Genomic DNA, 115,343 nt, shown 5'->3' on the forward strand with positions numbered 1-115,343 from the left:
CTTTTAATACAGGTGGATAGGAAAATTTAATGTTTTACCTGTTTTAGACGCTGAATTGTAAGTTTTGTTGTTGTTTTTGTTGTAAATTGACGAATCTACAGTTTTAAAGTTAATGCTTCAGGCTATGTTAAAAAATGATTATCAATAACTATAGGGTTTAAGACCAAGCCGTTTACCTGCAACAAATAACCAACAAACTTTGTTATTACAATCGAATTAAAGTAAGTTCGATTGTAATAATGTTGTATTATCAATAATACATTAGGACTTGTATGCAAAGGCAAGTAAGCATGGGTAAGTAAGCATATTTTTCCTGAGATGAAATCATATAGTTATGCATAATTACGAAGTTAATTATTTTGTGAAGTTGTTTAAAGGTAAGTAACGTTTTGAAGTTTTATCATTTGTTTTATTTGGCTTTAATCGGCTTATTCTCAGTAGTAAATGTACAAGCTTTTGAGATCGAACAGCACAGTTTTCAAAAGGCTAACGCTATATCAAATCAGCAGTGCATTTCATGCCATGAGCAATCACAACATGATTGGCAACAATCTGATCACAGTAAAGCCATGGCGCTTGCCGATGAAACGACAGTATTAGCTGATTTTGATAATAAACAGGTTGAGCATTACGGTCAAAAAGCGTTATTTTTCGTTGAAGATAATAGTTACCAAGTCACTATTTCCTATGATGATAAAACAGATACTTATCTAATAAAATATACCTTTGGTCATTTTCCGCTTCAGCAATATTTAGTTGAAACTGAGCCAGGAAAATTACAGGTGTTACCCTTTGCTTGGGATGCAAGAGAAAAATCTGACGGCGGGCAGCGGTGGTATCACAACTATAGTCATGAAGAAATACGACCTGAAGATAGGTTACATTGGCGTCAACCATTACAAAACTGGAATGGCATGTGTGCCGATTGTCATTCTGACGGCTTAGTCAGAAACTATCAGGCAAAAGACAATAGTTTTGACACACAGTTCGATAATATCAACGTTGGTTGCTTATCCTGTCATGATGATATGTCTGCTCATGTAAAAAAAGCGACAAAACCAAAAAAGGATAATAATTTTACAGCGTCTAACCACCGCACTGGGCTATGGCTAAGAAGCATTGGCGACAAAACTGCACATTGGCAAGGTGAAAAACGTGATAATGAGTTTATGGATGGTTGTTTTGCTTGTCATTCATTACGTGCACCATTAAACGATGGTATTAACCCTAACACGCCGTTTTTAGATCAATTTACCCCACAACTATTAGCAGCACCCAATTACTATGCCGATGGCCAGATCAAAGAAGAAGTGTATGTTTATGGCTCATTTTTACAGAGTAAAATGTTTGCCGTAGGGGTTAATTGCCTCGATTGTCATGACAAACACACCATGAAATTAAAGGTAGAAGGTAACGGGTTATGCCTGCAGTGTCATGGTAGCGAGGTTTATAATGTAAAAGAACATCATCAACATGACGATAATACGAGTGGCGCACAATGTGTTAATTGCCATATGCCTGAAAATACCTATATGGGCGTTGATAATAGGCGTGATCATAGTTTTAAAATTCCTCGCCCTGATATCTCTCAAGCGTATAACACACCTAATGCCTGTACAAAGTGTCATGATAACAAATCGAATCAATGGGCAAGTGAGAGTTTAGTAAAATGGCATGGTCAACCTAAACCATTACCGACGAGCAAAGAATATTTACTGGCATTAAATTCAGGACAAGCCATCGATATTGAACAACATTTAGCGATAATTGCTGATGTTCAACTTGATATCATCAGTAGAGCCACCGCTCTACAATTACTGAGTTACACTACGCAAACAATAACTGCCGAAATTTTAGCGCCTTATCTTCGTCATTCTGAAGGGTTGATCAGGTTAAGTGCTGCGAATATCGCTACATTATTACCTCCTAACGATAAGGTAAAATACCTTTCACCATTGCTACAAGATCAATACAAATCAGTAAGAATTGCTGCGGCACGCGGTTTAATTACCAGTAAAATATCCGCTGTAGATCAGCCGCTATTCGATAAAGCGTTCAAAGCATTAACTCATTCAAACACAATTAGCAGTTGGCGCGGTGAAGGCCTGGCTAACCAAGGTGTTATTGCGATTGAATTGAATAAGTTAAGTGATGCAGAGAAATCATTTATAAAGGCAATTAAAGTAGATCCTTACTTTTTAACAGGCTACATTAATTTGGCCGATATTTACCGTGCTCAACAAAAGCCATTTCAAGTAGCTTCAGTGCTGTCAAAGGGGCTCAAAAACAATCCTAAATCAGCCGATTTACATTACTCTTACGGATTGCACTTTGTACGTCAGAAACAATTAGCTAAAGGGATCGAACATTTTGACAAAGCCATGGCCTTAATGCCTGATAATGCGCAATATGCTTATACTTATATATTAGCGTTAGATGGTGTCGGGCAGAGTGAAGCAGCCTTAACTAAATTAAAAACGTTAATCGTAAGTTATCAAAACAAGGCACAATTGAAAGAGCTAGGTTTGTATTTGTCTCAAAAATTAGCGAATAAAGCTGACTTTGATTGGTTTATGGCTATTTAAAAAATTTCAGCACTCGAATTACGAACAGTTCCATAAATAAAGCCAGTTAATCATAAAATTAACTGGCTTTATTTTAAATGGACCAAATTAAACATACACACGATTTTATTGCACGGGTGATATCTTCAATAATTCGCCTTCTATGCTATCCGTTAACACATAAATATAACCGTCTGGGCCGGTTCGAATGTCTCTTAATCGTTGGTTACGATCGCCAAGCATAGTTTCTTGTTCGACTACGTTATTGTTTTCTAGGCTTAAACGTCTAACACTTTTACCGGCAAGCGCTGCCACGAATAAGTTACCTTGCCACTGCGGAAACATAGTTCCTTGGTATTCTGTCATCCCTGCAGGAGCGATTGAAGGCACCCAATAGGTTACGGGTTGTTCCATACCTTGTGCTTCTTTAAATGGTGAAATAATAGCGCCTGAATAATCTTCGCCATAGGTAATGGCAGGCCAGCCATAATTAAGCCCAGGTTTAATTAAATTTAATTCATCGCCACCTTTTGGACCATGCTCATGTAGCCAAACCTGTTTAGCTTTACTGACTAAAATTGCTTGTGGGTTACGGTGTCCATAAGTGTATATTTCTGCTCTAGCGTTAGCTTGACCAATAAATGGGTTATCTTTTGGAATACTGCCATCAGTGTTAATGCGCAGAACTTTCCCTAATAAACTCTCAAGCGATTGTGCTTGGTCGCGAAAATTAAAACCATCGCCAGCTGTTATTAACAGGGTGTTATCGGGCAGAAATGTCATTCTTGCGCCATGATGATGCGGCGTATTTCTGCTTGAGCCTTGAAATATAACTTGCGTTTGCTGCAGCGACATACCTTGTAGGGTAGCGCTGATCACTTCAACATAATTGTTACTCGGCGTGCCAGCACTATAAGATATATACAATTTTTTATTTTTAACGAAGTTTGGGTCTAGCACCACATCAAATAAGCCCGCTGGGCCCGATACATAAATATCTGGCAGTCCGGTAACTTTTTCTTCAAGTAACTTACCATCGCTAACTAACCTTAAATTACCGCTACGTTCGGTTATCAACATATCATTGTTAGGTAAAAAGGCGATTGACCAAGGAAAATTTAAGTTTTTAACAACAGTTGATACTTTATAATCTTGTGCGTTTGCGTTGATAAGTATCAAGCTGTTAGTCATTATTAAAAACAAACTGAATCGAACTTTTCTAAAAAACGGGTAACTACTTTTCATTTTGAATACCTGATTTATTGTTTGTTAGCGTCTTCGTGGTTAGCAAAGCAAAAAGCCACGCTGAAAATATACAACAGAGTGTTGCGAGTAAAAGGCCTATTGGCGTTCGCACTGAAGCTATTATGGTTAAGCCCATACTATATTGAATGATATACGTTGTTATTGGGAAGGTCGTGCAACCTGAGGCAACATACCAAAGCGTTCTATTACCACCGATATATTTATGTGCGTATTTAGCAACAATAAAACCGATTAAAAAACCTACCGAAATCAATATATATAGTACAGGCCCTAAACCAATTAAATCATCTAGCGTTGCATTTAAACGTACATCATTCGTAACGTTAAGGCCAAATGACTGCACGTCTGCTAATACAATTTGAGTAGACACAATACACACAAGTAGTGTGGCAATAAGTGTGGTGAAAATAAACACTACAATGGTTTTGAGCATATAGAACCTTATTTAAGTCGAGACAATCTAGCTAGTCTATAGAAACAAGTTATTACTTTACACTGCTTTATAATAAACCGTACGACGCTAGTAAACTGCTGATGATAATTATCATGGTCAAAATCATCTGTAATAAAGCTTCGATTATAATCGCGTTATAATAGCCAAAAGCAGCAACTTTACTTAATGTCGACTTGAAGGGGTAAAATCAAAGATGCTATTTATTCTGCGATATTGTTATGAGTTTAATAACTAACAACATTAAAACAGCGGTTAAAAATGGTAACGAGCAGCGTAAGTGTTTACCATATAGTTATAGCGACAAATTAATATTGATTTAACCGGAATTTACATGAATTTAGAACAAGCTTTGCTGGCAATAGGTAATGCACATGGTAACGATTTACCTGTTGCAGCGCTCGAAACAGTTAAAAAACACTGGACAGAATTTTACCCACAGTTAGAAAAATTAATTGATCAATTTATTACTGACGAGACATCATTAACTGATGAGCAAAATGCGTTGCTATTTTTTGGCACCTTATTTATTGCCGAATTTAAATATTCGCAAGCTTTAACAAAGTGTTTAACGTTATTTTCACGTAGCGATTCGTTTTTAACGCCTCTTGAAAAAGTATTCGGTGATGCGCTTACTGAGTTAACGCCAACAATCTTTTATAATGTTGCTAACGGGAAAACTCAGGCCTTATCTGATTATATTGTTGCTGGCCATCAAGCTATGTATTGCAAAGCATCAGCAATGGAAGCGGTGTTTGCGCAATATGAAGTAGGTACAATAGATTTAAACGAACTAACCGCACATGTAACACATTGGCTAACAACATTTTTAGCTATGCCAAGTACTATCAATAGTTTTTTGCTTAGTGCTTTAGCAAATTACTGTATTGATTATCAACTTGATAACTTTAAAGACAAATTTGTTGGCTTAGCTGACAAGAATCTATTTGACGACGACAGATTTAGTCAAGAAGAAGTCGTTGAATGGAATAACCGTTTTGCACGTAAACTGATCGCGTCTGACATTATTCAACCTAACTTTGATGCTATTGAAACATTAAGTGAGTGGGCTGAAGATGAAATTTCGAGCCTTGAAGATAACTCATTAGAAGGTTTACTACCTGACGACACTGGCGCTTTTGATGCTCTAATGGGAGACGGTGGTTTATTGTCTGATATTTTATACGACGAACAAACGATTCTCGACAATAGTGTACCGGTTAGCTCATTGCCTACCGTTGGTCGCAATGAACCTTGCCCGTGTGGCAGTGGTAAAAAATATAAAAAGTGTTGTTTACAGTAAACATAGTAGCTGCATTACCAATACTATATATATCTTTTTACTATTAAGTCTTTAGTGACAAAGCCTAAGGGTATGTCACTTAAGGTACTCAACTTGGTTAACTCGATTAACACTACCAACCATAACTAACATAACTAAATTAAAAGTAATAAATAATGTCAAACCCTGCATGCCCAAATTGCCAGTCTAAATACGTATACCAAGATCAACAGTTATTCATATGTCCAGAATGCGACTTCGAGTGGAACCCCCAAGAAGTTGAGCAAGATGCTGTAATTAAAGTGAAAGATGCTAATGGTGCATTACTTGCTGATGGTGACAAGGTAACAGTGGTTAAAGACTTAAAAATTAAAGGTAGCTCTCAAGTTATTAAAATTGGCACTAAGGCTCAAATTAGGCGAGTGCTTAATAAAAAAGATCATGAGCTTGACTGTAAGGTTGCTGGTGTTGGCGAGATGATGGTAACAGCTAAGTTTGTAAAAAAAGCCTAACTGAAAATATCTATCATCATGTATTTACTTTATAACATTTGTGAAGCTAAAACTGATATTGAGACTGCATCTTCCTGTTCGTAATTTAGTTTATGTAAGAACTGCAGCAAATTAACAAAATTACCAAGACTCTCGTTCCAAATTGAAATTAATGAACCCTACGCAAACTTTAGATGAGTATCATAAAATAATTTTTTGTTACGTCACAAATGGTACTGTTTTTTTTGTACAGTTCTGTGCGATTTCCTGCTTTCATCCAATAAAAAGGAAATATTCTCGTTTATGTCTTTAACATAACGAAATGTTTTATTAGTAACTTATTGTAGATATTGAATAAATCAGGTATGTTTTAATTATTGTAAAATATGAAAGAAGGATTTTTTCCTTGTTTAAACAAGGAATTTTTCCTCATAATAAGCTGTTATGTGTACCTGTAATTAGCACCACTGGAAGGTTATGGAAACTAATCAAAAGTTAAGCGAAGAAGAGTTCTCACAAATGTTAACTCTCATTAAGCGTCACGCAGTTACAGATATGGATCAATTTTCTACTTGGAAACTTGATTCTGAACGTGGAGATATTTACGTTTGCTTATCAAACATACCTTTGGCGGCTGATGACAATGTTCATAAAGACTTAAGCCACTTGCTAAAAGCTTAATATGCAAATAACGAAAGCTTGGTGACCGTACACATAACAAGGCACTCAAAAGGACAAATAACAGTTGGTTTTTGCTCCTTCGTCGCTTATTTTAACCAACTATTATTTGCCTCTTAGTGGGGCGTTAGCATGCACAAGGAGGCTTCATGAAAATTTGCGAAGATTGCAGTAATAAAATTACTTATGCTAAGTTGTTTTTTGCTGTTAGGTCTGTGAAATGTTCAGGATGTGGTGCTAAGTACAAAGTTAATATTGGCAGTTATATCGCCTTTATTGTAATAGTTGGCCTCGCCTTATTAGCAATAGATTATTCTATAGTTGTTTTATCAGGCGTATCACAGGTGCTGTCAATTATTGCTATTTTCGTGTGTATATTTATTGTGGCTCCATTTAATCAGAAGCTGGTAAAGTGCAGCTAACAAGTAGCTTAAGCGGGACAAAATAAAGTTGGCTTTTTGTTCACTACGTTCACTTATTTTAGCCAACATTATTGTTGCCCCTTAGCTGGGGCGTTATGTTTACTCAAGGAGTCGAGTTTTGCCTAAATATCAAATACCAAAATCTCCAGGTGAATTCCAAATAATCGAATCCTATGCAGGCACGCCTTTAATCTGGAATCACAAAAAGGGTAAAGGTAAAGTATCAATCCCTTGTCGAGATTGGGATCACGCAGAAGAAATATTAGAGAAACTTAAAGAGTTTAAAAAAGGTGGGGAGCTTTGGGTATAGTTTTCTTATAATTTACAGTAGTCTATGTAAACATAACAAGGCAATTCAACGGGACTAAAAACAGCGGGCTGTTCGCTACGCTCCATTTTAGCCCACTATTTTTAGCCCGTTAATATGGGCGTTATGTGCCTAGGATGGTGTCATGAAATATCTAATATATTCGTTTCTTATAATATGTTCTTTAAATGCTTTCGCTCAAGATCATAATTGGATTCTGAGAGCTAAAATTGAAACTATGAGAAGTAATGATCAAATTTGGATTAATGATAAAGGTGACTTTTATTGGGCTACGTCAATGTTTCATGATTCAATGCCTTGCAGCACTACTCTTAATGAAAGTGAATTAATTGAAGTATCAGCATTAATTCAAAGTTTACCTTCGGTGCCATACGAAAGAGATTTCAATAATCAGTGTAAAGATGGCCTTCGCTTCTTTATATTATCTTCATCAAAGCAAGGTGATGGTACTACTTTAGAAGTTGGTAAAAAATTTCCAGCATCAAAGGACTGTCGGATTAATGCCATAGATAAAGCTTGGGATGATTTAAGTGAAAAGCTATATGTATTAACTCAAGAAAAATTCAAATCTTGTAGAGGTGGTTCGTGGTAACAGGCACATAACAAGCCACTCAAGCAGGACTTTTAACAGTTGGTTAGGTTCCGCTTCGCTTCACATTTTAACCAACAATTAAAAGCCTCTTAGTGGGGCGTTGAAGCTGTAGAATTTCTCCAAACTGAAAAATGGCGTATGATTTTTCTGTTAGTACAGCCTTTAAAGTTCACTTTTTAGTGGAGTATTGCCTCAGAATGCACATAGCAACGCAATTTGAGGCTTAATTTTTAATAAATTTTGAGGCTGTTTTTTCTAAAATAGAAATTCTACAGCCTCGTTATATAGCACAAGGATGGTATGCGCGTAATTCTAATCTTGGTAATATTCCTCTTATCTAGTTGTTCTAGAGTTCACCACGATCCGATTGGAAAGTTTTACTTTTCAGTTGAAAAAATTAGTAAAGAAGAGTTAATTACTGAATTAGATGCGTTTTCGTTAGTACACAATCTAATTAAGCAATCAGAAGGTGGAGAGCATCACCTACCAGAAAAATCTGATGTCATTGTTTCTGCCTATTATAAGAATGAAAGTGACATAGCTATTTTGATCAATAATTATTTAAATAAAAATTGTTATTTTGCGGCGGCTTATGATTATTCAAAAAATAATTTGGAGGTTGCACGTCAAATTGCAACTCAATTAAATAGTGAATTAACTCGGAGGTTTAGTGAACGTATTAGTTTCCACTCAGAACCTCATTGTAAAAGTGCTATATAACAAGAAGAATTAAAAGGACACCCATCCTAAATTGAAATTACTGAACTCTGGACTAAACTAAGAAAATCCCATATCGCTGTTATGTGATTAGATTTTATTTTTAGAGTGAGTGTCATTATTAATTTTCCGATTTTAAACACCATAAAGTCAACAAGTCCTTACTTGAGGCTTAAACTTGCCAGAAAATTGATGTATTAGTATAGCTTGGGCCTAAAATGTTAATTTCGTTTCTATTCTTTGTCAAAACTGTCATTTGGTCATGACAAAGAGCAAGATATTATAATATCGATGTTATGTGATTAGATTTTATTTTTAGATTGAGTGTCATTATTAATTTAGCTAAGTTTGTAAAAAAAGCCTAACTGAAAATATCTATCATCATGTATTTACTTTATAACATTTGTGAAGCTAAAACTGATATTGAGACTGCATCTTCCTGTTCGTAATTTAGTTTATGTAAGAACTGCAGCAAATTAATAATTAACAAAGACACCCACCGTTATTTTTTGAAACTAAAGCCACGCAGGGGCTTTATTTTTGGTTGTTTTTGAAGCCAAAGAGGTGATGTAATACCTCGGTTTCTGAAGTATTTAGAATGAGTGTCTCTTTAATTCTTTCTATTTAAATGACTGCCGGTTTTGCCCACTGCAAAAGCAATGTATGCGAAAGCCGCCCAAATCAACCGGTCGACAAGTCCAGTTCTTAAAGAACCTGGTACAAAATGTCAGTTACAGTGACCGAATGAAGGTAAAAATAGACAGCCCCATTGGACGACGGCAGTACAGTAAAAGATTAGGCGCAATCGAACCGGTATTTGGCAATATCACGGTCAATAAAGGCATGAATAAATTCACTTTGCGTGGACAAGATAAAGTGAATACCCAATGGAAAATGTATTGTCTTGTTCATAATATTGAAAAGTTAAGAAACAATCTGCATTAGAGCCTAAAAGCCCAACATCACACGAAAAACCAGCCTCAAAACGACATAAACCTCTTAATCAACACCCTTAATAAACCTTTAACGATGCAAAAATAAAAATCGTCCAAAAACGTAAACGTTTTTGATTGTTAAAAGAAAATAATCCAGTTAGAGTATTTTGATTAAAAATTATATAAAAAACGAGTAATTCTACAGGCTCGTTGAGGGTGTAGAATTACTCCAAAGTAGAAAATGGAGGGCGATTTTTGTGTTCATACAGCCGTTAAAAGTCATTTTCTAGTTGGATATTGCCTCAGATTTCACGTAGCAACGTAATTTGAGGCTTAATTTTTAATAAATTTTGAGGCTGTTTTCTCAAAAAGAGAAATTCTACAGGCTCGTTAGGTTAATAAGGAAATTTATGAGTATCGTTGGACGAATTGCTCAACTAATTATTGGTATTGTAATAGGTTGGTATGGATTTACACTGGTGTCAGAGGATGGTTCAGATATATTCACTTGGATAGCAGTGCTTATAGGTGCAGGTTCGGTTTTGTCCGCCTTGTTTCCTGATATTTTCGACATATCGACTGACCAAGGAGATAGCGGCTCTACTAGTGACTCTGGCGGTGACGGAGATTAATTAACCTAACAAGCTAATTAATAAGGACAAAAAACAGTTGGCTGTTTTCGTTCCTCAACATTTTAGCCAACAATTTTTTGCCCATTATTAGGTCGTTGAAGCTGTAGAATTTCTCCAAACTGAAAAATGGCGTATGATTTTTCTGTTAGTACAGCCTTTAAAGTTCACTTTTTAGTGGAGTATTGCCTCAGAATGCACATAGCAACGCAATTTGAGGCTTAATTTTTAATAAATTTTGAGGCTGCTTTTTCTAAAATAGAAATTCTACAGCCCCGTTATAAGGTAAAAATGACTACTCAGAATATCACTGCTATTGCTATACGATTTTTAGCTATCTGGTTATTAGTTCAGCTCATAAACAACCTTCCGAGTTTAAGTTTATTGTTTGCAAGCATTGAAAGCTATACGCAAAAAGATGTGCCTCTTGGTGTATATATTTCGATGGTTATTGCTGTTTTTGTTGTTGGTTTAATTGCATCATATTTAATGTATAAATCTTCAGAAACTATTTTATCTAAAACCACAAATGAAAATGAAACAAGCAATCAACTTAGTACTACTGATCATAAATTTTTAATTCAATTATTAGGTTTATATTTTATTGTTGCATCAATTACTTGTTTGCCTTCTTCATTAAGCTTTATCCAATACTCAGAAGAGGTTAAATTTTATAACTTACTCGGTACGTTAGGCTGGATATTTCAATTAATGGTAGGGTTATTTTTAATTGGTTCTCCTAAATATTGGACTCAATTATTAAATAAACTGAGAGGTAGGGTGTAATTTCCTTAAAAATTAACAGGACACCCACCCTAAATTGAAATTACAGAACACTAAACTAAGAAAACCCCACAACATTATCTCAGGTGAGTTATGGCTACGCCAAGGAAGCAGAACAAATTAACAGGACACCCATCCTAAATTGAAATTACAGAACTCTGGACTAAACTAAGAAAACACCACGACAAATAATCCGATTAAAGTATCGATATTTCAATGCGCATTGCCGCTTTATGGATAAATCTTTTCATATCAGAGCGATTTAAGCCTGACAATCAGCATGGTTGAAGAATTAATGATAGTTAACCTGAACTCTGGATAAGCAGCACTTGCTCAATACTCCCTTTTAAGCCATTTTCTGCGTTAAAACGTCGATAAATAGCGCGCTATTCATAAACGTTTTGCCTTGGAAATGGTATAAAATGAAGCATTGATGATATCTATTCGTGATGTTCACCTGGCTATAGCATTTACTTTATTACCTAAGCTTTTGTTTCACTTGAGTTTCAAGCACTCATTATCCAGAGTTCAGGTTAGCTAACCTAAACTCTGGATAAGCAGCGCTTGCTCAATACTCCCTTTTAATCCATTATCTGCGTTAAAACGGGGATAAATTGCGTGCTATTCATAAAGGTTTTGCCATTGTAAATGGTATAAAATGAAGCATTGATGGTGTTTATTCGTGATGTTCACCTTATTAACCTAAGTTTTTGATTCACTTGAGTATCAAGCACTCATTACTCAGAGTTCAGGTTAGTTATGTGCAATATAGATTCAAGCGTACTGAACTCAAAATATTTAAAGCAGAACAATGAAAATTATTTTACTAACACATGAACGTGAATTGCATAGAGCAACCAACACTGGCAACCTTGCGATAGAGAATACGAATAATATCGTTGAGCGTATAGTATGGGAGAGAGTAAATCCGAGTAAAGTTATCACTCAGCTAATAGAAAATAATGAGGCAGCGCTGTTATATTCCAAAGCTACTCCTGTAACAGATGTAACATTGACTATCTCATCAGAAGTAAAGTTTGAAAAACCTGTGTTACCACCACTTAATATTGAAGCGTATGAGAATATCATTATCATTGATGGAACATGGCAAGAAGCAAAGAAAATATTTAATCAAAGTCCTTATTTAAAAGCTGCGCCGCATTTTACTTTGAAAACAGCAACAAACTCTTTATACAAACTTAGAGCCAATCAACTAGAAGGGGGGTTATGCACTGTAGAATGTATAATCGAAGTTTTAAAACTTAAAGGGGAAAATAAAAAAGCAGCCGAGTTAATAGAAAAGTTTGCCCAATTTAATGGCTAAACTTTAATGTATTACATTCATACCTTCGAACGAGTTTAATTGTTCTAATTAACGGTATTGCTATTAAGGGCGGTTTGTCATGCTAAATATGATGTTAAGATCACTAAATCATCATTTTCAATGCAAAATAAGGCGTAAGGTTAAATATTAAAATACCTAACTTATAGTTACCCAAATAGTTAAAATACAACGAAGGTAACGCTTTGGCATCGATTCCCATAATATTGCTGTGCAAGTTAGCGGTAAAACGTTTAAACACGATAATTGCTAGTGCTGAAAACAGGTATACAGCCAAATTAATGACCGAACACCAACCTAAAAAAGTTGTAAGCTCATTGATACTCATTATTGCTAAAATCTCCGTAAACATTGTGGAATGTGCCACATAATAAGGCTTTCTTAGGCTGAGCCAATAAAAGCCATTTGATAGTACGTTAAGTTAACTCAACTAAATATATCATATAGTTTGAAATGGTAAATAATCTGGGGTACTGGGTACAAAAGTTCATCAGCTTGCTCGTAAAATTGAAGATTGGCTGATACCTAAGGTTAATGCGGTATTGCTAATGTGTTTTTCGGCTAATAGCTGCTTTAAAATTATCAGTAGATTGAGATCAAGTTGATTTAAATTCATTATTATCTTTTTATGTTTGTTTTAATAATTATTACTAGTAACGATGATCATTGGGCTTTATGTCGTTGCTAGTTTTTACTTCATAGTCATAAACCTTGCCATTTTTATCGAGTTTAAAATGGCAACAGCCGTCAAATATTTCTCTTAATAATAATCTACTTTTTTGCACACGTGACTTTAATGTTGAGTAACTAATACCTAATTGCTCTGCATATTGTTTTTGTGATTGATTATTAATGTCAATCGCTGTTAACAAGCGTGCATTTTCACTGGGTAGAGCATTGATAAAAGGTATAATACAGTGAGTTAAATCTCTATTACTTGATTCACTATCATCATGAGAGTTTAGTTTAACCTCTTGATATTCCGTGCTTCTATCTTGCTTGCGGTAATAATCAATAATGCTACGGTTTGCGATTTGAAATAGCCAAGCTTTCACACTTTTTTGCTCTTTTAACGTATGAATATTGTTGTGAGTTTTTATCAATATTTCTTGTAGTAAGTCGTCTACATCAGCTTCATTCGAAACCTTAGCATGTATAAAACGTTTTAGTGCTGCTCGATAAGCTAGCCAAATCTCTTCTATTTTCATTAAGCAGATATTCTCCAGCTTTTTATTTATTATCAGACTCACAAGCTTTATTTACTCTGATATTGTCTACATGCTAGCTAAAAGTTTAAAACCGAATTGAAGTATCTCGTTAGTAGTATTTTAGGGCTAGTTTTTTATTTTTCTATTTAATTATATTCTTTATTTATCGTCTTTTTAAATGTTTGTACGTCTTATGGGTAAATTAATCCTTTGGAAACCATAATGAACTATTTAGACAACCAAGTATTTAACCTAACCCCGACTTTTAACAAAAACAGTACCCATAAACCCCGAGTACTGATCTTATACGGATCATTACGCGAAACATCGTTTAGCCGTTTAAGTGCCGAAGAAGCGGGACGAATACTGACAACAATGGGGGCAGAAGTTAAGTTTTTTAATCCTAAAGGTTTACCCTTATTTGATAACAACGACTCTGTTAATCACCCAAAAGTTGAAGAGCTTAGAACGCTTGTAACTTGGTCTGAAGCACAAGTATGGTCTTCACCCGAAATTCACGGCAACCTTTCGGGTGTAATGAAAACTCAAATCGACTGGATCCCATTAACACTTGGTGCGGTTAGACCAACCCAAGGTAAAACATTAGCGGTTATGCAAGTTTCAGGTGGCTCGCAAAGCTTTAATGCTGTTAACAACATGAGAATTTTAGGCCGATGGATGCGTATGCTAACAATTCCTAACCAGTCATCTGTAGCCAAAGCTTATAATGAATTTACTGAAGATGGCCAAATGAAAGACTCATCCTACAGAGAGCGCATTGTAGATGTAATGGAAGAATTGATGCGCTTTACTTTTTTAACACGTGATAATAGTGGCTTTTTAACCGATAGATATAGCGAACGCCTTGCTGGTGAAGCTAAAAAAATTGCCATGTAAGAACGTAAAATAGCTTAAAGGGTATTCATCAGTTTTCAACAAACAATTCAAATTAACTAAATTTAAATACGTAATACAAAAACGATTGTAGCTTACTTGTTAGATGACAAAATACCCTTTAAAAACTGATATAGCGTTGAGTTAATAAGACCGAGCAAGATACCTAAGCCAATATAATTGATGTTTTACCATAACAATTAAGTACACTGTAAAAGATCTATACTATAATATTTAATAATTATCGACGTGTTAGAGTTTTTAATAAAACAGTTATTTTTTATTAACATAAGTTTAATTTTAAAGGGATAAAAAATTATCAAAAGAAAAGTATCTTATTATATTGGACTTACTTCATTACTGCTTGTGCCTAATATTGCTTTTGCTAGTCAAAATAACGTGAATTTACTGGGAGAGAATAGCCGTTGGTCATTCGATATAGCAACTCGCGGCACCCGTAATATTGATCAAAAAAACAATGCTTTTATGCACGTAATTGGTTTAGATTTACATAAAGTATTTAGTGCTAAAACTAACGATATAGGCACATTAACTTTTCAGCCCTATGTCGTTAAATTAAATAATGTTAAAAATCCTCCATTTATATTCGATGATGGTAATGACACTCAACTAACCTGGCGAATAGCAAACTTTAATTACACTGCTTTAGCACAGGGAAAATTTAATATCAGAGCAGGGCATTTTGAGATTCCTTTTGGACTTGAGTATCAAATAGATACTAATGGTACTTTACGCCAATTAACAACAAGTGACAGAGGAATAAAAGCCGATTGGGGTGTTTCAATCAACGGGATATTACCAAATGTTGAATACGAAATTGCTATAACACGTGGTTCTGGTAATGAAATAGAAAGTGCCGGAAATCCTTATGTATTTTCTGGCCGGGTTGGCTCTGATACTACGAAAAATTTCACTAGTGGGTTTTCATGGTTTACGGGTGATGTACTCGTAAAAAATGGTATTGTAAAACATAAAAAAATAGCCTTTGATGCCAGTTATTATTACTTCCAATGGCAATTTATGGTTGAAGCATCAGCCGGTAAACAAGCTAATAATAGTACACAAAATACCTTTGCTGAGGTAATGTGGAAGAGTCCACAAGAAACATTTTTATCTTATTGGCAATTGGGTTATAAAAATACATCAATCAGTGAAAATAACTTAGAAAGAAACGTTTCAAACAGTTATTGGGTCACGGGGATTAAATGGCAAAGCATTAATGGTTTTAATGTCAGTGCACAATACAAAGATAAATTATCAAATTCATCATCACAAGACTCAATACTGAGCATTCAACTTCGCTACAGAATATAAAACTGAATTGAGAACATTATGATTAAAAACATCAGCATAGTTACGATATTTATTTTTCTTGAATTAGTATCTACAAGTACATACGCCGCATTTTGTTCATTGAGAGATCCTGTTTCAGCAATTCAAATGTTATATACCGATGGCTATGAATTTCGCTCGTTAGTTACAACAGTAACAGAAGAAGATAGAGCGAGAGTTAAAATGCAATTGCCTTTTACTATTCATCAAAGTGAAGTCGGAAAACATACCTTATATGTTGTATATGAAAACGATACTCGCATTGGTTTTTTACAAGCAAGATCTGAGTGGGCAAAGTGGGGTTTAGTTGAAATAGCCTGGGCAATAAATAACGACCGCAGTATAAAAGGATTTTATTTTCAACGATGCCGAAGCCCTCAATGTAATGATACTGTTAGCGAACAAATAAATACTGTGTTGAAAAATAAAAATTTTACACAATTAAAAACATTACTGAACGACAATGGAGAGACCCTTTCAAGCTACGGAAAAACACAATTTAACCATGCGCCAGACTTAGCTTTACTAGCAATACGTTCTGCACTAAAAACCTTAGCCATTACTGACTTAAGTTGGGAAAACGACATAAATAAATTAGCGTTAATTAACCAGAGCAATTAAATGAGAATTAGAAGTTACCTTGCATTACTTGTTTGTGCTTGTTTACTTGGCGCCTATGCTCTTGAACAAGTGTTAACACAATATTTTGTTCATGTGCAGACAATGGCTGATAAATATAATAAAAACCTGCTGTGGGCAAAAGATTTAGAAAGAATAGAAATTAGCACTTCACAATTTTTAGTATCGTCTGATCTTGTTGTAGGGTCTGGTAATACTTACCTTATTTTCGGCGCAAAAAATATTGGCGATTACCTAACTTCTGAACTGTCAACGCTGCATGCACAACATCACTTTCCAAGTCTTAATGACAAAATTAGTCATACAATTACGCAAACTACCACAATAAATTCGATACTTGATGCCGTGGGTCAAATACCGCCTAGTGCATTAAAAACAGATTTGAGAAATTTATTAGATGAATATGATCCGGTCAGTTTAAGGTTATCTAATAACATAATGTTTTTAACTAAAGAAGTTAAAAACATTATTTCACAACAAGGCTTAGCACTTGAGCAAGAAAAACAGTTCCAGGCTCAAGTCGTTTGGTTATCCAGAACGGTGTTTTTTCTATTTATTATTGTTTTATGGTGGTGGGCTAATAGAAGGATATGTCGTCCTTTAGATCAACTTATTAACTCATCGCATAAAGCGTTGGCCGGAGAAGGTTTTAATCCAACTATTAATGCACCAACTGAAATTATTAAGCTAAGTAATGACTTTAAAGACCTTACTGAAAGCCTGTTTTATCAAGCCTCACACGACCCTTTAACTGAGTTACAAAACCGAAGAGCGTTCGAACGCTGTTTAACTGAAGCCTTGCCAGACAATAAAGCCAATTACTTTTTATGCTTTATTGATTTAGATTACTTTAAAACGATTAATGACAGCTGCGGGCATGCTGCTGGAGATGATATTTTAATCAAAGTAGCCAACATTTTAAAAAATAATATTCGCTACATAGATACGGTTGCACGTTTAGGCGGAGATGAGTTTGCAATTTTACTTAAAGATTTAAATGTAGAAAAAGCCATGAGTATTGCAAATAAGGTAAAATCGCAAATTCACCGCTTAAGTTATACCTTAGAAAATGAAGTATTCTATTTAAGTGCAAGTATAGGTATTGCACAGAAAACAACACAAACAACAATATCAGAGCTACTGCATTGTGCCGATGTTGCTTGTGCTACAGCTAAAAATGCAGGTCGTAACATTGTAAAAACTTATGACATAAATTTTGAATTAGAACAAACCGATACTCCAGATACTATATCGGTTCATCAGATAAATCAGGCACTTGAAAACGATCTTTTTCTTTTATTTAAGCAAGAGATTATGCCTTTAAAATCGATGAATTCAGGTAAGTATTTTGAAGTACTTTTGATGATGAAAAATGCTGCAGGAAAAATTGTTCAGCATACTCATTTCACAGCCATTGCTGATCGTTATCAGCTTAGTATTGATATTGACCGTTGGCTTATCAATAAAACCTATCAATATTTTACAAGTAATTACGCTGAACTTACTACCGTTAAAACCATTGCAATCAAGCTTTCTAGTCAAGCTTTATTAAATGAAGATTTTGAAGGGTTTATTGTACAGTTGCTTAAAAATGGTGCTATACCTGCTGATAAGTTCTGCTTTGAAGTTCAAGAGTCAGATGCTATCGCTCACTTAAAACGAGCCCGAATATTTATGACTAACCTTAGGGCATTAGGTTGTTAGTTTGCTTTAAATGAAGTTGGAAAAGGCCACTACTCTTGTGTTTATATGAATGAGTTTCCTGTAAATATAATAAAAATATCTAGCGCTTTAATTAAAAAATTGCCCAACAATAATAAAGCTTATAATACGGTCACGTCCATCTGTGCTAATGCAACGTTAGCTAATCAACGGGTCATTGCAAAGTCTGTTGATGATGAAAATATGGTTAATTTATTAAATGAATTAGGTGTCGATTTTGTTCAGGGAAACTACTCAGCTTACCCTGAGGAACTGTATTTTTAATTCAATCTTTGTTCACGCCTCAGCCTCATTATTACCAACACTGATAATACAAAAAGTTATCGAAATTATGTTCTAGATCAAAGATGCTAATTTGTTCATATGATAAATATAGTGACAGAGTTTAATCATTAAACTCTGTCACTATATTTACGGAGAATATTATGATCTCAATTTTTTATATGCCTGCATTAAATGTTATAGGTGAGGGCGGCTTAGCAAATGCCGTTACTTACATTACTGAGCAAAAATTTAAAAAAGCATTAATTGTTACCGATAAAGTATTGAATAAGCAGGGTGTTGTTGATCTTTTTACTCATTTACTTACAGAGCAAGGTATTGAAAGCATTATATTTGATCGTGTAAAAGCAAATCCAACGATAACGAACGTAAATGAAGGCCTTAATACACTAAAACAGTGCCATTGTGATTTTGTTGTATCTTTAGGTGGAGGTTCACCTCATGACTGTGCAAAAGGTATTGCCTTAGTCGCCAGTAATGGTGGTGAAATTGCCGATTATGAAGGAGTAGATCAATCTAAACTTCCCCAATTACCGTTAATTGCTATTAATACTACTGCCGGTACTGCAAGCGAAATGACACGTTTTGCCATTATTACCGACGAAAAACGTCATGTAAAAATGGCTATTGTTGATAAGCATACAACGCCGGTGTTATCAATTAACGATCCTAGCTTAATGTTAAGTATGCCTGCATCGTTAACTGCTGCAACGGGTATGGACGCACTTACCCATGCCATTGAAGCTTATGTTTCAACAGCAGCAACGCCAATTACCGATGCTGTTGCATTAAAAGCTATTGAACTTATTAATGAAAATTTACCTACCGCGGTAACAGAGCCAGAAAATATGTTTGCTAGAGAGCAAATGGCTTATGCCCAGTTTATGGCTGGAATGGCATTTAACAATGCATCTTTAGGTTATGTACATGCGATGGCACATCAACTTGGAGGGTTTTACGATTTGCCTCATGGTGTTTGTAATGCGGTGCTTTTACCTCACGTTCAGCGTTATAACGCACAAGTTAGCGCTAAGCGCTTAAAAGATGTGGCTACTAGTATGGGAGTAGATACTTCTGAAATGTCAGATCAGCAGGGCGCCGAAGCTGCTATTCAAGCAATAGAAACACTTGCAAGAAAAGTGGGTATTCCTGAAGGACTTGAAATACTAGACGTTAAAGTAAGTGATATTCCATTACTCGCAGAAAACGCGCTAAAAGACGTATGTGGTTTAACAAACCCTAAACAAGCTAGCCATGCGGAAATATGCGCAATTTTTAAAGCTGCACTTTAGTTATTTTCTTAAATTGCCGCAGTAGCAAAGTTCATGCTAATTGAAAAACATACTAAGTAACTAAGTAAGGTACTAGGTAATACAATTGTATTACCTAGTACCAGCAAAATAGGTAAGATCGAAAGCATGCCAGTGCCTTAATTACAGAGATTAAGGTAAACAATTAACAGGTTAAAAAATAAGGTTGCTGTATTAGTTTTGTAATCACCGTATAATTGCCAACATATTATCAATGGCATTTAAGACCCACACATGGCAGCGCAAAAGCATCACTCTGAATTACCCATAAAACACATTTCACTGACTGACGATAATATTCACAATACTGTTCATGAAATAGATAAATCTGCTCCTAAAATTATTCTTGCCACCCTTAATGCCCGTTATTTTCACACCAGTTTTGGATTACGGTATTTGTACGCTAACATGCAAGAGCTACAACCGTTTTGTGAAATAAAAGAGTTCATAATTCAAACGCGAGCTATTGATATTGTTGAACAAATACTTGCGACTAAGCCTGATATTGTTGGTTTTGGTGTTTATATTTGGAATATTGTAGAAACTACCGATGTGGTTAGCTTACTCAAAGTTATTGCACCCGAAGTTAAAATTGTTTTGGGTGGTCCTGAAGTCAGTTATGAGACAGAACAACAAACTATTGTTGCTAGTGCCGATTATGTTTTAACTGGGCCAGCAGATTTAAGTTTCTATCAATTATGTAACGACATTATCAATAATGCGCCATTGGATAGAAAAATTCTTAACTCGAATCCTGTTGAATTAAAAGAATTAGCATCGCCTTATCAATATTATACCGATGAAGACTTAACGCATCGCTTACTTTATGTGGAAGCATCTCGAGGTTGTCCGTTCAAATGTGAATTTTGTTTGTCATCTTTAGATAAGAATTCCGTACCTTTTGAGATTGTACTATTTCTTGAGCAAATGGAGATTCTATATAACCGTGGTGCGCGTAACTTCAAGTTTATCGATAGAACCTTTAACTTAAACATTAACACCACCATGCAAATTATGCAGTTTTTCTTAGACCGAATGACTGACGATTTATACCTGCATTTTGAAGTGGTGCCCGATCATCTCCCTAGAAAATTAAAAGAATTGTTAGCGCAGTTTCCACCAGGCAGTTTACAGTTTGAAATTGGTATACAAACGTTTAATACCGACGTGCAAAAAAATATTAGCCGTAAGCAAAATAATGCCAAATCTAAAGAAAACTTAATTTGGTTAAAAGACAATACCCACGCCCATATTCATGCTGATCTTATTTTTGGTTTACCTGGAGAAACCTTCGACAGCTTTAAAGATAGTTTTAATCAGTTATATCATTGTCGACCTCATGAAATTCAAATGGGTATTTTAAAACGTTTAAAAGGTAGCCCGATTATTAGGCATACCGAAGCATTTGATTTACGTTTTAACCCCTTACCACCATTTAATATATTAAGTACCGATAGGGTAAGCTTTGCTACCATGCAACGCATTAATCGCTTTGCTCGTTATTGGGACATGATAGGTAATTCAGGGCGATTTAAGTACGCATTACCTCACATATTATCCGATGAACCATTTGATAATTTTATGGCGATAACCGAGTGGATTTTTAACAAAACCGGCCAAATACATAAAATTAACTTGAAAAAACTCTTTGAGTTAATTTCGCAAGCCGTTGAAGCTTTATATCCAGAAAAACATGCGTTGGTAATCGAAAAAATTGAAGAAGATTACGAAGCCGCGAAATTGAAGAGTTTATTTAGTAGTTTAAATCTCTATGAGAATAAAAAATTAGTAACGCCAAGTAAAAATAAAGCATTAAAGCGCCAGCAACAACATATGAGCTAATAGCGCTGTGGTAGTATTTTTCTATGTTCTTAAAAATGATTAAAAAGTTAAGTTGTTTTTAGAGCGGTTAATTTTCTAATATGTTCAGCAGATACGCCACAGCAACCGCCAACAATAGAGGCTCCCGCATTTATCCATTTAGTTACAAATTTTTGGTATTTTGTTGGTGATACATCATCTCTAATAATCGATAAGCCTTCATCATTATTTGCTTCGCGTAGTTCACCTATAGGTGGGAAATTATTGGCATAAACACCTAATAGCACCTTATTTTCTAATCCGTTAGCAACTAATGCCATTCTAGCGTTAATTAAAGCCGACTCCATAACTTCAACAGCGCTACAATTAAATAATATGGCTGAAATATTTTGCCCCGCTATTTTACTTACCGCTTGATAAACAGACTCACCAGAACGAAGTGTTGAGTCTGAATTTATTTCATCTTTTATAGTAAAAGCAATCCAGCAGGGCTTGTTTGTCTTAGACGTATGCTCTTTTATCATTTGAGCTTCGGCAATTGAAGATATAGTTTCTGCTAACCAAAAATCTATTAAAGCATCCTGATGTGCTATTAAAGGCTTAATCAACGGCGTTGCATGTTCAACTGAAAATAGATCTGGGCGATAAGATCCTAAAACGGGAGGAATACAGCCGGCCACTAAAACATCAAAGTTACCGTCAACTTTACTCTTATCAGCACAATCCCTTGCCAATGATGCGGCCAAGGTAATTAACTCAGCACCTTGCTCACTAAAATGCTTCTCACCAATATGAAACGGTACTAGAGCATAGGTGTTAGTGGTAATAATTTCAGCCCCTGCATTAATGAAATTATCATGTACTTGTGAGACATAATGAGGTGATTCAATTAACGCGTGAGCTGACCATTCGGGCTGCTGAAAGGGAGCACCTATGCGCTCAAGCTCTCGACCCATGCCACCATCAAGGATTATGGGCAATGTAGCGGGTAATTTCATACTAATACGTAACTTCTGAACCTAAAAAAATTCAGAATAACCATGTGCTTTATATATAGCAAGTACAGACAGGGCGGTTATTAGCGTTTAACGAAATGATTTATTGAAATTAGCTAAGATATGCGATGTTTTAGCAGCTTTTAATAACGATGACCAGCACACATTGCTTTAACTCACAGCCATATTTTTGCTTTAAAAGGCATTAAAAAGCAGTTTACAGTTGAATTAAATATTGCAGAAACCTATATAATTACTCTAGCTTGTATTTTATAAACCAATTCCCAACAATTTTACATTGAGATTTACTATGTCTGATTCATCTATTTTAATCGTTTGCGCTAACTGCTGTACTAAAAATCGATTAGCTCGCGGAAAACTTAACGATAAACCCGTATGTGGCAAGTGTGGTAAAGCTGTGCTTTCTTCAAAACCTATTGTGGGAAGTGATAACAACTTTAGCCGTTTTGTCACCGGTAATGGTTTACCCGTTGTGGTCGACTTTTGGGCCCAATGGTGTGGGCCATGCAAACAATTTGCACCTACCTATGAACAGGTCGCAGGTGAAATGTTTACTCAGGCTTGCTTTGTTAAGTTAGATACTGAGAAAAACCAACAAACTTCAGGTGAGTATAACATTCGCTCAATTCCAACCTTAATGATCTTTCATCACGGTAAAGAGGTTGCTCGCATGTCAGGCGCTTTACCTAAAGCTCAATTTAAACAATGGTTAGCTGAAAATTTACCTGTGGTTTGAAAGATCGATAATTAATGGTATCAGGTGAATGCTAAAATTCTTGAATTAAGAGGTTACACAAACGCTTTAGTAAATGACTAACGAATATATTGTTATCGATATGATTTTTTATTGATTGATATAAAAGGTTTGCTGAATGTAATTCTTGTGAGTCTTTATTAAAGGGCGTTGTTAATCTCAAGATATATAAACAAGATCTGAGAAGAACAACGTCCGAATTTACCTGCTTACTTTACATCAGCACTAAACCAGCATTAAACCAGCACTAAATCAGCGCTATATAGTTTGTTTGGAAGCAGATTCAGGTAGCAAAGAGATAAAAAAGCTCATTTCCAAGGCTTTTTCTCTTAAGCTTTTAAAGCGCCCTGATGCACCGCCATGACCTGCATCCATATCAGTTTTAAATACTAACAGGTTATTGTCTGTTTTAAATTCACGTAATTTCGCTACCCATTTCATGGGTTCAAAGTACTGTACTTGAGAGTCGTGTAATCCGGTGGTTACCAATATATGTGGGTAAGCTTGAGCACTGATATTATCAAGAGGAGAATAGGCTAATATATCTTGATACGCTTGATATTCGTTAGGGTTACCCCATTCATCATATTCATTGGTGGTTAACGGAATGCTTTCATCTAACATGGTGGTTAACACATCTAAAAATGGTACATGAGCACCTATGCCTAAATACAACTCTGGTGCTTGATTTACTATCGCGCCCATTAATAAGCCGCCGGCACTACCACCTGATGCAAATATTTTGTCTTTTGCGCCATAGCCTTGTGAAACTAATGCTTTAGTTACATCAATAAAATCGTTAAAAGTATTTTGTTTATACGACATTTTACCTGAGTCGTACCAATGCCGACCTAACATTTCTGAGCCACGAACATGGGCAATAACGTAAACAAAGCCTCGATCAAGTAAACTTAAGGTTTGGCTAGAGAAGTTAGGATCTATCGTTATGCCATAAGCACCATAACCGTATTGAAGCAAAGGGTTGGTGCCGTCTTTTTTAAATTTATCACTACGATATACAAGTGATGCTGGTACTTCAACGCCATCACGTGCAGTAATAAAAATTCGCTCTGATTTGTATAATTCTTTGTTAAAGTCGCCTAATACTTTTTGCTGCTTTAATAAGGTTCTCTTACCTGTTGCTAAATCAAATTCAAATAAAGAACCTGGTGTAGTTAAGCTTGAATAATATATTCGTGCGACTGTGCTTTCTGGCTCAGGGTTATCCCCCAAACAGGCAAAGTAACAAGGGTCGTCAAACAATAAAGGGGTTTCATCACCGATATTTTCGCCTTCAGTGGTGCGTACAATAAAGCGTATTTGGCCATTTTCACGTTCGGTTACTACGAGGAAGCTTTGAAATATTTCGATACCTTCAAGGAGTACATGATTTCTATGCGGAATTACCTCCTGCCAATTATCCATATTATTGACTAAATCAACGGCTACTTTCATTAATTTAAAGTTTTTAGCTTTGTGGTTACTTACAATATAAAAGTAATCACCCATTTTATCTGCATGATATTCATGTCTTTCTTGGTAAGGTAATAAGTCGATAAACTCGCCACTAGGATCGTCAGCACTTAACATTAAACAATGTGTAGACTCAGTAGCATGTAAACAAATATATATTTGAGAATCGTCACGGCTTTTATCTAAACTCATGTAAAAGCTATGATCATGTTCTTCATATACCAGCACATCATCAGCTTGTTTTGTGCCTAATGTATGTCGGTAAACTTTTGTGCCTAATAAAGTATCGAGATCTTTTTTAACGTAAAACACCGTTTTATTATCATTTGCCCATACAATTTGGCCTTCGGTTTCCACCAAAGTATCCGCTAAATAAGTATTGGCGGGCTTGGCCGTTTGGCTTAAGTCTTTAAAATAAATTGTATAAATACGACGACTGTCAGTATCTTCTGCAATAGACATGAGTTGGTCGTTAGGGCTTATCGACACATCACCTAAGTCATAAAATTCATAATTTTTTGCGCGCTCATTTACATCTAATAACAGCGTTTTGTTTTCACCTGTAAAACTCGTTGCACGATAGAAATTAGAGAATTCTTGCTCGCCTTGTATTTCACTGTGATACCAATAGTTACCGTCTTTTGCCGGAACCGTATTATCGTCTTTGACTATGCGTGCTTTAAGCTCTTCAAAAAGTGTGTCTTGCAATGGTTTTTGTTCGCTCAATATAGCGTCAGCATAATCATTCTCAGCTTTTAGGTGTGCAAGGATATTTTTGTCATTGCGTTGGTCATCACGCATCCAATAATAGTTATCAACACGTTGATGATTATGCATGGTCATTTTGTGGGGAATTTTTTTAGCTACGGGGGCGATGATGTTTTTTACGGGTGATTTTGACAGCGCTGAAATAATAGAAGATGGCACTAAGTGCTCCTAATAACTAAAGTAATTTAAACAAGAAAATACAGATAGGTAAGTTTATCGACCTTTTATATATTTAGTTAGTTATTAATCAAATATATCGATAAATATTAGTGGAGAAATCTTGCCATAAATAAGCTTTGTTAATATTAAACGGTAGTTAATATTTTGATACTTTCAGATATATTGAGAATAAAAGTGTTAGTATTTAAAGCATTATTAAACGAGTAACGTTAATTTTAAAGCAATTTTAAAATCTAAAGCGGGTAGGTTATATAGCAGTTTTACACGCTGAAGCAATAAACATATAACCACAAGTTATCTAGTTACAAGGATTCTTAAATGATAAAAACAAAAATTCATCAGAGTAGAAATATTAGCAAGTATGTCCCGGGGCTATTAATAATATTAATGGTGTTTACTACAGGATGCACCGCCTCCAATACCAGTCAAAATGTAAGAAAAACAGACAATGTACCAGCAGTTAAAGGGCCTTACGAGCTTGCTGCCGAGCAAAACATTCCAAGTGTTGTTAGTTATCAGCCTCCAGAAGACACATTACGCTTTATTAACGAGCCAATATTTAAGTTCAACGATATAGCTTATCGTTATGTGTTAAGTCCACTTGCTAGTGGTTACGAAAATATTGTGCCAGAACCAGTTGATAAGAGCATTAGTAACTTTTTTTATAACTTACGCGAGCCACTTTACGCTATAAACCATTTACTTCAAGGCGATATAAGATCATCAGGAAAAAGTATTGCAAGAGTATTAATTAATAGCACGGTTGGTGTTCTTGGCTTGTTTGATGCCGCTGATAATTTAGTCGATGTAGAAAGAAACAAAACGACCTTTGGCGATACCTTAGCTAGTTATGGTGTTGGTTATGGTACTTATGTTGTTCTGCCTTTACTTGGCCCATCTGACTTACGCGATACGGCTTCTTTAACCTTTAACTACTTTGCTCATCCACTTAATTATATAAATGACGATGAAGTAGCTACTCAGCTTCTTTTAGCCGATGGTGTACAAGCACAAATCCCTATTTTAGCTCAATACCCTAATGTATTGGCCGATGTTGAAAATCCTTACGAGTTTGTTAGAAACTTATACATGCAAAACTTACTACGCGATGGCCAAACTCGCAGGAATGAGGTGTTTAAAACTGAAGAACAAAAAAAGACATCATTAAACCCTGTCTTAAAGCCTGATACAACAGTGGAGTAATAATGTTTAATAAAAATTCAACGATATATGCCTATATTACCTGTGTTTTATTTATTTTACTCACGGCTATATTTGCATGGCAAGCACAGAAATTTGAGATAGATGCATCAGCCGATACCTTATTAGTTGATAACAACAAACACTACATACTAACGCAACTGGCTGATCAACGTTATGGCTCAGAAGAGTTTATTTTGATTGCGTTTAAGCCTAATAATAGTGAGCTATTTGCAACCAAAAACTTAAGTGCTGTTTCTAAAATAGGCCACGAAATTGAAACCATAACCCGTGTTAAAGCCGTAAAAAGCATTGTAAACATGCCGATTTTTACCGCAGCAAAGTCAGTTTCTGCTGATGTTGAAAATTTAACCTGGGAAAATAATAAGTTCAGTAAAGAGACCTTATCACTTAGTTTAAAAAAACATCCCTTATATGAAGATTTATTGATTAATGAAGATCAAACGGCCATGTCATTGCAGGTTGTCTTTGAAACTGATCCTAAAATAGCACAAATCAGTAATGATATTACCAATATTAAACAGCACCTATTAACGCGAGAACTTACAGAAGAGGAAGTTAAGTTACTAACAGAGCTTAAATCTCAACAACAAAAACTCACTAAAAACTTAGAGCAAGTAAGAATAGATGAAATTGAAAGTATTCGAGATATTTTAAAACCGTATAAACAAGAAGGTGACTTCTTCCTTGGCGGTAATAATTTATTGTCTTACGAATTAATTCAAATTATTGAAAATGACTTAGTCCTTTTTGGTGCATTAATTATTATCGTTGTTATCGCTTTACTTTGGTTTTTGTTTAGGCAATTAAGTTGGGTAATATTACCTATTGTATGTTGTGCCACCAGTGTTGTGATCACCATAGGTTTATTAGCAGCGCTAGCGTTTAAAGTTACAGTAATATCGGCCAACGTTTTTGCACTGCAAATTATATTATCTTTAGCCATGATAATTCACCTTATTGTGCATTATCAGGAATTGGTAGTTAAACATAGCAACTGGCCGCATACAAAGTTAGTTATAACCACTATTAAGCAGAAGTTTAAACCTTGTTTTTATGCTGGATTAACCACCACTATAGGCTTTGGTTCATTAATATTTAGTGGTGTACAACCTGTGATCAGTTTTGGCTGGATGATGGTTGTTGCTATGCTGGTTAGTTTTGCTGTTAGCTTATTATTTTTCCCGGCATTGCTTTTAGGTCTGTTTAAGAAACAAGACTATGTCAAACAGCATAAAACCATTGAAAATAAAATGACCTCAACGGCCAAGTTCGTAAAGCAACAACCCAAAGTAATAATCTTATTTTCTACGATAATTACCGTTATTGGTGTGCTGGGCTGCTTACAACTAACCGCTGAAAACAGTTTTTTAAATTATTTTGATGAATCGACAGATGTTAGACAAGAATTAACCTATATTGATCAAGAGTTTGGTGGCTCTACGCCTTTTGATTTATTGTTTAATATTCCCGATGAGCAAGTTAAAGCAGGCTTAGTTATTTCCGCAGACACTGTTCAAACTGTAACAGCTATTCAGAATATGTTGGCAAATCAACAAGCAATTGGCGCTATCACGTCAATTGCAGACTTTACTAAAATAGCCCAAGTTGTTAACGTAAAACCACTGACTGAATATGAATTAACAGCACTTTACAAAAGTTTAGATCCAAACTTACAACAAGCAGTATTTGGTGCTTATTTTTCAGAAATTGATAACCAAATACGCATATCTATGCGGGTTCAAGACAGCACCGCTAATTTAAACAGAGCTGATTTATTAGCTGAAATACATTTACAGTTGTCAGAGTTAGGGATTGAAAAACAGCAATACACTTTAACTGGCTTATTTATACTATACCAAGATGTTTTGTCGCGATTGGTTGATTCACAAATATTAACTATCTTGATTGTTTACTCTGCGATGGCAATTACACTGATGATTATATTTTCGTCGCTTAAAATCGCGTTAATATCGTTAATACCCAATTTAATTACTACCTCAGTTATCATGGGGATATTAGGTATTTTTGCCATACCGTTAGACTTAATGACTATCACGATTGCTGCGGTAGCTATGGGGATTTCAATGGATGACACCATTCACTATGTTCATCGGTATTTAGAAGAAACTAAACTCAATAAAACAGATAGTAATGAATGGGTTAAACGAACTAATTTATCAGTGGGTTATGCATTAATCTATACCACAACAGTTATTGTTGTTGGTTTTGGATCTTTAATATTTTCTAACTTTGTACCGAGTATGCTTTTCGGTTTGCTCACCAGTATTGCTATGATTGTGGCTTTGCTGACTGATATAACCACTTTACCGGTATTATTGAGAAAGTTTGTCGACGAAAAAACAGTAAGTAAGTAAGTAAGTTGTATAAAATTCACACGCTAATTTAATATTCCCTTTTCTTACACATAACGAAATTAACCAATATAAATCGTTATGTGTAAGGAGATAGAAGAGGACTAGAATTAATTCGCTAATTTACTCATTTATTTCCAGATCAAAATTACAAACAGATTCAAACTGATATAATCCCATTAATAAAGCCTAGTACCTGAAATAATTCAGTTCAAATATTAAATCACCTGGAAATATACTTATTATGCGAGTAGCTGTAGCGCAATTTGCCACGTCTTCAAATACCCAAGAAAACTTAGCGACTTGTATTAGAATGATAAAAGAGGCTGCTAAATGTAAGCCAGCAATAATTGTCCTTCCTGAATATTGTAATACCCAAGCTGATCAGCAAAATCATCAGCAAGCATGGGATGAAGCGCTTAACCTTAATGGTGAATTTTTACAGCAAATTGCTGCTTTAGCAAAATTGCATCACTGTAATATCGTACTTAATGTGACGTTAAGAAGAGACTTAGTAAGAAATGAAGTTAATCCGCTTATTAAATCTAATATTAGTATTACAACTTGTACCTTTGCTGAAACCGGTGAGCTTATTCATCAAGCAGATAAACAAACTTTACAAGCACACGAAAGTGAATTTTTTATCAATACAAAAACAGTAGACAGTTTATTTACTTCTTCTTTAGGTAAATTAAGTGTTTTAACCGGCACTGAAATTACAAGTTATAAAGCCAGAGAGCAATCACGCCAAGGTGCAAAATTATTGTGTAATCTACAAAGCACAAAAAGCCAAATACAAAATTCTATATATTCTGCAGCTTGGGCACATGACAATAACGTGTTTATTGCCAAAGCTAGCAAGATTAGTGATTGCGGATCTGTTAAATCAAAAGCCATAAACAACGAGGACAGCAGCCAAATAGTTTCATTAAATGGTAAGATTTTAGCAACATTAGCCAATGATAAAGAAGGGGTTATTTTTGCAGATATTGATCTGGATAAAGCAGGATTAGAAAAACATCAACGTCCAGATGGCACAAACTTTACAAGCCAGCACCGACCTGAGCTATATCAGCAACTTGTTCTAACATCAAAAACACCCGCGTTAGAAACGTTAAAGAGCCAAATTCCTGAAACCGTTAATGTGGCTTTATTTGCAACATATAAATCCAATGAGCAAGCTATTGAAGATGTTTGTTATTACATTGAAAATAATTTATCAGATATAATTCAATTACCTGAACTATTTTTTCTATCTGATAAAACTATTGCAAACAATGCAATACAACGTGTTGAACTAGAAGCTCTTTGCCAAATAATGATTACAAAAGTAAGCGCTGTACTACGTCCTTTTCAATATGTGTGTACAAGTTTAGTGATTAACGGATCGCATCAAGCGGTACTCATAAATGAAAATGGAATATTCGCAATACAGCAACAATTACATTTTTGTAATAGATACCAATGGACAAGCTTAGGCAATAGTCTAAACATAATCGCATTACCTTTAGAGCAGGGGTTTATTAATATTGCAATGCTTACTGCAGACGATGCAAACATACCAGAATTAAGCAATATTGCCGCGCTTAACAAAGTTAATGCGCTACTTATACCTTTTGATATTCAAACATCAAGTGAAGTAAACTTTGGTCTATTGACTCGGGCGGCAGAAAATCAAATTTGTATTGTTGCTTCTAGCCGAGAGAAAAGTTTTAGCGAGGAACAAGCTAATAATGACATTGAAAAAATTAATCCTGGAAACATAAAAAAAATAAAGCCACAAAAATCAACAGGCTTAGTTGTTGATATTGTAAACGGCAATACAAATAACCTTGATGGTAAATTGAAGATCAAACAACAACATGGAAAAATTACTAAAGCGCTTATACATCCGCGCGAAACTATTCAAGGTATTTATACCTAAAGGCATGATTAATTAGTTTTTTTATAAAGTTCTTTAATAAGCTACATTCTATGTTAAGTACCTCTACAGTTACTTAACATATTCATCAAATAAGTTAAATCGAGATAGGAATTCCTTTACAAAATAGCTTATAGTAGAACAGAGTTGTTGGACGTAGTGCTTAAATTTTATCGCGCTGAAAACGGGTGCAATGACAAATTTTATCGATACTTTTACTGCATTTTATCATTTATATCAGCGCAAATATGGCCATTGACGATATGTATATCAACATCAGTCATAAAATTAACTAGTCATTGTTTGATAACTTTCTCAGACTTAAACGAAAAAGAATACAGAGCTAGCATACCTTAGTTTCATTGTATTCTTACTATACGAGCCACTCAATTTATTGGAGTAAATAATGTTAGAACATGGATCGTTTAACTTGAGTCTCATTGACCAAACTATCATTAGCGAAGCATTTGGTTCTTGGAATATCGAAACAGCAATACGTTGGGCTGATGAGTTTAAATTACTTGTTGGTCAAATTAGTAACGCACCTTGGGCTTGTATCGTTGATCTATCAAATTTTGAATTGGCTCCTCTAGATGTGTGGGCTTATATAGATGAAATTAACCTTTGGTGTAATGTAAATAATCAAAAATACGAAGTCCTTATTTGTAGTTCATCACTTCAAAAAGCTATATTAGAAAAATCAAAAGGGAACCTAACCAATGTACAAACACATTTTTGCCTAAATTTAACAGAAGGAAAAAAATTACTCAGTAAGTATGGCGTTATAAATATCCTGAACTCAGGATAAGCAGCACTTGCTCAATGCTCCCTTTCAAGCCATTTTCTGCGTTAAAACGTTGATAAATAGCGCGCTATTCATAAAGGTTTTGCCTTGAAAATGGCATAAAATGAAGCATTGATAATATCTATTCGTGATGTTCACCTGGCTATAGCATTTACTTTATTACTTAAGCTTTTGGTTCACTTGAGTTTCAAGCACTCATTATCCAGAGTTCAGGTTAAATATATAGATCTTTGAGAAAGTACTGCTAATCGAGAGTTCAGGTAAGTTACGTTAACTTTTTTATAACCACACTTTTAATCATGTGTAGCCACTTAATCAATTAATTTACTTTATTTTGACTAAAATAATACCTGCCTAATATCACCAATAAAATACCACCTAAGACGAGTATTGATGACTCAATTAAACGCAGCGTTATCGATTCGCTAGTAAAAATCACTCCGCCTAATGCTGCAATTATGGGAACAAACAATTGCAAAACAGCAGCTTGAGTAACTGACAATCCTGAAAGTGCTATGTACCATACAAAGTAGCCAATACCAGATGCTATAGCACCAGATAACACTGCTAGCAAAAAGCCGTTTGAGCTAATATGTAAGTTATTAAAACTTAGCAGCACTAAAATTAGTATAAAAGGTGAAGTACGTAGAAAGTTAAAAGCCGTATCACTCAGGGCATGTTTAGATTTCCTGCCAAGTAGTGTGTAAAAAGCCCAGGCCATTCCTGAAACACTCATTAATATAAAACCGGTAAGTGAAGGAGTCGTAATACTCGGTAATATTAAATAAACAAAGCCGATAAAAGCACAAGTTAAGCCCAACCATTCTGAATAATGTAGTCGACTGCCAGAAATAACATTGAATAAAATCATAGTTATTTGCACAGCACCAAATAAAATTAAAGCCCCCGTTCCGGTGTCTAAAGATATGTAGCCAAACGAAAAAGTTACTGCGTAGGTAAATAACATTATTGCTGCTAACCAACTTCCTTTAGCGTTAGCTTTTAAACTGCTTTGAGGTTTTGATACATGGGATGTGAACTGCATCAGAATAAATAAAACAATAATGCCTGAAAATAATCTCACACTCGTAAAACTAGTTGCATCTATCGCTTCATCGCCAAGTGCTAATCTACAAAACACTGAATTAGCAGCGAAAGCAAAAAGTGCAAAAACTGTGCTTGCTATGATTTTGATATAAGTACTTTGCAAGACCTAAAACCTTTTAAAAAAAAATTGCTAGTTAAGCATGCACTATAAATTATTTTAGCTTGTAGTGTTTACAATATTTTTAATCTTAATAGTTCTATTTAATCATAGTTATACTGGATAAATTATTATTTGATTTTACTGACATCATTTTGAACAAAAGTGTTAACAAATTAAATTTGATAAAAGGGCACTTACTGGTCAACACTTGGCTTAATCCAATTTTTTTTAAGATTTGTTACCGATTTAAATAGCGTTTACACAAAACCTACACAAACGATAAGGTATAATTATTTATCAGTTATTTTTAGAGTTAAGATTATCAGCCAGAAAATTAATAAAGAGTGTGTCGAGTCTACCTCTGTAGATAACATTACAGTTGAGAATATGCAGTTAAAAGTGGCTACTTTTAATTTATTTAATTATCTAGAGCCGCCTGATGCTTTTTACGAATTTGAACGTATTTACAGTGCAGAGCAATGGAAAAAAAAGCAAAGATGGATCACTGCTTACCTAGATGAGCACCAGCCCGATATTATAGGTTTCCAAGAGGTTTTTAGTATTGAATCTTTAAAAAATCTCTTGTTAGCAGAAGGTTATAATTATTTTGCAGTGGTTGATCAACCTCAAGTAATTGATGATTTTATTTATAAAAGCCCAGTTGTTGCCATTGCTTCTCGATTTCCAATTGTGGCGTCAGATGCTGTATTACCAGATAAAGATTTAGCTCAAGCTTTAGGTTTAACGGATAATTTTAGTTTTAGTAGAAAGGTGATCAGAGCAACAATCGATGCACCGCATATAGGTCATTGTGATTGCTATGTTGTGCACTTTAAATCAAAACGTTCTATGTTTGATATGGAAGAAAGCGAATTAAAACGTACACCAGAAAAAACAATTGTTGATACTTTAAAAGCACAAGTTTCTGGCAGTTGGGCCTCAACCATTCAACGTGGTAGTGAGGCTACGTTGCTAATGATAAACATGATAGGGCGGCGAGAAGTTACCAACAATCCAATGATATTAATGGGTGATTTTAACAATACTCTTAATGACGGTATTTTAAGTCATTTGCTAACAAATTCGTTAAGATTCGTTTCTGTTATTGACCAAAATGCCTATCTTGCCAAATACTGTTTATATGACGCTTGGGATTTATACAAAACAGCTTTATATAATGAAAATCCATATAGTACTGATAATAAAGAGCTTTGTTATAATTCCATGGTTACGCGTAACCCAACACATTACTTTGGAGCCAGTGGATCTGTACTTGACTACATTTTATTATCGTGTGAATTTGATGCTAGCTACCATGACAGTTTATACCAAGTAAGTGATTATAATACTTATGACCGACACTTAATAAACCCAAGTTTTGAACGTGATGATCAGAGTACCGACCATGGTATTGTCTTAGTTACGTTAACCTTAAGATCATAATAGCTAAACTTTTAAAGCTTGAAAAATGAAGGCAGCAGTTATAAATACTTTCGATAAATAATTCGGTGAATAACGCTGCTTCCATCTACTTTTTAAATAGGTTAATCAAAGAATTTACTAGGTTTACCGATAAGTAACTCAGGTTTACTGGTTAAGCGCGGCATCCAAGTTAGCGAGTTTTACAACATCACCAGCCTTTAAACTCTCTAAATGGATGTCGCCAATGCGAACTCTTACCAATCTTAATGTCGCAAATCCAACAGCAGCGGTCATTTTTCTTATCTGACGGTTTTTCCCTTCACAAAGCGTAATAGAAACCCAACTTGTAGGGCCATGTTTTGCATCACGTATTTTCTGCCCACGAGCTGGAAGTTCAGGCTCCAAATCTAGCTTAAAAGCTTGGCAAGGCAGGGTGGTATATTGAGTACCTTTAATAGTGATCTCAACGCCATTTTTCAGTTTTAGTATTGCTTGTTCAGTTATATCGCCATCAACTTGCGCGTAGTATTCTTTTTATATGCCTTTGTCTCTGACTTTGTAGCTCATCATGCCGTTTGTTGTTAATAGCAATAAGCCTTCAGAGTCGTGATCTAATCGGCCAATCGCCATGGTTTTATCTGGGAAATTAGATAGCTCTCCGAGTAAATGTTTCTTCTTTCGTGACTCAGGTAAAAACTGGCTTAGAAAACCATAGGGCTTAAATATTTTAAAGTGCTGGTGGTGTTGATTTGACTCAATACGCTCTGTTGAACCGGTCTGATTCGAGGCGTTGTTAGCTGTTTTGTTAGGGTTTGGCATTAAAGCTTGAACGTAAAGTTTTTGAATGGGATGACATTATATCGTTACTCTAAATCAGATGCACGGCTCCTGTAGAGTGGCTTGTTTGAGCAAGTAAATAGGTTGATAATTAAGAAATTAGGCAATTAAAAGATGAAACTTTCACGAACGTGTATTTACTAAGTAACTGTTATTATGAGATATTAGACGAGTAAATTACTATTACAATGGAACAATGATGCACAAAGGACAATTAAAAAGCTGGGAGGATGATAAAGGCTTTGGTTTCATTCAATGTAATGATCTTAAACAAGACACCTTTATACATATATCTACCTTAAAAGCCATGAGTAGAAAACCGAAGGTTGGTGATTTCATCTATTTTGAGGTAGAAACACAAGTCAATGGTAAGTCTAGAGCAGTTAATTGTCGCATTGAAGGCGTTGCAGCTAAAGCAAACTCAGCACATAAGCCAAGATATCAGCAAAGACACAAGCCTCGTATTCATAGAAATAGCACTGCACCTAAGAGTAAACTTGTTTTAATACTTATTGTAATCGCTATTTTCGTTTTTGTATTTCAACGCTTGGGCTTAGTAACTCAGTCTTCGCCAGTACAGCATCCGGTCGACACTCCAGCACCTAAGGGTTCATTATTAAATCGTGCTTTCACGGAGACAAATTCACAATTCTCTTGTGACGGCCGACAGCATTGCAGCCAAATGACATCACGCGCAGAAGCTGTGTATTTTATTAATCATTGTCCGAACACAAAAATGGATGGTGATAGGGATGGAATTCCTTGTGAAAGAGATACGAGATTTTAAAGTGATTGCATTAGAAGTGCTGCCACAGATAAACTGATTTAGTTTCCCTGGTAAATGATTAAAGTAACATCTTACAAAACTTCATATAAATTGATGATCGGTTATCTGATAGAATTGTTTAACCCTAAAGGTCATGAAGTAATCAAGGCTCCATTTGGAACCAATTTTAAACTTTACATTTTGGCAGTGATTACGAGATAGAGAGACACAGCATTCACATACCCCACTATGTCCGATACTCTTCAGTATTGGACATAGTGTATATAATGCATTAAACTCGTTTCATTACGATAATCATACTCAGAATGAAAAATTAAAATGCGATTAAATAAGCCTGTACCTTTATATCCACCGTACCTAGATTTGTGTGAATTCGATCTTGAAGATTATCCAGAGTTAAATGATATATTCTGTGCAAACGAACCCTGGTGGCTTGAGCAATTTAATTGGGGAAAAGTTTTTCTTACTTACATTGGCCGAAATAAATCTGAGCATACTTATGACAGATTTAGAAATGACGTTGAGCGTTTCTTATTATGGTCGTTCATTGAAAAGCAAAAACCTATAGACCAATTACGTAAATCTGACTTTTTAGAATATGCAGACTTTTGTTGGCAGCCGCCAGTAACTTGGATCGGTACTTCAAATCAAGAACGTTTTAAAATAGCTAACGGATATTCCTCAGCAAATGAACATTGGTTTCCATTTAAGATCCAATCGCCAAAAAGTCAAAAAGCTCAATTTGTTATTGATAAAAAGAAATATCGACCATCACAACAAACACTAACGTCAATGTTTACCGCGATTATTGCTTTCTACAATTATCTGATGTCTGAAGACTTTTGTGTTGGTAACCCTGCACAAATTGCTAAAAAAGACTGTCGGCACTTTATCATTGATTCTCAAGTTAAAGAAATCAAGCGTTTAACGACTAGCCAATGGCAATATGTGCTCGATACTGCAGTTGAAATGGCTGATGAGAACCCTATTTTTGAACGTAATTTATTTGTTATTGCGGCGTTGAAAACGTTATTTCTACGTATATCTGAATTATCTGAACGACCTAATTGGTCTCCTGTTATGAGCCATTTTTGGCAAGATGAAGATGAAAACTGGTGGCTTAAGGTATTCGGTAAAAGTAGAAAGCTCCGTGATATTACGGTCCCTGTCGATTTTTTACCCTTTTTAGAACGTTACCGGAGTTCACGTGGCCTTATTGGTTTACCCGCGAGTAACGAAAATTCAATATTAGTAGAAAAAGTACGTGGCCAAGGTGGCATGACCTCACGCCATTTGCGACGTTTGGTACAAAGTGTTTTTGACCAGGCCTATGAAAACATGAGAGTTTCTGAAAGTGCCAATAAAGCACTCAAACTTAAAGAAGCGTCTTCACATTGGCTAAGGCATACCGGTGCTAGTATGGAAATTGAACGTGGACGCCCTCTTAAAGACATTTCTGAAGATTTAGGCCATGCAAGTATGGCAACGACTGATACGGTATATGTACAAAGTGAAAACAAAAAACGTGCAGAAAGTGGTAAGAAACGAAAAGTAGACTAACAAATAATTTATATAGACAGAAAATATAGTTGTTAATAAATTTCAGTTACTTGAGTATGTTTACATGCTAAGCAGTTCTTTTTATTTACAATTAATATCAACTTTTAACATGGGCTACATTGTTTTCACTCTGGTCTTAGCTTAATGTAGTTATTATATTTTGATAAGCAATTGGGGCAAAAATGCGTGATGAAAGTTCTTACATTCCACCAAAAGTTTGGCAATGGGATACTAGCAGTGGCGGCAATTGGGCAAAGATTAACCGTCCAATTTCCGGACCTACACACGAAAAAACATTAACAACAGGTAAACACCCTTTTCAGCTTTATTCTTTGGCTACGCCTAATGGTGTCAAAGTCACTGTGATGCTTGAAGAGCTACTAGCAATGGGCATTAAAGAAGCTGAGTACGATGCGCATTTAATAGACATTAGCAATGGCGATCAATTTAGTAGCGGATTTGTAGAGGTTAACCCTAACTCCAAAATCCCTGCGTTATTAGATGTAAGCAATGGTAAAACACGATTATTTGAATCAGGCTCAATTTTACTTTATCTTGCTGAAAAATTTGATGTTTTTTTACCTAAAAATATTGAAGCCAAGGCAGAATGTATGTCGTGGCTATTTTGGCAAATGGGTAGTGCACCTTATCTTGGCGGTGGCTTTGGTCATTTTTATGCTTACGCACCTGATAAAATTGAATATTGTATCAACAGATTTTCAATGGAAGTTAAACGTCAGTTAGATGTTCTAGATAAGCATTTAGAAAATAATCAATACATCTGCGGTGATGAATATACAATTGCAGATATTGCTATTTGGCCTTGGTATGGTGCGCTTATGTTAAATCGATTATACGATGCAGCTGAATTTTTAAATGTGACTTCTTATAAAAACCTTATGCGTTGGGCTAAAGAAATAGACAGTCGCCCTGCCGTTAAGCGCGGCGTTATGGTTAATAAAACCTGGGGAGAATTATCCACTCAGCTACATGAAAGACATGAAGCAAGTGATTTTATAAATAAAACCCAAGATAAATTAACCGATGACAAATAACCCGCTAATATAGTGAATTTATTTTACGGTTAGAATAAGCAGATCAAAAAAGAGCGTATTTATACGCTCTTTTTAGTTAATTTAAGTAATTATATACCTAACGATTTGCACCAATTACTCGCATTTACAAACTCTTTATGAATAAAGTTAGCATCAAGTCTATATAAATCAGTGAGTTGTTGAATGTTCTCACCGTTACCAGTAATGTAATTTGTCGTTAATTCTAATAGCTCACCCAACAAACCAGCATGATTTACTAAAGCATCTACAATAGGTTGCGCTAATGGCATAGTTTTTACTATTTCGTCGATTGGCATACTTAAAATAACTTCTATTGAGCTTAACAAACCAGTAATAAAAGCAAAGTCTTTAATTTCAACAAATGCACTTTCTGAGGCAAGCGATGCCATTAATCTAGCGGTGATTAACGATTGTTTGGAAACTTCACTAAATTTATTTGTGGTTAATTTAGATAAAGCAAGTATGGTAACAAACTGCTTTAATTTATCTTCACCTAAATAAGCTGCAGCTTGTTTCAAAGAAGTAATTTCTATTCGTGTACCGGTTGATACGTTGTTGACCAATTTTAGTAAACCTAAAGTTAAGTTTACATCGTGGCCAATAATTTCTGCTATATGGTCAAAGTCTAAAGGCTTATTAAATGTTTCACTGATTAAATGTAACATTTGCGATTTTATTGGCGCTAAACTTTGTCCTTCAATAATTTCAGGCTCGTGGTAGAAAAAACCTTGGTAGTAATCAAAGCCAACTTCTGCCAATGATTGTAATTGGTAGTTTGTTTCAACTTTCTCGGCAATGAGTTTGATGTTAAAAGGTTTAATGCGCTCAACAATAGGCCGAATACGTTTTGCATTTGTCACTTCAGTATCAATTTTTATCATTGAAATATAGGGGAATAAACTATCCCACTTATCATCAAGATCATATTCTGAGAGTGCTATTTGGTAGCCTTTGTCATGATAATATTTAACTATTTTTAATAAACGTTCTGTCGCTGATTGATGACCAACAAGTTCAATAACTATGCTCGCTTTATCAAACATCAATGGATACTTGTTTATTAAACACTTTTCTGTAAAGTTTAGAAAAGCTAATTTACCTAAGCTGACAGAGAGAATATCGCCTTGAAAATGATTCTGAATAATGAGCTTTGACGTTGCAATATCTTGGTCAATTTCAGGAAATTTATTATTTGGGCTATCTCTAAAGAGTAGCTCGTAACCAACCGTTTGATGATTTCTGTCGAGTATAGCCTGACGGGCGATATAACTTATTTTCATAGGTAGATTATTAATATTTTTATTGTATTTAAAACATACCTTATTATGCATGTTTTTGAAAAGCTATTTAAGAGGAAATAACGCAAGTTTTTGATTTTTATCTATGCTACTGAATAAAATGTTTAATAAGCGCGTATCTGCAATTATTTTGATAATATTATTGCATGCTTTTTAACTTTTAAAGTAAGTAATTCGCCATAGTGAATATCTTCTATGTAGGGTGCTAATAATTCTAATTGATTAGCCGGCTGAAAATGTTCAGTTTTAGTTTCAATTTGTGGCTGATATATAAATGCTGGTATTTCATTACTGCCTTTTAAGATAAAACACCGTAAAAATTTAAAATTTTCTGCTGGCATATCAGTATGCCATTTTACTTGCTTAAATAAGTAGTCGTGTTGATTTAACGTAATGCACTTCACAAAAAACTTAGCGTTAATTGTCGCGGGATAAAACGCTTCAATACTTAAGCCCAGTGCTTTAAATTTATCCACTTGAGCCTTAATCGTTCCGTCAGGAAACCTAGCATCACCTGCTTTACCCGAAGCAACTTGATGTCCTTTAACAACAATAAAATTAAACATTTCTATTTGAGATGACATGATATCGAACTATACCAGCATGAAAGACCTAACACCAAATAGGTGAATAAATTATTATCTTTAAATGCCCTACCTATGTTAATTCTACTTTCTGTTAGTTCAAAACCAGCTAATAGGGAATGTAAATCAGCTTTACATTTTTAAATTTAAACATAAAGCTTTAACGCGCTAGGTATTAGTTAACAATTTTTGATGCAATATTGTATTTTCCATCGATATTTTCAACATCCTTTAATCCTAGCGCACGTGAAATTATTGGCAAAACATGAATATTTTCAAATGGCTCTACTTGTTTATCTGTTGAAAAATCGGGGCCTGTGGCAATAAAAATAGCATCAATATCTCGATTGAACATTGGATCATAACCATGTGTTTCAGCTGTATCGTAGTGTTTTTTACTCCTAAATATGTAACTAGGGCTAGCTTCTACAATTGCATTAGGTATCACAGAATTTTTCCGGTTAAAGTGCCAGTGCGCAGGGTAATCTTCATATATATACAAGCGATAACTAGGATCACTAGTATTAGACTGCTTACTTTTAAATAAGTTAATACTTTGTGTTAATTCTGCTTCATTATCGCTGTACAAATATAGTTGTGTTGAACCGTTTATCGCTTTCACATTACCGACAATATTTTCCTCCCAATCAATAACATGATGCTTTTCAATTTTAGTCATACCATGATCAGAGACGATAACTATATTCACTTGGCCATTAAATTCTTGATTAATTTGAGCGACAAAGTTAGCCAGTAAATCATCAAGTTCATGAATTGCCGTGATCAGTTGCGGTGAATTTTCTCCATATTTATGTCCGGCATCATCAATGCTTGCAAAATAACCAGCAATAAAATTTGGACGTTCAACTGCAGGTAAACGTAACCAGCTAATTATCTGATCAAGTCGTTGCTTGTTAGGCGTAGAGTGTTTGTAAGGAAAATAATAACTCGGCGTTTGATTATTAATGGGGGTTTCTGATTCTGGCCAAAAGTAAACTGCTGATTTATTGCCCTGCATTTCATTGATATGCCATAAAGGTTCAGCGGTTAACCAACGTTGGTCGTTTTTACCATCACCTAGTTTATATACTTGCTCTATTTCTCGGTGATAAAATGCATTATGAACAATGCCATGATTTATTGGGTAAACTCCGGTAATAATACTCAAATGATTAGGAAAGGTTTTACTTGGATAAACCGGTAATAACGCTTTAGCGCTAGTGCCCTGCTCCATAAGTTTCATTAATGTTTTTGGCTTATATTGCGTGATATAGCGTTGAGCAAAACCGTCTATAGATAATAGGACTAAAGGGACTTTAGCCAAGGCGACTGAAGAGCTTAAACAGCACAGAAAAATACTCGCTTTTAAATACATTTATAAGGCCGAAATTAAATGAGTTTTATGGAAACTAATTTAATTTATAAACTCATTTTTTACAAGCGAGGAGTATTTGGATGTCTGATAATAATATGAAGATAAATAACTAACGCGTAATATGTCGCATTAGTTATTTATTATAGTTTTCTAGCAAATACTAAGCTTACTCGAATAGATCTAATATATTAACGAGATCTTTTTTACCATTAGAAATTTCGTCTGGTGTTAAACCTGATAATTCATGTGGGAATACTAACCAATCTTTTGACTCATGAATAAAATAATCAGGAACCAAATCGACTTTTGAGTTGGTTGGTTTATACCAAGGACAAGCAATTCTGACATCTTTTGGCATATTATTACGCGTTAATTTTTTCATTTGTGTTATTAACGCTTCAATACTACGACCTGAGTCAAAAACGTCATCAACAATTAGTAAACCATCATCGGCATTTGCGTTTTCAATAATGTAATGCAAACCATGAACTTTGATTTCTTTACTTTGTTGATTAATACCATAATAAGAAGATGTACGAACAGCTATATGGTCAGTTTCAACTTTTTTAAAATCAAAGTACTCTTGAACCGCAATACCAATAGGTGCGCCACCGCGCCAAATACCAACAATAAACTGTGGTCTAAAACCGTCTTCAAATACTTTCGCTGCAACACGAAATGAATCTTCAAGTAACTCTTGAGCCGTGATAAATCGCTTTTCCATTGATGGGCTAGCCTTTTTCTAATTAATGTATCGTAAAAACATTATAACGTGTTTTTCATTAAGCTGAGTACCCTTGTTATTAATTTTATGTTTTATCGATTAATTATTAAGCGCTAAATAATGTATTTTTAAAATATATAAATGTTAACGATTTAGTCTTTTAATGAACGCGTTTTAGTATATTGAGTTTTACTAGGTATTGATTATCAAGTTGAGGTACTTTATTTTTAGCAATTGCTTTCTTTATATACTGTTGAGCTTTAATCTTGTCATCTAGCATGTAATGTACTTTAGCTAAGCCAAAATAAAACTCATGCACATTATTGTTCAGTTTTATTGCTTTTTTATAGTGATTTATTGCTTGTAAATAATAGCCTTTATGAAAATTTTCATCGCCAAGTAATGCATAATAATAAGGGTTATTTGCACGTTTTTGTATAATATGACTGTCAATTAACCTAGCTTCCTCGGATGCACCTCGGCTATGTAAAAGTTTACTTAAGTTCTCCATAGCGGTTAAGTTCGCTTGATTTAGGTATATTGCATGTCGATACGTTGATAGTGCAATTTTATCTAATCCTTTCATACGATAAAGAATGCCTAAGTTACCCCAAGCTGATGAAAAACCAGGATCAACCTCTGTCGCTTTTTTCAAATAGGCATAAGCAGCTACATAATTATTGTTTACAAGTGCATTTGCTCCTTTGTTATTATAAAACATAGCAATAACGGTATTTTTATTAATTCGCTTTTTAGGAAAGACCTTTTTCTTCACATAAGGATCAAAGTCAATTTCGATGCTTTGTCTATCAAAAAATAATAAGGTATTCGGTGATTTATTTTGTAATACAGATAGGTTTATATGCCCTGTTAACATATTCGCTTCGCCATTTCTTACCCAGTACTCCGGCACTTCAATACTTTGAAATACCACATCTAACTGAGCCTCTTTAGCAATAGCGTAAGCCATTATCGTTAAAGATAAACAATTAGCCTCTTTATTTCTAAATGCTTGTGAAGCAATGACATTAGCACCCGATTTATAGGCTAAATTTATATTTTCTGCGCCAAAAAATTGATTGATTAGTTTTGTTGCTTTTGTTTGAGGATCACGCAGTAGACTAATGTTTTTAGCCATTAGTTTCATTTCGTCATTTAAAGCAAAAATCTCCAGTTCCGTTTCAATGGCGATGCGTTTATACCCTTTGAATTTTTTATCGACTGTCACTGGTGCATGTTTATTTGCGATATATTTACTTTGAATTTTGTGAGTAGATTGGCATGCAGATAAACAAAGGCTGAACATAGCCAGAAATGAGATTTTAAGTGCTATTTTCATTTGAGCTCCTAATAAAGATACTACCGGACCTTATATATAAGCATAGACAAAATCTTAAAAAATAGCCCAATTTACAACCAGCACTTGCCTTAAAAAGCCCTTTTATTTGTGAAAATAATGCAAATAACCAATAACTAACTGAATTAATTACAAAATGAGACAGAAATAATTATCATTCCCTGTTATTCTTTAAAGTAATTTAATCGTAAAATTTTGTGGCCATAAATATATGAAAAAAACACTCGCCGGATTTTTCACCGGAAGTGCTATAGCGGTTGTCATAATTGTAGCGACCAATAGTTATAAACTTTATAAAAACAAATATGCCACTATAGATCCTCAGCTTAAGGAAATATCAGGTATAGAGTTCGATGTGCATAAAAACCTTTGGGCCATTAATGATGGCGGTGATGATCCTAATTTATACCTCATTAATGATAAAGGCAGTGTAGAGAAAACGATAACCGTTACAAACGCTAAAAATATTGACTGGGAAGATATGACTCAAGATGATTTTGGTCATTTCTTTCTCGGGGACTTTGGCAATAACGATAATCTAAGAAAATGGCTAACCATTTATAAAATAGAAAATCCTATTGATATAAAAGGCGACACTACCCAAGCAGAAATTATAAAGTTTAAATATCCAGAACATGTAAACTTCCCACCAAAGCCCAGTGAAATGGAGTTTGATGTAGAAGCATTTGTTTTTTATAAAAGGCACTTATACCTTTTCACAAAAAATCGCATGGTACCTTTTAATGGCATAACTAATTTATATAAAATTGGTGATCATGCTGCTAATTATGACGCGAAAAAAATTAGTAAGTTTAAAACCTGTACTTTAGCAATAAAACTGTGTTGGATAACATCAGCTGCACTAAGCCCTGATAAGAAAAGATTAGCATTGTTAGACTCACAACGAATTTGGTTGTTTGAAAACTGGCAAGGTGACGATTTCTTTTCAGGCGATAAATACCGAATTGATTTAGGTATTGTCACTCAAAAAGAAGCCATTACTTTTCTAGATGAAGAAACTATTATTTTTACTGATGAAGAATTTCATGGTATTGGTAGAAATGTTTACGAAATTAACCTCAATGAAGTTGAAAAGCATAAGCTTTAATAGTGACTAGGTTCGATTAGTTGAATACTAAGACATCGTTAATTAATTCAGCATTTACGCACTTTTAGCTAAAAAAGTGCGTAATAATTTTGTTTATTAGAGTGCACTAGTTATCTTGCCCCATCGAAATAAACCCCTTTTGCCCTCTAACCCGCGAAATCCAAGCATTAATAGCGGCAAAGTTTGATAGATTAAAGCCCCCTTCATTGGCAACATGTGTATATGCAAATAATGAAATATCGGCTGTAGTTAACTTATCACCAACTAAATATTCACTACGTTCAAGTTGTTGGTTCATTAAATCTAAGGCTTTATAGCCACCTGCTTGTTTTGATAAATACTCGTCACGCCTATTATTAGGCAAGCCTAGATACTTTTCTATAAAACGTGCAACGGCGATATAGGGTTCATGGCTGTATTGTTCGAAGAATTGCCATTGTTGCACTTTAGCTAAAGAAAATGGATCTACTGGTAATAAATAGCTGCCATTTGCCAAATAATTAATAATAGCGTTTGATTCCACTAAACACCGACCATCGTCAAGTTCAAGCAACGGAATTTTACCACTTGCACTTTTGTTTAAAAAACTAGGCGTTTTATTATCGCCTTTGAGAATGTTTATAGGCTGGTATTGGTATTCAATATTAAGCAAAGCACAAGTTAATTGTACCTTATAGCAGTTCCCAGACTGACTATCACCGTATACCTTCAAAGCAATCTCCTTTATTCAATAAATGGTTAGGAAAAATAATGACCGAGTTCTATAGTTAATCATATAACGGTTTATATTTATATATACATAGGACCACTATCATGATTATCCCTAAAGGCTTTGTTAAGGGCGAAGTAGTCAAGCTTAAGCAATGGACACACAATGAGTTTTCTATCACAGTAAATGCCAATATTAGCTCTTATACTGCAGGACAATTTACAAAATTAGCTTTATTAGACAGCAATGGTGAATGGCTAAGGCGAGCATATTCATTTGTAAACTCTCCTAATCATAAAGCTGGACCAAGTAATATGGAGTTTTTAATTATTAACGTACCCAATGGCAGTTTAAGCCCAAAACTCGCAAAGTTAACAATAGGAGATGAGGTGTACGTAGGAGATAAGCCCAGTGGGTTTATGACACTTGCTGAGATCCCAGCCAAGGTAAGTGAACTGTGGTTACTTTCAACGGGTACTGCCATCGGTCCATTTTTGTCTTTGTTAGATGAAAATGAAACACAAACGAGATTTGAAAAAATCGTATTAGTACACGCAGTGCGAACTAAAGCGGAATTGGTCTATCAAACGTTAATTAAAAAACTTCTACAACGTTATGCTGGAAAATTACGTTATCTCCCTATTGTTTCCAGAGAACAACACCCTGACATAATGTCAGGACGAATTCCTGAACTATTAAAAAATAAGAGATTAATGCAAGCAATAAATATTTATCCACAAAAGCACAACAGCTTTTTTTACTTATGTGGCAACCCGGCAATGGTACATGACACGAGAGATATTTTAATCGAATTAGGATTTGAAAAACATTTAAGACGCTCACCTGGGCAATTTAGTTTTGAAAATTACTGGTAGGCTTATAATTAATATTTAGCGTTTACGGTGGCCATTTACAAATGTTGCAACAGGCTAAAAAATAACGTCTAAAAAACAAAACGGAATAGATTTCGTTTTAAAATAAACATCAAAAACAGCGTAGTTTACAGTTTGCTTATTGCTCAGTTCACCTCAAAATTTCTCTTACTAATTTGCTATGTTATACCCAAACTTTTTACTGAATTCTGCATCTTCAAAAGGCTTGGGTATTTCCAATAAACAAGGCTTAATCTTTAGCGATTTTAATCAAAATTTGTCTTAAATAATGATGTTTATTTAGCTACTAACTGAGATGAAATACTGAGCTGAACTACTTAAATAAAGTTTATCTATTTTGCATGTTTATCAGCTTTTTTTCGGGTATTTGAATAACCAAACATAGCCAGTATAAAGTGGTTAAAAGTAAAATTTGATGTATGTATTACTGCATTAATCCCTCAGCATACCTCACTAAAAATATAAACAATTTAGTCATTAAATATACCTGATAACTCTATTTCATTGGCATGAATCTATAGGCTGATTTTATAGAAATATTGTCCAAACAAAAATATTCATTAAAAAATTTTATCTATTTTTAAAACCTTTAATTGTAAGTGAATAGTCACTTCATATAAAATTCAGAGTTGTTGGAGTTATTTAACCGTGAGAGCTAGGGGTTGTCAGAGTTATTGAGCACAGAGATATAATAACCCCTAGAGTTATCTGGTTGTTGTAATTTAGAGTTACTGGGGTTAAGCTATAAAAAGGAATGATTAAGGAGTTAATTGATGAAATATCCGGTTTTGGTTTCACGAAATAACCAAGAGAATAATTACTTATTTTCTGTTGTAGATTTACCTGGTTGCCAAGTTAAAGCATCAACAATGGATGAAGGTTTTTTGTTGTTAAATGAGGCGATGGTTTCGCACTTAAAAATACTTGTTGAATATGGTGAACAAGTACCTCATGCAAAGACAATTGAAGCGCACATGTCTGTGTGTTCTGACCCCTCTCCAATTTGGGGAATATTAGATTTTGATATCGTTCCGTATATGGGGAAAAGTCATAAAATTAATGTCACCTTACCTGAGTTATTAATAAAGCAAATTGATGATCGGGTGGCTAAATCATCTGAGTATAAAACCCGGTCGGGCTTTATAGCGATGGCCTGCTTAACGGAGCTAACGAATTAAAAAGCTTTTAATATAATAGTGAATAACGGATCGAAAAAATAACAATAATCTAAGGTAAAGGTATTAAGTCAGACATTTGCTTTGGTATTATAGGCATAACAAATTCAATTTATAATTTTGAAGGTAAAGACATTGTCGATAGAAAATTCAAACCTTTTGCTACTGAGCAGCTCTCGAGTTGGCTCAACAGAATATTTAAATCACGCGTTAGAAATGATTAAAACTAAGCTTAATGGAGTAACCGAACTGTTATTTATTCCTTACGCTGGAGTTTCATTAAGTTATGATGAATACACTGCTAAAGTGCAAACGGCATTAAATGAGATAGGGATTAAGGTAACAGGTATACATGAATGTGATGACCCTGTTCTTGCCGTTAATAATGCGCAAGCTGTTGCTGTTGGTGGTGGTAATACTTTTCATTTGTTACATCAGTTGTACCAGAACGAGTTAATTGAATCTATTCAACATAAAGTGTCAACGGGCATGCCTTATATAGGTTGGAGTGCTGGGTCAAATATTGCGGGGCTAACTATTCGTACAACCAATGATATGCCGATTATTGAGCCAAAAAGCTTTAACGCCCTACAACTTGTAGATTTTCAGCTAAACCCACACTATACCGAGCATAACCCTGCAGGACACAATGGTGAAACGCGTGAACAACGTTTAGCAGAATTTATGGTGTTAAACCCTTCAACCCCCATTGTAGCGATTGTTGAAGGCAGTGCATTAGATATTAAGCAAGATACCATGAGATTAACTTCGGGTTTATCTGGCCCATTATCACAGGCGAATGGATTTGTGTTTAAATCAGGCAATAAATCTGTAATAACCACCGAAGATAGTTTAAACCACTTATTATAAACCCTATAAATTATTTTAAGCTGATATAACTTTCATACGTTATGAATAATTTTAAACTATGAAAGTTATATCGGGTTTATACAGAACATTGCTATATAGCAAGTAATCGCACGTTGCTTAAAAAATGGTGATTAATTAAGTGCAGTAAATAATGAAATATCTATTCGTTTGGCAGCAGTACTAATATCGTTATCAAAAGGTAATTCAGCTAGTTTAGGAACGGGTAATAATTGCGTTAGTTCATTAATGTTTTCTGATAAATATGGCATATTTTCTGTACAATTAGCTATCCAACCTAAGCAAGGTAAGCCATCGGCTATTATAGCTTGATAAGACAAAACAGCATGGTTTAAACAACCCAGTTTCATATTAACTACCAATATCACACCTTGAGCACTAGCTTGTACAAACTCAGATAAAAATTTTCCCTGCCCAAGTGGCAAGCGCCAACCTCCGGCACCTTCACAAACAATTACGTCAGCATTTAAATCAATTATTTCATTGTAGCCATCCTCAATGTCATGAATACTGATCGACTTTTGTAAAGTTGCAGCAGCTATATGAGGGGCTATTGGTTGTTCAAACGCTATGGGATTAACTTGCGAAATTGTTTGGTCGCAATTGGATTGCTTAAGTAACAACATAGCATCTTCATTAACCAGAACGTTATTAATTAACTCGCAACCGGCGGATATAGGTTTGTAAACCGCAACTTTTTTACCCGCTGTAACCAACGCTTGCACAATAGCTTGTGCGGCATAAGTTTTACCAGCATCTGTATCCGTTGCAGAAATGAATATTTTTAACATAGTGACTAGCTCTATAGCTTAAAATTTATAAAAGTAGGGTTAAGTGCGTTAATCACTTAACTTTACAACCACACCAGAAAACGCTTTGTAAGTTGCTGGGTATATTCCAGAAGGCTCTATAAAGTCTTGATAACTTTTAGTCATTCTTTGCCACTTGTCTTTACCCGCAAGGCCTTTAGCCCGCTTTTTAGGAACATGGTTGGCACCTAAGCTTTTTAATTCATGGGCAAGATGTAAAACATTTTCATATTCTAAAATGACATCTTGTTGCTTAGTATCGAGTAACTTACGATCTGGCCCGCTTAATAAAGGTCTAATTTCACACTCAGGTTTAAAGTCAATTACATGTTGGTCATTATCTACTTGCGCCCAAGCCGATTTCAATTCAAATAAAGTACCATCAATTAAAGTACTAAAAACAAATAAACCACCAGGCTTTAGTACCCGCATAACTTCATCTAGTACTAAATCGAGTGGATCACACCATTGGATCATCAAGTTCGAATACACTAAATCTATACTTTTATCTTGTAACGGTATTTTATATGCATCGGCTTCTAACCAATAAATAGTATTATCCCGATTGTCTTTAGCATAATTTAACATTTTTTTCGAAATATCTAAGCCAATAACTTGCTGATAACGACTGGCTAAAAGCTCGGTAAAAAAACCTGTGCCCGCGCCTAAATCTAATGCAGTTAAATCGTTACGATTAGGCAACCATGGCATTAAATGTTTGCCACAATAACGTTGTAAACGTGCAGAAGTGTCGTAAGAACTACTAGCAGAACCAAAAGATTTTGCTATCTTAAAACGATTCGTCTTTTCAGACATTATGTTATAACCTCATTGATACAATCAGCTAAGTAATTGATATCTTTATCTTCGTGACTCGCAGTTACGGTTACGCGTAACCTTGAGCTTTTATTTGGTACCGTTGGTGGGCGTATAGCAGTCAGCCAAATCCCCTTTTCTCTAAGCTTTTTACAAACCTCAAGCGTAGCAATTTCATCACCAATAACTATGGCATGAATTGATGAAGAATTTGTTATTAATTGTATTTTGTCACTGAGTTTTGACGCCAGTAATTGACTTAGTTCTGCAATTTTTTCTCTTCGCCAATGCTCATGTTGAATAATGGCAATACTCTTTTTAGTTGCCCACGCTAACGCTGGCGAAATAGCGGTTGAATAAATATAGTGGCGTGAGAAATTAACCAGGTAGTCAGCCAACAATTCATCACAGGCGACAAATGCACCACTCGTTGCAATACTTTTACCAAAAGTACCCATGACAATATCAACTTTGGCGATACTACTACTGCCTTGCCCTTTGTCACCAATAACACCAATACTATGTGCGTCATCTAAATAAAGTAGCGCCTGATGTTGCTGTGCAATTTTGGCAAGATTAGCAACATCAGCTTGGTCTCCATCCATGCTAAACACACCTTCAGAAACAATTACGCTATTTATATTGGTGTCGTATTCTGTTGCTAATGCTTGTTGCTGCGTTAAAAATCGCTGGAGTTGTGCGGTATCGTTGTGTAAAAAACGTTTTACTTTAGCATCGCTTGTTAAAGCACCATCAATTAAGGATGCATGGCTGAGTTTATCTAAATAAAGCTGGCAGCTTTCATGCCCTAGCGCATGCATTAATGCGTTATTTGCTGAAAAGCCACTTGCAAAGAGTAAACATTTAGGTTGGTTGAGCCAATCACAAATATCATTTTCTAATGCTTGGTGCGCATAAGAATAACCGGTAATTAAACTAGAGCCACTAGCACAGGCACCAAAACGCTCAGCGCCTTCGGTGAGTGCTTGGTTAATTTCTGCATGATGATTTAAACCAAGATAATCATTTGATGAAAAATTTAAATAACGTTTATCATCAATAGTGACATACCGCCCGCTTTGCTCAGCTACATTTTGGCGTACACGATAACGTGCACGCTGTTTTTGCTGTGCTAAATTGGCGGATAAAAACTCAAACGCCATACAGGTTAATTGACAGCGTTATAAAATAAATCACTGTTTTGTTGGTCAACAACAGCGGTTTTAAGCTTAGCTTCGTCAATCTCTGAACTTGCGATAGTTTCCGTGTTAATGCCTAAACGATCAAACAACATCATATCTTTGTTCGCTTCTGGGTTACCAGTAGTTAACAATTTACAACCGTAAAATATAGAGTTAGCACCAGCTAAAAAGCACATTGCTTGCATTTGTTCATTCATAGCATCACGCCCTGCTGACAAGCGAACATGACTTTTTGGCATCATAATACGTGCTACGGCAATACAACGAATAAATTCAAAATGGTCTAAATCTGCAACATCAGAAAGTGGCGTCCCTTCAATTTTAACTAACATATTAATAGGAACACTTTCAGGCTGTGGAGAAAGGTTAGCCAGTTGTGCTAATAAAGAAGCGCGATCTTTACTTTCTTCACCTAAACCTACAATACCGCCACTACAAACTTTCATGCCAGAGCTACGTACATTGCTTAAGGTGTCTAAACGATCTTGGTATGTGCGAGTTGTAATAATTTGATTATAATGCTCAGGCGATGTGTCTAAGTTATGGTTGTAATAATCTAAGCCTGCATCTTGTAATTCATCAGCTTGTTCTGCTGAGAGCATGCCAAGTGTCATACAAGTTTCAAGCCCTAATGCTTTAACACCTTTAACCATTTCAACAACAGCCGGCATATCTCTTGCCTTTGGATTACGCCACCCTGCACCCATACAAAAACGTGTTGAACCTTGGTCTTTAGCTATTTGTGCAGCTTCAAGTACTTTTTGCACTTCCATTAACCGTTCTTTATCTATGTCTGTTTTGTAGCGAGAGCTTTGCGAACAATATTTACAATCTTCGGGACATGCCCCAGTTTTAATTGACAATAAAGTACTAACTTGTACTTCATTAGGGTTAAAGTTTTCTCGGTGTATAACTTGGGCTTTAAACATCAAATCATTAAATGGCATTTCAAACAGCGCATTTACCTCTGCTGCTTGCCAATTATGGCGTACTTCACTGTTACCTTGGTTGCTATTATTAGCGGCTGTATTGGTAGAAGATTGACTTACCGCTGATGTTTGCTGTGTCATAATTATTCACTCGTTTTGAAATTGCATCTAGCATTATTAACGGGTAGTCTATGCGTCAACTGCAATATGTCAACTAATTTACTTAATCAAACCTTACATATGAACAATAAACAAACAGAATTACTCGAATTTGATAAAAACCACGTTTGGCATCCCTACACTTCTATGTCGAAACCATTACCCTCTTATTTAGTTGAATCAGCGAATGGTGTTCATATAAATTTAGCCAGTGGCGAAAAAGTTATTGATGGTATGTCTTCTTGGTGGTCAGTATTGCATGGTTATAATCATCCAGAATTGAATCAAGCATTAATTAATCAAACTGAAAAATTTTCTCATGTTATGTTTGGCGGCTTAACGCATGAACCTGCTATTACGCTATCAAAAAGCTTAATCGAAATAACACCACCTGGTTTGAATAAAGTGTTTCTAAGTGATAGCGGCTCTGTCGCTGTTGAAGTAGCATTAAAAATGTCGTTACAATATTGGCACAGTAAAAATAAGCCTGAAAAGCATAAAATACTCACCGTTAAAAATGGTTACCATGGCGATACTTTTGCCGCTATGTCGGTTTGCGACCCGGTAAATGGCATGCATCAACTATTTGAACCTGTGTTAATGAAAAACTTATTTGCACCTGCTCCCTCTATAGCTTTTGATGAGCAATGGGATGTTAAAGATATTGAACCACTCGCTGAAATGTTTGCCAAACATCACCATGAAATAGCAGCCTTTATTATTGAACCTATCGTGCAAGGTGCGGGTGGTATGCGTATATACCACCCAAATTACTTAAAAGCCTGCCGTGCGCTTTGCGACCAATATAATGTTCTATTCATCGCCGATGAAATTGCTACCGGCTTAGGCCGCACCGGAAAACTATTTGCTTGCGAGTGGGCGGATATTAGCCCAGATATTATTTGTTTAGGCAAAACACTAACAGGCGGTTATATGACACTTGCTGCCACCTTATGTACAGATGAAATAGCTAACACAATAAGTAATGGTGAAGCTGGCTGCTTTATGCACGGACCTACATTTATGGGCAACCCACTTGCATGCGCTGTGGCTAACGCCAGTTTAACTATATTAAAACGTAATGAATGGCAGCAACAAATTGCTGATATTGAAAGTACATTTCAACAGCAGTTGTTACCCTTAAAAACTCATAATCGAGTTGCAGAAATTCGAATTTTAGGTGGTATAGGTGTCGTTGAGGCAACAGAAAATGTTGATATGGCAGAAATACAAAAACGTTTTGTTGAGCTAGGGGTTTGGATTCGCCCATTTGGCAAGCTTATATATATTATGCCGCCTTTTATCAGCAATGAAGCCGAATTAACTACTCTGATAAAGGCAATCTCTATCGTGCTAGATGAAGATAAGTGTTTTATTCGAAACTAATATCCCCTGATAATGAATAAACTAAGCAGTTAATACATTTAAGAAAATAATTAAATGATTAAATGATTAACTGCCACTTACCTATTTAATCTTTAAATTATTTTAGACTCAGCAATTTGAACTAAAATAAAGCTTACCCAGGCGATAGTTATAATAAGTAATAACAATATATTAAAGTGCTTACTATCACTTTTTCGGCGACTACGATACTTATCTAAAATCAAACAAAAATAACTACTTAGTGCACTTAGCCATAACACAATATATAAATAGCCAGTTAAAGGTGTTAACCAGAATTTCCGAATTTCAATATCATGGTAACGTAATATGCCGTAATCCGACTCAGGTGCTGCGTAGTAAGAAACTATTAAAGCGAAAATAAATAAGCCCCAACCAACGATGGCTAAAAATCTCAATAAATAAGTCCAAAAATCAGCAGTATTCCTTCGCTCTTCTCTCGTATTTTTCATACTTCATACCGCCTTTTATCTCTAATTGTCATTTTTCTTTTTATAAAGACAAGATTTAGCAATTTTTACTTGTTAAACCTTACAAGCAAGGTAACATATCAATCCTTAAAATTAGAGAACATTTTTGACAAAAAAGAGGTTTAAATGTCAGTCATTGCAATTACTGATATCTTGGCAGGAAAATATCCTGTTAATGAATCAATTACTATCCATGGTTGGATCCGCACACGTCGCGATTCGAAAGCAGGTATCTCATTCTTAGCAGTTCATGACGGTTCATGTTTCGACGCTATTCAAGCAATTGCTCCGAATAACTTGGATAATTATCAGACTGATATCTTAAAACTTACCACGGGCGCTGCGGTTAAAATTACCGGTATCTTGGTAGAATCTCCAGGTCAAGGTCAGTCGTTTGAATTACAAGCAGAGCAAGTTGAAGTATTAGGTTTAGTAGAAGATCCTGATACTTACCCTATGGCAGCAAAACGTCACAGTATTGAATTTTTACGCGAACAAGCACATTTACGCCCTCGCACTAATATAGGCGGTGCAGTTACTCGTGTTCGTAATACCTTAGCGCAAGCGGTACACCGTTTTTTACATAGCAAAGGTTACTTCTGGATCAGCACACCATTAATTACCGGTAGTGACTGTGAAGGTGCTGGCGAGATGTTCCGCGTTAGTACCCTAGATATGGAAAACTTACCGTTAAACGACCAAGGAAAAGTCGATTATAATCAAGACTTTTTTGGTAAAGAAACGTTCTTAACTGTTTCAGGCCAACTTAACGTTGAAACTTATTGTTGTGCCCTTTCTAAAGTTTATACTTTTGGACCAACATTCCGTGCTGAAAACTCTAACACTACTCGACATTTAGCTGAGTTTTGGATGATCGAGCCTGAGATCGCTTTCGCTGAATTATCAGATGCCGCTGACTTAGCTGAAGAAATGCTGAAATATGTTTTCCAAGCTGTACTTGAAGAACGCGCTGACGATATGGCTTTCTTCCAACAACGCGTTGATAAAACAGTTGTAGACAGATTGAACTCTGTTATTAATAACGACTTTGTACGTTTAGATTACACCGACGCTATCACTATATTAGAAAACTGTGGTAAAAAGTTTGAAAACAAAGTTGCTTGGGGGGTTGATTTAAACTCAGAACACGAGCGTTACTTAGCTGAAGAACACTTTAATGGCCCCGTTGTTTTACAAAACTACCCGAAAGATATTAAATCTTTTTACATGCGTTTAAATGACGATGGTAAAACCGTTGCTGCTATGGATATTTTAGCTCCGGGTATTGGTGAAATTATTGGTGGTAGTCAACGTGAAGAACGATTAGATGTGCTTGATAAACGTTTAGCAGAAATGAATTTAGATCCAGCAGATTACAGTTGGTATCGTGATTTACGCCGTTACGGTACTGTTCCACATTCAGGTTTTGGTTTAGGTTTTGAACGTTTAGTTGCTTATGCAACAGGTATGCAAAATGTACGTGACGTGATCCCTTTCCCTAGAACACCAAATAATGCGGCATTCTAATCTCGATTAATACCAATTAATGTTATTTCGACATTAAAAAACCCTCTTTATAGAGGGTTTTTTATTAAGCTAAATAAACTGAACTCTGGAAAAGCAGCACTTGCTCGATGCTCACTTTTAAGCACTTTTCAGTGGAACATTATCTCGATTGAAAACTTATTTAATGTTGATCTACTACGTTAAAAATAACTAACGTATTCTTGAAAATCTTTGCTGGTTTTTAATGGTAAGTCTTTAGCTGCTTCACCAATATATAAAAAACCAACAATTTCTTCATGAAGTTCAATATTTAAACGCTCTTTAACTAACGGATGATAACTCATTTCACCTGTGCGCCAAACCGAACCAAGGTCTAAACATGTAGCGGCCATTTGCATGGCATGTACTGCACAGCCCGCTGCTATTAATTGCTCTTGTTTAGGCACTTTAACATGTTGATGAAATTTTGTACTTACGACAATAATTAATGGTGCTCTAAATGGCATTTTAGCCGCTTTTTCTATTTTGGCTTCATCAGCACCACCAGTGATAACAGCAGACTTAAATGCCTTACTTAACTTAGTTAAGCCATCATCTTTAATAACGGTAAATAGCCAAGGTGTTAACCCTGCATGGTCTGGAACGCGCATTCCCGCCTTGAGAATATTATCAATAACCTCTTGTTCTGGTGTATCACCGTGTAAATGAGGATTAGATTGGCGAGTATGTAAAAACTCTAATACATTCATAAATTCTTAAATTCCTTTAGTTTGGTATCCTTGGAGCCAAAATTAACTGGTAAATAAAACGAAAAAAGGACTGACTTCCTCCTATATTACCGGCATAAATAAGTTTCTAACTGCCTGTAATAATATAGGTTAAATCATATTTGTCATTAAATAATATAGCTAAAATTTATATTTAATTTAGCTTCAACTTTACCATTAATAATACAATTATTCATAATGATATCAGTACAAAAATAGAGAAATTCTTTCTAAATAACATTTGGACAAAATTAGTTACATTTGCGACTACTTAATTACAATAATATTCAGTAGCATGTAGCATATATAATACAAAACGTTTTGCAGACAAGCTTTATGAAAGAAAATAAAAGTATGGTAGCTCGAATCACCTTCGGTTTTTTTAGCCTACTTAATACCTCAAGAAAAATTATTATTAATTTAGTGTTTTTTACCGTGTTGTTAATTTTAATACTCACTTTAACTGGTGGTGAAGAAACCATAGTGGTGAAACCAGGTTCGGCATTAGTATTAAACATTACTGGCGATGTGGTAGAGCAAAAGCATGAAATAGATCCAATAGATGCTTTTGTCAGTGAGGCACTCGAACAACCTGATACCGCGCCAGAGGTACTATTAGCCGATATAATATCGGTAATAAAGCACGCTGAAACAGATAACAACATTAGTATGATCGTGTTAGATCTAAAAAATATGAGCGGCTCAGGCATTACTAAATTAAGTGATATTGCCCAAGCGCTAAGCCAATTTAAAGATAGCGGTAAAAAAATTATTGCTGTTGGCGAACAATACAGCCAAAACCAATATTATCTCGCCAGTTTTGCGGATGAAGTTTGGTTAAACCCTAAAGGCTGGATGTTATTAGACGGCTATGGTCGTTACCAACTTTATTTTAAATCTGCATTAGACAAGCTATCTATAAGCCAACATGTATTTCGCGTTGGCACTTATAAATCAGCCGTAGAACCTTATATTAGAGATGATATGTCTGATGCTGCAAAAGAAGCCAATCAATTATGGTTAACTGATTTATGGCAACAATATAAATTTGATGTTGCTCAACAACGAAATTTCGATGTCAGCAATTTTGACGAAGATGTTGATGTGCTCGTAGCAAAATTAAAAGCGGCAAATGGCAATATTGCTGAATACGCATTAGCGAACAACTGGGTTGACGCATTAAAAACAAGAGAACAAATTAACCAAGAGTTAATTGGTATGTTAGGTAGTGATGGTGAACAAGGTTATAAAAAAATAGCTTTTAACGATTACTTAAATGTTATTCAAAATCCATTTGCCACACAGATTTTTAACGGCGATAAAGTTGCGGTGGTTGTAGCCAAAGGCACTATTTTAGATGGTGAGCAAAAACCTGGCACCATAGGGGGTGCTTCAACTGCTGCACTGCTTCGCAAAGCAAGAATGAATGAAGAAGTAAAAGCTGTTGTATTAAGGGTTGATAGTCCGGGTGGCAGTGCTTATGCGTCAGAAGTTATTCGACAAGAAGTTGAATTATTAAAAATGGCAGGAAAACCTGTTGTAGCCTCTATGGGCACTTATGCTGCCTCAGGTGGCTATTGGATTTCAGCACCAGCTGACAAAATATACGCTTCCCCTACTACAATAACGGGTTCAATCGGAATATTTGGTTTTTTTATGACCTTTGAAAATACCTTAAGTAAATTAGGCATTTATACTGATGGTGTTGGCACTACAGACATTGCCGGTTTTGGTTTAACCCAAGAACTAACCCCGGGTATGGCAAGCATAGTGCAATTAAACATAGAGCGCGGTTACCGTGACTTTATTGAATTGGTTGCGCGTAATCGAAATATGAGTACTGCAGAAGTTGATGCCATAGCACAAGGTCGAGTATGGTCAGGCAAAAAAGCGATGGAACTTGGTTTAGTTGATGCTTTAGGTAATATTGATAACGCAATTGAAGCTGCTGCAGAGCTTGCCGGCTTGCAAGATTACAATACAATGCTTATTGAAAAAGAAAAAAGCTCAAGAGCATTATTTTTGCAGAGTTTATTTGGTCAAGCGCTAACTTACTTAGGTGAGACAGAAACTAAACAGCATAGCGAAAACAGTATTACAAAAATTATCAGCCAGTTATCACTTGAGTTAAAGCAGCTGGCTCAATTAAATGATCCTCAAGGCATTTATTCTTTCTGCTTGGCGTGTGACATTGACTAAGTAAATCGTCAATATACGTTTAACAATAGCCTCGAAATGTCAGGGCTTTTTTTTAATTTAATCATGCTTTATCTAGAAAGCTTATTAACACTGTGTGATACAATTATTTGTAATAATAATCCTACTTTGACCAATTTCTAATTAGGTCACTTTATCATAAGACTTACGCCATGAAAAAACGTATATATATCGCTTATACCGGCGGTACAATTGGTATGAAACCAAGTAAAGATGGATACATTCCACAGAAACAGCATTTAACTGACGCAATAATGAAAACGCCTGATTTTCATCGAGAAGAGATGCCAGAATTTACAATTAATGAATATCACCCATTAATTGACTCATCTAATATGTCACCTACTGACTGGCAACACATCGCCAACGATATAAAAAAACATTACGATGATTACGATGGCTTTGTTGTACTTCATGGAACCGACACCATGGCTTACACCAGCTCGGCTTTGTCGTTTATGTTAGAAAATTTAAGTAAGCCTGTTATTGTTACCGGGTCACAAATACCATTTAGCCAATTACGCTCTGATGGTAAAGAGAATTTACTCAACGCACTATTCATTGCTGCTAATTTCCCTATAAACGAAGTTGGTTTGTTTTTTAATAATAAACTCTTCAGAGGTAACCGAAGTATCAAAGCTTATGCTGATGGTTTTAATGCTTTCGATTCACCTAACTTGCCGCCTTTACTTGAGGCTGGTATTAACATTAAGTTAATCGAGGGTAAAATAACTCAGCCTATTTCTCAGCCATTAAAATTAGCGCAAATTACGCCACAGCCCATAGGTGTGGTTCATCTGTACCCAGGCATATCTGTTGAGTTAATTAAAAACATTATTAAGCAGCCGGTTAAAGCTTTAATTATTCGAAGTTATGGCGTAGGAAACGCACCGCAAAACCAGGCAATGTTAGATTGTTTAAAACAAGCTAACGATAATGGCATTGTTATCGTTAATTGTAGTCAGTGTATTAAAGGTACAGTGAATATGAAAGGTTACGCAACAGGTAACGCGCTAAGTAAAATTGGTGTAATTAGCGGAAATGATATGACCTTAGAAGCAACATTAACCAAACTTCATTACTTATTAAGTAAAGACTATAGTCATGAGAAAATTTGCCAACTATTAGAAGTAAGTTTACGCGGCGAATTAAGTTAACGCATAACAACTTTTATAAGCGCTATCAATTTCAAGTGATCAGCTGTCCGTTTATGGACAGCTGATAGTTAAAGATCAGTTTAAATTTTAATTGATGTATTATTGAAAGATAGGTTTAACTCTATCTAATAAAACAAGATCGTTCTGCTCAAACTTTCCTAACATTAACCAATGTGAAAATTTATCTTCTAAATCAATTGGCGTTCCCGACAACATTTGAGTCTGCATTAAATTTACCTGCACTTCCATTCTACTTTGTTGTAATTCACTAGGAGAAGGAATACCAGATAAAATTTCTAGCTCTAAGGTTGCCGTTTTCCGATCTGCCACAATATCTTTATTGGCTAAGTCTTTTAATTTCTTTTGCCAAAATGTACTTAAATTCTGGAATTCATCTTGCTCGGTGAACTCAGTTTTATTGGTAACGCCTTGTTCAAGTGTTGCAAATAAATGTAACCATTGCTGTTTCTCATTCGCTTGTTTACAGTCAGCTATTTTCTTAGATAAAGATTTATCTTTAGCAATAATTTGTTTTTCTAACTTAAGCAACTTAGGTTTTTGTTGCATTACTTCAAGCTGCAATGTTTCTAATGCTTGTTTAAAATCTTGTAAGTCAGGTAATTGATCAACTTGTGAATATTGCGTTAGTAAGGTTTGTAAACTTAACTCTAACTCAGTCGCTTTAGCTGTACTTACCGATTTTTCAAGCGCTGATTGTTGATCGCGTTTAGCAAAAATATCATCATTAATTTTTCTAAAGTTTTGCCAAAGTTTATTTTCAACTTTATGGCCGGCATAACCAATACTACGCCATTTGTTTTGCAACGCTTTAACTTGGTTAACCGCGGAAAAAACATCGTCTTGATCTAGCAATTGTTTAGCTGAACTAATGAGCTGCTGTTTCAGTTGCTTGTTTTGTTCATGAAAAACTTTAATGGCTGATTTAACTGGCTGCAACGTGTTATTAAACTGTTGATTTATTTCCTGATAAAGGGCGCGATCAACTTGCCCTGCACTTTGCCATTGTTTAATCAGTTGATTTAGTTCAAGTTCTAAAGACTTAAAGTCTACCGTTGAAATTTTATCTGAACCTTGATCCGAACTTTGATCTACAGATTCAACAGGTAAAGTGTTAGCAAGCAAAGTAGCTTGTTCGAGGTAAGATTGACGTGTTTGCAAATGTTGCGCACGTAATTTTTCTTGTTCTGCAAAAAATAAACGACATGGCGCAAAAGCTGCTTCACAAAGTTGATTAAACTCGGTATTTAATTGTTGTTCAGCTTCATCGTCAGCATGACCTAAACTATTCCAAGTTTTACGGTATTGCTTCACCTTTTCAGCTTGCTCGTTTGGATTATCAAGAGGTGTTTCAACAATAATTTTTATATCAGTTAACAACTGTTGCTTGCGCGGAGTTGCAATATAATGTTCCCAATCAGCCAACTCGGTAATTTTTTCATTAATCGCATCATAGTCTTTTTGAATGCGGTTTTTTTGTTGTTCAGATAAAGCATTAAACAATTGCGTTGCTTTTTTGAAAACACCAAACGCGGCATTGTATTTACCTGAAGCAATTAGTCTTTTAACATCGTGCAGTTTTTTCTGCGCTACACCAAACTCTTGCTTTTGAATTTGTTGCAAAGGTTTAACAGCTTGACGCCATTTACGTTGTATTTCACTGGCGGCATTCTTAATTGAGTCAGGCAAAATGCCTGCCGCGTTTTTCTCAACATCTTGCCAATTGCTTAACCAATCTTGATATACCGGCAAACGTTCATTCATTTCTAATACCGAGGTAGGCATAGATAACTGTGAAATTTTTGATATTAAATGTGTAGCGTCACTTACAGATTGGGCAATTTCAGGTAATTTTTGTAGCTTTTGTTGTTGTTGACAAATTTTAGCAATAAAACTATTTTGCTCTTCTTTGGCTAACGGCGAAGCTATAATTTCACTGGTTAATTTATCGAAAAGCGTTTGATATTGCTGCTCTTCAATATGATCATTCTCAAAAATACTGGTCGTTAGCGTTTGATCAATAATCGTTAATGTTTTATCAAAATGAACGCGTGACTTTTCTTGGCTATCAAGTAACTCTCTAGCAATTTCAGCTTGGGCATGTTGCTCAGCTTTTGCGGCAAAAAGTTTATCAAGTTGCACAGTAATGGTTTTATGTTTGGAAAGCAGAACGCTATCTTGCAAAGATTCAAAGTTGGCAAACTCTGTTATTAATGTTTGCCATTCAACATTTAAGTTAGTGCGTTTTTCTAGATATACTTGATAGTCGTATTGATCTTTTAATGCTTGTAGTTTAGCTAAAACTAAATCTATTTTTTTACGCAATACAATCGGTTGATCAATACTAAATTGTAATTTCGCTATCTTCTCATTTAACTGCTGTGTTATTACGCTAAGTTGAGATTTTTTCTTTAATTTTTCTAAGGTATCTAAATCATCAACTTTATTAAGAATATAGCCTTGTACTTCTTCACTTTGCTTTTGACTAAATAAGTTAAGCAGTAGTTGTGGCTTTATCGCTAACTTACTTGTTTGGTCATTGTGCTGTGATTTACTGGCTATTTTTTCAAATAATGTAATGATCAAAGCCGTTTCTTCTGCCGTTTTTAACCAAGATTCAAAAAAACTAAAATTGTTCGAGTTTTCAATAAAGGCGAGCTTCTCTGCTTCAGAAATTTTAATTTCGTCTTCATTCATTAAAATGCTAGCAACTTTTTTTGCTGCATATTGCTGCACTTTTAATAAGGTATTTTCTTGGCTATGTAATAACCAAGATTGATAGTTATTAAGCTTTATAAGTGCAGCACGACGTACATTTTCACTTTCATCATTAGTCGCAAGATCTTGAATAACCGCTAACTGTTCTGGTTCATTTATTGATAAGCTTGAATTAATTGCTTCTACACGTACGCTAGTATTTTTATGTTGCCATTTCTTTTTTAAAAACTTAGAAAAAATCATATATCTGAAAACCTAGCAATGTCATTGCTGTCTAACGCTGAAGGGAAATCTGAACGAAGTTCACGTTTTGTTTTAATGATCATTTCACCTTCTGAGCTAATAGAAAGCGTTTGATCTGAATTTAAATGTTTAGCTTGATATGCCATGGTAATTTGTAAAGCACTTAATTGCTGTTCTTTCGCCACAACTGTACCTTCTGGCCATTTGCCAGTTTCAGCTGCGCATTTTAAACGTAAATACATATCTTCTGACATAGTGTCAACTAACTGCATGATATCCATCAATATCTCTTTATAAAATTAGGTTAATTAAGCTTTGCTGCGTTTGGCTAAAATAAGTCTGACTCGGGTAATAATGTAAAGAATAAAACCTAAAATAGTGCTGGTAATTGCTGCTACATACTGCCAAGTGCCTGGTTGGGCATCTTGCCAATATAGAAAAAGAAAACCACCACAAAATAGTAACATGGCGATAAAAGAATGCGTCATCAATTGTTGCGATTTTTCTACGGCACTTACACGTTTTATATTCGCTATTTTTTCAGCATCTAAGGTTGTTAAATCAATTTGGCAATGCTCACAACTTTTTGCTTTATCTGATATTTTTTTCTTACAACTTGGACAATTTATTACGGCCATTTTCATACCTCTGTTTCGATACTTTATTTTACCTAAAAAAAACGCCCTTGCGGGCGTTTTTTTTCAGTAATTAACAATTATTTTTTATTTCGCTTTTCAAAACGATCTTCCCAGAAATCGGCATTTTCTATTTCGAGACTTTTTGGATCAAAAGTGTATTCTTCAACACCCGAATTTTTTTGTCTTTCGTAATCTTTTAATGCTTTAATCGCAGGTTTAGATATAAAAAATATCACCAAAATACCAATAATATTTAACCAAGCCATCATGCCAACACCAACATCGCCCATACCCCAAGCAATATCAGCAGCTTTAACGGTGCCATAAAATGTTGCCACCATAATTAACAATTTTAATAAAAACGTTAAGGCAGGAAAGTTAAATGTGCGTTTTATGTAAGATACATTATTCTCTGCAATAAAGTAGTACGCTAAAATAGTAGTGAAAGCGAAAAAGAATAATGCGATAGCAATAAACGGTTTACCAAAGCCGGTTAACATACTTTCTACCGCAATTTGGGTATAAGCAGGACTGTTAGCCGCAATGTCGCCAGCAATGTTTTGTACTATAAAACTTCCCGAGCCTTGTAGTTGTACATTGTATGATTGGGTAATTAAAATCATAAAAGCAGTTGCGGTACAAACGAACAAGGTATCAATATAAACTGAAAATGCTTGTACTAAACCTTGTTGAGCTGGATGATCAACTTCGGCAGCAGCGGCAGCATGAGGACCAGTACCTTGCCCTGCTTCGTTTGAATAAACTCCACGTTTGACACCCCAACCAATAGCGGCACCTACACCAGCCATAGGAGAGAATGCATCAGTGATGATCAACATAAATACATCGCCTAAACGATCTATGTGTAAGAAAATCATCACACAAGCAATAATAATGTAGGCTAATGCCATAAATGGCACAACCACTTGGGTGAAACTTGCAATACGTTTAACACCACCAAAAATGATAAAACCAAGTATTAACACAATAAACACAGCAGTATAAAGCTTGGTCATTTCAATTGGACCAATTGCAGTTTCTACAATATTACCAGTACCAAACACCATAGTAACGGCAACACCTATACTGTTAGATTGCACCGTTGGTAACAAGGCCCCACAAGCAATAATGGTAGCAAGAGCGAATATCCAAGCATACCATTTTTGTCCCATGGCTTTTTCAATGTAATAAGCAGGACCACCACGGTATAAACCGTCTTGCTCTTCTTTATAAATTTGTGCATTTGTAGATTCAATATAAGCGGTAGCTGCACCAAAAAATGCAACAACCCACATCCAAAATACCGCTCCTGGGCCACCAAAGCCTATGGCAGCTGCAACACCGGCAATATTACCTGTGCCAACACGGCCCGATAACGAAACCGCTAGTGCTTGAAATGAAGATATACCCTTCTCTGAACTTTTACCGGATATCAGCAAACGCCACATTTCACGAAACTGTCGAACTTGCACAAACCGAGTGATTACAGAGAAAAATAATCCAGTACCCAAGCAAAGATAAATCAATGCTGGGCTCCAGATAATGTTATTTAATGTATTTACAATTTCTTGCACTAGAGACTCCTAATAATTATTATTTTTTTTAAAGTATATCTGTTGTAATTAATTTTTATATTTAAGTATTATCGTAAATCATCTACTACATGATAAATAGCGGTAAGAAAGTCACGCCCGAACAAGCTACTGCGCTCGTCTGACCAACCCACACTAAAATCAGGTAATAAATCATTGTCTTTAAATGGCATTTCAACGGTGTAAGCTAAACATTTAAATTGCTCACCTACCCAGTTTGCTGCAACCGTTAAATTCGCTTTACCTGGTTCGTCTTTATCATAACCTTCGTCATCTTGAAATTCAGGGGTAATAGCTAACAATACATTTTTAAAATTATCTTCAAGATCTTTAATTCGAGCATTATAAGAAGGAACACCTTCGCTGCCGGCAACAAAGTTAAACGGTAGTGCTTCATCGCCGTGAATATCTAAATGCATATCTACGCCAGTTTCGAGCATTTTTTCTCTAACAAGATAAACTTCAGGGCTATTTTCCATGGTTGGTGTTTGCCATTCGCGGTTTAAATTAATCCCGTTAGCATTAGTGCGAAGGTGCCCACGAACCGAACCGTCTGGATTCATGTTAGGCACTAAATAAAATACAGCGCTATTGAGCAACGAACGCGCAACACCGTCGTCTTCATCTAATAAACGATCAATAAAACCTTCCATAAACCATTCAGCCATAGATTCACCTGGATGCTGACGCGCAGTTATCCAAATAACTTTTTTACCTTCGCCCTCTTCACCCACTTTTAATAGCGACATATCACGGCCATCAAGGGTTTGTCCTAACACTTGTAATTGGCAATCAATATCTAATTGAGCACTGTGAATTAAATCTTGATGACGCTCGTAACTATATGGCGCAAAGTAAGCAAAATAAGTTGAGTCATATTCAGGGGTAAAAGTTATTGAAAGGTTTTCACCATCAAACGATGTAGGAACACGAAACCAATGTTGGCGGTCATAAGATGCAACCGCTTGATAGTCTTTCCATCCTTCTACATAAGCAGATTTACCAGCATTAGTTAAATGCATTACATGTTCTGAATGTTCGGTATTATGAAGTTTGAAATGAAACCATTGATAAAATTCTGAATTATGGTCTTTTTTAATGGCTAACTGAATATTGTTTGGGGTTTCTGCTGAGATAACATCGATATTACCTGAATCGAAGTTTGAAGATATTTGCATAAAGTGATCTGCTCATTAATTTTATGATGGCAATAGTGTACACAAACACTTAAAAGATCAGAAGTCTAAAGAGTCCTTAAATACAACCCTATTTCAGTTGAATAGCCTAAAGATCGAGCAACAACCGTGTTTTGGCCATCTAAAACATAATAACTCGGGTAACCTTGCACCTTAAAGTCAGCTTTTACTCTTTCATTACCGAAAGCAACCGGAAAGGTTAATTGGTGCTTTGAAGTGAAAGCTAGCACCTCGTCATCATCAACAAAATCTAATGCGACAGCAACAACATTTATTTGAGGATTTTTTTGATAAATATTCTGTAAGTTATCAATACTCATATTACAAATTTGACACCAAGGAGCAAAAAAATAAACAATGGTTTTTTTCCCGTTAGCAGTCAAAGCAATATCTGTATTGGCAGTGGTTTTAAGGTTATGTACATTAGGCACAACATCATCGCTGCTTGATAACATATCAGTTTCTCGCAGCATAGAAATAGCATTAAAAATTAAGAAAAACACCAACGCCTGTAAAAGTAAGCTTCGCAACAAAGTGATTTAATCCTGTAAAATCATTGAGTACTTAATGAGACCGGATAAAGGCTTTTATTATTCAAGATAAATAAAACTATTTTGTAACTTTGATTTTATTAAGTCATTAAGTTTTAATCACTCATGATTTAATGAGCAAGTTAACTTGCCATTCACCCAATACACCTTTGAACCATACAGGTTTTATGATGACAGCAAATATGAAAATCGGTATTAAATACCAAGCGGCACTGAACATCATATTTAGATAAATTGATAATTCCAGTTAATCTTATAATAAAAATAAACAGTATCTCCGCAAACACTTGCCCATAAATACAAGACAATATCAGATACTTACGTTGGTTCAATATCTAAAAACCCAAGATATGCACTAACGAACTGTTCCATGTTATCTATCAACTCTTCATCCATATACTGATATTCATCAGGGATATCTAACACTTGAATATCTTTATATTTAACTAATTTGGTGAACTCAGCTTTAAGTCTACTTTTATGCTTTTCTTCCATCACAAAGATAATGTCAGCCCATAGAATGTCTTTTGCATTTACCGTTTTCCTGGCACTTGCACTAGTACCTGCTGATCTCACATTTAGTTCCGCGTGATTTTTAAATATTTTTTCTCCTGTAGGGCTACGCCACTGATTTTTACTACAGATGAATAGGATGTTTCTCAATTAATGTTCCTTCCATATATACTGCTTCTAATGAATCGAAAGTTCTGAATGAGTTATAATTACCGCTGATATTACTTTTATTTTTCACCTTCCGATTTAAGAAATCTATTTTCATTCTCTTTAGTTGGAATCATACAACTATCGTATTTGCCAAATAAATTATATCGATTTAGGGCTATACGATCATAAAGCCAATTTCTGATTCCCGTTGGGATTATTTTGAATACGTACAATATGCGCCATGGGAAACCTAGTTTATTAACGATATTTAAAAATGCATCACTTTTATCAAAGTATTGGTTACCTTCAACATATAGCATCGTATCAAAGTGACCAGTTGGCATATTGAAATGCTTTAGTATGCTCTGGCCCTCTGGAGATTGTACGCTGCACAGTTTGAAGCGCTTTCGTCTATCATACTTGATAATGAATTGACTCCAGGTATTACATAACTTGCAAACACCATCAAATAGAATCACACAATCGTTTACACCAATGTTAGGAGGATACTTTTCAACGCTCACACCTTCCCCTTTTTATCTTCATTTTCCAATTCGACAAGTAAGATCAAACTAAAACCAATTAAAGTAATGTTGGTGGTAACAGGGTTAAATGCTTCAACAAGCAATTGAGGCTGTAATACTGCTACAAAAGCTAATAAGCCAGTAAGTCCTATAATGTTTAAAATAACCATCACTTTATTACGATAAAAAATAAAGAATAAAACTCCGAAAATAACTTCACCAACTCCCGCTGATTTAGTCAACAAATAAGACAACTCACCTGATAAGCCTAAACTGGATGTCATTAGCTTTTCTAGTGGGGCTATATGTACAAGTTTTGGAAAAATCCCATGATATAACCAGCTAAAGGAAATGATGAATCTTGCAATTTGTATTGATGACAAGGTTTACCTCGTTCTATTCTAGATTATGGTTGAATTACTATTAAAGTTAGTTACTCATATATGGGTAACACTTAAAAAGATCATGTTGGTTCTATGTTTTCCAGTTCAGGTCTATTTGGCAAATCTTGAGGTAAAACCAACGCCCATACTAAGCCTAGTTTCCGTAGTAGCATCAAAACAGTCCAACCTAAATCAGATTGACCTGATTTGATCCCTAATTTTGCAGATCCAGGATACGCATGGTGGTTGTTGTGCCAGCTTTCCCCCATAGTCAATATCGCAGCAAAGCGTACATTATAACCTTGAATATGTGCACCTTTAACATGCCAGTCTCGCTCACCTTGATTGTGCGCAAAATAACCTACAAACCAATGCCCTAGAATGGAAATACTCACCCTCATACAGATGCCCCAAATAACCCAAGATATACCGCCTATTGAGAAAAACAACAACGCCCAGGGAAGTTGTTGTAACATCCAAGTTCTTTCCATAAATCTAAACACTCTATCGTCTTTGACTCTCTTTTCTAGCAAAAAGTTTGGTGGTTTATCTAATTTTAAATCACAAAACAACTGCCAACAGGCATCTATAAGCATTGGTTGTTTATGACCAAAGTAGTCGTGACATTCATGCTGACGTTGTGCCCAATCACGCATATCATGTGTTTTTATCATCCCTATAGGACCCGCTAAACCAACAATGACTCCAAGATGAACGAAAATATACTCAAGCCATAGCGGGCATTGATAACTATGATGAATTAACTTTCGATGCATACCTAAAGAATGCCCTAAGCAAAGTGAGACTGCCGTTGAAATAACAAAGACAAGAAGAGCTTCGAGAGAAAATGTTAATACACCACCAATTATCGAAAATAGCAACATACTGCCGAGCCAAAACAATTTAGTTTTCGATAATACAACTTTGCCATCATTAGCATTGCAAAAGTCTGAATCGTCTATGCGTTCGTTATGATACTTGGCTACTTTTTTGTGGTCATTCATGTGTCGTTACCTAAATGTTTAGGTGTTATCACTTCGTCCAGAAGAAATTGAGCTGACTTTCCAACAGCATATTCTTGTAATGGACCGAAATACCAAACGGGATCTAGAAAACGGTGATATTTTATCCGCAGAATGACTTTAGTTTTATTGTTACCTGTTGGCTCTAAGTTAATCTCAGTACCATAAAGTTTCAGGTAGTTTGATATATAACTGGTATCTTCAACAAATCGCGTTCGAATGTAATTATCTTCTACTTCACTAATTTCTAATTTCATACTACCTTCGTGTGTATTCGTTACAAACCATCGGTGGTAGCGAAAGTTAATAGTATGCACATCTCCTGCAACAAGTGTTTCTGCATCAATATCATAAGGCATGGGAAAAAGAGTTAATAACCAATGTCTGGACTTATTTAACTCAATAGGCTGTTGTAATTGTTTTTTAATATCATCGATATTTGCGGAGACTATTTTTTCACTGACAACTTCGTATTCCCTCTCAAAACTAAATTCGGGAACCACGCCTTCAAATGCGCTTAATAGTATGACGACTGGCAACACATGTGCATAGTTTGTCCCTTGATTCTTACTTTTTCTATACCTCTTAAATGCTTCAAGTAAAAACATCAAAAATATGATAAAAAAGTAAATGGGCATAAACATTACGACACATACAAACCCTTCAAACAGTATGATCGAGCTGCCAAGCATTATGACCAACGAAAGTATAATTATATTTACGTAGCGCCTTTTCCAATTATGAGGAGGTTCGGGTCTTTCAATGAAAAGAAGAGTGATAGCAATTAAAAATGGGATTCCGACATACAACAATGCTGAACGGTCAAAGTTGTACTCCATAAGTAACCTTATTAATACAGAAACAACACCAATAATCACTAGCAATAGGATGTTTCTGTTTCTGATTTCTTTAAAAATAGGCTTAGTCATGGTGCTCTTCCTTATTGATCATAATTAAAGAAATCAAAACAACAATAGGAATATTCTTGGTATTCGGTCCAAACGGGTGTAACCAAAAGTTAACTTGCCACTCACCCAATATGCCTTTAAACCATGCTGATTTGATGATTACAGTGAATATGTAGATCGGTATTAAATACCAAGCGGCACTAATCATCATATTGAGGTAAATTGATAAATCCATTTAATTATTCTCTGTTATCTCTAGTACCCAGGTTAAGCTGCCTTGCTTTTTTTCTTATCTCTGATCCAAAATACCGAGCCGTTTGTTTTTTTCATTTCGAATAAATCGATTGCAGCAAATAAGTCACTTAACTTTTTGAAACCGAAGTTGCGTGGATCAAAGGAAGCATGGTTTGAAATATGCGAACCGATAGTGCCTAACTGTGCCCAGCCTTCATCATCTTCAGATGCTTCTACTGCCTGGCGGAGCATATTCATTAACCTCGTATCACTTTTAATACTTGGCTTTCGTTTTTGTACAGGTTTTTCTTCTGTTTCAATATCGTCTAAGTAAAGGAACTTAGAACAACTGTTTACGAAAGCTGATGGCGCTTTACGCTCACCAAAGCCAATAACAAATTTGCCATCAGCTAATGCACGTGTAACAAGTGGAGTGAAATCACAATCTGAAGAAACAAGGCAGATAGTGTCAACATCTTTGGTGTAAAGAACATCCATAGCATCAATAACTAATGCTATGTCAGTAGCGTTTTTACCTTTGGTTAAATCAAATTGTTGAATAGGTTGAATTGCATATTCGTGAAGAACATCTTCCCAAGGCTTAATACAGGAGCTTTTCCAGTTACCGTAAGCTTTACGAATATTAACGACACCATAACGAGCTAGCTCTGAAAGTATAATGTCTATTTTAGCTGCTGGCGCATTATCAGCATCAATAAATAATGCTATTTTTTCCTTATCTTTCAAAACTTGATTCCTTTCAATATGTTATATATTAACTATTTATGACATAGCATAATTAAATATCAATAATTTTATTGTATCAGATTGTATTCATGAACAATTTAAATTAATTCTGCAGGTTATATGTAAAGTAAGTTTGATATGTGAAAAGAAATTGTAAGGGTTATATTAAAGCCGCATTAATGTAACGATGAGATAACGATTTGAACTTAGGCATAGACTTAGCACTAGAAACCCTCTTCATATGCCTGAGATGCAAAAAGCCCGCTAATCTTTCGATTAACGGGCTCTTCTTAATATGGCGGTGAGATAGAGATTTGAACTCTACTCGAAGGTTTAGCGCTATAAACCCTTTTTAATAATTCTTGAAAAGCAAAAAGCCCGCTAATCTTTCGATTAACGGGCTCTTCTTAATGTGGCGGTGAGATAGAGATTTGAACTCTACTCGAAAGATTAGCGCTACAAACCCTTTTTATTCATTCCTGAAAAGCAAAAAGCCCGCTAATCTTTCAATTAACGGTTTTCTATAATATGGCGGTGAGATAGGGATTTGAACTCTACTCGAAGGTTTAGCGCTATAAACCCTTTTTATTAATTCTTGAAAAGCAAAAAGCCCGTAAATCTTTCGATTAACGGGCTTTTCTATAATATGGCGGTGAGATAGAGATTTGAACTCTAGAAGGGCTACAAACCCTTGCCGGTTTTCAAGACCGGTGCTTTCGACCACTCAGCCATCTCACCTGAAGTTCAAAAGCATTGCTGCTTGAGAACGGAGCGAATAATAAAGGCTCGAAATTCTCTTGTAAAGGATTTATTCTATAAAAAAGTTTGTTTGCTAAAAAAATCAACAATTTGCCATTTATTTAAGCAAGTTTTGCTATTTTCGATGTTAAGGAATAGATGTGAGTAATAAAAATCTTTGTCGCTGTCCATGGTTAGATACTACAAAACCTGATTACGTTGACTATCATGATGAAGAATGGGGAGTGCCTGTTTATGATGATCAAAAAATATTTGAAAGCTTAACCCTTGAATCGGCGCAAGCGGGCCTAAGTTGGTACACCATATTAAAACGTCGTGAAGGCTATCGTGCAGCATTTGAAAATTTTGATGTCAATAAAGTTGCATTATTTAACGATGAAAAAGTGGAAGCACTTGTAGTAAACCCAGAGATTATTCGGCACCGAGGTAAAATTAAAGCGGCTATTAATAATGCTAAGCTATTTATTGCAATACAAAATGAATTTGGTAGTTTTAGCAATTATATGTGGGGCTTTGTTAATCATAAGACAATTGTTAATCATTGGAGCAATATGGCTGACTACCCTGCCACCACGAAAGAATCAGACGCTTGGAGCAAAGATTTAAAAAAACGCGGTTTTAAATTTGTTGATTCTACAATTTGTTACGCACATATGCAAGCCTGTGGCATGGTAAACGATCATAGTGTTGGTTGTTACAAACGCTCGCAAATAATCAATGAATTTGAGCAAGTTTAAGTATAGTAATTAAAAATATAGCGTGCCATAATATGTCAATATGGTGATGGGTTAATTGTTAGCTATACAAATGAATTAAAGTTAAACATTTGATTTACTCTTGAACTTTTAACATTTGACCATATCTAAAGAATATATATTTAGCATACTTAGAGGAAATTTTATGCAATCAAATATTAGTGTAAATGCTAGTAGAAGTTCAGCGATTGAAATTAACAAGGTTTTGAAAAATACCTACATGTTACTTTCTATGACTTTGGCATTTAGTGCCGTAACAGCTGGTGTTTCTATGGCGATGGGCTTGTCTCATATGGCTGCCTTAGTAATGACCCTTGTTTCTTTCGGTTTATTATTTGTTGTTAATAAGAATGCCGATAAAGCGAGCGGTATTTTTTGGATTTTTGCGTTCACCGGTTTAATGGGTGCTTCTTTAGGTCCTATGCTTAACCACTATGCTGCGATGCCTGGCGGTCCGTCATTAATCATGCAAGCATTAGGTGGCACAGCATTAATTTTCTTTGCACTTTCTGGCTACGCATTAACCAGCAAAAAAGACTTCTCATTTATGGGTGGCTTTTTAATGGTTGGTTTAATTGTTGCGGTTATTGCTATGGTAGCAAACATATTTTTCCAAATACCTGCATTATCGTTAGCCATTAGTGCTGCAATTATCATGATCATGTCTGGTTTGATTTTATTTGATACAAGCCGCATTATTCATGGTGGAGAAACAAATTACATTCGTGCAACTGTTTCTCTGTACTTAAATATTTATAATATTTTTGTACATTTATTAAGCCTTTTAGGTGTTTTAGGCGGCGATGACTAATTAACAATTAAAAATCCTTCAATGTGATTAGTAATTGTTTATACTTACCGTATAAAATATAAAGCCTCAGTAATGAGGCTTTTTTATTTCCTGTTTTTCTTTATCCTTTTTTAAATATTGTTAGTAATAGTACAAGGTAGAATATGCAACAAACTTTGGCTTTAGTGGTTACTACCCCACCGAATAGCAACTTAACCACTAGCGCAATTAATCTTATTCGCGCTGCGGCTAAAAGTGGTGTCGATATTGTTGGCGTGTTTTTTTATCAAGATGGCGTATTAAATGCGGCAAAAAACTTGTCAATTCCGAGCGATGAATATCAAACCTTAACGCAGTGGCAAACACTAAACCGTGAATATGCTGTACCGCTATATTTATGTATTACGGCGGCAGAAAAACGTGGTTTGAGTGATGGCCTTGATAAAAACGTTGCTTCAAGCATTGACTCAACATTTACTGTGTCTGGTTTAGGTGAATTGGTTGAGCTAACCAGTAACGCTGATCGAGTGGTGCAATTATAATGTCTGAAGCTATTCCTAATAACATAACAGATAACATGACTAGCAATAGAACGGTTGCAATTCTTAATACCGAAGCCCCCTTTTCTTCAGCCACGGGTAAAGAGTCTTTAGACACCGCGTTAATTTTTGGCTCTTATGAGCAAGCTATATCATTATTTTTTATCGGTGATGGCGTATTTCAGGTGATCGGGGATCAAAATGCGACAGAAATTGAAATTAAAGATTACCTGAAAACATTTTCTGCATTGGGCTTTTATGACATAGAAAATATCTATGTTTGTCGGGAGTCTTTAACAGAAAGAAATTTACCTGAAAATTTTCACATCAGCAATATACAGGTATTATCGAACAAAGATTTTAGTCAACGCTTACATCAACATAATGTAATTTTTAGGTTTTAACATGGCAATGCTACATATCATAAGAAGTTCAGGTTACAACAACAATGTATTAGCGCAATGCCTAAACATGTTATTACCCAACGACAGTATTTTATTAATGGATGATGGTTGTTATAACGTTAACCATAAACTATTACTAAAGGCACAATTAGCTGCACCTGAATTAAAAATCTACTTTATTGAACAACATGCTACTGCGCGTGCTCAAAAAAATACCGCACAGACTTTTTCACCGACGACGTTAACAGATGTCGTTACTCTACTCTTTCAACACGACAATTCAATTACTTGGTCATGACAATACTTTATAAGAATCAATCTATCGCGACGGATAAACAAGGTTATTTACTCGATTTTACCGAGTGGAATGAAGACATAGCTGTTTTATTGGCAAACGGAGATAACGTTGAGCTTTCAGAGCCGCACTGGGAAGTTATTCGTTTTGTGAGAGAGTTTTACCTAACTTACAATACTTCACCGGCAATACGCGCTTTAACCAAAGCCATGAAGGCAGAGTTTGGTGAAGAAAAAGCAAGTAGCCGATATTTGTACCGTTTGTTTAAAGAAGGTCCTGCAAAACAAGCAACAAAGTATGCCGGTTTGCCTAAACCTGCTCGTTGTATTTAAACTTTAATCATTATCTGAGAAAAAACGTGCTGTATTTTAGCAGCACATCGTTGAAGTGATTAAAACGTATCAAAGAAGCCGTATCTTATATTTTGAGACTGATATTTTGACCGATATTTCCAACGACATTACTTGATGCAGGTAGGCTTTGGTCGCCAACAGATGCAGATGCAATAAGCGCTAAAGCCATTTGCCCTTCTAATTCTGTTTGTGATTTTGTTATTTTTGCACTTTGAACAGCAAGTAAAGTTTCAGTGTTCATAGCTACGGGGTTGTTGGCATTTAGTTCTACTGACATATTTACCTCACTTTTCTCAGTTAGTTCATGTAACAGGCTATTTTATTGACTTATAAAGACAGATAAAACTTTATAGAATATATATCGACATATAGCTTTATTACTTGAGCTAATAATTTTTTGCAAAAAAAAGCGCTTACCTATGAGGTAAACGCTTTATATAAACTATTCACACTAAATCAAGTATAGCGTTGTTTATCTTAACTTAGTCTAGTTTAATGGTAATGTTGGAACGTTAATATCTGCCATTGCTAACATCACGCGTACAACCTGACAGCTGTAACCAAACTCGTTGTCATACCATACGTAAAGTACAGCACGATCGCCATCAACAATAGTGGCTTGAGAGTCAACAACACCTGCGTAACGTGAACCAACTAAATCTGTTGATACAATCTCTGTTGAAGCTGTGTAATCAACTTGGTTTTGCAATGAAGAATTTAATGAAATGTTACGTAAGTAATCATTCAATGCAGCTTTGTCAGTGGCTTTTTTCAAGTTCAAGTTCATGATAGCCATTGAAACATTCGGCGTAGGAACACGAATAGCGTTACCCGTTAATAAACCTTTTAACTCTGGTAATGCTTTAGCTACCGCTTTAGCAGCACCCGTTGTACTGATAACCATGTTAAGAGGTGCACTACGTCCACGACGAGGTGCCGGATGGTAGTTATCAATTAAGTTTTGGTCATTAGTATATGAATGAACTGTTTCAACATGGCCGTTACGAATACCAAACTCATCGTTCAATGCTTTAAGTACAGGCGTAATAGCGTTGGTTGTACAACTTGCCGCTGAAATAATAGTGTCATCGGCTAAGATCATATCGTCGTTCACACCAAAAACAATATTTTTAATATCGCCTTTTGCTGGGGCTGTAAGTAGTACCTTAGCAACACCTTTAGATTGAAGATGCTGACCTAAACCTTCTTCATCGCTCCAAATACCCGTATTATCAACAACAAGTGCATCTTTAATACCGTATGCAGTGTAATCAATTTCTGCAGGAGATTTAGCATAAATAATTTTTATGAATGCGCCGTTTGCTTTAATAACGTTGTTTTCTTTATCAATAGTAATACTACCGTTAAAAGCACCATGAACAGAGTCACGACGCAATAAACTTGCACGTTTTTCTAAATCATCTTCTTTACCTGGGCGAATAACAATAGCACGCAGGTTTAATTTAGCATTTGGGCCTGCACGTTCAATAAGTAAACGGGCTAACAAACGACCAATACGACCAAAGCCATATAGCACAACATCTTTAGTCTCTTGTACATCGTTGCCTTTAGCTGTAATGCTTAACAATTCTTTTTCTAAAAATTGTTCAATTGACAAGCCATTAGCTTCACCTTTAAATAAATAACGGTACGCTAATTTACCTACATCGATACGAGCAGGTGCTAGTTCCATTTTGGCTAACGCTTGTAAAAACGGGAAACTCTCGCGTAAACGCAACTTGTTTTCTTCGTGTAAAGCTACTGATCTATGAGCTTTAATGATGTCGATAGCAGAAGCATTAACTAGCGGGCGACCATAAATAGAAATTTCAATTCCTTTATTTCTAAATAATTGTCCAGTGATAGGCTGCATGTTTTCAGCGAATGTTTGGCGCTCTTGCCAACTAGTTTGATATTGTTCCTCAAGATGAGAAGTCATTACGTGAACCTTTTATTTCAGTCAATTGAAGATGGGTTATTAAAAATGTAAAGCTGCAATTCGTAAGTATTAATTACTAATTTCGGCGGATATTGTAATTGAACATGAAATATTTCTCTACTGGTTACAGAGGTTTTTCCAATAAAATTATTAAATAACCTGAACTCTGGATAATGAGTGCTTGATACACAAGTTAATCAAAAGCTTAAGTAGTAAAGTAAATGCTATAGCAGGTATACATCACGAATAGATACCATCAATGCTTCATTCTATGCCACTTGCAAGGCAAAACGTTGATGAATAGCGCGCTATTTATCGACGTTTACCGCAGATAATGGCTTAAAGTGAGCATTGAGTAAGTGCTGCTTATCCAGAACTCAGGTTAATTAAATACAGTTTATTGCAACAGCAGCAGTTTATTTTTTATTTCAAGTAAAACGAGCAAAGAATATCAATAAAGAAGAGGTTTTAATACTTGATAACACAGGTAATTAAGTATCAGCGCTAAATGTGTATATAGCTTGATAAATTGGAATGCAGTGCCCCGTTAAAGCACTTAGGCTATTAATTACCACTAGTTTATATAATATCAATTAACCTAGTGGTAATTAAAACTTCGCCATTGCAGCGAGGTTAATTAAGCTTGAGGTATTTCTATCATATCACGCGCTTCGCTTGACCAATTAACATGATATTTTTTACCTGTGTTTTTATCAATACGTTCAAAGGTGTGCGCACCAAAAAAGTCACGTTGTGCTTGTAATAAATTTGCAGGAAGCACAGCGCAGCGAATAGAGTCATAATATGATAATGCTGAAGATATTGCGCCTGTTGGAATACCCATTAGCGCTGAATTTGAAACCGACTTACGCCAGTTAATTTGATGCTTACTTAATTGCTCAGAAAAGAAAGTATCAAATAACAAGTTATCTAAATCTGGTTCGCGTTCAAATGCTTCGGTTATTGACTGTAAAAATGCCGCTCTAATAATACAACCTGCACGCCAAATTTTTGCAATACTGGCAAAGTTTAGCTGCCAGTTATGTTCTTTTTCAGCCAATTTCATTAGTTGAAACCCTTGAGCATAAGCACAAATTTTAGCACTGTAAATAGCGCCATGAAGCTGCTCAATAAATGCTTCTTTTTCAGAAGCGTCAACTGCAGCAATCTCTGGCCCGGCAAGAATTGCTGAAGCTTTAATACGTAAATCTTTAAAAGATGAAATTGAACGCGCGTAAACTGCTTGAGCAATAGTTGGTGCCGGAGTACCAAGTTCTAAACTACTCACCGCTGTCCACAATCCTGTGCCCTTTTGACCTGCTTTATCTAAAATTAAATCTACTAATGGTGTTTCTTCGTCGCCAACACGGTGACGTAAAACTTCTACAGATATTTCCATTAAATAGCTTTCTAGCGGCCCTTTATTCCAACGTGAAAAAATATCGGCTATTTCATCGCTACTTAGCCCTAAGCCATCGCGAAGCATTTGATAAGCTTCACAGATAATTTGCATGTCAGCATATTCAATACCGTTATGTACCATTTTTACATAATGTCCGGCACCAGCAGGTCCTATATAAGCAGCACAAGGTTCGCCTTCTGTTACTATTTCACCGGGTTTTGTACGTTCAATTGGCTTACCCGTTTCAGCGTCTACTTTAGCGGCTATTGCTTCCCAAATAGGTTTAATTCGAGTCCAAGCATAAGGAGAGCCACTTGGCATTAACGCCGGACCAAAACGTGCGCCCACTTCACCACCTGAAACCGCTGAAGAAAATAAAATAAAATTGCTTTTATATTTCTTTTCACGCGCAACGGTATCCACCCATAAGCTATTACCAGTATCAATAACAATATCGTCAGGTTGAACACCTGCACCAATTAAGTTTTCACATACTTGGTCGACAGGAGCACCTGCCGGCACAGATAATACAATAAGGTGTGGAGGCTTTAAGCGTGACAGTAATTCCGTATAAGAAGTACATCCAACAACACGTGCGCTAGGTAAGCCACTTTCAGCCTTATCTTGCGCTATAACATCGTCAACTTTACCAAGATCAAGATCAAAAGCAGCAATACTGTAACCATTATCAGCTAAGTTCAGCACTAAGTTTTTCCCCATAACGCCTAAGCCTATAAAACCAATATCGCATACACTGTTGTTTTTCATTATAAAATATCCAGTAAAGTTAAAAATAACGCATTATAGCATCATCAATTAATAGAGATAATTCGTTAAATACTAACGAAAAATAATTATTTCTTTGTATTCTACTCTTAAATGCAGACATTTTAGTAACAATACGTAACAAAACAAGCATTAAATCGATATTTAGAAAGATTAATCGATTTAAAACTTGTAATTCCCGACAAATGGTGTAATTTTACTACATAATATATTTGAATTTTGTTTTAAAGGTTTCATTATGACAATTAAAGTAGGCATTAACGGGTTTGGTCGTATTGGTAGATTCGTATTTAGAGAAGCATTTGCTCGAACAGATGTTGAAATTGTAGCCATTAACGATTTGATCGACGTTGATTACATCGCTTATATGCTTAAATATGACTCTACTCACGGTCGCTTTAATGGCACTGTTGATATTGTTGATGGGCATTTAGTTGTAAACGGTAAAAAAGTTAGAGTGACTGCAGAGCGTAACCCACTAGATTTAAAGTGGGATGAGGTTGATGTTGACGTTGTTGTAGAGTCAACGGGTTTATTTCTAACTGACGAATCTGCTCGTAAACATATAGCAGCTGGTGCGAAAAAGGTTGTGCTTTCTGCTCCTTCTAAAGATGCGACTCCAATGTTTGTTATGGGTGTTAATCACACTGAATATAAAGGACAGGACATTGTTTCAAATGCTTCTTGTACGACTAACTGCTTAGCACCTATTGCTAAGGTATTAAACGACAACTGGGGCATTAAAGATGGTTTAATGACGACAGTTCACGCAACTACAGCAACGCAAAAAACTGTTGATAGCCCATCAGCTAAAGATTGGCGTGGCGGTCGTGGTGCAGGACAAAACATTATTCCTTCATCAACCGGCGCAGCAAAAGCTGTGGGTAAAGTAATTCCTGAGTTAAACGGTAAGTTAACGGGTATGGCATTTCGAGTACCTACCCCAAATGTTTCGGTTGTTGATTTAACGGTTAATCTTGAAAAGCCGGCTACATATGAAGAAATATGTGCAGCAATGAAAGCAGCTTCACAAGGTGCTTTAGCAGGTATTTTAGGGTACACAGAAGATGCTGTTGTTTCTAACGACTTTATTGGTGAACGTTGTACTTCAGTTTTTGATGCTGAAGCCGGTATTGCGTTAACAGACACCTTTGTTAAAGTTGTTTCTTGGTATGACAATGAAATTGGTTATTCTAATAAAATTTTAGACTTAGCGACTTATATTTCTAAATAAAGCATCGTTTGTTAGGAATAACTGAACTAAAGCCAGATTTAATCTGGCTTTTTTAATTCTACTGCCGATACAAATATAGTTAAATTTACATCTCCTTAAGCTAACTGACGACTATTATCTAAAGTTGAACTGGCTTTCGATTCCCTTAATAAGTATAGTCACATTTTCACTAGTACACTTCTATACCAACACGGTAACACTCATCTAATGAAACAATGCTGCAACAAAGAAATGTCTTGGGTTATATATATTTTCGGGTAGATAAGTCAGTTAAAATGAATTTTTCATTGTTAATCTGGCAAAAATAATAGCGGTGTGTGGAAACACCTCTAATACCAATTGATATAAATACTTTAGAGATGGAGTGTTTATTTACCGTATGTTTGCTCGCATTCTAAAAATAAAATTTACACTTATAAAAAAGCCGCTCACCTTAAGTGAGCGGCATAATTAATATCTGGCTAATAACTAACTAACTAACTAACTAACTAACTAACTAACTAACTAACTAAAGAAATACGATTCAAGTTAATTTAATTGTTTACCTTCAATTATATTTAGCTAGGTTTAGCCTTTACTATTTAACATGCTCAAGTGCTTGCTTGGCTAAACGCGTAATCTCTTGCCAATTTGCCTGTTGTATAATTTCGTCAGAAACTAACCAAGAACCACCACAACAAGCAACATTAGATAAGGCTAAATAATCTCTAATATTATTGATGTTTATACCACCCGTTGGACAAAACTTAATGTCGGGGAATGGGCCGCCAATAGATTGAAGTGCCTTAACACCGCCAGAAGCTTCAGCAGGGAAAAACTTAAGGTGATCGTAACCTGAATCTATACCGTCCATTAACTCTGATATTGACGAAATACCAGGAATTAGTGCCAAGTTACCTTCTTTACCCGCTTGTAATAAATCTTTAGTTAAGCCAGGGCTAATGGCAAACTTTGCGCCAGCGTCGTAAGACTGTTGCAACAATTCACGATTAGTAACCGTTCCTGCGCCAATTACTGCTTCAGGTAAGTGTTTAGCTATGGTGCTGATCACTTCTAAAGCCGCTGGAGTGCGCAGTGTAACTTCTAAAACTTTTATATCCGCAGCTAATAATGCTTCTGCAATCGGCAGTGCATCTTTAACATCTTTGATCACTAAAACGGGAACTATAGGGCCCATTGCAAACAGATCTGACGGCTGAATTTGCCATTTATTTGATAAAGTCATAATTCCTCTTAATAATTCATAGTGTTAGTTGTTTGGTTTATAGTATTGGCTTGGTTTTGTTGTGAGATAAACTGTTTAAGATACGCTGATGCGCCAAGTAAACCAGGCTGTTCCTCTGTAACGACAAATGTTGGAATGGGCTGATTAAAACTTGATAATCTACCTTTTGCTTCAAATCTTTTTCTAAACTCACTGTTTGAAAAAAACTCAATAAAACGTGGAACAATACCGCCGGCAATATAAACACCACCGTAGCTTCCAAGCGTTAAAGCTAGATTGCCAGCAAAACTTCCAAGAATTCGACAAAACTGCGCTAAGGTTTCTATACATAAGCTGCAATCGTTCGCTAATGCTTTTTCTGTGATCTCTTTAGCCGGCAATACAGTTGCTTCGCCATTTTTTACAAAGCTCAACGCCTGATAAATTTGTTCGATACCTAGACCTGACAATAACTGCTCACTAGAAACTCGTGCATATTTTTTTGATAGAAACTGTAATATTGCAATTTCTTGTTCATCAACAGGAGCAAAATCTACATGACCACCCTCACCGCTTAAGCTATGCCAGTTTGTATCTACAGGAATTAAATTAGCAACCCCTAAACCTGTACCAGCGCCGCAAATTGAAATAGGCTTGTTGGCAAGTACTTCTCCAATACCAATTTGAACTTTTTGATTGGCACCTAAATGCGGAATTGAATGAGCGATAGCGGTAAAGTCATTAATTAATATCAATTCATTAAGAGAAAGTTGTGCTTTTAATTGTGATTGTGAAAACTGCCAAGGTAAATTGGTCATCACAATAAGATCTTTATCTACTGGGCAAGCAATAGCTAAACAAGCATTAACTTTTTTACCAATTAACTGATGCTTAGTCATAAAGTCTGTTAATACAACTGACAAGCTTTCATGTTCAGCACATGCGTAGATGGTAATATCGGCAATATTGCCGCGCGCGTCGACTTGGGCGACACGCATATTGGTTCCACCAATATCAGCAATAATGTTTAATTCGTTTAGAGGCATAATTATGATTCGCCTTGAAAGTTCTCATCAAAAAGTGAACAGGCACCTGTTTCAGCAGAGCTTAAGTTACGACGCATAAAACCAAAAAGTTCACGCCCCATACCTTGGTGATGGCCATTGACTTTAAAAGTGGCGTTTTCACGTTTTGCTAATTCACTTTCTTCAACTAATAATGTTAGCTCGCCTGTTTCACCATCAAGTAAAATCATGTCACCGGTGTTAATTTTAGAAATTAATCCGCCATCTAACGCTTCTGGGCATAAATGAATGGCTGCAGGGACTTTACCTGACGCACCCGACATTCTGCCGTCGGTAACTAACGCAACTTTGTAGCCTTTGTCTTGTAGCACACCTAATGGTGGCGTTAGCTTATGTAATTCAGGCATACCACGCGCTTTAGGTCCTTGAAAGCGAACAACCGCAATAAAGTCTTTCTCTAATTCACCTGCATTAAAAGCAACGTCTAGTTCATGTTGATCTTCAAATACAACCGCTGGTGCTTTAATCACAAAACTACCCTCACGAAGTGAAGATGTTTTTAACACTGAAACACCTAAGTTACCTTTCATTACTTGCAGACCACCATGGCTACTAAACGGCTTAGCAACGCTAGCAATGATTTCGTCATCGCCTGAAGTTGTAGCACTGTCAATCCACAATAGTTTGCCATTTTCTAGCACTGGGCGCTGGGTGTAACGTGTTAAGCCACGTCCACAAATGGTTTCAACGTCTTCATGTACCAAACCTGCATCAATCAGCTCTTTAAATAGCAATGCCATGCCACCCGCTTCTTGAAATTGATTAATATCAGCATGACCATTTGGATAAATACGTGTAAGTAATGGCACAGCATCAGATAAATCATTAAAATCTTGGAAGTTAATAATAATACCTGCGGCTTTAGCGAAGGCTATAATGTGCATGGTTAAATTGGTAGAGCCACCCGTAGCTAACAAAGCAACAATTGCATTAACAATTGAACGTTCGTCAACCATTTTACCTATTGGCATGTAGTTGCCCGATTGCTGAGTTAAACGGGTTACTTGGCGTGCAGCGGCTTTGGTTAACTCTTCACGTAGTGGTGTATTCGGGGCAATAAAAGAAGCACCAGGTAAATGTAAACCCATAACTTCAACCACTAATTGGTTTGAATTTGCCGTACCGAAGAAGGTACATGTACCTGCACTATGATAAGACGCAGATTCAGCTTCTAATAACTCTTCTTCACCCACCTCACCTTTTGCGTACTGTTGACGAACGCGTGCTTTGTCTTTGTTAGGTAAACCAGAAGGCATAGGACCAGCAGGTACAAATACTGTAGGTAAATGGCCAAAGGTCATACTTGCGATTAGTAAGCCTGGTACAATTTTGTCACAAATACCTAACATTAAAGCGCCGTCGAACATATTGTGCGACAAGGCAACAGCTGTAGACATTGCTATTACATCACGGCTCATTAAACTTAAGTCCATGCCTGGTTGACCTTGAGTCACCCCATCACACATAGCAGGAACGCCACCAGCAAACTGTGCAACACCACCTGTTTCTTTAACCGCAGCTTTAATAATATCAGGGTAAGTTTGGTAAGGTTGATGCGCAGAAAGCATATCGTTGTATGCAGATACAATAGCAACATCAGAATGATTAACACCGCGTAATGTTGTTTTATCGTCTTTACCACATGCGGCAAAACCATGTGCTAAATTACCACAGGATAAATTAGCACGGTGTACTGTTGTTGATCTTTCACCTTCAATTTTTTCAAGGTATGCAGCGCGACTCGCTTTACTGCGATCGATTATGCGCTGTGTGATACTGAGAATATTTTTATTCATAGAAATTTTAGTCATAATTAAAGTGCCCAATAAACTTGTGTATTTACGTCTGGTGCTTGTAAAAATGCTCTGATCGGCATTTCACGGCATTCTTGCCCGGCAATAGCAGTTGCTAACACTTGCTTCTTGCTTGCACCGCTTATATGTAAAAAGGTATTTTTACTTTGCGACAATGCAGCAAAGCTAAAACTAATACGCTGATATGCTGCAGATTTTGGTGTAACTTTTATCAGTGCTTCGCTATCTTTAGCTAAACACTGTGTTATTTCGTCACTGCAAGGAAATAACGAAGCAGTATGACCATCTTCACCCATGCCTAGAATTAATACATCTAAGGGTAATAACTCTTGATTCGCCACTATGTTTAAATCATTAAGCGTTTCATCAGCTAATTCATCACCTTGTTTCAGATGAAAAAAATTCGCATTTACTGCTTCATTTTGTAATAAATTTTCGTGTACTAACTTGGTGTTACTATCGCTCGATGTAATATCCACCCAACGTTCATCTGCTAAGGTAATAGTAATTGCTCGCCAAGCCAGTTTCTTCTTTGATAAAGCTTGAAAAAAACCTTTAGGGGTTGAGCCCCCTGAAACAGCAATACTTGCTTTTCCTTTCGATTCAACTGCAGCGGTTAATATCGCTGCAACTTTATCTGCTAGAGACTCATCTAATAATTCACGTTGTTCGAACTCGTTAATTTGATACATTATTCTACCCAATGGCGATCATCACGCGCTATTAAAGAAATTGATGAAACAGGTCCCCAAGAACCTGCTGCATATGGTTTTGGTGCACTATTTGTTGATTGCCATGCTTCAATAATGCTATCAGCCCAGCTCCAAGCCGCTTCAACTTCATCACGTCTTACAAACAGTGATTGATCGCCTTTAATCACTTCAAGAAGCAACCGTTCATAAGCACCTACAACTCGCTGGTTGTCATATGTTTTTGAAAAGCTTAAATCTAGCTTGTTTTCATGAATTTGCATTTGTGAAGCAATACCTGGAATTTTATTCATCATTTCAAGCTCAACGCCTTCGTCAGGTTGCAAACGAATCGTTAATTTATTTGATGGCAATTCAGCATAGCTCTCGTTAAAAATGTTATGCGCTTGTTGTTTAAAGTGTACAACAATCTCGCTGTGTTTCTGTGGCATACGTTTACCAGTTCTCAAGTAAAATGGAACACCCGCCCAGCGCCAGTTGTCTATTTCTGCTTTAATAGCCACAAACGTTTCCGTCGTACTATTTGCTTTTGCACCTTCTTCATTTAAATATCCTGGTACAGCAACACCGTTTAAGTAACCATCTGCATATTGGCCACGAACGGTTTTTTCTTTAACATTCTGTAAAGTAATAGGCTTAAGCGCTTTTATTACTTTTAACTTTTCATCTCGAATACTATCAGCACCTAAATCTGCCGGTGGTTCCATTGCTAGTAGCGACAACACTTGTAATAAATGGTTTTGCACCATGTCACGCATTTGACCCGCTTCGTCATAAAAACCCCAACGCCCTTCAATACCAACACTTTCGGCTACAGTAATTTGCACATGGTCGATACAGTTACGATCCCAGTTATTGGTGAATAAACTATTAGCAAATCGTAAAACTAACAGGTTTAAAACAGTTTCTTTACCAAGATAATGATCAATTCGATAAATTTGATTTTCTTTAAAGTAACGTGAAACTTGATCGTTAATGACCTTAGATGACTCTAAGCAATGACCGATAGGTTTTTCCATTACGACTCTATCAGTATCAGCGATGAGATCAGCTGACTTTAAGCCTTCGCTAATATCACCAAAGATAGCAGGAGGTGTTGAATAATAATAAACACGAGCGCCCTCAAATGTAGCTAAGGTTTCTGCAAGGTTTTTATAGGCATTAATATCTTTAAAGTCGAGTTGTTGGTAGACCAGTCGTGAAAGAAACTTGCTTACGATATCTTCATCTAACGCTTCAGGAATAAACTCATTCAAACTGTCATTTATTTGTTTTGTAAAATCTTCCAGCGCAAGATCATTACGAGCAACAGCAATAATGCGGGTGTCATCACTTAATAGCCCTGCGAGTTCTAATTGATATAGAGACGGTAAAAGTTTGCGACGAGATAAGTCTCCAAGTGCTCCAAAAATAACAATTTCACTTGCTAAAGGTTTATCTAAATTTTTCATAGCATGTATTCTCAATTTTTTATTTTACTGTAACTAAACTACATATATAGCTAATTTATCTGCTATGGCTTCGACAGTAAAGGACTTTCTGTAAGTTTATTACATTGATGGTTTTTCATTTAAAAACAGTCTGTACAGAGCCATTTTATATACAGATATATATATAAAGTTTGCAAAAACTACTACTTTTGTTTTATATTAGCGTAAAATATGAAATTAATTTTCATATTTTCTGTTGTAAAGACAGAAAACAAATTACAGTTACGCTTAATATAGACAGTATAGTACTAATTAAGTAACCCGCTAAGGCTAAAACGTAATGAATATATTAGAAAAAATCGCCAACGAGTTAGAAACTTTCAGTAAATCTGAACGTAAAGTGGCAGAAGTTATATTATCATCACCCGGTACTGTTATACATGCCAGTATCGCCGCCTTGGCGAAGCAAGCAAATATAAGTGAACCAACCGTTAATCGATTTTGTCGCCGTCTTGATACTAAAGGCTACCCTGACTTTAAACTTCATTTAGCACAAAGTCTTGCTAACGGTACGCCTTATGTTAATCGACATGTTGACGAAAATGATTCAGCTGATGAATACACCTCAAAAATTTTCGAATCTACTATGGCTAATCTCGAATTAGCTCGTAAAAGTTTAGACACTTCTACGATTAATCGCTCAGTAGATTTATTAACCCAAGCGAATAAAATATCATTTTTTGGCTTAGGCGCTTCAGCAGTTGTGGCACATGACGCACAAAATAAATTTTTCCGCTTTAATGTCCCTGTTGTTTATTTCGATGACATATTAATGCAACGTATGAGTGCTATTAATAGTCGTCAAGGAGATGTTGTAGTTGTTATATCTCATACCGGCAGAACTAAAGCTTTAGTCGATGTTGCAAGTTTAGCGCGTGAAAACGATGCTACCGTCATAGGGATAACAACTGCAGGTACCCCACTAGCAAAAGAATGTAACTTTGTATTGTCGGTAGATGTTGCTGAAGATACCGATCTTTACATGCCAATGGCTTCACGTATTGCCCAGCTTACATTAATTGATTGTTTAGCGACTGGGTTTACCTTGCGTCGTGGCACAAAATTTAGAGACAATTTAAAGAAAGTTAAAGACAGTCTGCGCAGCTCTCGGTTTGAACGTAAAGACTAATTAGTAGCTATTGGTGATATAAGCCAAATGCTTTATAACAAATAGAAATAGATAACCTTAAGGAATACCATGCCTAGAAGAACCAAGATTGTCGCGACGTTAGGTCCGGCAACTGATGACAGAAACGTATTAAAACAAGTATTAGCTGCAGGTGTAAACGTTGTTAGATTAAACTTTTCTCACGGCATTCCTCAAGATCACATTGATCGCGCAAATACTGTTCGTGAACTATCAAAAGAGTTAGGTATATACGTAGGTATATTAGGTGACTTACAAGGGCCTAAAATTCGTGTATCAACGTTTAAAGATGGTCCAATCAAATTAGCTATTGGTGATAAATTTGAATTAGATGCATCTTTAGCCAAAGGTGAAGGTTGCCAGGAAAAAGTAGGGATTGATTACAAAAAACTTCCACAAGATGTAAGACCTGATGATATTTTGCTTTTAGATGATGGTCGCGTGCAATTACGTGTACTTGAAACTAAAGGACAGTCGGTATTTACTGAAGTAACCGTAGGTGGACCTTTATCAAACAATAAAGGTATTAATCGACAAGGTGGTGGTCTTACTGCACCTGCCCTTACGGATAAAGATAAAGAAGATATTAAATTAGCTGCAAAAATTAATGTTGATTTCTTAGCTGTTTCTTTCCCTCGCGATGCTTCAGATATGCGAGAAGCTCGCTTGTTAGCACAAGAAGCCGGTTGTGACGCGCGTTTAGTCTCTAAAGTTGAACGCGCAGAAGCAGTTAACGATAATGAAGTATTAGATGGTATTATTTTAGCCTCTGATGTAGTTATGGTTGCTCGCGGTGATTTAGGTGTTGAAATTGGCGATGCTGCACTCGTTGGTAAACAAAAACATATTATCGCTCGTAGTCGCCAATTAAACCGTGTTGTTATTACCGCAACACAAATGATGGAAACCATGATCGAACAGCCTATGCCTACACGCGCTGAAGTTATGGATGTAGCGAATGCGGTACTTGATGGCACAGACGCTGTTATGCTTTCAGCCGAAACAGCTGCGGGTAAATACCCTATTGAAACGGTTAAAGCGATGGCAAGTGTGTGTATTGGCGCTGAGAAAGAAAGCTCTGTTACTACGTCAAAGCATCGTGTTGAAGCAATCTTCACTGAAGTTTCAGAAACTATTGCTTTGTCTGCTATGTATGCTGCCAATCACTTAGATGGTGTAAAAGCAATAATTGCACTGACTGAGTCTGGCCATACCACAAAAATTATGTCTAGAATTTCATCTGGCTTGCCAATATTTTCATTATCTCGACACAGTAAAACTTTAACTAAAACGGCTATTTATCGTGGCGTATATCCTGTAGCTTATGATTCTACTGTTGCTGTAAATGCTGAAAAAATGGCACAAGATGTATTGTCTGCTGTTGTTAAAGGCTCTGAATTAGTTGTTGGCGATAAAGTTATTTTAACCCACGGTGATTTAATGGAAACCGTTGGTGCTACTAATACACTGAAAGTACTTACGTTAACTAAAAAACATTTTGCTTAATATACCTATTTAAAAATGGTATATCGGTAACTTGTGATATTGTTAATGACGATAAATAAAATAGGCAGTGTTTAAACACTGCCTATTTTTTTATCGCTATTTAATAGCTTTTCTCTCAGTTGTTGTCGTGCTTATTCATTAATAAAAGAGGCGAATTAAATACCTACTTAAAATAACTGCATAGATAAATACACAGATAATTACCGAGATGACTAAACGGCTGAGTACACTCCCTATTTATCTGATTAATAAAATAAAAGTTTTGACTAATCATGAGCCATTAAGTATTCCAGATCGCCTATCACTTTATTAAGTTTTTTGTTTATTCGTTTTCGTTGTTTATCACTAATTGTACTCACCATGTAGACAAAAATTTCAGCAAAAACCTTACTGTTGTTCTCTGTAATTTCGTTTAGTTGTTCGTCTCTTAAACTTCTTCCGTTGACAAATAAGCGATAAAATTCAAACTTGAATTGATGTTCAGGTAAGTCACCATTTAAAAGTTGAGCAAACTCATTACTCCAACGTTGACGATAAGCCATGCGAGTCATAAAAGATTGTTGATACTTTTTACTCATTTTGGTTACTTGCGCTTTCTGTTCTGAACTTAGCTTGCCAAACCATGATTTGAGCTGGTCTATTTGCTCATCACTTCGCTCTTCATGCCAATCTTTATCATTTAAATTTTCATAATCGTCGATATTATCTTGGTTATTTTCGGTTAATGCGGTTAATAACTGCTGCTTTTGACTCTTAGATAAACCAAAAGCTAAAGGTTGTAATTTAGGCTCTGCAGCAATTAAAAAGTTTTGCCAATGTTGTAACAATTGATCGAGGTTATTGCTAACCTGTTCAGGACTCATTTCACTATTAATGAGTAATTTAATGTCATTAAGTTGCTTTAAATATAAAGGCAGCTGTGTTTCTCTATGCCATAGATGAAGTCGCTCAAATTCTTCATCAAATATTTTTTGTTGTTGCTCGTTTAGCGTTATATAGTCGTCCAGATACCAATTAGTCCACCAATCTAAATGATTATATATAAACCGGAAACTACAGCCAGAAACAAGTACAGCTAGAACTAAGCAAATGAGTATTGATTTTATTCTTAACATTTTGTTAATCCTTTTGTTTTAGTTTTTGTAGAGATACGTTTATGCATAAATAAAGATCATTATTAAACTTAAATCCTGCTAAATCGTTTAAATTCAAATCTAACATTTAAATTTTTCGCATCAACTAGAAACGATTAGGAACAATAACATTGCGCTGATCATCAATGAAATTTATTTAATACCTTATTTAATGCAACGGATGACGAAGTAACCGTTTCCCTAGTATATCGTCTATGAATTATTACCTATAACGCATAACTCATCGGCACCTTCGCTCATAGTCATATTTTCCTTTATATCGACTGTAAAGGTTAACTCAAACTTTTCATAGCGCTTAGTCAACGGAAGCCATTAGCAAATATTAAACACCCTAGAATGACAAACGCCCAGCGTTAAATGCTAGGCGTTTATATTTCATTTATATAAGGTCAAATAGTTAACTAGAGGTTCAACCCGCCGTAAACGATGTTAGCCACTGATCAAATGTATCTGCTGTTTTTTCAATAGTTTGCTTATGTTGATTGTAAAACCATACAGCTATATCAGCTTGCGACAACAAACATTCACTCAGTTTGAAACAAAACATATTGCCTTTGCAATCAGAGGCAAACAAAATATGGTCTTTTGGCATACCACTGAGTTCATATAACTTAGATAATGAATATACGTCTTCAAGGCTGAGAAAATCTTGCACTTGAGTAAACTCGACTGATAAGTCGCATGTTTTTGTCATAACATTAGGAGAATGCAGCAAACCATAATTTAGCAGAAGGTATTTATATGCGTTTGGTAAATTTGCAGCTAACCGTTGTTCAAGTTCGTCAATATCTTCAGCTGCAATCGGTGTCATTTTTTGTCGATTAGAAGAATTGTTGATGAAGTTTTCCATGAAATTATCAATACTCAACACTTAAAACACTCCGCTTAAAAAGGTTTATATAATAGATTTTTAAACTAATAATCAATTGTTCAGTGAACATAATTAAAGTTCAACTGTAATTTGGTCACTGTCGTTATTTTCAGGTTCAATAAACAACCCATATTTTTAATTAACGACATTTAAACCAAGGCTTTGTTATATAAATAATCTTTAAAATTAAGTGGTAACAGATTTTTTCACTTTTTCTTTATAACTTCGACTAACTTTCAACTCTTTACCATTTGACATAACTAAGTAATATTCACCATTAAGTTGACTGCAAAACTTATCAACATAACTTTTATTGACTATGGTGGAGCGGTGGCTTCTCAAAAATCGTCTGGGGTCTAACACTTCTTCGAGTTGCTTCATGGTTTTACGTAAAATATGAGTATTATCATGCGTATGAACACACATATAGTCGCCAGCAGCATCTATCCATAAAATGTCTTTTACTGGTACCCTACTAACTTCACCTGCATCTTTTATCGCAAGTACATCAGAGTAGCTTGATATACTAACAGGTTCATTGTTTTCTAGTTCTTGGAGGATTTTTTCACAATCATTACCCGTAACATCACTAACAAGTCTTACGAGTTTAGATTTATGCTTCGCGTTGACTTCACTGCTGATGTTCTGACGAATTTTATCTAAAGTTTGTGCAAGTCGTTGTTCATCGGCAGGCTTTAGTAAATAGTCTTGTGCATGTACTTCAAAAGCTTGCATAGCATATTGATCGTAAGCAGTAACAAATACCACCATAGGCAAATCCAAACCTTGATCCAATATAGCCTCAACCACTCCAAAGCCATTCAAGCCTGGCATTTGAATATCAAGAAATAACAAATCAGGCTGGAAAGTTTTAACCGCCTCTAATGCTTCTCTTCCATTGCTGCACTGTGCAACAATGTTTATATCTGGATGTTCTTGTAAACGAACCGCAAGACCTTTTCTAGCCAAAGGTTCGTCATCAACAATTATTGTGCTGAGTAGCTTGCTCATATTCGGCCGCCAACTTCATAGGGAATTCTTATGCTGATTTTAACACCAGTTGGTACATTGTTGGCAACAACTAAAGAAAAATCATTCTGATACAAGGCTTGTAAGCGTTCTCGCGTATTGACCAAACCTACACCATTTTCTCGAAATAGATTACCATTTTTAATATCTGCACCTGGGCCATTATCAGCCAATTCTATTAGTAAATCGTTACCAAAACGACGTACTGATATATTGATGGAACCACCTTCTTCCTGCACGGCAACAGCATGTTTAATTGCGTTTTCAGCTAGAGGTTGCAGTATCATGCTAGGCACTAAAGCTAGATTACAGTCAGTAGCAACTTCACAAATCACTTGTAAACGTTCTTCAAAGCGTACTTTTTCAATATCTAAATACAGTCTTAATGCTTGTAGCTCACTATCGAGGGTTACCCGCTTCATTGGATCTTTATCAAGTGAATAGCGTAAAAACTCACTTAGTTTAGTCACCATACCATTAGCTGTTTTATTTTCTTCGACCAAAATTAACGTTGATATAGCATTTAGGGTGTTAAACAAAAAATGTGGATTTAACTGATAACGCAACATTTTTAATTGGGCTTGATGAGCAACATTATTGGCACGCAATACGTTTTGCTTTTCTTTTTGCAGCATTTGATAGTACTTAGTACCAAAGTATAAACCACTCCAGCTTAAAATAATGAAGAAAGAGAGGAGACTGTTTTTGGTGTAATAAAGCCAAAAATCAGGTCTGTAACCGTGCTTGTATATTTCCCAGTAATTAATATTTTTAACTACCTGCCAAAGCACCCCCGTACAATAGGAAGTTAAAATAACCACGAAGGCTATTTTTAACGGGGTAAAATTCCAGACACGACGATATATATATCTAAGAGGAGCAGTAAACAACCAACCCGCATAGGCATTTAATAAAATAATAACAAGGAAAATATCGCGTAAATCATGCAGCAAAGAACCTAGGTAATGTACCAAGGCAAAGCCACACCAACCAGCAGTGTGTACTAGCCAAAATAAGCGATTTCTATTTTCTATAAATTCTTTCCAATTCACATAAAAGACCTATTAGTGAGATTAGGGTAATTATGCGCTATGCAACTTACTCTCGCACTACCACTAGTCTTAAGATTAATACGGCTTATCTCATTTGATCTAAAATCGTATTTGCTTGTGAATAACAGACCGATAATAACGACATCTGATTTTCAGCTAAAATTTTGTAGCTTTGCTGCTTGTTAGCTTGATATTTAGTGAAATACCACAAGTAATTGACTAATATGGATAAATCATAGTAACACGTAACCGCATCACTGGATATATTTGCCTCAAACTGGCCGACACCTAGTATATTGTCGACAATTTCTGATAGGTTCTCGCAGTTGTTTGCACTACTTTTGTGTTGCAGGCCAAATAAATTAAATGTTTTAATTTTATTACGCTCAATCTCATTAACGGCCAATAACATTGCAATATCATATTCTCTGGGAGCAATACATGCACATTCAAAATCGATTAATTGATATAAAGCTGTCGAACTTTTATGCTCACTTTTTATTCGCATCGCATTAGCGAAATTAGCATCTCCATGGCACAACACCTTTTCGCTACTTAGCACTATATTAGTTATCTTACTTAAATTATGTTTTAACACCGCTAATAACGAATCTAGGCTATGTTTTAATGTTTCATCGCACTCTAAGTTGGTTAATAACGGCTTAATAGTGGTAAGAATATCTAAGGTGGGTATTGGCTGAGTTGTTGTTATTTGATCATCATTCGGTAGATTTAACCCTACTGATTTTTCAAGGCCAAAATGTTGGGTATTTGATTGCTTGTAATCAATAGTATGGCAGCGTGATATCAGCGCTAGCATAATGGCTATTTTTTCACTTTCGCTTACTGGTGCAGTATTTAAGCCCTCACCGACTATAAATTCGGTTATTAACCAGTTATGCCCTACATAAATTAAATCAGGTGATATACCTTGCGTAGCAGCTAGCTGAGCAACGGTTGCCTCAACGCTTTTAGAGTCGAGATACTTCGCGAAATATTTATTATTGTTATAAGCAACACAAAAACAAGGCTGACTTAACCCTGCTGCAATTATACTGATGTCATCTGCCCTAAGGTTTTTAAAACAAGGCAGCTGACATAGTTTTTGAATTAGAATTTGTTGATCCATGGTTATGAGCTCACATTCAAAGTAGATCTTGCTGTTTACTCAATTTATGTACTACTTAGCTGATAACTGAATTATTCATACAAATTTCGTCATGTTGTTGACGAAATTGCATTTTATAATACTTACGCCACTGCCAATAACCATAAATAGAAAATATAACGAATCCAGCAAATAAAGCAGCCGTTGGTAGCAAGCCTTTTTCAATATAAAGATAAATTGAAACTATATCTATAACAATGAAGTAGAGCCAATTCTCTATAACTTTTTGGGTAATTAAGTAAGTAGCAAATACTGAGAAAACCGTTGTAGCGCTATCAAGATACGGAAAATGTGCAGGAGTATAGTTTGCCATTAACCAACCCAAAGCTAAAGACACTAAAGCCAAGCTCACAATTATCAGGCTATGTCGCTTTAACGACCACTGACTATAGAGTAATGCTTTTGTTAATGTTTGATTTGTTGATTCAGTATTTTTATGCCAACAAAACCAACCATATAGCGCCATTAGTAGGTAATACAGCTGTAACAGGCTGTCCATCCACAAATACACGTTATAAAAAATAACTGTATATAATATGGTGCTAACTATGGCCGCTGGCCAACACCAAATATTTCCTTTTGCAGCTAACACAACATAGAGCACTGATGTTAATACCGCGAGTAACTCGAATAATGGCAAGGTAGTGAAATAATGAATAATCTCACTTGTTGCGCTCATTGAACTGTCCATTAAGACTCAGCTTCTACTTCAGAGCGGTCACCGCCAATAAATTTACAAATAAAAACAGCAGCATTCAGCTTTTGGTGTACATGCTTTATTTCAGTCATCACATGAGAGGTAGCAAGATCGTAGTCTCCAAATACTTGCGTGCTCATACCATTCGTTACAACCGTTAAGCCTTCAACTAAACGCAAACGTTTAATAAACGCCCAAATTTCTGTTTTAAACTTTTCTTCCGCCAATGGGTATAAGCTAATTTCAATTGATATTTTCATAATTACTACTTAATCATATTTAAATAAGGAGCACGCTAACCTTGATAAATGCGTGCTCGAGATAAGCTGTAAATCCAACTTATAGCAATTATTGCTAGATAAAAGCTAATAAATTGCAATACGTTGTAAGTTATAGCGTTTAAAAGTTGTAGTCAAATGTTGCGCCAAAAACTGCAGGTTCAGCCAATTGATAGTATGCTTTTGCCGTGTATTCATCTCGTGGATCATTACCAAAATAAAAGCCACGTGTTGCATACGTTTCATCAAATAAATTACGTGCCCATAATTTTACTTGCCAATCATCTTTAGTGTAACTAAGAGATAAATTTACAATCTCAATAGCTTCTGACTTTTCTTGATGGGTGTCAGAAAATAGAAACTCATCTTTACCGTCAACTGAAATATTTAATAGTAAATGATCTGACAGTTGATAATTCAAACCAAGGTTGAATTGATAACTTGGCGCATGCGCTTGTTCGTCTCCTGATTTATCATTACCATCTGAATCAATAAAACCTTTATATTCAGTATCTAACAGCCCTAAAGCGCCATAAAGTTCAAGTTCAGGTGTGATTTGCCAGCCAGCTTCTAGCTCTAAACCAAAGTTGGTCCCTGTTGCTGCATTACCTAAATATGAAACAAAGTCTGTACTACCATCTTCACGTAACGCTAAAGAAGAGGTACGCACTTGCATATCGTCTCTGTCCATGTAGAAAATAGCGCTGCGAACATAAGCTTGGTTATTTAATAAATTTACTTTATAACCTAGTTCGTAGTTCCATAAATATTCCGGTGAAAACTCACGTAAATCAGCGGGTAAACTTCCTTCTGTATTAGCACCACCAGCCTTGTAACCTCGATTAATGGAACCGTAAAATAGGTTATTTTTATCCATTTGATAAGACAACACAACTTTACCACCCACCATGGTATCGTTTGGTGAAAACGCTAGCATTTCACTGTCGTTGTAATCCGAGTTTCTTCGCTCTAACCTAAGACCTGTAGTAAGACTTAGCTTTTTATCAAGTTGGCTATCAAACTGAACAAATGCGGCAATATTATCGGTATCAAACGTTGATGTAAAATCAGCAGAAAGGTAAGTATATTTTCTTAATAAATCAGTTTTCTCTTGCTTGAAATACAAGCCTGTTACCCAAGCGGTACTCTTGTTGAAAATTTCTCCACCCGGCTTTGACACAGCTCTTAACTCAGCTGTAGCTGAGGTTTTATCACGAAAATACTGATCTTCTGAGCTATATTCCCAGTCGGGACGTATACCAACAAAAGCCCAATCTTCATCATAACCATAATCTAAAGTTGAGTCTGCGTAGCTAAAAATGCTCTCTAAGGTAAAGTCGTTAAAACCTTGATAAGTAAACGTTGTTGCTAGGGCTTTGGTGTCTTGACGATCAAAACCTGGTTGGTCAGATAATGTTTGACGAGTATTATCAAGTGAGAACGCATCATAACCATTATCAAAATCTGCAACAAAAGTTGTTATATCAATAGTTAAGTCGTCGGTTGCTTGAATAGCCAACTTACCACGCATAGTAAATTCATCGCGATTATTAGTATCGTCACGATTTAAAAAGTCATTCTCGATGAAACCATCGCTACTGTACTGCTCAACCGCCAAACGATAGTTTACTTTCTTTGTTGCCGGCCCTGATAATACCAAACCAGCACTGTAACTATCGTAATTACCAGCAGATAATCTAACTTTACCTTCAAAGGTATCGCTAGGTTTATTTGATGTAATATTTATCATACCCGCCATGGCATTAGCGCCAAAGCGTGTACCTTGCGGGCCACGGTAAACCTCTACTTGTTCAACGTCAAACGTTGACGCTATGCTACCAACACTTGAAAAATCAATACCATCAATAACTAAACCCACAGATGGGTTAATGGGTTCTTTAAATTGGCTACGTTCCCCAATACCACGAATTTGATAATATCGAGCACGTTGCGTACCACTAGAAAAATTAACATTCGGTGTGCGAGCAATAATCTCTTCTAAATTTTGTGCGTTTCGTGCATTAATTTCATCGCTGGCGATAACAGATAAAGAGCTTGCAGTTTTTTGTAGTGATGTTGCACGAAAGTCACCATCAATGGTGATGACTTCTGTTACGGGTGCAGCAATATCATTTGAAGTTTCTTCAGCAAATGTTGTTTGAGCAACAAGGCTAGTGAATATTGCTAAAGCAACAGGTGTTTTTATAAATGTCATTATGATCTCATAAATTCGACTAGGAATACGTTATGGGATCCGGCATATGGGAAGATAGCTTAAGGTGTATAAACTGTATAATTAACAGATACCTCAAGCACAATTCGAGGCAACAAAAGTTAACATACAGAATGGTAATACGATGAGCTTAACCATTCCTACGCCGGTACTATCCGGTTCAGGTTCTAAGGGTTCGCTTCGCATCTCAGCCATTAAAATCGTTAAATTTATCAGGCACCCCTTGGTTCGGTATGCATACTAACAATTTTTACTGGAAAGTACAGAGTAAAAACTTTAAAAGCTACAATTAACTCAGCTTGCTGCCTCTATTGAGTTAAATGATGCTAGCGCACTCACATCTTACAATAGTCGCTTAAATGCCTTAGCAATATTGAGGTTTTATAGATTGATTCGGGTTAACTATGAAGAACAATAGTGAGGAAAAACGAAGGGAAATAACGAGTAATACTACAGCAACTGTTTTGTCTCGCCTGAATATACACTCACCTCTGAGCATAAAAAATAACACAGAGGTGAAAATATAAATTAGATTTTAATCACTACACTTTATGAATCCAGCCGAATTTATCTTCATGCGTACCGTATTGAATTCCCGTTAATTCATCATACAAATGCTTAGATACTGGGCCGGTTTGGTTACTATTAATAATATGTTTATTACCTTTAAAACCAAGTTCTCCAACAGGTGATATTACTGCAGCAGTACCACAACCAAACACTTCAGTTATTTTTCCACTGTCAATATCTGCTAAGATTTCGTTTATATCTAACTTCTGTTCACTTACTTCATAACCAAGCGTAGGGGCTAGTTTTAAAATTGAGTCTCTAGTTATACCCGGTAAAATGCTACCGCTTAACGCAGGGGTTACTATCTTTTTCCCTTCGTAAACAAAGCATATATTCATCGCGCCAACTTCTTCTATATATTGGCCGTTAACTGCGTCTAACCACAACACCTGTGAATAACCAATTTTACTCACTTCTTCAGAGGCTAAAAGACTTGCAGCATAATTTCCACCTGTTTTAGCTTCACCTACACCACCTTTTACAGCACGTCGATATTCGTCAGAAACGAAAACGGCAATTGGGGTTAATCCGCCAGAAAAATAACTACCTGCAGGTCCTGTAATTATAAAGTGACTATAAGCACTACTAGCTCCAAGGCCAAGTTTAGGACTTGTTGCAATCATGGTTGGACGAATATATAAAGAGGCACCCTTTTGATCTGGCACCCAAGCCTTATCAATTTTTACTAATGATTTTATAGCGTCAAGATGTAGAGCTTCATCTACTTCTGGCATAACCATACGTTTTGCTGAGCGATTAAATCGTTTTATATTTTCTTCAGGACGAAATAAATTAATACCACCGTTAACATCTTTATATGCTTTTAAACCTTCGAATATTTCTTGGCTGTAATGAAAAACTGCCGCTGATGGATCAAGTGAAAGTGGACGATAAGGGCCAATATTTGCATCATTCCAACCGTTATCTTGGTCAAAATTTTGTAGGAACATATGATCAGAAAATGTTACGCCAAAACTGTATTCTTCAGGGCAGGCATTACATTGTTCTATCGGTAGAGAATTTATTTTTATCATCATTTATACGCTCATTTTAATAAAGTAATATTTCAAATATTGTATGGTTAGCAAACTAGGCTATTGCTTCAGCGAGACGTTAACATAGGCAACGAACTTTCTATTAAGTCATGTCATTTTATTTAACTATTTTCGGAGAAATCACTCAAGCATAATGTTCCAATTTTTCGTAAAGTTTTTAAACTACGAACTTTTTATAATTCTATCACTTGGAATATACGCTAAATCAGCGCTTATTTGGCAAATATAAAGTAAATTTATGTAATTAAATTGCGATTAAATCGGAACAATTATTTTGCACCATCACTTTATTGGAATCACTATGGTTTTTTCTTGAATAATTAAAAATAAGCATAGACATTGCAATGTTGATTAGTGCCTGCAGCCTAAAAGCTTATTTACTGTTAAGTTTATTGTTTCAGGCTGATATTTTTTATGACTACTTCTCTGAAATAATCCGTATTTCAGGTTATTCATAATGGTTTAAGGCAATAGCTAGAGATAATGACTAAAGATCGAAGCTAAATTAGCTAATATTTAGCATTTTACCCAAAGGTTCTCCGCCTACTAAATGTAGGTGGATATGATAAACTTCTTGGCCACCATGTTGATTGCAGTTCATGATCAAACGGTACCCGTCTTCTGCAATACCCTCTTCTTTTGCCAGTTTTTTAGCAACACTAAACATACGACCTATGGTCAACTCGTCTTCTTGTTCAATATCATTAGCTGTGGCAATGAGTTTATTTGGGATCACCAAAATATGACTTTTGGCTTGTGGAGAAATATCGCGAAATGCAGTTACTAGATCATCTTGAAAAAGTAATGGGGTTGGTATTTCCTGGCGAATAATTTTAGAAAATATAGTTTCTTCTGGAGAGTTTATGTCGGCCATCAGATTATCTCAGTTGGGTTAAATACTATTTCACCTTAGTTTAACCAAGAGTTAAACGAATAACAAAGGCTTATCATTCGTTTAACTGCATTAGATTTTATATATTTTAGCTATGTAAACTGATCAATCAATTTTTGCTTACCTTTGTTTGATACTTTTTTTATGTCTTCAACTAATAAGTAATTTACTGGCACTAAAATTAACGTAATAAAGGTTGCAAATATTATCCCAAAACCTAATGAAACCGCCATAGGTATTAAGAATTGGGCTTGTGTAGCTTTTTCAAACAGTAAAGGCATTAAACCAATAAAAGTAGTTAACGATGTTAGCATTACTGGACGAAAGCGAGATTGAGCCGCAATTAATACTGCGTCATAAGCTTTAATGCCAGAACGAACTTTTGCGTTTATAAAATCAACTAAGACTAAACTGTCGTTTACTACAACGCCAATAAGCGCCATTAAACCTAGTATACTCATTATGGTTAAATCCATACCCATGATCCAATGCCCTATGATTGCACCAATGGCCCCAAACGGGATAACCGACATAACGATGATCGGCTGTACATAAGATTTAAAAGGTATCGCCAATAAACAGTAAATAATAAAGAATACAAAGACTAAGCCCCAAGCTAAACTACTAAAAGAGTCGGCTTGCTCACGCGCTTCACCTTCTAAACTATAAGAAACCCCAGGGTATTTGCTCATTAACTCGGTTAAAAATTGATTAAGATCAGCATTTAACGTGGTCATATTAGTGGCATTTTTATCAACATCAGCGGTTACATTAATCGTACGGTATCGGTCTATACGAGTAATAGCAGACGCACTCTTACCGGGCTTTAATGTGGCAACATGTGATAAAGGTACTTTGCCACCACTTGGAGTATTTATCAGCATATCGTTTAGTTTGGATATAGATTGTCGCTCTGACAATGGAAAACGCAACATAACGCGTAAATCATCACGGCCACGTTGAATACGCTGAACTTGTGAGCCAAAGTAAGCATCTCTGACTTGTCTGGTAACCCAAGTGTTATTCATACCCATGGCATATCCCTGCGCAGTTAATTGTATTTGCAGCTCTTCTTTACCATTGGATAAACTATCAGCTATTTCAAAAGCGGTAGGGTAAGTTCGAATACGGTTTTTAACTTCATCAGAGACCAGTTTCAATGTTTTCAAATCTGTTGCGGAGAGCTGAACATCAATGGGATCGCCCCCCCTACCTAATTCTGCTCTGAACGTAACACTTTCAGCGCCCGGTAATGGGCCAATTAATTCTCGCCATTCTTTAACTAATTGTGCAGTACCAATGCCGGTGGTATTTTTATCAGCAGCTAATATTTCAAAACGCACACGACCTTTTTCTTCACTGGTGATAGCTAAGGTATTTAAAATCAAGCTTTGGCCTTGTTCATCACGATATTTATCTTGCAGTAATTTCGCAGAATTAGACATTTTTTCAACATATGAATCTACTACATCAAAACTCGTACCCACAGGCATAGTGACACTACCAAGCGCTGTTTCACTAGCAATACGTGGGAAGAATACAAAGCGAGTCCAGCCACTAGTAATAAAGGCTACAATTAGAATAAGAACACCAAAAAACAATGCCACTGTAGTTAAACGATTACGAATAGACAATGCCAACAATGGTTTATAGTATTTAAGGATCGCATTTTCAAAGCCATCAGCAAAGCCTTGTTGCCAAACACTAAATTTAGATTGTTTGGTACTTTCACTGCGCAAACGTAGCGACTTTAAATGTGAAGGTAGTACAAACTTAGACTCTATTAAACTAAACAATAAAACCGGGATAACAATAACCGGAATTTGTGCAAATAAAGCGCCTCGCTGCCCTTCAATAAAAGCTAACGGCAAAAAGGCTGCTACTGTGGTCAAAATACCAAAAGTTACTGGGGTTGCAACTTCTTGTGTTCCTTTAATGGCGGCCTCTAAACCGCTAGATGCCGTTTGGGTATGCCGATAAATATTTTCGCCGGTTACAATGGCATCATCAACAACTATACCCAACACCAAAATAAAACCAAATAAACTCATGATATTAATAGAAATATCGAAGAATGGCATAACGATAAATGCGCCCATAAAACTCACCGGTATACCAATTGACACCCAAAAAGCTATCGAAGGACGTAAAAATAATGTCAGTAGAATTAAAACAAGAAAGCCACCTTGTAACGCATTGGTAATTAATGTGTTAAGTCGACTTTTTACAATTTCAGAATCATCATCCCAATAACTAAGCACAAAGCCTTGAGGTAAGGTATCTTGACGGTCATCGATATATTCTTTAACCGCATCAGCAACGTCAATTGCGCTTTGATTACCAATTCTATACACGTCTATTAACGCACCTTGCTGACCGTTAAAACGGGCGCGCAGTGGCGTTTCTTCAAAACCGTCATTTACTGTTGCTATATCTTGTAATAAAAGAAACGTACCATCGGTATTAGTTTTTATTACAATTTTTTCAAACTCGTCACGACGATAGGCTTGACCAATATTACGTACTAGTACATCCCCCCCATCGGTACGCACATTACCTGCTGAAATATCCACAGAGCTATTACTAATGGCTGTTGATATTTCACTTAGGGTTAATTGATACTGTTCTAATTTACTTTGATTAATATCGATACTAATTTCATAATCACGAACAGCATCTAACGCTACTTGCGTTACCTGAGGTAATTTCAGTAAATCATCACGCACTTGCTCGGCAAATTCACGTATCTCTTTTTCACCGTAATCAGAAGCAATAGTAACTGAAATCACATTACGAATACGTTGCGCGATTGCGGTAACGGGCTTTTCTGCGTCAACGGGAAAGGTATTTATCGCATCTACACGGCTTTTAATATCAGCCAGTAAATCTCGAACATCGATACTCGAGTCTGCTTCAATTCGAACCGAAGCGCCACCTTCAACAGAGGTACTAATGATTTTTTCTATACCTTCAAGATCTTGAACCGCTTCTTCAATGCGTATGGCTACGCCTTGCTCTGCATCTTCTGGTGTAGAGCCCTGTAAAGTAACAGAAACATTCACTATTTCAGATTCAAAAGACGGAAAAACTTCTAATGGAATACTACTTTTTATTGAGAAAATACCGGTCAATAAAATGGTGATCATCAATAAATTAGCCGCAACATGATTTTTAGCAAACCAATCGATCATGACTTAGCTCCTTTATCATCAAACGCTTGCTTTTCACCCTGTTTAGATCCTCCATTTTTTTCAGGTCTTTTCTCACGCCTTTTGTCAGCGTTAGCTTTTTCTCTGGTTTTTTTAGCTGCTTTTACCGGCTTACCATCGATACTATTTATACTCACTATTGTGCCTGAAGTAACTTGACCTAAAGGGGTTAACACTAACAATTCATCAACTTCTAAACCCGACTTAATAACCGCAACGTCTTCACTTTGCCAAGCGATCGAAATGTTTTTACGTTTGAGTATATTATCATCAACAACATAAACGTAGCTGCCTTGATAAATCGCTTTATTTGGAATACTCAGTGCATTTTCAATAGTTTTACCCTTAATTTTTGCGCTCACATACTGGCCAATTTTTAAAGGTAAGCCATTGCCTTCATTTTCTCCGTACGGATCGTCAATTTGTGCTACAACAAATAATTGTTGCGACTCTTCATCAAACGCTCCTTCTGTTCGCACAACTTTACCTTGCCAACTTTGACGGGTGGCTAAATCTGAGAATATTGTCACGTCTGGTTGTTCTTGGACTGCAGCATTTTCAAAACGATTGCTTTCAGGCAATATCATATACGCTAGGTCTTTATTTTTTAACGGCAAACGTATTTCAACATAATCAACGGCATAAATTTCAGCAAGTTGTGTACCTATACTCACCACTTGTCCTACATCAACAGATTTGCTTAATACTCGGCCTGTATAGGGTGCAATAATATTACTACGCTCAACCGCTAATTCAGCTTTAGATAAACTGGCTTCGGCTGAAAATACTGAGGCTTGCGCCGCCATTAATTGCGGCTTACGAAGCACTAAATCAGGTGCTTTTTTGTTATTACCTAAGCGCTGCCAATCTTGCTCTGCCTGCTCTACTCGAGCTTGCTCTTCGCTAAAACTCTGTTGTGCACTAAATAAATTTGCTTGGGCAATTTTAACTTCAGCGAGTAAATCTCTTTGATCCAATTGCAGTAAAATATCGCCTTCTTCGAAAAACCCGCCCGCTCTAAATTTAGGATTAATACTGATAATTTGTCCTGACACTTGCGGTAATAACACACTCTGAGTACGCGGTTTTATCGTGCCATAACTATCGATCCCAATAGCAAGATCGTTTCGTATTAATTTTGCAACTTCGACACTGATCTGTGGTGCTGCACTGGGCTGACCTCGCTTTGCTGAAGGTGGATTACTCGTTACTATATACGCAGCGAATAAGAGCGATAATAAAACAATGATTGGCAGTAGTTTTCTTAATTTTAACGACATTATTTTTCCATGCTTGTGCGGTTAGTTAACGATGTGGGTAATGAGTTACCGCTAGTTTTTGGGCTATCAATTCTTTGGTTATCATTTTTTGGGTTATTAGCTATCTGGTTGTTCTGTACTTCGTTATTGCTCAATTTATTCGTGGTATCAAGGTAATCACCACCTAACGCCAGATATATTTCAATTCTATTTTGCAGTAATTGATTAGTTAACTGTATAACGGTGGTTTGTGCGTCAAACGAACGACGTTGAGACTCTAATACTGTGGTATAGGTTACTAAGCCACGCAAATATTGATCAAATGAAAGCTTTTCTGCCGCGATGGCATTTTCTTGCGCTTTTAAATAAAAACTATATTGTTGATTAAGGGATTCTCTTTCGCTTACGCTATTTTCAACATCAGCAAACGCTTGATAAACTTGCTGTAAATATTGTTTTTCTTTTTGCACAACAGACAATTTTGCTTGTGCTTCTAGTGACTCTAATCGACCTGAATTAAATAACGGACTGGTTATCCCACCAATTAAAGACCAAGCTAATGCTCCGCCATCAAGTAAATTAGTGAGTTCATTGGCACTATCACTTAGCCCTGCATTTAAATTAAAACTAGGAAAACGTTGTTTATGTGCTACAGCTAACCCAGCATCTAACGCTAACAATTCTAACCACCCTGCTTGAATGTCTGCTCTTCTGGTGAGTAGTTGTGCAGGTAAACCTAGGTTGATTTCTTCACTAATAACAGGAAGGCTTTGTTCACTTACTCTATTTGCTAGCGGATAATCACCCATGAGCAACTCAAGTGCTCTACTTTTAATGTTTAAGGTTTGCTGTTGATCTGCCACACGCGCTAATTCTTGATTAACGGTATTTTTAGTTAGGTAAACATCTAACGCATCATTCAAACCCAATTGATAAGATGATTGAATCATTGATAAATTGCGTTGTAAGTTATCTGCTCGTTCTTGATATAAGTTAAGCAGCTGTTGTGCCTGTGTTAAATCAAACCAAGCTTTAGTGATATCAGCGACTAACGTGAGTTCACTGTGCCGATAATTAGATATTGCTGCGGCATAATTTAGTCGGTCTTGATTTTGTTGGTCAGACAGCTTTCCCCATAGGTCAAGCTCGTAAGTTAAATCAACACTGAAATCAGCGCTGGTTTGATAACTAGTAGTATTACTTGTTACTTGTTTGCGTCTTGAATTTGCTAAAGATAAAGAAAGTTCAGGTAGATCAGTTGACGAGCTTATGTTTATTCTTTCTTTTGCAAGTGCCACACTCACTTTTTCAGCATTCAGTGTGTAGTTACTTTGTAACGCGTAACTTATTAATTCTTCTAAACCCCTGTCATTAAAGCTTTTTATCCAGCCATCATTTACTTGGATTACTTCATTCGTTATTACATCAGATTGCCATTTAATAGGTATGTTTTTATCAACTAGAGCCTCTGGTTTTGAATGAGATAGTCCACTTGGGCTGCTGCAAGCGCCAACGAGTAGCGCTAAGCTAATAGCTAAGCAACACTTAGAATTTAGCTTGTTTTTTGGCGAACTAAGTTGCCTCGAACTCTGAGAAAACCCCAGCTCTACCAACTCTGTTGCTTTGTTAAAACGAACGTTCAAAATCCTTCCTCATAGTAACAATTACATTTTTAAACTATTGATTTAACAATATAGTATGACTGAGTAAAGTTACACACAATATTCTTTACACTGCTTTACATAACCTGAACTCTGGATAAGCAGCACTTGCTCAATGCTCCCTTTTAAGCCATTTTCTGCGTTAAAACGTCGATAAATAGCGCGCTATTCATAAACGTTTTGCCTTAAAAATGGCATAAAATGAAGCATTGATGATGTCTATTCGTGATGTTCACCTGGCTAGAGCATTTACTTTATCAACTAAGCTTTTGATTCAGTTGAGTATCAAGCACTCATTATCCAGAGTTCAGGTTACATAAGTTTTTGAACAATAAGACGAGTGGTTTATTTCATACGCTAAACAACGTTTTTAAAGTAAGAAGACGAAAAGCTTTAAATGAATATTTTGTTTTTCCGCTGTTTATTATTTTACTGCTATTAAAAATTTGCTTTTCTAGTAAAGCTATAGTTCAGATGACATAAAAGCGCCAATCAATGGTTAATTGATTGGCGCTTTTATGTCTTTTAAAACGACAAAACTCAGTAAAAACAATTAAAGTGTTTTAATTATTTACTCAGTTTAAAGTTTATTTATTAGCTCTGCGGTCTGTAACGGCTTGATCTAACTCAGCAAGTAAGGTTTCTGTATCTTGCCAGCCTATACAAGCATCGGTAATACTTTGTCCATAAGTACCTTTTTCACCTTCCGCTAAATCTTGGCGGCCTTCCACTAAATGACTTTCTACCATAACACCAAAAATGTCATCATTACCGCTACGCATTTGAGCACAGACATCTTTACACACCAGCATTTGGTTTTCGAATTTCTTACTGCTATTGGCATGACTAAAATCAATCATTATATTGGTATTTAAACCTGATTTTTCTAGCTGCTGAGTAACTGATTTAACACTCTCTGCATCAAAATTAGTTTTTCGGCCGCCACGTAAAATGATATGACAATCTTCATTACCTGTAGTTTCAACTATCGCTGAATGACCATACTTAGTCACTGAAAGAAAATGATGCGGAGCACTTGCAGCACCAATAGCGTCAATAGCAACTTTAATCGTGCCATCAGTACCATTTTTAAAACCTACTGGGCATGATAAGCCTGAAGCGAGTTCACGATGAACTTGGCTCTCGGTTGTACGCGCACCTATAGCGCCCCAACACATAAAGTCGGCCATGTACTGCGGAGTGATCATATCTAAGAATTCACCTGCGGTAGGTAAACCCAAATTATTTAAATCAAGTAACAATTTACGGCCAATGCGCAAACCATCATTTAGTTTAAAACTATTATCCATGTAAGGGTCGTTAATAAGCCCTTTCCATCCAACGGTTGTTCTGGGCTTTTCAAAATAAACACGCATGACAATTTCTAACGAGTTTTTATATTTTTCGCGAAGCTTTACTAAACGTTCGCCATACTCCAAAGCCGCTTTTGGATCATGTATCGAACATGGACCAATAACGACAAGTAAACGATCATCTTTGTTATTAAAAATGTTACTGATGGCTTGTCTACCAGTAAAAACCGACTTGGTTGCCTGCTCTGAAGAAGGGTATCGCTCAAGTAATGCGATAGGAGGTAAAAGTTCTTTAATATTATTAATACGAACGTCGTCGGTTTGCTCAAACATATTGCTTCTCTTTATACTAAAATTTTGTTTATTATTTACGTCTAGACACCTAGATGATTATTCCAAATTTAACTTATCAGTGTTCTTACACTAATAGCAACCTAAAATACGAAAAAAGCGGTATAATAAAAATATTCGACTTTAGCGGATAATAATTAGCTTTATTTTATTAGATGCTTGTCGTATTTTTTATCAAACAAATATATAGGTTGCACAGTATTATGAACCACTCTCACCTGCCGTTAATTGATTTACATCGTCATTTAGACGGAAACATTCGCCCTAAAACCATATGGGCATTAGCACAACAGCACAACATAGCTTTACCTGAAAATAACTTCGAAGCATTCATTCCTCATGTACAAGTTCAAGGTAGTGAAAGCGATTTATTAGCTTTTCTAAGTAAACTTGATTGGGGTGTCGCTGTACTCAAAACTTTAGATGACTGTAAGCGTATTGCCTATGAAAACGTCGAAGATGCATACAACGCCGGTATTAATTATGCCGAATTACGTTTCTCACCTTATTATATGGCAATGAATAATAATTTAGTTATTGCTGATGTTGTTGCGGCTGTAATAGACGGTGTTAATGCAGCTTGCAAAGTATATGATGTTAAAATTAACCTCATTGGTATTTTAAGTCGTACTTTTGGTGTTGATAAATGCCAAGCAGAGTTAGATGGCCTTCTCGCTCATAAACAACATTTGGTTGCGATTGATTTAGCGGGAGATGAGTATAATTTTCCTGGTGAAATGTTTGTTGAACACTTCAAACAAGTCAATAAAGCACAATTACAAGCCACCATACATGCGGGTGAAGCAGCCGGGCCAGAGAGTATATGGCAAGCCATTAACCAATTAAACGCTAAACGCATTGGTCATGGTGTTGCTTGTTATCAAGATGAAAAGCTGATGGATTATATGCTCGAGCATAATATTGCTATAGAGTCATGCCTTACTTCTAACTTTCAAACCGGTACGATTAAAGACTTAAGCCAACATCCAATTAAAGAATTTTTAGCACGTGGACTTTTGGTATGTCTAAATACCGATGATCCGGGTGTGCAAGGCATTGAACTTAAAAACGAATTTAAAATAGCACGTGAGACTTTAGGCTTTTCAGATAAAGATATACAACAACTACAAGAAAACGCCTTAAAGGCAAGTTTTTTATCAGATAGCGACAAAGCGCTTTTAAAACAAAAAGCAGCAAATAAACAGTAATCCGTGTTGTTGAAATTGTTAATGATAGGTTAAAATAACTGATTAACAATCAACTAGGAGAACACGTGTTCGAAGTTATAATTGCGATAATCACAGGTATATTTGTTGGATTAATATTTTCATTATTGAAATTACCCATACCTGCTCCGCCAGTTTTATCTGGCATTGCTGGTATTTTCGGCATTTATTTAGGTGGCATCGGTTATCACTGGATTATTGAACGCTTTTTCAGTTAGAATCCTATTTTAAACATTTAAAAGACATATCAGTAAAACATCCTTGATAGCAGCTGAATTACAAATTACCAGCAAAGGCTAGAAACTTACTGTGATTGAACACCACTAACAAAGGTTAACACTCATGGCAACAGCACATATTGAAGCAAACAATGGCGATTTCGCAAAAACGGTACTTATGCCGGGCGATCCACTTCGCGCAAAATACATAGCAGACAATTTTCTTGACGACGTAAAGTGTGTAACACGCGTACGTAATATGTTTGGTTACACAGGTACCTATAAAGGCAAACCTGTTTCTGTGATGGGCTCAGGAATGGGTATTCCATCAATCTCAATTTATGCAACTGAATTATACAAAGACTACGGCGTTGAAAGTATTATACGTATAGGCTCTTGTGGCGCAGTACGTGATGATATAAAAGTACGCGATATTATCGTAGGTATGGCAGCAAGCACAGACTCAAATGTAAATCGCTCACGTATGAATGGTTGTGACTTCGCTGTTACAGCTGATTTCGATTTATTACATAATGTTGTAAAAACAGCTGAAAAAACCGGTAAAAAAATCCGTGTAGGTAACATATTTACCTCTGATTTATTTTACACTCCTCAACCTGAAATGTTTGCATTAATGGAAAAATATGGCATTTTAGCGGTTGAAATGGAAGCAGCAGGATTATACGGTGTTGCTGCAGAATACGGTAAAAAAGCATTAACTGTATTAACTGTAAGTGACCATATTAAAACCGGTGAACAAACGACGGCAGACGAACGTGAAACTACGTTTAAAGGTATGATGGAATTAACATTAGATAGCCTGCTTTAACTTGATAGCTAATTTTAATAGTAGAAAGCCAGTCGAATGACTGGCTTTTTTAATTTTGATGGCTTCACTTCACACAACTTCACTTAAGATTGACTGAGCCTATACAAATCTATTTATTAAAGTAACATTGATTAATTCAAGTCATTAAATTTATATGGTCTTTTGTTCACGCTTAGGTCATGAAAAAGCATCGAAGCGCTTTATCACCCTACCATAAGAAAGTTGAGAAGCCATCGGTATTACAACTTAATTCTTCCTTTATTGAGTTGTAAAGTATGCTCCCCCACGCCTTTTACATTCAGTAAATCATCAACAGAATTAAACTGGCCATTTGATTCACGGTACGCGACGATAGCTTTTGCTCGTTTTTCACCTACACCTTTCAATAAGGCTAAAGTTTCAATATCTGCAAGGTTAATATCTACCACTTGTATTTCTGTAACGGCAGCAACGTCTGGAACGTCATTAAAACCTGCTGCTTGTAGTGGCATTGACAGTACTGTAAATAAAACGATAAGAGCGTAATAGATGTGACTTTTCATGTTACTTTCCTTCTAAATAGAGTTAATTTCCTTATAAGTGAACCATTATAGATAATAATTCACTTCATTAGGTTTAGAAGTCTTGTTTAGATTTGTCAAATAGAAGTCAAATTAATTGACTTTTTTGTTAGCTTTAGCTTATTGATTGGTTAATTTCTTGTAAAACGCTATGTGGGCTTTCAGATTTGGTGATCGGGCGACCAATAACAAGATAATCAACGCCAACATCTAACGCTTGACGAGGAGTCATAATACGTTTTTGATCGTCTGCATTGCTGCCCTCAGGACGTATACCTGGTGTTACAAGTTTAAAGTCTTTCCCTAGTAAGCTTTTTAATGTTTCTGCTTCCATTGCAGAGCAAACCACACCATCTAAACCAGCCTTTTTAGTTAATGTGGCTAAGTGTTGTACATGTTCAGCTGGAGATTTAGTGATACCAATACCAGCCAGATCTTCTTCTCCCATACTGGTAAGCACTGTAACAGCGATTAATAAAGGTGCTTTGTCACCATAAGGTATTAGCGCCTCTTTCGCCTTTACCATCATTTTAAGACCACCTGACGCATGAACATTGACCATCCAAACACCTAATTCAGCAGTAGCAGCGACAGCTTTAGCCACTGTATTGGGAATATCATGAAATTTTAGATCAAGAAAAACATCAAAACCACGATCGACAAGTGCTTTAACAAAGTCTGGGCCAAAATGTGTGAACATTTCTTTACCTACTTTTAAACGACAGTCGCTCGGTTGAATTTTATCTACAAAAGATAATGCCTTTTCTTTGTTATCAAAATCTAAGGCTACGACAACTTTTGCATCTCTCATGCAACTCTCCTCAATAATAAATATTTTAATAATACAACGAACTTTGCGCTAAAAAGCCTGTATAAGCAGGCTTTATATATTTTACAAAACAGCCACGTAGTTTACTTATTCGCCATCTAACCCACGAATAGGTTTTAATTGTTCCCAATCATGACACGAAGGACATGACCAATAATGCGTACTTGAATTAAAACCACAAGTTCTACAACTATAGCGATGTTTAACATTTAAATAGGCGGTAACTAACTCACGAATAACTTCAAGGTTATCCGCTGTATTTTCAGATTGATTACCATCCATTTGCATTTTAACAAAGTGCTTGAAGCCACGAATAGTTGGTCTACGTTTCAAGGCTGTTAGAATAAAAGTTTTTGCGTGACTACCACCTTTAGCTTGCTCAATGTGTGATAAATACATGATCAGCGCACTAGTACTGCCAGTTTCTTCGTAAACTTTTCGAATAAATTTAAAAAACTCTTTTTCAGCATTAAGTGCCTGATAACAGAGAAACATTTTCTCAATCACATCAGGAAAAAATTCTTTGTCTTGCTCATAAATGGCTTTATAGCATTGGCATGCTTCATTGTATTGTTGGTGATTTTCATATATTTGTGCCATCAACCAATTTGCACGAGAAGAATTAGGATCATGACTCAAGGCATTATCTAGAAGTTCTATAACTTCAATAAACTCGTCTTTCTCAAGAGCGGAGGTTGCAAGTTCACAATAAAAGTTTGCTAAGGTATGTAAAAGTTTAGTGTCACGGGTTTTAGCAATCGCCTTTTTGAGCGCAATACCCTGCTTCCAATCTTTAGTCGATTGGTAAATCTGCATTAATGAGGTTAATGACTTTAAACCGTATATTTTTGACTTTAATAATTTGTGGAACATGTCTTCAGCGCGATCGTAAAGACCAGCACTGAGAAAATCTTTTGCAAGCTCAAATACAGCTTGTTGTTTGGCACTGTTAGGTAAGTGTTTCTGGCGTACTAAATGCTCATGTACTTTCAGCGCTCTATCAAGCTCTCCACGACGCCTGAATAAATTTGCCATAGCAAAATGTGCTTCTACAGTATCATCTTCAACTTTTAAAGCTTCAAGAAGGTAATCAATAGCTTTATCTTGTTGATTTGAAAATAAATAATTTAAACCTGTAGAATATTTAATAGAAAGCTCTTGCTGTGCGGAATGATTGTTTTGTTTGACGCTATTGCGCCCCATAAACCAACCATAGCCCATAGCAACAGGTAGTAATAAGAATAATAACCCTAGCATATTAAGACTTCTTTCCTGTTAACGCTTGCTCTTTCTTAGCCGGTTTTACCATGCTAAGAAGTTTCCAAAACAATACAAACAGTAAGCCTAATAAGAAGCCGATTGCAGTAAATAATCCTACAGCACTCGCCACAGAAATTTGCGTTTGTGCAATCAAATAATTCAAAGTAAACATTTGATCATTTTGACTACCAAAAATAAAAGCGATAGCAAGTAAAATTAGAAAAAGTATAACGGTAATATAAAGTCGCATAACAGTTCGTCCAAAACAACACAAAAAAAAGGCATGCTGATAGCATGCCGTTTATTCATTAATTCTGCAATTACGCTATTGAAAGATTAACTCTTTCACGCAATTCTTTACCAGGTTTAAAGTGCGGAACATATTTACCGTCAAGCTCTACTGACTCGCCAGTTTTTGGGTTCCGTCCCACGCGAGGAGCACGATAATGCAACGAAAAACTGCCAAAACCTCTAATTTCAATACGCTCACCTTTTGATAAAGTGTGCGCCATCATTTCAAGAATTTCTTTAATAGCTTCTTCAACATCTTTCGCAGCTAAATGATTTAATTTATCTGCTAATCTTTCAATGAGTTCTGATTTGGTCATTTGACCTCCAGTGTTCACTATAGCTTCGCGCCATCGGGGTTAAACATTAAGAAGAACTGCTTAAATGCAGTTCTTCACTTGGTATAGCTAGGAATTAAAGCTTAGCGTTTTTAAACGCTTCTGCCATTGCACTAAGACCAGAATCTTCTTCTGGAGCTTGGTTCAATGTATCCATTGCTTCACGCTCGTCTGCTTGATCTTTAGCTTTGATTGATAAGCTGATTGTGCGGTTCTTACGATCAACACCAACAAACTTAGTTTCAACGCTGTCATCAACAGATAATTCAGTAGTCGCATCTTCGATACGCTCACGTGAAATATCAGCAACACGTAAGTAACCTTCAACACCTTCGGCTAATTCAATTTTAGCGCCTTTAGCATCTACTTCAATTACCTTACCTGTAACAATAGCACCTTTTTTGTTATCTGCAAGGTATTGATTAAACGGATCATCTTCAGTTTGTTTAACACCTAAAGAAATACGCTCACGCTCAGGGTCAACTTGAAGTACTACAGCTGAGATTTCATCACCTTTCTTGTATTCACGAACAGCTTCTTCACCGCCAGCCCATGAAATGTCAGATAAGTGAACTAAACCGTCAATACCACCGTCAAGACCAATGAAGATACCAAAGTCAGTGATTGACTTGATCTTACCTGATACTTTATCACCTTTGTTGAAGTTCTTAGCAAACTCTTCCCAAGGGTTCGGGA

Annotated in this window: 106 protein-coding genes, 1 tRNA gene, 3 pseudogenes and 1 riboswitch (1 of these 111 only partly in view); of the genes and pseudogenes, 47 read left to right on the forward strand and 63 right to left on the reverse strand. The window is 35.9% G+C overall.

Annotation, left to right across the window (positions count from 1 at the left end):
* The first annotated feature begins 389 nt into the window (after positions 1 to 389).
* Complete coding sequence (locus B6A32_RS09920) at positions 390 to 2,585, forward strand: cytochrome c3 family protein (protein ID WP_085303490.1); 2,196 nt, start codon at positions 390 to 392, stop codon at positions 2,583 to 2,585.
* A gap of 105 nt (positions 2,586 to 2,690) precedes the next feature.
* On the opposite strand, the gene B6A32_RS09925 is transcribed toward B6A32_RS09920, so the two are convergent.
* Positions 2,691 to 3,809: a PQQ-dependent sugar dehydrogenase gene (locus tag B6A32_RS09925; RefSeq protein ID WP_198946902.1), complete on the reverse strand. Its 1,119-nt coding sequence runs from the start codon at positions 3,807 to 3,809 to the stop codon at positions 2,691 to 2,693.
* Positions 3,799 to 4,263 carry a hypothetical protein gene (locus B6A32_RS09930; RefSeq protein WP_085303492.1) on the reverse strand — a complete coding sequence of 155 codons (465 nt, stop codon included), beginning with the start codon at positions 4,261 to 4,263 and terminating at the stop codon, positions 3,799 to 3,801. The genes B6A32_RS09925 and B6A32_RS09930 overlap by 11 nt, the downstream gene beginning before the upstream one ends.
* Before the next feature lie 352 nt (positions 4,264 to 4,615).
* Between B6A32_RS09930 and B6A32_RS09935 the strand changes: the two genes are divergently transcribed.
* The 11 genes and pseudogenes from B6A32_RS09935 (at position 4,616) to B6A32_RS09985 (ending at position 12,462) form a co-directional block, all read left to right on the forward strand.
* Complete coding sequence (locus B6A32_RS09935; RefSeq protein WP_085303494.1) at positions 4,616 to 5,584, forward strand: DUF1186 domain-containing protein; 969 nt, start codon at positions 4,616 to 4,618, stop codon at positions 5,582 to 5,584.
* A gap of 155 nt (positions 5,585 to 5,739) precedes the next feature.
* On the forward strand, positions 5,740 to 6,075 hold the full coding sequence (locus tag B6A32_RS09940; protein WP_085303496.1) for a zinc ribbon domain-containing protein YjdM: 336 nt from the start codon (positions 5,740 to 5,742) through the stop codon (positions 6,073 to 6,075).
* A gap of 456 nt (positions 6,076 to 6,531) precedes the next feature.
* Positions 6,532 to 6,735 (forward strand): hypothetical protein, encoded by a 204-nt coding sequence (locus B6A32_RS09945; protein WP_085303498.1) that lies wholly within the window; start codon positions 6,532 to 6,534, stop codon positions 6,733 to 6,735.
* Positions 6,736 to 6,881: 146 nt separating this feature from the next.
* Positions 6,882 to 7,154: a hypothetical protein gene (locus tag B6A32_RS09950; protein ID WP_085303501.1), complete on the forward strand. Its 273-nt coding sequence runs from the start codon at positions 6,882 to 6,884 to the stop codon at positions 7,152 to 7,154.
* Positions 7,155 to 7,272: 118 nt separating this feature from the next.
* A complete protein-coding gene (locus tag B6A32_RS09955) occupies positions 7,273 to 7,464 on the forward strand; it encodes a hypothetical protein (protein WP_085303503.1) in 192 nt (63 codons plus the stop codon).
* A 235-nt stretch (positions 7,465 to 7,699) separates the two neighbouring features.
* On the forward strand, positions 7,700 to 8,074 hold the full coding sequence (locus B6A32_RS09960) for a hypothetical protein (protein WP_143327899.1): 375 nt from the start codon (positions 7,700 to 7,702) through the stop codon (positions 8,072 to 8,074).
* A 300-nt stretch (positions 8,075 to 8,374) separates the two neighbouring features.
* Positions 8,375 to 8,794, forward strand: coding sequence for a hypothetical protein (locus B6A32_RS09965; protein WP_085303506.1), 420 nt, complete (start codon positions 8,375 to 8,377; stop codon positions 8,792 to 8,794).
* 618 nt (positions 8,795 to 9,412) lie between these two features.
* A pseudogene (locus B6A32_RS09970) lies at positions 9,413 to 9,736 on the forward strand (transposase); the annotation flags it as partial.
* 400 nt (positions 9,737 to 10,136) lie between these two features.
* Positions 10,137 to 10,358 carry a hypothetical protein gene (locus tag B6A32_RS09975; RefSeq protein ID WP_085303510.1) on the forward strand — a complete coding sequence of 74 codons (222 nt, stop codon included), beginning with the start codon at positions 10,137 to 10,139 and terminating at the stop codon, positions 10,356 to 10,358.
* Between the two features lie 288 nt (positions 10,359 to 10,646).
* A complete protein-coding gene (locus B6A32_RS09980) occupies positions 10,647 to 11,141 on the forward strand; it encodes a hypothetical protein (RefSeq protein ID WP_085303512.1) in 495 nt (164 codons plus the stop codon).
* Positions 11,142 to 11,949: 808 nt separating this feature from the next.
* Positions 11,950 to 12,462: a DTW domain-containing protein gene (locus B6A32_RS09985; RefSeq protein ID WP_085303514.1), complete on the forward strand. Its 513-nt coding sequence runs from the start codon at positions 11,950 to 11,952 to the stop codon at positions 12,460 to 12,462.
* Positions 12,463 to 12,565: 103 nt separating this feature from the next.
* Here the strand turns inward: B6A32_RS09985 and B6A32_RS09990 are convergent, their stop codons facing one another.
* The 3 genes from B6A32_RS09990 to sigZ all read right to left on the reverse strand — a co-directional run bounded on the left by B6A32_RS09990 (position 12,566) and on the right by sigZ (position 13,688).
* Positions 12,566 to 12,832 (reverse strand): DUF6868 family protein, encoded by a 267-nt coding sequence (locus B6A32_RS09990; protein ID WP_198946903.1) that lies wholly within the window; start codon positions 12,830 to 12,832, stop codon positions 12,566 to 12,568.
* 138 nt (positions 12,833 to 12,970) lie between these two features.
* Positions 12,971 to 13,096 carry a hypothetical protein gene (locus B6A32_RS19570; protein WP_269844040.1) on the reverse strand — a complete coding sequence of 42 codons (126 nt, stop codon included), beginning with the start codon at positions 13,094 to 13,096 and terminating at the stop codon, positions 12,971 to 12,973.
* 34 nt (positions 13,097 to 13,130) lie between these two features.
* Positions 13,131 to 13,688: an RNA polymerase sigma factor SigZ gene (gene sigZ / locus B6A32_RS09995; protein ID WP_085303516.1), complete on the reverse strand. Its 558-nt coding sequence runs from the start codon at positions 13,686 to 13,688 to the stop codon at positions 13,131 to 13,133.
* A gap of 222 nt (positions 13,689 to 13,910) precedes the next feature.
* Here sigZ and arsH point away from each other — a divergent pair, with 222 nt between their 5' ends.
* The 6 genes and pseudogenes from arsH (at position 13,911) to B6A32_RS10025 (ending at position 21,730) form a co-directional block, all read left to right on the forward strand.
* Positions 13,911 to 14,585 carry an arsenical resistance protein ArsH gene (gene arsH / locus B6A32_RS10000; protein ID WP_085303518.1) on the forward strand — a complete coding sequence of 225 codons (675 nt, stop codon included), beginning with the start codon at positions 13,911 to 13,913 and terminating at the stop codon, positions 14,583 to 14,585.
* 396 nt (positions 14,586 to 14,981) lie between these two features.
* Positions 14,982 to 15,917 carry a hypothetical protein gene (locus B6A32_RS10005; protein WP_233131376.1) on the forward strand — a complete coding sequence of 312 codons (936 nt, stop codon included), beginning with the start codon at positions 14,982 to 14,984 and terminating at the stop codon, positions 15,915 to 15,917.
* 18 nt (positions 15,918 to 15,935) lie between these two features.
* Positions 15,936 to 16,556 carry a hypothetical protein gene (locus tag B6A32_RS10010; RefSeq protein ID WP_085303536.1) on the forward strand — a complete coding sequence of 207 codons (621 nt, stop codon included), beginning with the start codon at positions 15,936 to 15,938 and terminating at the stop codon, positions 16,554 to 16,556.
* Positions 16,557 to 17,012: 456 nt separating this feature from the next.
* Positions 17,013 to 18,560: pseudogene (locus B6A32_RS10015) on the forward strand (EAL domain-containing protein).
* Positions 18,561 to 18,721: 161 nt separating this feature from the next.
* Positions 18,722 to 19,870: an L-threonine dehydrogenase gene (yiaY, locus tag B6A32_RS10020; RefSeq protein WP_085303538.1), complete on the forward strand. Its 1,149-nt coding sequence runs from the start codon at positions 18,722 to 18,724 to the stop codon at positions 19,868 to 19,870.
* Positions 19,871 to 20,122: 252 nt separating this feature from the next.
* Positions 20,123 to 21,730 (forward strand): B12-binding domain-containing radical SAM protein, encoded by a 1,608-nt coding sequence (locus B6A32_RS10025; protein WP_085303540.1) that lies wholly within the window; start codon positions 20,123 to 20,125, stop codon positions 21,728 to 21,730.
* A gap of 47 nt (positions 21,731 to 21,777) precedes the next feature.
* Here B6A32_RS10025 and B6A32_RS10030 read toward each other — a convergent pair whose 3' ends face one another.
* Positions 21,778 to 22,707 (reverse strand): homocysteine S-methyltransferase family protein, encoded by a 930-nt coding sequence (locus tag B6A32_RS10030; protein ID WP_085303543.1) that lies wholly within the window; start codon positions 22,705 to 22,707, stop codon positions 21,778 to 21,780.
* Positions 22,708 to 23,014: 307 nt separating this feature from the next.
* On the opposite strand from B6A32_RS10030, the gene trxC reads away from it, so the two are divergent.
* Positions 23,015 to 23,461 (forward strand): thioredoxin TrxC, encoded by a 447-nt coding sequence (gene trxC / locus B6A32_RS10035; protein WP_085303545.1) that lies wholly within the window; start codon positions 23,015 to 23,017, stop codon positions 23,459 to 23,461.
* A 276-nt stretch (positions 23,462 to 23,737) separates the two neighbouring features.
* Here trxC and B6A32_RS10040 read toward each other — a convergent pair whose 3' ends face one another.
* Positions 23,738 to 25,879: a S9 family peptidase gene (locus B6A32_RS10040; protein ID WP_085303547.1), complete on the reverse strand. Its 2,142-nt coding sequence runs from the start codon at positions 25,877 to 25,879 to the stop codon at positions 23,738 to 23,740.
* Positions 25,880 to 26,218: 339 nt separating this feature from the next.
* Between B6A32_RS10040 and B6A32_RS10045 the strand changes: the two genes are divergently transcribed.
* From B6A32_RS10045 to B6A32_RS10060, 4 genes are all read left to right on the forward strand, one after another.
* Positions 26,219 to 27,103 (forward strand): MlaA family lipoprotein, encoded by an 885-nt coding sequence (locus B6A32_RS10045; RefSeq protein WP_085303549.1) that lies wholly within the window; start codon positions 26,219 to 26,221, stop codon positions 27,101 to 27,103.
* A gap of 2 nt (positions 27,104 to 27,105) precedes the next feature.
* On the forward strand, positions 27,106 to 29,499 hold the full coding sequence (locus B6A32_RS10050; protein ID WP_085303552.1) for an efflux RND transporter permease subunit: 2,394 nt from the start codon (positions 27,106 to 27,108) through the stop codon (positions 29,497 to 29,499).
* Between the two features lie 241 nt (positions 29,500 to 29,740).
* A complete protein-coding gene (locus tag B6A32_RS10055) occupies positions 29,741 to 31,420 on the forward strand; it encodes a nitrilase-related carbon-nitrogen hydrolase (RefSeq protein WP_085303554.1) in 1,680 nt (559 codons plus the stop codon).
* Between the two features lie 403 nt (positions 31,421 to 31,823).
* Positions 31,824 to 32,225, forward strand: a complete 402-nt coding sequence (locus B6A32_RS10060; RefSeq protein WP_085303556.1) for a hypothetical protein — start codon at positions 31,824 to 31,826, stop codon at positions 32,223 to 32,225.
* Between the two features lie 316 nt (positions 32,226 to 32,541).
* Here the strand turns inward: B6A32_RS10060 and B6A32_RS10065 are convergent, their stop codons facing one another.
* Positions 32,542 to 33,432 carry a DMT family transporter gene (locus B6A32_RS10065; protein ID WP_085303558.1) on the reverse strand — a complete coding sequence of 297 codons (891 nt, stop codon included), beginning with the start codon at positions 33,430 to 33,432 and terminating at the stop codon, positions 32,542 to 32,544.
* 384 nt (positions 33,433 to 33,816) lie between these two features.
* Between B6A32_RS10065 and B6A32_RS10070 the strand changes: the two genes are divergently transcribed.
* Complete coding sequence (locus tag B6A32_RS10070; protein ID WP_085303560.1) at positions 33,817 to 34,872, forward strand: endonuclease/exonuclease/phosphatase family protein; 1,056 nt, start codon at positions 33,817 to 33,819, stop codon at positions 34,870 to 34,872.
* Positions 34,873 to 35,016: 144 nt separating this feature from the next.
* Here B6A32_RS10070 and B6A32_RS10075 read toward each other — a convergent pair.
* Positions 35,017 to 35,670, reverse strand: a pseudogene (locus tag B6A32_RS10075) (pseudouridine synthase).
* Between the two features lie 217 nt (positions 35,671 to 35,887).
* Here B6A32_RS10075 and B6A32_RS10080 point away from each other — a divergent pair.
* The 3 genes from B6A32_RS10080 (at position 35,888) to yghU (ending at position 39,090) form a co-directional block, all read left to right on the forward strand.
* The gene (locus B6A32_RS10080; protein ID WP_085303562.1) at positions 35,888 to 36,475 is read left to right on the forward strand and encodes a cold shock domain-containing protein; all 588 of its coding nucleotides are present in this window, start codon (positions 35,888 to 35,890) and stop codon (positions 36,473 to 36,475) included.
* 318 nt (positions 36,476 to 36,793) lie between these two features.
* A complete protein-coding gene (locus tag B6A32_RS10085; RefSeq protein WP_085303564.1) occupies positions 36,794 to 38,035 on the forward strand; it encodes a tyrosine-type recombinase/integrase in 1,242 nt (413 codons plus the stop codon).
* A 182-nt stretch (positions 38,036 to 38,217) separates the two neighbouring features.
* The gene (gene yghU, locus B6A32_RS10090; RefSeq protein ID WP_085303566.1) at positions 38,218 to 39,090 is read left to right on the forward strand and encodes a glutathione-dependent disulfide-bond oxidoreductase; all 873 of its coding nucleotides are present in this window, start codon (positions 38,218 to 38,220) and stop codon (positions 39,088 to 39,090) included.
* Positions 39,091 to 39,179: 89 nt separating this feature from the next.
* Here the strand turns inward: yghU and B6A32_RS10095 are convergent, their stop codons facing one another.
* The 5 genes from B6A32_RS10095 to B6A32_RS10115 all read right to left on the reverse strand — a co-directional run bounded on the left by B6A32_RS10095 (position 39,180) and on the right by B6A32_RS10115 (position 44,431).
* Positions 39,180 to 40,391 carry an EAL and HDOD domain-containing protein gene (locus B6A32_RS10095; RefSeq protein WP_085303861.1) on the reverse strand — a complete coding sequence of 404 codons (1,212 nt, stop codon included), beginning with the start codon at positions 40,389 to 40,391 and terminating at the stop codon, positions 39,180 to 39,182.
* A 143-nt stretch (positions 40,392 to 40,534) separates the two neighbouring features.
* A complete protein-coding gene (locus tag B6A32_RS10100; protein ID WP_085303568.1) occupies positions 40,535 to 40,993 on the reverse strand; it encodes a hypothetical protein in 459 nt (152 codons plus the stop codon).
* Positions 40,994 to 41,168: 175 nt separating this feature from the next.
* The gene (locus tag B6A32_RS10105) at positions 41,169 to 42,368 is read right to left on the reverse strand and encodes an alkaline phosphatase family protein (protein WP_085303570.1); all 1,200 of its coding nucleotides are present in this window, start codon (positions 42,366 to 42,368) and stop codon (positions 41,169 to 41,171) included.
* 166 nt (positions 42,369 to 42,534) lie between these two features.
* Positions 42,535 to 43,092 carry a phosphoribosyltransferase gene (locus B6A32_RS10110; RefSeq protein WP_085303573.1) on the reverse strand — a complete coding sequence of 186 codons (558 nt, stop codon included), beginning with the start codon at positions 43,090 to 43,092 and terminating at the stop codon, positions 42,535 to 42,537.
* A 160-nt stretch (positions 43,093 to 43,252) separates the two neighbouring features.
* Positions 43,253 to 44,431 (reverse strand): tetratricopeptide repeat protein, encoded by a 1,179-nt coding sequence (locus tag B6A32_RS10115; RefSeq protein WP_085303575.1) that lies wholly within the window; start codon positions 44,429 to 44,431, stop codon positions 43,253 to 43,255.
* Between the two features lie 229 nt (positions 44,432 to 44,660).
* Here B6A32_RS10115 and B6A32_RS10120 point away from each other — a divergent pair, with 229 nt between their 5' ends.
* Positions 44,661 to 45,557, forward strand: coding sequence for a hypothetical protein (locus tag B6A32_RS10120; protein ID WP_085303577.1), 897 nt, complete (start codon positions 44,661 to 44,663; stop codon positions 45,555 to 45,557).
* A gap of 106 nt (positions 45,558 to 45,663) precedes the next feature.
* Here the strand turns inward: B6A32_RS10120 and B6A32_RS10125 are convergent, their stop codons facing one another.
* Positions 45,664 to 46,269: a glutathione S-transferase family protein gene (locus tag B6A32_RS10125; RefSeq protein ID WP_085303579.1), complete on the reverse strand. Its 606-nt coding sequence runs from the start codon at positions 46,267 to 46,269 to the stop codon at positions 45,664 to 45,666.
* A gap of 101 nt (positions 46,270 to 46,370) precedes the next feature.
* Here B6A32_RS10125 and B6A32_RS10130 point away from each other — a divergent pair, with 101 nt between their 5' ends.
* The 3 genes from B6A32_RS10130 to pepE all read left to right on the forward strand — a co-directional run bounded on the left by B6A32_RS10130 (position 46,371) and on the right by pepE (position 49,204).
* Entirely contained in the window at positions 46,371 to 47,141 is a 771-nt protein-coding gene (locus B6A32_RS10130; protein ID WP_085303581.1) for a ferredoxin--NADP reductase, read from the forward strand.
* A 791-nt stretch (positions 47,142 to 47,932) separates the two neighbouring features.
* Positions 47,933 to 48,337, forward strand: a complete 405-nt coding sequence (locus tag B6A32_RS10135; protein ID WP_085303583.1) for a type II toxin-antitoxin system HicB family antitoxin — start codon at positions 47,933 to 47,935, stop codon at positions 48,335 to 48,337.
* 138 nt (positions 48,338 to 48,475) lie between these two features.
* Positions 48,476 to 49,204 (forward strand): dipeptidase PepE, encoded by a 729-nt coding sequence (pepE, locus tag B6A32_RS10140; RefSeq protein WP_101685949.1) that lies wholly within the window; start codon positions 48,476 to 48,478, stop codon positions 49,202 to 49,204.
* 131 nt (positions 49,205 to 49,335) lie between these two features.
* Here the strand turns inward: pepE and bioD are convergent, their stop codons facing one another.
* Genes bioD through bioB form a run of 4 tightly spaced genes read right to left on the reverse strand, consistent with a single transcriptional unit; the run spans position 49,336 to position 52,996 of the window.
* On the reverse strand, positions 49,336 to 50,013 hold the full coding sequence (gene bioD, locus B6A32_RS10145; RefSeq protein WP_085303585.1) for a dethiobiotin synthase: 678 nt from the start codon (positions 50,011 to 50,013) through the stop codon (positions 49,336 to 49,338).
* A gap of 48 nt (positions 50,014 to 50,061) precedes the next feature.
* Positions 50,062 to 50,847, reverse strand: a complete 786-nt coding sequence (gene bioC / locus B6A32_RS10150; RefSeq protein ID WP_085303587.1) for a malonyl-ACP O-methyltransferase BioC — start codon at positions 50,845 to 50,847, stop codon at positions 50,062 to 50,064.
* Positions 50,847 to 52,010 (reverse strand): aminotransferase class I/II-fold pyridoxal phosphate-dependent enzyme, encoded by a 1,164-nt coding sequence (locus B6A32_RS10155; protein WP_085303589.1) that lies wholly within the window; start codon positions 52,008 to 52,010, stop codon positions 50,847 to 50,849. The genes bioC and B6A32_RS10155 overlap by 1 nt, the downstream gene beginning before the upstream one ends.
* A gap of 5 nt (positions 52,011 to 52,015) precedes the next feature.
* The gene (bioB, locus tag B6A32_RS10160) at positions 52,016 to 52,996 is read right to left on the reverse strand and encodes a biotin synthase BioB (RefSeq protein WP_233131388.1); all 981 of its coding nucleotides are present in this window, start codon (positions 52,994 to 52,996) and stop codon (positions 52,016 to 52,018) included.
* A gap of 222 nt (positions 52,997 to 53,218) precedes the next feature.
* On the opposite strand from bioB, the gene bioA reads away from it, so the two are divergent.
* The gene (bioA, locus tag B6A32_RS10165) at positions 53,219 to 54,523 is read left to right on the forward strand and encodes an adenosylmethionine--8-amino-7-oxononanoate transaminase (RefSeq protein ID WP_085303863.1); all 1,305 of its coding nucleotides are present in this window, start codon (positions 53,219 to 53,221) and stop codon (positions 54,521 to 54,523) included.
* 92 nt (positions 54,524 to 54,615) lie between these two features.
* On the opposite strand, the gene B6A32_RS10170 is transcribed toward bioA, so the two are convergent.
* Positions 54,616 to 54,993, reverse strand: coding sequence for a hypothetical protein (locus B6A32_RS10170; protein WP_085303593.1), 378 nt, complete (start codon positions 54,991 to 54,993; stop codon positions 54,616 to 54,618).
* Positions 54,994 to 55,137: 144 nt separating this feature from the next.
* Here B6A32_RS10170 and asnS point away from each other — a divergent pair, with 144 nt between their 5' ends.
* Positions 55,138 to 56,538, forward strand: coding sequence for an asparagine--tRNA ligase (gene asnS, locus B6A32_RS10175; protein WP_085303594.1), 1,401 nt, complete (start codon positions 55,138 to 55,140; stop codon positions 56,536 to 56,538).
* Positions 56,539 to 56,717: 179 nt separating this feature from the next.
* Here asnS and B6A32_RS10180 read toward each other — a convergent pair whose 3' ends face one another.
* Complete coding sequence (locus B6A32_RS10180; protein ID WP_085303595.1) at positions 56,718 to 57,266, reverse strand: NAD(P)H nitroreductase; 549 nt, start codon at positions 57,264 to 57,266, stop codon at positions 56,718 to 56,720.
* A 354-nt stretch (positions 57,267 to 57,620) separates the two neighbouring features.
* Between B6A32_RS10180 and sppA the strand changes: the two genes are divergently transcribed.
* Together sppA and ansA are read left to right on the forward strand one after the other, a co-directional pair.
* The gene (sppA, locus tag B6A32_RS10185; RefSeq protein WP_085303596.1) at positions 57,621 to 59,483 is read left to right on the forward strand and encodes a signal peptide peptidase SppA; all 1,863 of its coding nucleotides are present in this window, start codon (positions 57,621 to 57,623) and stop codon (positions 59,481 to 59,483) included.
* Between the two features lie 170 nt (positions 59,484 to 59,653).
* Positions 59,654 to 60,658 (forward strand): asparaginase, encoded by a 1,005-nt coding sequence (ansA, locus tag B6A32_RS10190; RefSeq protein WP_085303597.1) that lies wholly within the window; start codon positions 59,654 to 59,656, stop codon positions 60,656 to 60,658.
* A 99-nt stretch (positions 60,659 to 60,757) separates the two neighbouring features.
* Here the strand turns inward: ansA and B6A32_RS10195 are convergent, their stop codons facing one another.
* From B6A32_RS10195 to B6A32_RS10265, 14 genes are all read right to left on the reverse strand, one after another.
* A complete protein-coding gene (locus B6A32_RS10195) occupies positions 60,758 to 63,637 on the reverse strand; it encodes a DUF349 domain-containing protein (RefSeq protein WP_085303598.1) in 2,880 nt (959 codons plus the stop codon).
* Positions 63,634 to 63,918 carry a YeaC family protein gene (locus B6A32_RS10200; protein WP_085303599.1) on the reverse strand — a complete coding sequence of 95 codons (285 nt, stop codon included), beginning with the start codon at positions 63,916 to 63,918 and terminating at the stop codon, positions 63,634 to 63,636. The genes B6A32_RS10195 and B6A32_RS10200 overlap by 4 nt, the downstream gene beginning before the upstream one ends.
* A 27-nt stretch (positions 63,919 to 63,945) precedes the next feature.
* On the reverse strand, positions 63,946 to 64,275 hold the full coding sequence (locus B6A32_RS10205) for a hypothetical protein (protein WP_085303600.1): 330 nt from the start codon (positions 64,273 to 64,275) through the stop codon (positions 63,946 to 63,948).
* 77 nt (positions 64,276 to 64,352) lie between these two features.
* Positions 64,353 to 65,849, reverse strand: coding sequence for an alanine/glycine:cation symporter family protein (locus tag B6A32_RS10210; RefSeq protein ID WP_085303601.1), 1,497 nt, complete (start codon positions 65,847 to 65,849; stop codon positions 64,353 to 64,355).
* Positions 65,850 to 65,917: 68 nt separating this feature from the next.
* A complete protein-coding gene (locus B6A32_RS10215; protein WP_085303602.1) occupies positions 65,918 to 67,045 on the reverse strand; it encodes a M14 family metallopeptidase in 1,128 nt (375 codons plus the stop codon).
* A 65-nt stretch (positions 67,046 to 67,110) separates the two neighbouring features.
* Positions 67,111 to 67,596, reverse strand: coding sequence for a TlpA family protein disulfide reductase (locus tag B6A32_RS10220; protein ID WP_085303603.1), 486 nt, complete (start codon positions 67,594 to 67,596; stop codon positions 67,111 to 67,113).
* A gap of 336 nt (positions 67,597 to 67,932) precedes the next feature.
* Positions 67,933 to 68,277: a low molecular weight protein tyrosine phosphatase family protein gene (locus tag B6A32_RS10230; RefSeq protein ID WP_085303605.1), complete on the reverse strand. Its 345-nt coding sequence runs from the start codon at positions 68,275 to 68,277 to the stop codon at positions 67,933 to 67,935.
* Between the two features lie 77 nt (positions 68,278 to 68,354).
* The gene (locus B6A32_RS10235) at positions 68,355 to 68,801 is read right to left on the reverse strand and encodes a thiol-disulfide oxidoreductase DCC family protein (protein WP_085303608.1); all 447 of its coding nucleotides are present in this window, start codon (positions 68,799 to 68,801) and stop codon (positions 68,355 to 68,357) included.
* On the reverse strand, positions 68,798 to 69,184 hold the full coding sequence (locus B6A32_RS10240) for a DoxX-like family protein (protein ID WP_085303610.1): 387 nt from the start codon (positions 69,182 to 69,184) through the stop codon (positions 68,798 to 68,800). Before B6A32_RS10240 ends, B6A32_RS10235 begins: the two co-directional genes overlap by 4 nt.
* Positions 69,185 to 69,264: 80 nt before the next feature.
* Entirely contained in the window at positions 69,265 to 70,188 is a 924-nt protein-coding gene (locus B6A32_RS10245; RefSeq protein WP_085303612.1) for an acyl-CoA desaturase, read from the reverse strand.
* The gene (locus B6A32_RS10250; protein WP_233131379.1) at positions 70,185 to 71,135 is read right to left on the reverse strand and encodes a hypothetical protein; all 951 of its coding nucleotides are present in this window, start codon (positions 71,133 to 71,135) and stop codon (positions 70,185 to 70,187) included. Before B6A32_RS10250 ends, B6A32_RS10245 begins: the two co-directional genes overlap by 4 nt.
* Positions 71,128 to 71,349 (reverse strand): hypothetical protein, encoded by a 222-nt coding sequence (locus B6A32_RS19435; RefSeq protein WP_233131380.1) that lies wholly within the window; start codon positions 71,347 to 71,349, stop codon positions 71,128 to 71,130. The genes B6A32_RS10250 and B6A32_RS19435 overlap by 8 nt, the downstream gene beginning before the upstream one ends.
* Positions 71,350 to 71,381: 32 nt before the next feature.
* Complete coding sequence (locus B6A32_RS10260; RefSeq protein WP_085303614.1) at positions 71,382 to 72,095, reverse strand: NYN domain-containing protein; 714 nt, start codon at positions 72,093 to 72,095, stop codon at positions 71,382 to 71,384.
* 647 nt (positions 72,096 to 72,742) lie between these two features.
* A tRNA-Ser gene (locus B6A32_RS10265) sits at positions 72,743 to 72,833 on the reverse strand.
* A gap of 161 nt (positions 72,834 to 72,994) precedes the next feature.
* On the opposite strand from B6A32_RS10265, the gene B6A32_RS10270 reads away from it, so the two are divergent.
* The 6 genes from B6A32_RS10270 to B6A32_RS10295 all read left to right on the forward strand — a co-directional run bounded on the left by B6A32_RS10270 (position 72,995) and on the right by B6A32_RS10295 (position 75,969).
* Positions 72,995 to 73,591, forward strand: a complete 597-nt coding sequence (locus tag B6A32_RS10270) for a DNA-3-methyladenine glycosylase I (protein ID WP_085303616.1) — start codon at positions 72,995 to 72,997, stop codon at positions 73,589 to 73,591.
* A gap of 163 nt (positions 73,592 to 73,754) precedes the next feature.
* A complete protein-coding gene (locus tag B6A32_RS10275; RefSeq protein ID WP_085303618.1) occupies positions 73,755 to 74,420 on the forward strand; it encodes a Bax inhibitor-1/YccA family protein in 666 nt (221 codons plus the stop codon).
* Between the two features lie 143 nt (positions 74,421 to 74,563).
* Positions 74,564 to 74,941 carry a sulfurtransferase complex subunit TusD gene (gene tusD / locus B6A32_RS10280; protein ID WP_085303620.1) on the forward strand — a complete coding sequence of 126 codons (378 nt, stop codon included), beginning with the start codon at positions 74,564 to 74,566 and terminating at the stop codon, positions 74,939 to 74,941.
* A complete protein-coding gene (gene tusC / locus B6A32_RS10285) occupies positions 74,941 to 75,342 on the forward strand; it encodes a sulfurtransferase complex subunit TusC (protein WP_233131381.1) in 402 nt (133 codons plus the stop codon). The genes tusD and tusC overlap by 1 nt, the downstream gene beginning before the upstream one ends.
* A 1-nt stretch (position 75,343) precedes the next feature.
* Positions 75,344 to 75,640 carry a sulfurtransferase complex subunit TusB gene (gene tusB / locus B6A32_RS10290; RefSeq protein ID WP_085303622.1) on the forward strand — a complete coding sequence of 99 codons (297 nt, stop codon included), beginning with the start codon at positions 75,344 to 75,346 and terminating at the stop codon, positions 75,638 to 75,640.
* Positions 75,637 to 75,969: a TusE/DsrC/DsvC family sulfur relay protein gene (locus tag B6A32_RS10295; protein ID WP_101685947.1), complete on the forward strand. Its 333-nt coding sequence runs from the start codon at positions 75,637 to 75,639 to the stop codon at positions 75,967 to 75,969. Before tusB ends, B6A32_RS10295 begins: the two co-directional genes overlap by 4 nt.
* Positions 75,970 to 76,054: 85 nt before the next feature.
* Here B6A32_RS10295 and B6A32_RS10300 read toward each other — a convergent pair whose 3' ends face one another.
* From B6A32_RS10300 to gndA, 3 genes are all read right to left on the reverse strand, one after another.
* Positions 76,055 to 76,267 (reverse strand): hypothetical protein, encoded by a 213-nt coding sequence (locus B6A32_RS10300; protein ID WP_085303626.1) that lies wholly within the window; start codon positions 76,265 to 76,267, stop codon positions 76,055 to 76,057.
* A gap of 210 nt (positions 76,268 to 76,477) precedes the next feature.
* On the reverse strand, positions 76,478 to 77,929 hold the full coding sequence (locus B6A32_RS10305) for a glyceraldehyde-3-phosphate dehydrogenase (protein ID WP_085303628.1): 1,452 nt from the start codon (positions 77,927 to 77,929) through the stop codon (positions 76,478 to 76,480).
* Positions 77,930 to 78,566: 637 nt separating this feature from the next.
* Positions 78,567 to 80,099, reverse strand: coding sequence for an NADP-dependent phosphogluconate dehydrogenase (gene gndA, locus B6A32_RS10310; RefSeq protein WP_085303630.1), 1,533 nt, complete (start codon positions 80,097 to 80,099; stop codon positions 78,567 to 78,569).
* 256 nt (positions 80,100 to 80,355) lie between these two features.
* On the opposite strand from gndA, the gene gap reads away from it, so the two are divergent.
* The gene (gap, locus tag B6A32_RS10315) at positions 80,356 to 81,351 is read left to right on the forward strand and encodes a type I glyceraldehyde-3-phosphate dehydrogenase (protein ID WP_085303632.1); all 996 of its coding nucleotides are present in this window, start codon (positions 80,356 to 80,358) and stop codon (positions 81,349 to 81,351) included.
* Positions 81,352 to 81,928: 577 nt separating this feature from the next.
* Here gap and B6A32_RS10320 read toward each other — a convergent pair.
* From B6A32_RS10320 to zwf, 5 genes are read right to left on the reverse strand one after another with little or no spacing between them, the layout of a single operon-like run.
* Entirely contained in the window at positions 81,929 to 82,576 is a 648-nt protein-coding gene (locus B6A32_RS10320) for a bifunctional 4-hydroxy-2-oxoglutarate aldolase/2-dehydro-3-deoxy-phosphogluconate aldolase (RefSeq protein WP_085303634.1), read from the reverse strand.
* An 8-nt stretch (positions 82,577 to 82,584) separates the two neighbouring features.
* Complete coding sequence (locus B6A32_RS10325; protein ID WP_085303637.1) at positions 82,585 to 83,601, reverse strand: glucokinase; 1,017 nt, start codon at positions 83,599 to 83,601, stop codon at positions 82,585 to 82,587.
* Positions 83,602 to 83,603: 2 nt separating this feature from the next.
* Positions 83,604 to 85,436, reverse strand: a complete 1,833-nt coding sequence (gene edd, locus B6A32_RS10330; protein ID WP_085303869.1) for a phosphogluconate dehydratase — start codon at positions 85,434 to 85,436, stop codon at positions 83,604 to 83,606.
* A 17-nt stretch (positions 85,437 to 85,453) separates the two neighbouring features.
* Positions 85,454 to 86,146, reverse strand: a complete 693-nt coding sequence (gene pgl / locus B6A32_RS10335) for a 6-phosphogluconolactonase (RefSeq protein WP_085303639.1) — start codon at positions 86,144 to 86,146, stop codon at positions 85,454 to 85,456.
* The gene (gene zwf / locus B6A32_RS10340) at positions 86,146 to 87,615 is read right to left on the reverse strand and encodes a glucose-6-phosphate dehydrogenase (protein ID WP_085303641.1); all 1,470 of its coding nucleotides are present in this window, start codon (positions 87,613 to 87,615) and stop codon (positions 86,146 to 86,148) included. Before zwf ends, pgl begins: the two co-directional genes overlap by 1 nt.
* A 319-nt stretch (positions 87,616 to 87,934) precedes the next feature.
* Between zwf and B6A32_RS10345 the strand changes: the two genes are divergently transcribed.
* Both B6A32_RS10345 and pyk read left to right on the forward strand, forming a co-directional pair.
* Positions 87,935 to 88,783, forward strand: coding sequence for a MurR/RpiR family transcriptional regulator (locus B6A32_RS10345; RefSeq protein WP_085303644.1), 849 nt, complete (start codon positions 87,935 to 87,937; stop codon positions 88,781 to 88,783).
* Between the two features lie 69 nt (positions 88,784 to 88,852).
* Positions 88,853 to 90,307 carry a pyruvate kinase gene (pyk, locus tag B6A32_RS10350; protein ID WP_085303646.1) on the forward strand — a complete coding sequence of 485 codons (1,455 nt, stop codon included), beginning with the start codon at positions 88,853 to 88,855 and terminating at the stop codon, positions 90,305 to 90,307.
* A 266-nt stretch (positions 90,308 to 90,573) separates the two neighbouring features.
* Here the strand turns inward: pyk and B6A32_RS10355 are convergent, their stop codons facing one another.
* The 14 genes from B6A32_RS10355 to aroG all read right to left on the reverse strand — a co-directional run bounded on the left by B6A32_RS10355 (position 90,574) and on the right by aroG (position 109,081).
* The gene (locus B6A32_RS10355) at positions 90,574 to 91,422 is read right to left on the reverse strand and encodes a DUF6279 family lipoprotein (RefSeq protein WP_085303648.1); all 849 of its coding nucleotides are present in this window, start codon (positions 91,420 to 91,422) and stop codon (positions 90,574 to 90,576) included.
* 448 nt (positions 91,423 to 91,870) lie between these two features.
* The gene (locus tag B6A32_RS10360; protein WP_233131382.1) at positions 91,871 to 92,332 is read right to left on the reverse strand and encodes an SMI1/KNR4 family protein; all 462 of its coding nucleotides are present in this window, start codon (positions 92,330 to 92,332) and stop codon (positions 91,871 to 91,873) included.
* Positions 92,333 to 92,518: 186 nt separating this feature from the next.
* Positions 92,519 to 93,343, reverse strand: a complete 825-nt coding sequence (locus B6A32_RS10365) for a LytR/AlgR family response regulator transcription factor (RefSeq protein ID WP_085303652.1) — start codon at positions 93,341 to 93,343, stop codon at positions 92,519 to 92,521.
* Positions 93,340 to 94,413 (reverse strand): sensor histidine kinase, encoded by a 1,074-nt coding sequence (locus tag B6A32_RS10370; protein ID WP_085303654.1) that lies wholly within the window; start codon positions 94,411 to 94,413, stop codon positions 93,340 to 93,342. Before B6A32_RS10370 ends, B6A32_RS10365 begins: the two co-directional genes overlap by 4 nt.
* A gap of 85 nt (positions 94,414 to 94,498) precedes the next feature.
* Positions 94,499 to 95,542: a phosphotransferase gene (locus B6A32_RS10375; protein WP_085303656.1), complete on the reverse strand. Its 1,044-nt coding sequence runs from the start codon at positions 95,540 to 95,542 to the stop codon at positions 94,499 to 94,501.
* A 55-nt stretch (positions 95,543 to 95,597) separates the two neighbouring features.
* Positions 95,598 to 96,260, reverse strand: coding sequence for a nicotinamide riboside transporter PnuC (gene pnuC / locus B6A32_RS10380; protein WP_085303871.1), 663 nt, complete (start codon positions 96,258 to 96,260; stop codon positions 95,598 to 95,600).
* Between the two features lie 11 nt (positions 96,261 to 96,271).
* Positions 96,272 to 96,538 (reverse strand): hypothetical protein, encoded by a 267-nt coding sequence (locus B6A32_RS10385; protein WP_085303658.1) that lies wholly within the window; start codon positions 96,536 to 96,538, stop codon positions 96,272 to 96,274.
* Between the two features lie 139 nt (positions 96,539 to 96,677).
* Positions 96,678 to 98,771 (reverse strand): TonB-dependent receptor, encoded by a 2,094-nt coding sequence (locus B6A32_RS10390; RefSeq protein ID WP_085303660.1) that lies wholly within the window; start codon positions 98,769 to 98,771, stop codon positions 96,678 to 96,680.
* 138 nt (positions 98,772 to 98,909) lie between these two features.
* Positions 98,910 to 99,023, reverse strand: a riboswitch (TPP riboswitch).
* A 308-nt stretch (positions 99,024 to 99,331) separates the two neighbouring features.
* A complete protein-coding gene (locus B6A32_RS10395) occupies positions 99,332 to 100,396 on the reverse strand; it encodes a branched-chain amino acid aminotransferase (protein ID WP_085303662.1) in 1,065 nt (354 codons plus the stop codon).
* A 523-nt stretch (positions 100,397 to 100,919) separates the two neighbouring features.
* The gene (locus tag B6A32_RS10400) at positions 100,920 to 101,288 is read right to left on the reverse strand and encodes an HIT domain-containing protein (protein ID WP_085303664.1); all 369 of its coding nucleotides are present in this window, start codon (positions 101,286 to 101,288) and stop codon (positions 100,920 to 100,922) included.
* Between the two features lie 110 nt (positions 101,289 to 101,398).
* Positions 101,399 to 104,497 (reverse strand): efflux RND transporter permease subunit, encoded by a 3,099-nt coding sequence (locus tag B6A32_RS10405; protein ID WP_085303666.1) that lies wholly within the window; start codon positions 104,495 to 104,497, stop codon positions 101,399 to 101,401.
* On the reverse strand, positions 104,494 to 105,795 hold the full coding sequence (locus tag B6A32_RS10410; RefSeq protein WP_085303668.1) for an efflux RND transporter periplasmic adaptor subunit: 1,302 nt from the start codon (positions 105,793 to 105,795) through the stop codon (positions 104,494 to 104,496). The genes B6A32_RS10405 and B6A32_RS10410 overlap by 4 nt, the downstream gene beginning before the upstream one ends.
* The gene (locus B6A32_RS10415) at positions 105,795 to 107,417 is read right to left on the reverse strand and encodes an efflux transporter outer membrane subunit (protein ID WP_158088475.1); all 1,623 of its coding nucleotides are present in this window, start codon (positions 107,415 to 107,417) and stop codon (positions 105,795 to 105,797) included. Before B6A32_RS10415 ends, B6A32_RS10410 begins: the two co-directional genes overlap by 1 nt.
* Positions 107,418 to 108,022: 605 nt before the next feature.
* A complete protein-coding gene (gene aroG / locus B6A32_RS10420; protein WP_085303672.1) occupies positions 108,023 to 109,081 on the reverse strand; it encodes a 3-deoxy-7-phosphoheptulonate synthase AroG in 1,059 nt (352 codons plus the stop codon).
* Positions 109,082 to 109,302: 221 nt separating this feature from the next.
* Between aroG and add the strand changes: the two genes are divergently transcribed.
* From add to deoD, 3 genes are all read left to right on the forward strand, one after another.
* Positions 109,303 to 110,307, forward strand: a complete 1,005-nt coding sequence (gene add / locus B6A32_RS10425; protein ID WP_085303675.1) for an adenosine deaminase — start codon at positions 109,303 to 109,305, stop codon at positions 110,305 to 110,307.
* Positions 110,308 to 110,372: 65 nt separating this feature from the next.
* The gene (locus B6A32_RS10430) at positions 110,373 to 110,543 is read left to right on the forward strand and encodes a XapX domain-containing protein (protein ID WP_085303677.1); all 171 of its coding nucleotides are present in this window, start codon (positions 110,373 to 110,375) and stop codon (positions 110,541 to 110,543) included.
* 124 nt (positions 110,544 to 110,667) lie between these two features.
* A complete protein-coding gene (deoD, locus tag B6A32_RS10435) occupies positions 110,668 to 111,372 on the forward strand; it encodes a purine-nucleoside phosphorylase (protein WP_085303680.1) in 705 nt (234 codons plus the stop codon).
* A 239-nt stretch (positions 111,373 to 111,611) separates the two neighbouring features.
* Here deoD and B6A32_RS10440 read toward each other — a convergent pair whose 3' ends face one another.
* The 6 genes from B6A32_RS10440 to rpsA form a co-directional block, all read right to left on the reverse strand.
* Positions 111,612 to 111,914, reverse strand: a complete 303-nt coding sequence (locus tag B6A32_RS10440) for a ComEA family DNA-binding protein (protein WP_085303682.1) — start codon at positions 111,912 to 111,914, stop codon at positions 111,612 to 111,614.
* Between the two features lie 133 nt (positions 111,915 to 112,047).
* Positions 112,048 to 112,743 (reverse strand): orotidine-5'-phosphate decarboxylase, encoded by a 696-nt coding sequence (gene pyrF, locus B6A32_RS10445; RefSeq protein ID WP_085303684.1) that lies wholly within the window; start codon positions 112,741 to 112,743, stop codon positions 112,048 to 112,050.
* A gap of 105 nt (positions 112,744 to 112,848) precedes the next feature.
* Complete coding sequence (gene lapB / locus B6A32_RS10450; protein ID WP_085303686.1) at positions 112,849 to 114,018, reverse strand: lipopolysaccharide assembly protein LapB; 1,170 nt, start codon at positions 114,016 to 114,018, stop codon at positions 112,849 to 112,851.
* 1 nt (position 114,019) lies between these two features.
* The gene (locus B6A32_RS10455; protein WP_085303688.1) at positions 114,020 to 114,271 is read right to left on the reverse strand and encodes a lipopolysaccharide assembly protein LapA domain-containing protein; all 252 of its coding nucleotides are present in this window, start codon (positions 114,269 to 114,271) and stop codon (positions 114,020 to 114,022) included.
* Between the two features lie 70 nt (positions 114,272 to 114,341).
* Positions 114,342 to 114,629 carry an integration host factor subunit beta gene (ihfB, locus tag B6A32_RS10460; protein WP_085303690.1) on the reverse strand — a complete coding sequence of 96 codons (288 nt, stop codon included), beginning with the start codon at positions 114,627 to 114,629 and terminating at the stop codon, positions 114,342 to 114,344.
* A 94-nt stretch (positions 114,630 to 114,723) separates the two neighbouring features.
* On the reverse strand, positions 114,724 to 115,343 hold the 3' end of the coding sequence (gene rpsA / locus B6A32_RS10465) for a 30S ribosomal protein S1 (protein ID WP_085303692.1). The gene runs 1,048 nt beyond the window's last position; 620 of the gene's 1,668 nt are visible here — the last part of the coding sequence; its start codon lies off the right edge, out of view; its stop codon occupies positions 114,724 to 114,726.

The organism is Colwellia polaris, from assembly GCF_002104515.1.
GTDB lineage: Bacteria > Pseudomonadota > Gammaproteobacteria > Enterobacterales > Alteromonadaceae > Cognaticolwellia > Cognaticolwellia polaris.

Bases quoted from the DNA above. Each gene is read 5' to 3' on its own strand.
- B6A32_RS09925 (WP_198946902.1), bottom strand. From the start codon at position 3,809: ATGAAAAGTAGTTACCCGTTTTTTAGAAAAGTTCGATTCAGTTTGTTT.
- B6A32_RS09930 (WP_085303492.1), bottom strand. From the start codon at position 4,263: ATGCTCAAAACCATTGTAGTGTTTATTTTCACCACACTTATTGCCACA.
- B6A32_RS09935 (WP_085303494.1), top strand. From the start codon at position 4,616: ATGAATTTAGAACAAGCTTTGCTGGCAATAGGTAATGCACATGGTAAC.
- B6A32_RS09940 (WP_085303496.1), top strand. From the start codon at position 5,740: ATGTCAAACCCTGCATGCCCAAATTGCCAGTCTAAATACGTATACCAA.
- B6A32_RS09945 (WP_085303498.1), top strand. From the start codon at position 6,532: ATGGAAACTAATCAAAAGTTAAGCGAAGAAGAGTTCTCACAAATGTTA.
- B6A32_RS09950 (WP_085303501.1), top strand. From the start codon at position 6,882: ATGAAAATTTGCGAAGATTGCAGTAATAAAATTACTTATGCTAAGTTG.
- B6A32_RS09960 (WP_143327899.1), top strand. From the start codon at position 7,700: ATGAGAAGTAATGATCAAATTTGGATTAATGATAAAGGTGACTTTTAT.
- B6A32_RS09965 (WP_085303506.1), top strand. From the start codon at position 8,375: ATGCGCGTAATTCTAATCTTGGTAATATTCCTCTTATCTAGTTGTTCT.
- B6A32_RS09975 (WP_085303510.1), top strand. From the start codon at position 10,137: ATGAGTATCGTTGGACGAATTGCTCAACTAATTATTGGTATTGTAATA.
- B6A32_RS09980 (WP_085303512.1), top strand. From the start codon at position 10,647: ATGACTACTCAGAATATCACTGCTATTGCTATACGATTTTTAGCTATC.
- B6A32_RS09985 (WP_085303514.1), top strand. From the start codon at position 11,950: ATGAAAATTATTTTACTAACACATGAACGTGAATTGCATAGAGCAACC.
- B6A32_RS09990 (WP_198946903.1), bottom strand. From the start codon at position 12,832: ATGTTTACGGAGATTTTAGCAATAATGAGTATCAATGAGCTTACAACT.
- B6A32_RS19570 (WP_269844040.1), bottom strand. From the start codon at position 13,096: ATGAATTTAAATCAACTTGATCTCAATCTACTGATAATTTTAAAGCAG.
- sigZ (WP_085303516.1), bottom strand. From the start codon at position 13,688: ATGAAAATAGAAGAGATTTGGCTAGCTTATCGAGCAGCACTAAAACGT.
- arsH (WP_085303518.1), top strand. From the start codon at position 13,911: ATGAACTATTTAGACAACCAAGTATTTAACCTAACCCCGACTTTTAAC.
- B6A32_RS10010 (WP_085303536.1), top strand. From the start codon at position 15,936: ATGATTAAAAACATCAGCATAGTTACGATATTTATTTTTCTTGAATTA.
- yiaY (WP_085303538.1), top strand. From the start codon at position 18,722: ATGATCTCAATTTTTTATATGCCTGCATTAAATGTTATAGGTGAGGGC.
- B6A32_RS10025 (WP_085303540.1), top strand. From the start codon at position 20,123: ATGGCAGCGCAAAAGCATCACTCTGAATTACCCATAAAACACATTTCA.
- B6A32_RS10030 (WP_085303543.1), bottom strand. From the start codon at position 22,707: ATGAAATTACCCGCTACATTGCCCATAATCCTTGATGGTGGCATGGGT.
- trxC (WP_085303545.1), top strand. From the start codon at position 23,015: ATGTCTGATTCATCTATTTTAATCGTTTGCGCTAACTGCTGTACTAAA.
- B6A32_RS10045 (WP_085303549.1), top strand. From the start codon at position 26,219: ATGATAAAAACAAAAATTCATCAGAGTAGAAATATTAGCAAGTATGTC.
- B6A32_RS10050 (WP_085303552.1), top strand. From the start codon at position 27,106: ATGTTTAATAAAAATTCAACGATATATGCCTATATTACCTGTGTTTTA.
- B6A32_RS10055 (WP_085303554.1), top strand. From the start codon at position 29,741: ATGCGAGTAGCTGTAGCGCAATTTGCCACGTCTTCAAATACCCAAGAA.
- B6A32_RS10060 (WP_085303556.1), top strand. From the start codon at position 31,824: ATGTTAGAACATGGATCGTTTAACTTGAGTCTCATTGACCAAACTATC.
- B6A32_RS10070 (WP_085303560.1), top strand. From the start codon at position 33,817: ATGCAGTTAAAAGTGGCTACTTTTAATTTATTTAATTATCTAGAGCCG.
- B6A32_RS10080 (WP_085303562.1), top strand. From the start codon at position 35,888: ATGCACAAAGGACAATTAAAAAGCTGGGAGGATGATAAAGGCTTTGGT.
- B6A32_RS10085 (WP_085303564.1), top strand. From the start codon at position 36,794: ATGCGATTAAATAAGCCTGTACCTTTATATCCACCGTACCTAGATTTG.
- yghU (WP_085303566.1), top strand. From the start codon at position 38,218: ATGCGTGATGAAAGTTCTTACATTCCACCAAAAGTTTGGCAATGGGAT.
- B6A32_RS10095 (WP_085303861.1), bottom strand. From the start codon at position 40,391: ATGAAAATAAGTTATATCGCCCGTCAGGCTATACTCGACAGAAATCAT.
- B6A32_RS10100 (WP_085303568.1), bottom strand. From the start codon at position 40,993: ATGTCATCTCAAATAGAAATGTTTAATTTTATTGTTGTTAAAGGACAT.
- B6A32_RS10105 (WP_085303570.1), bottom strand. From the start codon at position 42,368: ATGTATTTAAAAGCGAGTATTTTTCTGTGCTGTTTAAGCTCTTCAGTC.
- B6A32_RS10110 (WP_085303573.1), bottom strand. From the start codon at position 43,092: ATGGAAAAGCGATTTATCACGGCTCAAGAGTTACTTGAAGATTCATTT.
- B6A32_RS10115 (WP_085303575.1), bottom strand. From the start codon at position 44,431: ATGAAAATAGCACTTAAAATCTCATTTCTGGCTATGTTCAGCCTTTGT.
- B6A32_RS10120 (WP_085303577.1), top strand. From the start codon at position 44,661: ATGAAAAAAACACTCGCCGGATTTTTCACCGGAAGTGCTATAGCGGTT.
- B6A32_RS10130 (WP_085303581.1), top strand. From the start codon at position 46,371: ATGATTATCCCTAAAGGCTTTGTTAAGGGCGAAGTAGTCAAGCTTAAG.
- B6A32_RS10135 (WP_085303583.1), top strand. From the start codon at position 47,933: ATGAAATATCCGGTTTTGGTTTCACGAAATAACCAAGAGAATAATTAC.
- bioD (WP_085303585.1), bottom strand. From the start codon at position 50,013: ATGTTAAAAATATTCATTTCTGCAACGGATACAGATGCTGGTAAAACT.
- bioC (WP_085303587.1), bottom strand. From the start codon at position 50,847: ATGTCTGAAAAGACGAATCGTTTTAAGATAGCAAAATCTTTTGGTTCT.
- B6A32_RS10155 (WP_085303589.1), bottom strand. From the start codon at position 52,010: ATGGCGTTTGAGTTTTTATCCGCCAATTTAGCACAGCAAAAACAGCGT.
- bioB (WP_233131388.1), bottom strand. From the start codon at position 52,996: ATGCCATTTAATGATTTGATGTTTAAAGCCCAAGTTATACACCGAGAA.
- bioA (WP_085303863.1), top strand. From the start codon at position 53,219: ATGAACAATAAACAAACAGAATTACTCGAATTTGATAAAAACCACGTT.
- B6A32_RS10170 (WP_085303593.1), bottom strand. From the start codon at position 54,993: ATGAAAAATACGAGAGAAGAGCGAAGGAATACTGCTGATTTTTGGACT.
- asnS (WP_085303594.1), top strand. From the start codon at position 55,138: ATGTCAGTCATTGCAATTACTGATATCTTGGCAGGAAAATATCCTGTT.
- B6A32_RS10180 (WP_085303595.1), bottom strand. From the start codon at position 57,266: ATGAATGTATTAGAGTTTTTACATACTCGCCAATCTAATCCTCATTTA.
- sppA (WP_085303596.1), top strand. From the start codon at position 57,621: ATGAAAGAAAATAAAAGTATGGTAGCTCGAATCACCTTCGGTTTTTTT.
- ansA (WP_085303597.1), top strand. From the start codon at position 59,654: ATGAAAAAACGTATATATATCGCTTATACCGGCGGTACAATTGGTATG.
- B6A32_RS10195 (WP_085303598.1), bottom strand. From the start codon at position 63,637: ATGATTTTTTCTAAGTTTTTAAAAAAGAAATGGCAACATAAAAATACT.
- B6A32_RS10200 (WP_085303599.1), bottom strand. From the start codon at position 63,918: ATGGATATCATGCAGTTAGTTGACACTATGTCAGAAGATATGTATTTA.
- B6A32_RS10205 (WP_085303600.1), bottom strand. From the start codon at position 64,275: ATGGCCGTAATAAATTGTCCAAGTTGTAAGAAAAAAATATCAGATAAA.
- B6A32_RS10215 (WP_085303602.1), bottom strand. From the start codon at position 67,045: ATGCAAATATCTTCAAACTTCGATTCAGGTAATATCGATGTTATCTCA.
- B6A32_RS10245 (WP_085303612.1), bottom strand. From the start codon at position 70,188: ATGAATGACCACAAAAAAGTAGCCAAGTATCATAACGAACGCATAGAC.
- B6A32_RS10250 (WP_233131379.1), bottom strand. From the start codon at position 71,135: ATGACTAAGCCTATTTTTAAAGAAATCAGAAACAGAAACATCCTATTG.
- B6A32_RS19435 (WP_233131380.1), bottom strand. From the start codon at position 71,349: ATGGATTTATCAATTTACCTCAATATGATGATTAGTGCCGCTTGGTAT.
- B6A32_RS10275 (WP_085303618.1), top strand. From the start codon at position 73,755: ATGCAATCAAATATTAGTGTAAATGCTAGTAGAAGTTCAGCGATTGAA.
- tusD (WP_085303620.1), top strand. From the start codon at position 74,564: ATGCAACAAACTTTGGCTTTAGTGGTTACTACCCCACCGAATAGCAAC.
- tusC (WP_233131381.1), top strand. From the start codon at position 74,941: ATGTCTGAAGCTATTCCTAATAACATAACAGATAACATGACTAGCAAT.
- tusB (WP_085303622.1), top strand. From the start codon at position 75,344: ATGGCAATGCTACATATCATAAGAAGTTCAGGTTACAACAACAATGTA.
- B6A32_RS10295 (WP_101685947.1), top strand. From the start codon at position 75,637: ATGACAATACTTTATAAGAATCAATCTATCGCGACGGATAAACAAGGT.
- B6A32_RS10300 (WP_085303626.1), bottom strand. From the start codon at position 76,267: ATGTCAGTAGAACTAAATGCCAACAACCCCGTAGCTATGAACACTGAA.
- B6A32_RS10305 (WP_085303628.1), bottom strand. From the start codon at position 77,929: ATGACTTCTCATCTTGAGGAACAATATCAAACTAGTTGGCAAGAGCGC.
- gndA (WP_085303630.1), bottom strand. From the start codon at position 80,099: ATGAAAAACAACAGTGTATGCGATATTGGTTTTATAGGCTTAGGCGTT.
- gap (WP_085303632.1), top strand. From the start codon at position 80,356: ATGACAATTAAAGTAGGCATTAACGGGTTTGGTCGTATTGGTAGATTC.
- B6A32_RS10320 (WP_085303634.1), bottom strand. From the start codon at position 82,576: ATGACTTTATCAAATAAATGGCAAATTCAGCCGTCAGATCTGTTTGCA.
- B6A32_RS10325 (WP_085303637.1), bottom strand. From the start codon at position 83,601: ATGCCTCTAAACGAATTAAACATTATTGCTGATATTGGTGGAACCAAT.
- edd (WP_085303869.1), bottom strand. From the start codon at position 85,436: ATGAATAAAAATATTCTCAGTATCACACAGCGCATAATCGATCGCAGT.
- pgl (WP_085303639.1), bottom strand. From the start codon at position 86,146: ATGTATCAAATTAACGAGTTCGAACAACGTGAATTATTAGATGAGTCT.
- zwf (WP_085303641.1), bottom strand. From the start codon at position 87,615: ATGAAAAATTTAGATAAACCTTTAGCAAGTGAAATTGTTATTTTTGGA.
- B6A32_RS10345 (WP_085303644.1), top strand. From the start codon at position 87,935: ATGAATATATTAGAAAAAATCGCCAACGAGTTAGAAACTTTCAGTAAA.
- pyk (WP_085303646.1), top strand. From the start codon at position 88,853: ATGCCTAGAAGAACCAAGATTGTCGCGACGTTAGGTCCGGCAACTGAT.
- B6A32_RS10355 (WP_085303648.1), bottom strand. From the start codon at position 91,422: ATGTTAAGAATAAAATCAATACTCATTTGCTTAGTTCTAGCTGTACTT.
- B6A32_RS10365 (WP_085303652.1), bottom strand. From the start codon at position 93,343: ATGAGCAAGCTACTCAGCACAATAATTGTTGATGACGAACCTTTGGCT.
- B6A32_RS10375 (WP_085303656.1), bottom strand. From the start codon at position 95,542: ATGGATCAACAAATTCTAATTCAAAAACTATGTCAGCTGCCTTGTTTT.
- pnuC (WP_085303871.1), bottom strand. From the start codon at position 96,260: ATGAGCGCAACAAGTGAGATTATTCATTATTTCACTACCTTGCCATTA.
- B6A32_RS10385 (WP_085303658.1), bottom strand. From the start codon at position 96,538: ATGAAAATATCAATTGAAATTAGCTTATACCCATTGGCGGAAGAAAAG.
- B6A32_RS10390 (WP_085303660.1), bottom strand. From the start codon at position 98,771: ATGACATTTATAAAAACACCTGTTGCTTTAGCAATATTCACTAGCCTT.
- B6A32_RS10395 (WP_085303662.1), bottom strand. From the start codon at position 100,396: ATGATGATAAAAATAAATTCTCTACCGATAGAACAATGTAATGCCTGC.
- B6A32_RS10400 (WP_085303664.1), bottom strand. From the start codon at position 101,288: ATGGCCGACATAAACTCTCCAGAAGAAACTATATTTTCTAAAATTATT.
- B6A32_RS10405 (WP_085303666.1), bottom strand. From the start codon at position 104,497: ATGATCGATTGGTTTGCTAAAAATCATGTTGCGGCTAATTTATTGATG.
- B6A32_RS10410 (WP_085303668.1), bottom strand. From the start codon at position 105,795: ATGTCGTTAAAATTAAGAAAACTACTGCCAATCATTGTTTTATTATCG.
- aroG (WP_085303672.1), bottom strand. From the start codon at position 109,081: ATGTTTGAGCAAACCGACGACGTTCGTATTAATAATATTAAAGAACTT.
- add (WP_085303675.1), top strand. From the start codon at position 109,303: ATGAACCACTCTCACCTGCCGTTAATTGATTTACATCGTCATTTAGAC.
- deoD (WP_085303680.1), top strand. From the start codon at position 110,668: ATGGCAACAGCACATATTGAAGCAAACAATGGCGATTTCGCAAAAACG.
- B6A32_RS10440 (WP_085303682.1), bottom strand. From the start codon at position 111,914: ATGAAAAGTCACATCTATTACGCTCTTATCGTTTTATTTACAGTACTG.
- pyrF (WP_085303684.1), bottom strand. From the start codon at position 112,743: ATGAGAGATGCAAAAGTTGTCGTAGCCTTAGATTTTGATAACAAAGAA.
- lapB (WP_085303686.1), bottom strand. From the start codon at position 114,018: ATGCTAGGGTTATTATTCTTATTACTACCTGTTGCTATGGGCTATGGT.
- B6A32_RS10455 (WP_085303688.1), bottom strand. From the start codon at position 114,271: ATGCGACTTTATATTACCGTTATACTTTTTCTAATTTTACTTGCTATC.
- ihfB (WP_085303690.1), bottom strand. From the start codon at position 114,629: ATGACCAAATCAGAACTCATTGAAAGATTAGCAGATAAATTAAATCAT.